Raw genomic sequence first — 114,282 nt, 5'->3', positions numbered from 1 at the left:
GAGGTTGATCGCCCAGTAGTTGAGCGAGAAGGCGCGAAGCCGGTCCTTCGCCGGCACCACGTCGATCATCATCGCCCCGAACGCGGGCCGGGCCGCCTCGGCGAACATGCCGAGCAGCAGCGCGCCCAGCGCCACCGCCCAGAGATCCCGGGCCAGCCCGAGCCCGAGCATCATGACCGCCGCGCCCACGTGGGCGGTGAGCAGTGTCGGCCGGCGGCCCCACCGGTCGGCCAGAGTGCCGCCGGCGGTCGTGCCGAACGCCCCGCCAACGCCCCAGAGGCCGATCACCAGGCCGGCCTGCGAGGCCGAGAAGCCACGTTCCTGTGTCAGGTAGATGGCGAGGAAGACGAGGACGAACGAGCCGAGTCGGTTGATCAGAGTGCCGGACCACAGGTACCAGAAGGTGGTCGGTAGGCCGCCGGTGGTGTCCCGGAACCAACTCCGCATCGTCCGCATATGGCGCCCCGCTTGCAAGTAATGACCGATGTGACTGGCGTGCCTTACAACCCTAGTGGCGGCCGGATCCGCTGGTCATCAGCTTTTTCACGTGGTGGTCGTCACGACGGCTGCCCGCGTGTCCGCTTGGCGGTTGAGGCAGGATGACCCGCATGACTGCGAGCGAAGGGCCCACCGTCGGGACGCTGGTCCTGCTGCGACACGGTGAGAGCGACTGGAATGCCAAGAACCTCTTCACCGGCTGGGTGGACGTCGACCTGACCGAGAAGGGCGAGGGCGAGGCGCGGCGCGGCGGCGAGTTGATGCGCGAGCACAGCCTGCTGCCGGACGTCGTGCACACCAGCGTGATGCGCCGTGCGATCCGCACCGCCGAGCTGGCGCTCAACGCCGCCGACCGGCACTGGATCGCCGTGCGCCGGTCGTGGCGGCTCAACGAGCGCCACTACGGCGCCCTGCAGGGCAAGGACAAGAAGCAGACCCTCGACGAGTACGGCGAGGAGCAGTTCATGCTCTGGCGCCGGTCGTACGACACGCCACCGCCGCCCATCGACGACAACGACGAGTGGTCGCAGGTGGGTGACCCGCGCTACGCGCTGCTGCCGACCGAGCTGATGCCGCGCACCGAGTGCCTCAAGGACGTCGTCGACCGGATGCTGCCCTACTGGTACGACTCGATCGTGCCGGACATCCTGGCCGGTCGGACGGTGCTGGTGGCCGCGCACGGCAACTCGCTGCGCGCCCTCGTCAAGCACCTCGACCAGATCTCCGACGAGGCGATCGCCAAGCTGAACATCCCGACGGGCATCCCGCTGCGCTACGACCTCGACCCGCAGCTGCGCCCGCTCACCCTGGGCGGCACCTACCTCGACCCGACCGCTGCGAAGGCAGCCGCCGCGGCGGTGGCCAACCAGGGGCGCTGAGCCACCAGAAGAGGGGGCCCCTCGTCATCGCGGGAAGCGATGGCGAGGGGCCCTTTCCCTGCCGGTCAGTTGCCGCTGGGCGCGCTCTCCCCGGTGATCAGGTAGATCACGTGCTCGCCGGCGTTTACCGCGTGGTCGGCGAAGCGCTCGTAGAAGCGGCCCAGCAGGGTGGCGTCGATGGCCGTCTCCACCCCGTACGGCCAGTCGTCACCGAGCAGCACGGCGAACAGGTTCTTGTGCAGCTCGTCCATGGCGTCGTCGTCGCGGTCCAGTTCGCCGGCGAGATCGGCGTCGGGCTTCGCCAGCACCGAACCGATCTTCACGGCCATCCGGTCGGCGATCTCGGACATCTCGGTGAAGACCGTCCGCAGCTCGGCCGGGACGGCGGGGGAGGGGTGCCGGCGCAGCGCTGTCTTCGCCACGTGCTCGGCGAGGTCGCCCATCCGCTCCAGATCGGCTGCCACGTGCAGCGCGGTGATCATCGCCCGGAGGTCGGAGGCGACCGGCGCCTGTCGGGCGAGCAGGTCACAGACCCGCTCCTCGACGTGCCGGTAGAGGTCGTCGATCTCGGCGTCCCGCTCGATGACCGTCTCGGCGGCCTGCCGGTCGGCGGTGAGCAGGGCCCGGGTGGCCTGGCGCATGGCGGCGCGGACGCCCTCCGCCATGTCCACCAGCAGTTGGCTGACGATCTGGAGGTCGGCCCGGAACTCGTCGCGCATCATCACGTCCTGTGGTCGGTCGCCGCCGACGGGTGCCGGCGCAGGGGGTTGAGCAGGTGCGACGCCAACGGTAGGGCGCGTGGACGGATCCCGGATGAACCACGGTGAACGACGCCAGACGTGGGGGTGAACACTTCCGTAAGTGAGGGTAGTTCGTCCCGTTCTGTGTGGTAGCCAGGTTAACAATGACCCTACGATCGCCGGGTGGAGTGGGCGGTGGCGGTCGTGGTGGCCCTGGCGTTGGTGGCCGGGATGGCCGCCGGTCTGCTGCTGCCCCGGTTCCTGCCGAGGCGGAACGGTCACTCCACGTCGACGGGGAGCGTCAGCTTCCGCTGGAGCAGGGGGAGGCCCGCGATAGCCGACGAGCAGCAGGCCGGGCTCGGCCGCCGGACGATCGACTCACTCCGGGCCGGTGTCGTGGTTCTGGACAACGACGACGTCCCCGTGCTGATCAACCCGGCCGCCCGCGCGATGGGGCTGCTGCGTACCGGCAGCACCCCTGGCTCAATCGCCGCGCACCCGCTGATCCGTACCCTTGCCGGCCAGGTACGACGCACCGGCGTGCGACGCGAGATCGAGCTGGACCTGCCCCGAGGTCGCGACAGCGCGGGGGAGAACCCGCTCGGCGTGCACCTGCGGGCGATGGGTCTCGGCAACGGCTTCATCGCGGTCGAGGCGGTCGACGTGACCGAGTCGCACCGGCTGACCCGGGTACGACGCGACTTCGTGGCCAACGTGAGTCACGAGTTGAAGACCCCGATCGGGGCCCTGCAACTGCTCGCCGAGGCCTTGCTGGACGCCACCGAGCCGGCCGACGCCGCTGCGCCCGACCTCTCCGAGGACCTGGTGGCCGCCCGCCGGTTCGCGGAACGGATCCAGCACGAATCGACCCGGCTGGGTCGGCTGGTGCAGGAGTTGCTGGAGCTGACCCGGTTGCAGGGGGCTGAGCCACAGCCGCCACCGGAGCCGGTCGCCCTGGACTGGGTGATCGCCGAGGTGGTCGACCGGACCCGCACCACTGCCTCCGCCCGCGGTGTCACAGTGACAGTGGAAGGGGCGCGTGGGCTCACCGCGTACGGCAGCGACTCCCAGCTCGCCACTGCTGTGGCGAATCTGGTGGAGAACGCGATCAACTATTCGGGCGAGGACACCACGGTGCGGGTGACCCTCAGCGGCGACGACGAGCACGTCGAGGTCGCCGTCGCCGACCAGGGCATCGGTATCGCCCCCACCGACGTGGACCGGGTCTTCGAGCGGTTCTACCGGGCCGACCAGGCCCGCTCGCGTGCCACCGGCGGCACCGGGCTCGGCCTGGCGATCGTGAAACACATTGCGAGCAACCATGGCGGACGGGTCGAGGTGTCGAGCACTCTTGGTGGTGGATCGACGTTCACCCTCCGGCTGCCCGCCAGTCCACCGGACGACCTCCTGGCGACACTGCCGCCGGTTGGGATCGAGTCCGGTCCGACTGGGCTACGGCAGGTCTGACAGCAGATGGAAAGGAAATCCCCGTTGAGCCGCGTTCTGGTGGTCGAGGACGAGGAGTCGTTCTCCGACGCCTTGTCGTACATGCTCCGTAAGGAGGGCTTTGAGGTTTCGGTCGCCGCGACCGGCACCGACGCCCTCACCGAGTTCGACCGGACCGGCGCCGACATCGTGCTGCTCGACCTGATGTTGCCGGAGATGTCAGGGACCGAGGTCTGCCGGCAGTTGCGGCAGCGCTCCGCCGTTCCGATCATCATGGTCACCGCCCGCGACAGCGAGATCGACAAGGTGGTCGGGCTGGAGATCGGCGCCGACGACTACGTCACGAAGCCGTACTCGCCGCGGGAACTGGTCGCCCGGATCCGGGCGGTGCTGCGCCGGCAGAGCCCGGAGGTGGCCGAGGCGGGTGCGCCGACGCTGGCCGCCGGGCCGGTGCGGATGGACATCGAGCGGCACGTGGTGACAGTCGACGGCGGGGCCGTGCAGCTGCCGCTGAAGGAATTCGAACTGCTGGAGCTGCTGCTGCGCAACGCGGGCCGGGTGCTGACCCGTGGCCAGCTCATCGACCGGGTCTGGGGCGCCGACTACGTCGGTGACACCAAGACGCTTGACGTGCACGTCAAGCGGCTGCGCTCCAAGATCGAGCCGGAGCCTTCCGCGCCGCGCTTCATCGTCACAGTGCGGGGTCTGGGCTACAAGTTCGAGCCGTGATCGGCGTACCCGAAGGGGGTCTGCGCTCGGCGCAGGCCCCCTTCGGGCTGTCCGCCCTTGCTCAGGCGAGCACGTTCAGAGAGCTGAACCACCTGCCCGCCGGGGGAAGCGAGTTCGTTGGTGCGGTCCTTTGGAGCTGATGCCGTAAGCGAGTCATCCAGCGACGTCGTAGCGCCGATGCCGTAAACGAGTCAGCTCCAAAGGAGTTCCAACCGAGGCCCCCGGCTCTTTGTCTGCGGCCGTTGAAGCGCTGCTTTCTCGCCGCCGATCGCTAGACCTCGTCTGCGGGGTGCGGGGCGATCATGCCCTGCTTCGTCCTGATCGCGCACAGCTCGGCCAGCCGCTCGTAGGCGGCAGCGCCGATCAGCGCGGTCAGCTCCGGCCCGTACGACAGGTACATCGGCTCGGTGCCGACGTGGGCGTCCGTCGAGGAGGTGCACCACCAGTCCAGGTCGTGCCCGCCGGCTCCCCAACCCCGCCGGTCGAACTCGGACAGGGTGGAGACCAGCACCTTGCTGTTGTCCGGCCGCTTGACCCAGTCCTGATCGCGGCGGATCGGCAGCTGCCAACAGACGTCCGGCTTGTATTCCAACGGGTGCACCCCGTCGCGCAGCGCCTGGGCGTGCAGGGCGCAGCCGCCACCGCCGGCGAAGTCGGCGTCGTTGAGGAACACGCACGGACCGTCGGGGCCCTGGGTGGCGGTGCGGCGGGCCGGGTTCTTGCCGTCGATGGTGTCCTCGTCGGTCCAGTTCTTGAACCCGCGCCGAAAGTGCTGCCAGGTCGACGGGCTGAGCCGCTTGACGGCGTTGCGGACCCGCTTCTCGTCGTCCGAGTCGGTGAAGAACGCCCCGTGCGAGCAGCAACCGTCGGCGGCCCGGCCGGCGATGATGCCGTGGCAGCCCTTGCCGAAGATGCAGGTCCAGCGGGAGAGCAGCCAGGTCAGGTCGGCCCGGATCAGGTGCGTCTCGTCGGCCGGGTCGGTGAACTCGATCCACTCCCGAGGGAAGTCCAGGGGCACCTCGCGACTGCGCGGGTCACCCGGGTCGTCCACCAGCACACGGAGCTCCATCGTCACTCGGCCCAGCGTACGCGCGGTGACCGCCGCAGGCCGGTGAGCCGCGCAAACGTGTTGCGCCTAGGGTCTTCAGCATGCGACTGGGTGTCCTCGACGTCGGATCCAACACGGTGCATCTCCTTGTGGTGGACGCGCACCACGGCGCGCACCCGTGGCCGGCGCACTCCGAGAAGGTGGTGCTCCGGCTGGCCGAGCAGATCGGCCCCGACGGCGCGCTGACCGAGGCGGGGGCGGACGGCCTGGTCAAGGCGGTGGGCATGGCCAAGGCGGCGGCCACCGGGTTGGCGGCCGACGACCTGATCGCTTTCGCCACGTCCGCGGTGCGCGATGCCACAAACGCGGCCGAGGTGCTGGCCCGGGTCCGGGACGAGACCGGCGTACGCCTTGCGGTGCTCTCCGGGGCGGACGAGGCGCGGATGACGTTCCTGGCCGTACGGCGGTGGTTCGGCTGGTCGGCGGGCCGGCTGCTGGTGCTGGACATCGGTGGCGGCTCGTTGGAGATCGCCGCCGGCATCGACGAGGACCCGGACGTGGCGGTCTCCCTGCCACTCGGAGCCGGTCGACTGACCCGCGAGCGGCTGGGGGTCGATCCGGCCAGTGCGGCCCCGCCGTCGGCGGAGGCCGTCGACAAGCTCCGGGAGTACGTGGACGGCCGGCTGGACAAGGTCGTCGACCAGATGACCGAGGTGGGCTGGGGTCGGGCGGTGGCCACCTCGAAGACGTTCCGGACCCTGGCCCGACTGGCCGGGGCGGCCCCGTCCGGTTCCGGGCTGTGGGTGCGACGCAGCCTGACCCGGGCCGGCTTGCGGCAGGTCATCAGTTTCATCCGGCACATCCCACCGGCGCAGTTGATGGAGCTGGAGGGGGTCAGCGCGGGTCGGGCCCACCAGTTGCTGGCCGGTGCGGTGGTCGCCGAGGCGGTGATGCGCCGCCTGGATCTGGACTCGCTGGACATCTGCCCTTGGGCGCTGCGGGAGGGTGTCATCCTCCGCCGACTCGATCAGCTGGAGCCGATCTGATCAGGTGGCCGTTTCCGGTCGGTTTGCCGGCGCTCGTCACGATGCCCCCGGCGCTGCCGGGCTACGCTGACTGATGTGACTTCCCGCGTGCCAGTGCTCCTGTCCAGCTCGTCGGTCTTTCCCGAGCCGACCGCGGCGGCGTTCCAACTGGCCGCGGCGCTCGGCTACGACGGCGTCGAGGTGATGGTCTGGACCGACGTGGTCAGCCAGGACGCGGGCGCGCTGCGCGGCCTCTCCACGCACTACGACGTGCCGGTGCTCTCGGTGCACGCGCCCTGCCTGCTGGTCACCCAGCGGGTGTGGAGCCCGGACCCGTGGGAGCGCCTGCGCAAGGCCGCCGAGCTGGCCGAGACGCTGGGCGCGCCGACCGTCGTGGTGCACCCACCGTTCACCTGGCAGCGCGACTACGCCCGCAACTTCGCCGAGGGTCTGGCCACCGTCGCGGACCGGTTCAGCGGGCTGCGCTTCGCTGTGGAGAACATGTACCCGGTGCGGATGGCGGGCCGGCAGTTCGTCCCGTACGTGCCCGGCTGGGACCCGACCGACGCCGGCTACCCGTCGTACACCCTTGATCTGTCGCACTGCGCGGCCTCGCACAGCGACCCCCTGGAGATGGCCGACCGGATGGGCGCCGGGCTGGCGCACGTGCACCTCGGCGACGGCACCGGCGAGGGCCGCGACGAGCACCTGGTGCCCGGGCGCGGCACCCAGCCCTGCGGGGAGCTGCTCTCCTCGCTGGCCGGCAGGGGTTTCACCGGGGCGGTGGCGGTGGAGGTCGCCACCCGGGGCGCGAAGAGCCGCGCGGTGCGCGAGGCGGACCTGCGCGCCGCGCTGGAGTTCGCCCGCCAGCACCTGCCCACGTCCTCACCTGTCGACGCCTGACCCGTCCGCCCGAGATCGGGCGGTGGCGGTGTCAGCTGACCGGTGAGAGGGAATCGGCGGCGGAGGTCGGCTGCTGGGCGACGGTCACCTGCTCGCCGACCGCCGCCCGCTTACGGGCCCGGTGCGCGGCGACGTGCGAGCGGGTGGCGCAGCGCTCCGAGCAGAACCGCCGGCAGCAGTTGGACGACGTGTCCAGGTAGACGTTGCCGCACCGCTCGTCGGCGCAGACCCCGAACCGGGCGCTGCCGTACTCGCAGAGCCAGACCGACAGCCCCCAGACCGCGCCGGCCAGGTATTCGGCACTGACCGAGGCGCCCCGACTGGTCACGTGCATGTGCCAGTCGCTGGAGTCGTGCCCGGAGATGCGCGGCTGCACCGGGAACGCCTCGAGCAGCGTGTTCAGCTCGGTGACCGCCTGGGCGTCCCGCCCCGAGGTGCCGTACTCGAAGACGTCGCGCAACCGTTTCTGCGCCCGGCGGAAAATCGCCACGTCCCGGTCCGCGACCTCGTCGCGCATCCAGGCGTTCTCGTCGGGGAAGAGGGCCCGCAGGTCGTCGAGGTCGTCCAGGCGGGCGTTGACCAGGTCAACGCCGGTCCGGGCGTACGCGTCGAAGTTCACACCCCAACGGTAGACGACTCAGCGGGTGCGCGGCGCGTCGATGTAGTGCGGCAGGAACCGCGCGTAGCCGTCGGTGATCAGACTCGCGCTCTCCCGCACACCCACGCCGGCCGATTCGCCGTCGACGATCCAGCTGCCCAGCACCATCCGGTTGCCAGCGAACTGCGGCAACGCCCGGAACTCCTGGTAGCACCAGCCCTCGTCGCCGTAGATCCCCGGGTTGGTGATCTCCTCATCGGCGGTGACGATGCGTACCGACCCACCCTCGCGGCCCAGCAGTGGCTTGGCGACGTACTCCGGCATGCCGCGCGGCGAGTCGAGGTACGCCGGGAGCAGGTACTCGTGGCCCGGGTACAGCTCCCAGAGGACCGCGAGCAGCGCCTTGTTGGAGAGCAGCAGTTTCCAGGCCGGCTCGATCCAGGTGGTCGGGGTGCCCGGGGCCAGGGCCGCCGGCCCGTACGGCTCGGCCAGCATCCACTCCCACGGGTAGAGCTTGAAGCAGGTGGTCACCGGGTTGTCGTCCGCGTCGACGAAACGCCGGCCGTCCCAGCCGATCTCCTGGATGGGCTGGAGCTCGACGCTCAGGCCGGCCTGCCGGGCGGTCTCGGCGAGGTAGCCGGCGGTCATGTGGTCCTCGCCGGACTCCTCCTCGTTCGACCAGAGCACGTGCACCCGGGGGTCGTGCAGCCCGGCCCCGATCTTGGCCCAGGCGCCGACCAGCCGCTCGTGCAGGCTGTTCCACTGGTCCAGCTCCGGCCGGGTCTGCTCCAGCCAGTACCACTGGATGATGCTCGCCTCGACCAACGCGGTGGGGGTGTCCGCGTTGTACTCCAACATCTTCGGAGGCCAGGTGCCGTCGTACGCGAGGTCGAAGCGCCCGTACAGGGTCGGCGGCGTCTCCCGCAGCGACCGGGCCACCGCCTCGGCCGCCCACTCCGGGATGCCGAACTCGGCGTACCGGCGCTGCGCCACCACGTGTTCGGCGGCGGCCACCGACATCCGGTGCAGCTCCTCGGTGGCCTCCTCCAGCCGCAGCACCTCGTCCAGGTCGAAGGCGTACGCGGCGGTCTCGTCCCAGTACGACATGATCCCGCCGTCGGGCAGCTCGGTGTCGACGTAGACCAGCCCCTGCGACCGGATGGTGGCGTCCCAGTCGGGGCGGGGCGTGACCGTCTCGCGGCGCATGTCAGCCGCCGCAGGCGGCGAGGTGGGTGCCGAATCCGCCGCGTTCGGGCAGGGCCGCAGTGGTCGGCTCCGGGGCGGTGCGACCGGCCGTCGGGTCGGTGACCCGCATCGCCAGCGCGACCGTGTCGCCGCCGCCGACCGGCCCGAGGGCGCAGTCGTCGTCATCGTCGTCGTCCGAGGTCATGTTGCAGCCGGAAAGGGCGAGCGCGAGAGCGGTGAGCGCGCCGAGCTGCACGGAGGCCGATCGGAGTCGGCGGCGGGGGCGTTGGTCCACGGCATCGTTGTAGCCGATCGACGCCACCGCCGCCGCCCCGCCCCCATGCCGAGGTGGCCCGGCCGCCCCTCGGCGAGGCCCCTGGCAGGGGCGTTACGCTCGGCTCATGCTCCGTTCCGTCATCCTCGCCGCCTCCCGGTCATCCCAGGTCGAGCGGCTCGTCGCGACTGCCCCGTACACCCGGGACGTCGTCCGCCGGTTCGTCGCCGGCGCTGCCACAGACGACGCGTTGCGCGCGACCCGCGGGCTCGTCGACGACGGCCTCGCGGTCACCCTCGACCACCTCGGTGAGGACACCGTCCGCCCCGAGCAGGCCACCGCCACCCGGGACGAATATCTGAAACTGCTGAGGATGCTCGGTGCCGCGGGGCTCACCCCGGCCGCCGAGGTGAGCGTGAAGCTCTCCGCCCTCGGCCAGATGTTCGACGAGCAGTTGGCGTACGACAACGCGCGGGCGATCTGCGCGGCGGCCGACGCGGCGGGCACAACTGTCACGCTGGACATGGAGGACCACACCACCACCGACTCGACGTTGGAGGTGCTGAGCCGGCTGCGCAAGGACTTCCCGTCGACCGGCGCGGTGCTCCAGGCGTACCTGCGGCGGACCGAGTCGGACTGCCGGGAGCTCTCCTCGGCCGGGTCGCGGGTGCGGCTGTGCAAGGGCGCCTACAAGGAGCCGGAGTCGGTGGCGTACCAGTCGGCCCGTGAGGTGGACAAGTCGTACGTGCGCTGCATGAACATCCTGATGTCCGGCGACGGTTACCCGATGCTGGCCACCCACGACCCGCGGATGATCGCCATCGGTGAGGACCGGGCCCGGTGGTTCGACAGGGGGCCGGAGCGCTTCGAGTTCCAGATGCTCTACGGCATCCGCCCCGAGGAGCAGGCCCGGTTGGCCGGCGACGGCTACACGGTGCGCACCTACGTCCCGTACGGCGACGAGTGGTACGGCTACCTGATGCGCCGGCTCGCCGAGCGCCCCGCCAACCTGGTCTTCTTCGGCCGTGCCCTGATCTCCAAGAAGTAGTTCCTCCGGTTCGGCCGACGGGCCGCCGGTGGCCCCTCGGGTCACCGTCGGCCCGTTTCCGGTATCCGGCTTGCCAACGTTGGCTAAGTGACTTAGCTTTAGAGCTATGACAACTAGCCAGGTGCGGCGGGACGGCGGACACATCGCGTACGAGGCGCAGGGCGAAGGGCCGTTGGTGGTCCTCGCGCACGGCATGGGCGAGAACAGAGCGAGCTTCCGGCACCTCGTGCCGCTGCTGGTGGCAGCCGGCCACCGGGTCGCCTCGGTCGACGTCCGGGGGCACGGCGAATCCAGCGCCGGCTGGCCCACGTACGCCCCGGCGGAGGTCGGCGCGGACCTGCTGGCCGTGGTCCGCGACCTCGACGCCGGTCCGGCGGTGCTGGTCGGCAGCTCGTCCGCCGCGGCGGCCGTGGTCTTCGCCGCCACCGACGCGCCCGAGCTGGTCACCGGCATCGTGCAGATCGGCGCGTTCGTCGGTCAGCCGAAGCTCAACCCGCTGCTGCGGATGGCGATGTGGTCAGTGCTGCACAGCCCTCGACTGTTCGGGATGTTCCACAACACCCTGTTCCCGGTGCACCGGCCCGCCGACGACGCCGCGTACCGCCGCGCGATGGTGGCCAACCTGCGCGAGCCCGGCCGGATGGCCGCGACACGCGGCGTGATCGCACCGGCCGAGCCGCACTGGACCGCCCGCGCCCCGCAGGTGCGGCAACCGGTGCTCGTGCTGATGGGATCCAAGGACCCGGACTTCCCCGACCCGGGAGCCGAGGCGCGGGCCGCCCGGCGGCTCTTCGGCACCGCCGAAGCTCGGATGATCGAGGAGTCCGGCCACTACCCGCACGCCGACCGGCCGCAACGCACCGCCGAGGAGCTGCTCGGCTTTCTGGCGGTGTGCGCCGGTGCCTAGGGTCGGCCTCAACCAGCAGACAGTCGTACGGGAGGCGGCCCGGCTGGCCGACGAGGTCGGCTTCCAACAGCTCACCCTCGCCGCGCTCGCCAGCCGGCTCGGGGTGGCGCTGCCCAGCCTCTACAAGCACGTACGGGGGGCGGACGCGTTGGCCCAGAAGCTGGCCGCCCTGGCCACCGCCGAGCTGGCCACCGAGATGACCACCGCCGCCGTCGGCCGCTCCGGTGGCGACGCGCTCCGGGCCATGGCGGAGGCCTACCGGAACTACGCCCTGCGGCACCCCGGCCGCTACCCGGCGACGCAGCGGGTGCCCGACCCGGCCGACCCGGAACACGTCGAGGCCGGCGAACGCGCGGTCGGTGCCATCTTCGCCGTGCTGCGCGGGTACGGGCTCACCGGCGACGACGCGGTGGACGCCACCCGCGCGCTGCGCAGCGCCCTGCACGGCTTCGTGACCCTGGAGGCCGCAGGCGGCTTCGGTCTGCCCCGTGACGTCGACCGCTCGTACCACCAGTTGGTAGCGAGCATGGACATCTCGTTCCGCTCCTGGCCGCGCACCGGCGGGTGAGCGAGCGGCAGTCCCGATCGGCCCGGGGCGGCCTCGCCGCATCCAGGTAGTGGTCGTACCCTTCGGCGGGTGACTGACGAGGTGCAGCAGCCAGCACCGCGGCGGCTCTGGCCGCTGTGGACGGTGCTCGTGGTGGTCGTCCTGCTGCTGGGCTGCGGCCTGCCGGCGGCGCTCGTCGTCGGAGTGATCCGGGAGACAGGCGCGCGCCCCACAGTCAGTCGGGTCGGCGCGTCGGCGGCCGACGACCCGGCCACCGCAGTGGCCCGCGGGTTGTCCGACCGGATCACCGCCCAGCTCCACAGGCAGTCCGCGGCACTCCTCGGCGGCGACCGCGCCGGGTTCCTCGCCATCGCCGATCCCGTCGCCCACAACGACCTGCGCAGACGCTTCGCCGCACTACGCGAACTCAAGGTGACCGGCTGGCGGGCCGAGCCGAGTGGCCTGCCCGTGCCGATCATCGGCAAGCCCGGCGAGTGGCGGCTGCTGGTGCGCTTCCAGTACTGCTTCGTCACGCCGAACTGCCGGCCCAGCCCGGTGCTGATCGGCACCCGCTGGCGGGAGAACGGTGACCAGCCCCGGATGGTCGCCATGGAGGAATCCAAGTCGGTGGAGACCGGCACCCGACCGTGGGAGATCAGCGACCTGGCGGTCGCCGTCGGCGCGCGGACCATGGTCGCCACCACCCCGGCGCTGCGCGGCAAGCTGCCCGGCCTGCTCGCGCAGGCGGAAGCCGCGGCCAAGGTCGCCGACGGGTACGCGGTGACCGGCTCACCGCCGGACCGGTACCGGATCTTCTACGCCGGGCGCACCGAGTGGCAGCGCTGGTACGGCGGGGAGCGCCCGGAATGGACCGGCGGTTACGCGGTCACAGTGGGCGGCGGTCACCACGAGGTGGTGCTCAACGCCGAAGGGCTCACCAACAGCGGCACCGACGACCTGCTGCGGCACGAGCTGACCCACGCGGCGTCGCTGCCGGAACGCGGCTACCCGGGCAAGCTCACCTGGTGGTTGGTCGAGGGCCTGGCCGAGTTCGCCGGTGCCGGCGACCAGGCGGTCGACAGGTACGAGGGGATCGCCGACGTCCGCAAGATGGTCCGGGGCGGCTGGGACGGCAAGTTGGAGGGCGTCAACCCCGCCGACGACGCCTCCGCCGAACGGGTCGCCGCCAGCTACGGCATCGGCTACCTGGCAGTTCGGCACCTCGTCGACAGGTACGGGCCGCTGCGGCTGCTCACCTTCTTCAAGACGGTGGTGCACGACGGCCGAACCATCGACGCGGCCTCCGAGAAGGCGTTCGGTGAGCAGTGGTCGACGCTGCACGACGAGTGCGTGGCGTACGTCCGCGCCGCCGCCGGCTGACGCAGCTCGGAGGCGGTGCGGCGGTGCGCCGTACCATCGATGGGTGCGCCGTCCTCAGTCGTCACGGCCCGCCAGCACCATGCGGCCCCGCCTGCTCACCGCCCTGACCGCCGTCGTCGTCCTCACCGCCACCACCGCCGCCTCCTGCGGCGACGAAGGCCCCGATCTCGCGCTGGCGTCGGCCGCCCGCAACCCGGTCACCGAGGTGATCGACGCGCCCGCGACGGTGACCGCCCGCGCCGCCGCCACCCTCACCGCTCCCGCCGACGGCACAGTGGCCAGCCTGCGTGTCCAGCCTGGACAGCGGGTCAAGCGCGGTCAGGTGCTGGCGGTTGTCGACTCGCCGAGCGCGCAGCAGCGTCTCCGTCAGGCCAAGGAGGCGCTGTCCGCCGCGAAGCGCGCCGGCCGGGGCGTCGGATCAGGCAGCCTGACCAGCAGCCGGCGTGGCACCGACAAGGCGGCCAGTGAGGCGTTCGACGCGGCGCGGAAAGCCGCCGAGAAGATCGCCGATCCGCAGTTGCGGAACGCGCTGCTGACCCAGGTGACGTCCGCTCAACAGCAATACAGCGCCGCCGCGCGCAGCGCCGACCAGGCGGTTCGCGCGGTGCAGCGGGGGATCAACGGGTTGAGTTCCGCCGTCGGCGCACTGTCCGCGGCGCAGCGGCTCCAGGCCCAGCAGGCGTACGACCTGGCGAAGGCGACAGTCGACGCGCTGACCCTGCGTGCCCCGATCGCCGGGGTGGTGCAGCCCGGTGGCACCCGGGCCGGCGGTGGCGCGAATGCCGGTCTCGCCGGGCTGTTGGAGCAGGCCGGCGGGGCGGGCCTCGACCCGTCGGCGCTGGCCCCCAGCCAGGGCGGTCCGCCGGCCGGGGTGGACGACGCGGTAGTGGTTGGCGGGCTGGTCACCGCCGGCGCGCCGGTGCTGACAGTGGTGGACACCGGGCAGCTCGGACTGCTCGCCGAGGTGGACGAGACCGACGTACTCCTCGTCAAGGCCGGTGTGACAGCCACTGTCGAGTTGGACGCCGTCACCGGTGCCAGCTACGACGCCACCGTCCGCTCGGTCGACGTGCTGCCCACCAACTCCGCGCAGGGCGGGGTCACCTACCGGGTCCGCCTGGCGCTGGGCGCCGGGAAGCTGGCCGAGGACGAGCCTGCTCCGACGCCCCGCCCCGGCATGAACGCGATAGTGCACCTGCGGGTACGCGAGGCCGCCGACGCGGTGACCGTCCCCGCGTCGGCGGTGTTCTCCGCCGACGGCCGGGACGCGGTCTGGGTGGTCCGGGACGGCAAGGCGGGCCGGGCCTCGGTGACAGTGGGTGTCCAGGGGTCCGACCTGGTGCAGATCCTCAACGGCGTGCAACCCGGCGACCGGATCGTGGTGCGCGGCGCCGACCAGGTCCGCGACGGCCAGGAAGTCCAGTGACCGAACCCGCCGTCGCAGACCGGTCGGCAGGGGAGCGCGTACCGGCCATCGAGGCGGTGGACGTGTCCCGGACGTACCAGCTCGACGGGGTGTCGGTGGCGGCGCTGCGCGGGGTGTCGCTCACCGTGCAGCCGGGGGACTACTTGGCCCTGGTCGGGCCGTCCGGCTCGGGCAAGTCCACCCTCATGCACCTCCTCGGTGGGCTGGACCGGCCCACCGGTGGCCGCCTGGTGATCGGCGGGCGGGACGTCAACGCCCTCGCCCCACCGGAGATGGCGACCCTGCGCAACGAGACCATCGGCTTCGTCTTCCAGGCGTTCCACCTGCTGCCGCGTACCTCGGCGGTGGAGAACGTGGCACTGCCCCTTGTCTACCGGGGAGTGTCGGCGCGGCAGCGGCGGGAGCGGGCGGCGGCGATGTTGGGCCGGGTCGGCCTCGGGCACCGGCTGGACCACCGGCCCAACCAGATGTCCGGCGGTGAGCAGCAGCGGGTGGCGATCGCCCGCGCCCTGGTCACCGAGCCGACGGTGCTGCTTGCCGACGAACCCACCGGCAACCTGGACAGCGTCACCGGCGCCGCCGTGCTGGAGCTGTTGGAACAACTGAACGCGGAGTCCGGGGTGGCGCTGGTGATGGTCACCCACGACCAGGAGGTGGCGGCCCGCGCCCACCGTCGGATCACCATGCGCGACGGGGTGGTCGTGGCCGACAGCGCCGACCCGTCCTCCGCCCATGATCGACCGCCGTCCGTTGATCACGGTCGACCTGCGACACTGGTCTCCGCTCCCAGCGCGGAGCCCCGGTCCGCGTCCGGAAGCGGTCCGGGGCACCCGTCCGGTGGCTCCGGTGGCGCCGCCGGAGCCACCGGGCGCCTTCCGCACGACGGGGGTACGGCGTGAGGGTCGCCGAGGCGTGGCGGGTGGCGCTGGACGCCCTGCGGGCCAACCGGCTGCGCAGCGCGCTGACAATGCTCGGGGTGATCATCGGGGTGGCCTCGGTGGTGCTGCTGGTGGCCATCGGCACCGGCACCAAGCAGAAGGTCGAGCAACAGGTCGAGGGCCTCGGCTCCAACCTGCTGCTTGTCGTGCCCGGCCGGATCGAGGTGGGCAACGCGCCTGTCGTCTCGCCGCTGACCCTCAAGGACGTGGACGCCGTCACCCGGGTGGTCGGCGACCCCGATCGGGTGGCGGTCACCGTCGCCTCCGGGGCGACAGCGCGGGCCGGCGCGCGTTCCGACTTCACCACCGTGCAGGGCGTCCTGGAGACGACCCCGGCGGTGTTCACCCGCTCGCTGGCGCGGGGACGCTACCTCACCGGCACCGACGTGGACACCAGCCGACGGGTGGCGGTGCTCGGTGACTCGGTCGCCCGTGCGCTCTTCCCCGACCGGGACCCGCTCGGCCAGCAGGTGGCGCTGGCCGGGGTGCGGTTCCGGGTGATCGGTGTCTTCGCGCCGCTGGGGCAGAGCCTCGGCGTCGACCGGGACGACGAGGTGCACGTGCCGGTGACCGCCGCGCAACGACTCTGGGGCACCCAGCGGGTCGACGGCATCGCGGTGAAGGCACCGGACCGGGAGCGGATCGACGAGCTGGGCGAACGGATCGTCGCCGAGCTGAACCGTCGCCACCCGGACACCGAGTTCAGCGCCGTCACCCAGCAGCAGATCCTCGGCGTGCTCGGCGACATCCTCGGTGTCCTCACCGGCGTGCTGGCGGCCATCGCCGGCATCTCGCTGCTCGTCGGTGGCGTCGGCGTCTCCAACATCATGCTGGTCAGCGTCCGGGAGCGGACCCGGGAGATCGGGCTGCGCAAGGCCGTCGGAGCACGACCCCGCGACATCGGCGTGCAGTTCCTGCTGGAGGCGGTGCTGCTCACCACGATCGGCGGGCTCACCGGGATGGCGCTGGGAGTGGGCACCGCAATGCTTGTCGACGCGCTGTCGCCAATTCCGGCGGCGATCACCTGGTGGTCGTTGGCGCTCGCCTTCGGCGTTTCGGCGGTGGTGGGCATCGTCTTCGGAGTGGTTCCCGCGCAGCGCGCCGGCCGTCTCGACCCGGTGGTCGCGCTGCGTACCGAATGAGCACGACCGGAACAACCGGACGACGGACGCGCACTGGCGGATACCGGGAGCACGGATCGGGTGAACAGGCCCCCGAAGCATGATCAGTTGCAGGAAGGGATCGCGCCGGTCACAACCGCCCCGCTACCGTACTGGTAACACGCGCGTCGCCGGCCCGGCCCGGAGCATCCGTCGGGTTGGCACGCGCCGGGCATGGGATGGGTCGGTGAGCCATGGCCGGGTCACAGTCCGACGGACGGCTGTCGGAGGTCAAGTTCCTGACCGTTGCGGAAGTGGCGACGGTCATGCGGGTGTCAAAGATGACTGTCTATCGCCTGGTGCACAGCGGTGAGCTCACCGCCGTCCGGGTCGGCCGGTCATTCCGGGTGCCCGAGCATGCGGTGCACGAATATCTCCGGGGTGCCTTTCAGGAGACCGCCTGAGCCACCGGCCCGCCCTCTGGCCGGCGGCTGACCGGCATCGGTGGGCGTAAGGAGTGAGCTCGCGGGCCCTGCGGTCGCGAACCAGAGGCAGCGGCGACGGGGGCGCGTTGGTCCGGCTGACGCCCTCCGGCTACCCTGGAGCCCGACCGAGACCCCACCGGTGCGCCCCGCCGCCCAGACTGGTCCGGTCCGTTGTCCGCAAGCGGTCGCCGTCGCCACCTGCGTGGTGTCATCCGGTCCGCCCCGCACGTTGTATCGAAAGGCTGTCGTATGGGCTCGGTGGTCAAGAAGCGCCGTAAGCGCATGGCTAAGAAGAAGCACCGCAAGCTGCTGCGCAAGACCCGCGTCCAGCGTCGCCGTCTCGGCAAGTGATCGCCGCCGGGCTCAACGCCCGGCGTTCGGCGTCACTTGCCAAACTGTCGACCTCCGGAGGCTCAGGTGATCAGGCCGTGGTCGTCCCGGCTCGGTCCATCCTGCCGGCGTAGGTGCGTCAGATGACCCCCGGTGGCACCTCAGGTGCTCCGGGGGTCGTCGTCGTCACCGGAGTGGGCCGCTACCTGGGTGCCCACGTGGCGGCCCGACTGGCCGCCGATCCGCGCATCGAACGGGTCATCGGTGTCGACGCACCGGACTCCGGCATCGAGTTCACCGACCTGCTCGACCGGGTCGAACGCATCCGCGTCGACAGCGGTTCCCTCGGTGGCCTCCTCGCCGACCTGGACGTCGACGCGGTGGTGCACCTCGCGTTGGTCACCTCACCCGACCCGCAGCACGGCGGCCGGTCCGCGATGAAGGACCAGAACGTCATCGGCAGCATGCAGATGCTCGCCGCCTGCCAGCGGGCACCCCGACTGCGCAAACTCGTGGTCCGCTCGTCGACAGCCGCCTACGGGGTGTCGTTCCGGGATCCGGCGGTCTTCACCGAGGAAACCGAACCCCGCGAGGTGCCGCGTGGCGGTTTCGGCCGCGACATCCTCGACCTTGAGGGGTACGTGCGCGGCTTCCGTCGCCGTCGGTCCGACGTCACCGCCACGGTGCTGCGCTTCGCCCCGTTCATCGGCTCGACCGCCGACACCACGTTGACCCGCTACTTCTCGCAGCCGTTCGTGCCGACCGTCTTCGGCCGTGACCCCCGCCTCCAGTTCCTGCACTTCGACGACGCGTTGGAGGTGCTGTACCGGTCGATCGTGGAGGACCATCCCGGCACCTACAACGTCGCCGGCCCCGGGGTGCTGTCGCTGTCCCAGGCGATCCGGCGCGCCGGACGGGTCGCCGTCCCGGTGCTGGAGCCGGGTCTCTCCGGGGCCGCCGCGCTGGCCCGCACCATGGGCTTCGGCCGCTACGGCCTGGACCAGGTCGACCTCTTCGTGCACGGCCGGGTGGTCGACACCAGCCGGCTTGAGCAGGAGTACGGCTTCACGCCCCGGTCGACCGCCGAGGCGTTCGAGGACTTCATCCGGGCCCATCACGGTGGGGTGGTGGTCACCCGGGATCAGTTGGCCGCTGCCGAGCAACTCGTCCTGGACGGCATCCGGCAGGTCCGCTCAGCGGTCCGGGAGCGTTCATCATGAGCGCGAGGAGTGAGCCGGTCCTGCGAGCCCCGCAGTCGCGAACCGAGGCGGCATCATGAGTGGGCCGGAGGAGCGGCGCGACCCGCAGTCGGTCGGGCGTTTCGACGTACCGCAGCAGGTGCCCGCGCCGGACGCGGAGCCGGCGCGGCGCAACGGACACCGACCGGCCGCGCAGGCCGCGCCGACCCCGACGGAACCGCCGGCCTCGTCCGCACCGCCGGCCTCGATGCCGGCCGACGAGGTCGACGCCGGGTTGCCCGGCGGCACCGAGCCGGCGGTGTCGGACCGCCCCGGCGACCACTGGGACCGCAAGGTCGCGAACGGGTTGGCGTTCCTGCGCCGGCGGCTCTCCGGTGACTACGAGGTCGACGAGTTCGGTTTCGACTCGGAGTTGACCGATGCCGTCTTCCACCCGCTGCTGCGGCTGCTCTACCGGGACTGGTTCCGCACCGAGGTCAGTGGGGTGGAGCACGTCCCCGTGGACGGGCCCGCCCTGGTGGTCGGCAACCACTCCGGGACTGTGGCGCTGGACGCCCTGATCCTCTCGGCGGCGCTGCACGACAAGCATCCCGCCCACCGCTACCTGCGGCTGCTCGGCGCCGACCTGGTCTTCCGGATGCCGGTGGTCTCCGAGTTGGCCCGCAAGACCGGCGGCACTGTGGCCTGCAACCCGGACGCCGAGCGGCTGCTCGGCGGCGGCGATCTGGTGGGTGTGTTCCCCGAGGGCTTCAAGGGCATCGGCAAGCTCTACGCAGACCGTTACAAACTGCAACGCTTCGGGCGGGGCGGTTTCGTCTCGGCGGCGCTGCGCACCGGCACCCCGATCGTGCCAGTCGCCATCGTCGGCGGCGAGGAGATCTACCCGATGCTCGCCGACATGAAGCCCCTGGCGCGGCTGCTGAAGCTGCCCTACTTCCCGGTCACGCCGACGTTCCCGCTGCTCGGCCCGCTGGGCATGGTGCCGCTACCCAGCAAGTGGCTGATCGAGTTCTGCCCGCCGATTCCCACCGCCCACCTGACCGACTCGGCGGACGACCCGCTGGTGGTCTTCAACCTCGCCGACCAGGTGCGGGAGACCATCCAGCAGACGCTGCACACGCTGCTGGAGCGACGGCCCGACCCGTTCGGCCCCTAGCCGCGGGTCGGAGCCGAGGCTTCTGAACGGGCGTCTCAGCCGGCGCGGCGGCGGCGTTGCAGGGCCAGGCCGGCGGTGACCGCGCCCGCGACCAGCCCGGCCGCCGCTGTCGACGGTACGGCGATCTTGACCGCACGGCGACCGGTGCGGAAGTCCCGCACCTCCCAGCCGTGCTGGCGGGCCTGCCGCAGCAGGGCGCCGTCCGGGTTGACGGCCACCGCCCGGCCCACAGCACAGAGCAGCGGCAGGTCGTTCGCGGAATCGCTGTAGGCCGCGCAGCGGGACAGGTCGAGCCCTTCCACGGCGGCGAGCTGGGTGACCGCCTCAGCCTTGGCCGGCCCGTGCATCAGGTCACCCACCAACCGCCCCGTGTACGCCCCGTCCAGCACCTCGGCCACGGTGCCGATGGCGCCGGTCAGGCCGAGCCGGGCGGCGATCACCCGGCCGATCTCGACCGGGGCGGCGCTGACCAGCCAGACCCGCTGACCGGCGGCCAGGTGACGCTGAGCGAGCTGGTGGGTGCCGGCCCAGATCCGGGGGGCCATCATCTCGTCGAAGATCTCCTCGGCGAGGTGTTCGACCTCGTTCACCCGCCAGCCCTGGACGAAGGCCAGCGCCGCCTCCTTGGCCAGTGACATGTCACCGGCGTGCTCCCGGGCCAGCAGCCGGAAGCGGAGCTGCTGCCAGGCGAATCGGGCCAGGTCGGCGGTGGTCACGTAGTTGCGGGAGGCGAGACCACGGGCGAACCAGTAGATCGACGCGCCCTGCATCATGGTGTTGTCCACGTCGAAGAACGCCGCGGCGGTCTGGTCGGGTGCGCTGACCGGGGCCAGGTCGGTCTCCGCCCAGGCTGCGGTGTGCCCCTCGGCGTCGGTGCTGACCGTCACCTTACGGCTACGCGCCACGCGAATCCCTTCCTCACCGGTACGACGGATGCTCCTCCGCGAGGGTATCCGCCGTAGACGGGCGACCGGCCGGGCACACAGCGAACTGTGGCGCGGCCGGTCGGACGTGCGGTATGGGGACGCGGGTCAGCGGGCCCCGGGGCAGGTGCTCGGATCTGGCCCGAGGGCGTCGCTGGCGGTCGGTGCCGGCAGGCCGCAGGAGATCGCCGCGCGCAGGTCGTCCGAGCGTTCCCGGATGCTGTCCAGCAACGCCAGGGACCGCTGGGTGCGTTCCCGGTCGACCCGGGTGCTCCCGTCGAGCAGACCGCGTACCGCCCGGCGCTGGCTCGACACGAAGGTGTTCAGAGTGTCCAGGCTGCCCGGCTCGGCCCGCTGTACGGCAGCCGAGGTCAGCAGGCGAACTCCCTGCCGGCTGTCGGCGTCCATGTCGTCGAGGACCGCGCTGTAGCCGATCCGGTCGCCGCGCAGCTTTGCGGCTTCGCCGACTCTGGTCCGGGCGAAGTCCAGGAAGAGCTGGCCCCGGCTGATGTCGGAGCTGGCCAGGGCGAGCTGTGCCCGTTCGGTGGAGCGCTTCATGCCGTACAGCGCGTCACCGGGCACCGCGTTCTCGCTGGCGGCGGAGATCCCGGAGACGGCGATGGCCCCGGCGGCGATGCCGACCAGGATCGCGCCCCGGGCTCGGGCCCGCCGTGCGGTGACCGCCGGCAGTAGCCGCCCGCGGGTGGTGGTGGCGGCCGGTTCGCTGACCGCCGCTGGCGCGCTGCCCAGCCCTTCCCGCTCGGCGGTTGCGAGCAGCATCGCCCGCAGGCCGGTACGGAAGTCCTGGTCCACCTCGACAGCCGGGGGGTCGACGCTGAGCCGCTGACCCACTGCGACGAGCGGCGCCAGTTGGCCGTCCACCCGGGATCGCACGTGGTGTCGTCGAGCGCCGTTGGCCTCGTCGAGAAGCTGCGCGAAGCGCTCCGCGCGCCGGCGGGAGAAGAGGGTGTTGTCCACCGCAGGCACCTCCTCTCGCTGGTCACGGCCGGTCGGCCGCCGTCGTTGCCAGCGACCGGGCGGCAGTGTGACACCACGGAGGTGAGGTGCCGCCGGCATGCCGGTCGGACCTCGGTGACCCGGGCCTGCCGGGACATCCACCGGTCGCACCCGGAGAAACGCGGCGGACCGGGCACGGGTTACGGGCCTGGCGGAGCGGAAATTACAGAAAGTGATGGTCATCACCGGGCGGGACCGACTCTGAGCTGCGCGGACGCTGATCGGCGCCCGTCGGTCCCGCCGTAACAAACTACGGCTGGAAGCCGTCGGGCAGCAGCCGGGCCAGGGCGCGGACGGCGCGGTACTGGAGGGCCTTGATGGCTCCCTCGTTCTTGCCCATCGCGCGGGCCGTCTCGGCGACCGAGAAGCCCTGGAGGAAGCGGAGCACTATGCACTCCTGCTGCTCCGGGTTGAGCTGCTTCACAGCGGTGAGGAGCGCGACGTTGGTGATGTGCTCCACCACCGCCGCCTCCGGGCTGCCCTCCGGGCCCCGGTCCTCCCGGTCGGCGTCGAGCACGTCGCCGGTGGTGACCTCCAGCCGGTACCGGCCCGACTTGAAGTGGTCCGCGACGAGGTTGCGGGCGATCGTCACCAGCCAGGCGCCGAGGTCGCGGCCCTGCCAGGTGAAGCTGCCGATCCGCTTGAGCGCGCGCAGGAAGGTGTCCGAGGTGAGATCCTCGGCGAGTTGCCGGTTGCCGACCCGGAAGTAGACGAACCGGAAGACGGTGTCCACGTAACGGTCGTAGATCAGACCGAACGCCTCGGACTCGCCGGCCTGAGCCCGCTCGATCAGCGTCCAGACCTCGGTTGCCGGGTCGGACGGGTCCGGGCGGCTCGGGAAACCGGTCGGGGTGGTCGCGGTGGTGGCCGGCACCGCCGGGATCACCGCTGTCTCACCAGCCGCCGGGTCGGTGGTGACCGCCGGTGTGTCGCTAACCCGACGGCCCTGCACGGGCATTGTGGGCCGCTGCGGTACGGCCACCCGGCCGCCGGCCGGCTTCGCGTTTCCACCGGGCACCGCGGGTCGCGGCGGCGGCTCGTTGTGGTGCGGCCGGCTGCGGATCCGTTGCGCCGCGCCGTCACCCCGCACGACACCGCCGTGCTGTTCGTCCGATGGGGCACGGGCCGCTGGCCGCTCGTTGACGTGGGAGCGGGCGGGTTGACCGGTCAGGCCGACCGGGCGTTCCGCGTAACCGAAGGTGGTCACCGTGTTGCCCCCGTCCCGTCGGTCGCCGGACGGGCCGGTCTAGGTCTCGTCGGTGCGGACCGACCGGATGACCGGTCGGGCAGGACGGTCACGGGAGTTGCCGACGGGCGGCAATTCCCCTGGAGGTGCTGGTCCAATGCGCTCACAGGCACGGGGGCCTCCTCGGGCTGAGGGGTGTCGACTCACGGCAAATGGGGTGAGCCGACCCGAGTGATGATAGGGCCAACGTCACCCGCGCGTGGCAAGTCCGTTACACAAGGCGGAAGTATTTCCCGCTCCGTCGCACCGGTGGCGGACCGGTTGTCCGTCGTGTGCGATTGACTTTCCGTCGGCTTGGTGTTCCAGGGTGGATCCCCAGGTCGGAGGCTTGCCGACCGTTCGGCTGACCGGCCGCGCCGGCCGGCCGGGCGTCGCGGCCGAACTGCCCGTGGTCAGCGTCGCACGTCCCATCGACAGGACCTGATCGGATCGCCGGTGGCACACCGGACAGTCCCGTACATGGGACTGTCCGGTGTCGTCCTCCGGGCGTGGCCCCAACCGTCGGGCGTGGTCCGTCGTCGTCCGCTGTGCCAGACTCGATCACCGTGCAGGACGCCTCGGAAAGCCCCGCGCCGAACCTCGCCGACCAGGTCCGCCGGGCGGCTCTCGACAGCGCCGACCGGCCCGCGCTGCACTGGCGCGAGCAGACGGTGAGCTGGTCCGAACTGGACGCCGCGGTGGACGCCGCCGCCCGGGGCCTGTCCGCCGCCGCGCCACCCGCCGACCCCGGCGGTACGCCGCCACGCGTCGCCATCGCGCTGCCCAACACACCGGACTTCGTGATCGCCTGGCTCGGCGCCCTCCGCGCCGGGCTGGTCACGGTGCCGGTCAACCCCGGCCTCACCGCCCCGGAGCTACGACACGTGCTGGCCGACTCCGGCGCGTCGGTGCTCATCGCCACCGACCACGTCCGAGGTCTGGTCGCCGACGTGGCAGCCGAGTTGCCCGCGCTCGCCTCGGTGCACGGCACGCCACCGACCGCCGAGGCGCCCGGACCGGCACCCCGCCCTCAACGCGGCGGCGCCGACCTGGCTGTACTGCTCTACACCTCCGGCACCGAGGGGCGACCCAAGGGCGCGATGCTCTCGCACCAGGCGCTGCTCGCCAACCACGAACAGGTCGCGGCGATCGAGCCGCCGGTGGTCGGGCCGAACGACACTGTTCTCCTGGCGTTGCCGCTGTTCCACGCGTACGGGCTCAACTCGGGGCTCGGCGCGGTAGTGCACCACGGCGCTACCGGTGTGCTGCTCGACGAGCCGGGCCCGACGGCAGGGCTGGACGAGGTCGCACGGCACCGGGTCAGCGTGCTGGTCGGCGTACCGTCGATGTTCCTGACCTGGGCCGGCGCGGCCACGGCCCGCGCGGCGACCGCGTCGGTGCGGGTGGCGGTCTGCGGCGCGGCACCGCTCGAACCCGCTGTCGCGGCGCGCTTCACCGAGGCCACCGGGCATCAGGTGCACATCGGGTACGGCCTCACCGAGACCGCGCCGGTGCTCACCTCCACCCTTGTCGGCGGCGTGGCCAAGCCGGGTTCGATCGGCCGGCCGCTGCCCGGGGTGCGGCTACGCCTGGTCGGCGCCGACGGGGCGGACCTGTGGCGCGACGGGCTGGCCGTCCCCGACGACGACCCGGACGAGCTGGACATCTCCGACGTGGCGCCGGGCACCGACCCGGGGCAGATCGTGGTGTCCGGCCGCAACCTCTTCACCGGCTACTGGCCCGACGGTCGGGGCGGCCCGGACGCCGAGGGTTGGTGGGCCACCGGTGACATCGCGTACGCCGACGAGGACGGCGACCTCTTCCTGGTCGACCGGCTCGGCGAGCTGATCCTGGTCAACGGGTTCAACGTCTATCCGCACGAGGTCGAGCTGGTGCTCGCCGGGCACCCCGGCGTGGTCGAGTCGGCGGTACTGGGTGTGCCGCACCCGCGGACCGGCGAGACTGTGCGGGCGTACGTGGTGCCGGTGCAGGGCCGACCGGTGACCAGCGAGGAGTTGCTCGCCCACTGCGCTCGGAACCTGGCCCGGTTCAAGTGCCCGACCGCTGTCGAGTTCGTCGACGCCCTGCCGCACTCGGCGATCGGCAAGGTACGCAAGACCCAACTCCGGTCGGCGACGCCGACCGACAGCACGGAGGTAACCGATGGCCAGTGACGCCCGACTCGCCCTGATCACCCGACCCGGCTGCCACCTGTGTGACGACGCAAAGGCGGCGCTCGACCGGGTGGTAGCGGTCACCGGCGACAAGTGGGTCGAGTGGGACGTCACCGGCGACGAGGGGCTGGAGCGGGAGTACGGGGACCGGCTGCCGGTGGTGATGCTCGACGGCAAGGAGCACGGCTACTGGCGGGTCGAGGAGGACCGGCTGCTGCGGGACCTGACCACGCCGCAGCTCTGACTGGTGCCTATGGTGCTCTGATGACCTCTGCGCACCCGCACCTCGTCTGGGACTGGAACGGCACCCTGCTCAACGACCTCAGCCTCGTGGTGTCCGCCACCAACGTCGTGTTCGCGAGCCTTGGTGGGCCGACGGTCACCTCGGACGAGCACCGGGTGCGGTTCCGCAGGCCGATCGCCGAGTACTACGCCGAGGTGCTCGGGCAGGCAGTGGACGACGACGAGTTCGGCCGACTGGACAAGATCTTCCACGACGCCTACCGCACCGGGCTGACGACCTGCGAGCTGGCCGCCGACGCGCGCGCCGCGATGGCGGCCTGGCCGGGCAGCCAGAGCCTGCTGTCCATGTGGTTCCACGAGGAGCTGGTCCCGACCGTGCACACGTACGGGTTGACCGGTCACTTCACCCGCGTCGACGGCCTCCGGGCCGCTGTCGGCGGCGGCCACAAGGCCGAGTCGCTCCAGCTGCACCTGACCGAACTGGGCGTGGACGGCGCTTCGGTGGTGCTGATCGGCGACTCCATCGACGACGCGGACGCGGCGCTCGCGGTGGGTGGCAGTGCCGTGCTCTACACCGGCGGGTTCACCGACCCGGCCCGGCTGCGCGCCTCCGGTCACCCGGTGGCCGACACCCTCACCGACGCGGTGGCCCTGGCCCGTGAGGTCAGTTCCGCAGGTAGGTGAGGACGGCCAGCACCCGCCGGTGCTGTTCGGTGTCCGGCGGCAGGGTGAGCTTGGTGAAGATGTTGCGCACGTGCTTCTCCACCGCGCCGTCGCTGACCACCAGGGCGCGCGCGATGGCGGTGTTCGAACGCCCCTCGGCCATCAGGGCGAGCACCTCGCGCTCGCGGGGGGTCAGCTCGCGCAGCGGGTCGTCGCGGCGACGCCGGGCGAAGAGCTGACCGACCACCTCCGGGTCGAGCACGGTGCCGCCGCCCGCCACCCGCCGCAGCGCGTCCAGGAACTCGTCGATCGCTGCCACCCGGTCCTTGAGCAGGTAGCCGATCCCGCCGCCGGCGCCGCCGGTGGTGGCGAGCAGATCATCGGCGTACGACACCTCGACGTACTGGGAGAGCACCAGGATCGGCGTACGCGGCACCAGCCGGCGTGCCTCCACAGCGGCCCGCAGCCCTTCGTCGGTGTGCGACGGGGGCATCCGGACGTCGACGATCGACACGTCGGGCCGGTGCTCGACCACCGCCTCGACCAGGGCGTCACCGTCCCCGACGGCGGCCACCACCTGGTGCCCACTTTCGGTCAGCAGCCGGACCAGCCCCTCCCGGAGCAGGACGGCGTCGTCGGCGATCACGATGCGCATGGCTGTGTTGTCTACCACGTCCGGCCCGTCGTACGGGCTCGGCGCGGTGCCGGACCGGTCACAGCGGCAGCTCGGCGCGGATCTCGGTGGGGCCGCCGGTCGGGCTGACCACCACCAGTTCGCCACCGGCGGCCCGGACCCGGTCGGCGATGCCGGCGAGCCCGTGCCCCTTCGCCAGGTGTGCACCGCCCTGCCCGTCGTCGCCGACCCGTACCTGCAGGTGGGTGCCCTGCCGGGCCACGGCGACGGTGGCCTCGGTGGCCCGGCTGTGCTTGGCGACGTTTGTCAGCGCCTCGGACACCACGAAGTACGCGGTGTTCTCCACCGCCGGGTCGAGCCGCCCGGCCGGGGTGCCGAGCTGCGGGTCCACCTGGAGCTCGATCGGGATCAGCCCGCGGCCGGCGATAGCGGCCAGAGCGCTGGGCAGGCCCCGGTCGACAAGGATCGGCGGCGCGATGCCCCGGGACAGCGCCCGCAACTCGGCCAGCGTGTCCCGGGTCTGGGTGACCGCCTCGTCGATGGTGCGGCCGGCAGCCTCCGGGTCCGAGGCGAGCTGCATCCGGGCGCGGCTGAGGTCCATCGCCAGTCGGACCAGGCGTTGCTGGGGGCCGTCGTGGATGTCACGTTCCAACCGGCGCAGCGCGGAGGCCTCGGCGGACACGGCGGCCCGCTTCTGCTCCTCCAGCACTGTGATCCGGTCGCGCATCTCGGCCACCCCGGTCAGCATCGCCTTGGCGAAGCTGGCCTGGAGCAGCGCGCAGCCCCGCACCACGATCGGCAGGGTGATCAGGAAGAACACCCCGAGCGCGCTGTACAGGCCGATCCGGGCGGTGGTCGAGTCGCCCAGGCCGAGCAGCTGCGCCAGGTCCTGGTCACCCTCGCCGTCGGCCCTGGGCAGGGCCCAGTCGTACGCCCAGTAGAGCGAGCCGGCGATCGCCGCTGCCCACCAGGACAGCGTCACCACGAAGGTGCTCGTCGCCGCGATCAGCCGCAGGATGCCGTGCGCCAGGTCGAGCCAGGACTGGGCGTCCCGCATCGGCACGAAGATCCGCCGCCAGGCGTTCGCGCCGGCCTCGGGAAGCCGGTAGTGCGGCCGGATCCGGGGCTGGTGGAGCACCGCTGGCAGCCGCAGCCGCTCGACGTCGGCCAGCCCACGGGCGGTGTACAGGGTGCCGCTGAGGATCGGCAGGCCGATCACCGTGACCACCAGGCCGATGCCGACCGCGAGGCCGACGATGAGGACGACGAAGCTGGCCAGCGCCAGGGGCAGGCCGAGCAGCACGTACCCGGAGTCGACGAAGAGCTGGCGGGGGATGCTCGGTGCCAGCGTCGGTCGGTCGCTGGTGGCGGCAACGGCGGTCATGCTCAAAGGCTAGGCATCTGGGCTCGGTGTCCCCATCCCGAAACCCCGCCTCTCCTCCGTAGTGCTGCCCCTACCACCGCCGGGACGACCCCTGGACAGGGCCGGCGCGGGATTGGTCAGAGAAGTCGGGATTGAGCAATAATCGCCCGGGCGGTGAGCGGACCAGGCCGTTCAATCGATCTTGCGGAATGGAGGGGCTGGTGACGTCGCGCCACGCAGCGACAAGATCGCGATTTGTGCACGTCTTCACAAGCGCCTACGCTGTGACTCCGACGCGCCCTGCTAGCACAGCCGGCAACCTCGGTCGCCAGCGGGAGTCCACAAACGGCCGACCAGCGGAGTTGGCCGAGGATCGCACCGCACGGAGTCTCATGAGTCAGCACCGTCACCCAGGCGCGCCCGGCCGCGCCGGTGCCGTACCGACGCTCCCGGATCTGCCCGAGGCGACCGTCGCTCGGCTCCCGGAGTACCTGCGCGCGCTGCACAACCTCGCCGACGCCGGGCACGAGACGGTCTCCAGCGAAGGTCTCTCCGCCGCCGCCGGGGTCAACTCCGCCAAGCTCCGCAAGGACCTCTCCCACCTCGGCTCGTACGGCACCCGGGGCGTCGGCTACGACGTCGCGCTGCTGATCGAGCAGATCGAGTATGTGCTCGGGCTCACCCAGCGCCGGGCGGTCGCCCTGGTCGGCGTGGGTAATCTCGGTCACGCTCTGGCCGGGTACGACGGCTTCGCCAGCCGTGGCTTCCGGATCGCCGCACTGCTCGACGCCGATCCCTCCCGGGTCGGTGAGGAGATCAACGGCCTGGTGGTCAGGCATGTTGACGATCTGCCGACGGTCGCCGCGGAGGAGTCCCTCGCGATCGGCGTGATCGCCACCCCGGCCGCCGCCGCCCAGCAGGTCGCCGACCAACTGGTCGCCGTCGGCGTGACGAGCATCCTCAACTTCGCGCCGTGCGTACTCTCGGTTCCGGAGGGGGTCGACGTGCGCAAGGTCGACCTCGCCATCGAGCTGCAGATTCTGTCCTTCCACGAGCACCGCAAGGCGTCGCTGACCGCGCTGCCCGCCACCGGCGGGACCGCTTTCACCGCCCTGCCGGGCGGGTTCGCGGCCACCGACACCCAGGAGGCGATAGGCACGTGAAACTGCTCGTCGTCGGCGCGTCCTACCGGACCGCCCCGGTCGCCACGCTGGAGCAGCTGGCCGTGCCCCCCGCCGACCTCACCCGCACACTGGACCGCCTGGTCGCCCAGCCGTACGTGGCCGAGGCGGTGATCGTCTCCACCTGCAACCGGGTGGAGGTCTACGCCGCCGTGTCCGGTTTCCACGGCGGGCTCGGCGACGTCTGCGCCGTGCTGGCCGAGCAGGCCGGCAGCTCGCCGACAGCGCTCGCCAGCCACCTGTACGTGCACTACGACACCGCGGCCGTGGACCACGTCTTCCGGGTCGCCACCGGTCTGGACTCGATGGTTGTGGGCGAGGCGCAGATCCTCGGCCAGCTGCGTGACGCGTACCACTGGGCCACCGGCGCCGACTCGGCCGGCCGGCTGCTGCACGAGCTGATGCAGCAGGCGCTGCGGGTCGGTAAGCGCGCCCACGCCGAGACCGGCATCGACCGGGCCGGCCAGAGCGTCGTCACCGCCGCCCTGAAACTGGCCGCCGGGCACCTCGACGGCGACCTCGTCGGCCACCCGGCCCTGGTGGTCGGCGCCGGTGCGATGGGTTCGCTCGGAGTGGCCACGCTGTCCCGGCTGGGCGCCGGGCCGCTCACCGTCAGCAACCGGGGCGCCGACCGGGCCGTCCGGCTCGCCGAGTCGTACGGGGCGACTGCCGCGCCGATGACCGAGCTGGCCGACACCCTCTCCACAGTGGACATCGTAGTGGCCGCCACCGCGTCCACCGAACCGGTCCTCACCCGGTCGGTGGTCACCGCGGCGCTGGCCGAACGTGACATGTCCCGGGGCCCACTGGTCCTGCTCGACCTGGCCGTACCGCGCGACGTCGAGGAGGGCGTCGCCGAGCTGCCCGGCGTCGAGGTGATCGACATCGACCGGATGGCGGCGCTGCTCGCCGACGGTCCGGCCGCTGCCGACGCCGCAGCCGTCGAACGCATCGTCCTCGGCGAGGTGGAGGGCTTCCTCACCTGGCTGCGTGGTGCCGACGTGGCACCGACAGTGGCCGCGCTGCGCGGCCGGGCCGACGACGTGGTCACCGCCGAGCTGCGCCGACTGGCCCAGCGCCGCCCCGACCTTGGCGACGACCTGCGGGCCGAGGTGGCCCGCACCGTGCACCGGGTCGTGCAGCGGCTGCTGCACCAGCCCACCGTCAAGGTCCGCCAGTTGGCCGCGGAGCCCGGCGGCGACCAGTACGCGGCACTGCTGCGCGAGCTGTTCGACCTCGAGGTGCCGCAGACCTCGCCGGTGGACACCGTCCCGGACGTGCTGACCCCCGACCTCGGCATGGCGTTCCCCGGCACCGACGCGGTGTCCGGAGCCGACGCCGCCGAGCCCACCCCACCCACCGGAGGTGCGCGATGACCGCCCCCCTGCGCCTCGGCACCCGGGGCAGCGCCCTGGCGATGGCCCAGTCCGGCCAGGTCGCCGAGGCGGTGACCGCCGCCACCGGTCGCCCCGTCGAGCTGGTCGAGGTGGTCACCGCAGGCGACCGCTCCAACGCTCCGGTGCACCGGCTGGGCGTCGGGGTGTTCGTCTCCGCCCTGCGCGACGCGCTGACCGCCGGGACGATTGACTTCGCTGTGCACTCGTACAAGGATCTGCCCACGGCCGCCGCCGGTGGGCTGCACATCGCGGCGGTTCCGGCCCGGCAGGACCCGCGCGACGCGTTGGTGGCCCGCGACGGCCGGACGCTCGCCGAGTTGCCGCCCGGGGCCACCGTGGGCACCGGCGCGCTGCGTCGGATCGCCCAGTTGCACGCCCTCGGCCTGCAACTGGAGGTCACCCCGATCCGCGGCAACGTCGACACCCGCCTGGGCCGGGTGCTCGGCACCGAGGCCGACCTCGACGCCGTCGTCCTGGCCCGGGCCGGTCTGGCCCGACTCGGCCGGCTCGACGTGATCACCGAATCGCTGGACCCGATGCTCATGCTGCCCGCTCCCGCTCAGGGTGCGTTGGCAGTGGAGTGCCGGGTCGACGACCAGGACCTGGTCGAGCTGCTCGCCGTGCTCGACCACGCACCGTCACGTGCCGCGGTCACCGCGGAACGTGCGTTTCTGGCAACCCTGGAGGCCGGGTGCAGCGCACCCGTCGCCGCCTATGCCGAGCTCGCCGAAGGCGAGACCGGCGATGAGATCTACCTGCGCGGGGCGGTGATCAGCCCGGACGGCACTCGTGACCTCCGGCTGTCCCGCACCGGAACGCCCGCCGACGCGGCGGAGATCGGTAAGGCACTCGCCGCCGAACTCCTCGACCTCGGCGCCGACTCGATCCTCGGCCACGAAGGACACACCGGCCCGGGGACCCAGCAATTTGGGAGCACAGAATGACCCGCACCCGTAAGCCCGTCGGCCGTATCGCGTTCGTCGGGGCTGGCCCCGGTGACCCGGGCCTGCTGACCCGTCGGGCCCACGACGCCCTGGTCGACGCCGACCAGGTGATCTACGACCGGGGAGTCCCGGAGTCGTTGCTCACCGTCGTTCGCGCCGAGGCCAGGGACGATGCCGAGTTCACCCCGGCCGAGGGCGCGCCGGGGGACGTGGCGAAGGTGCTGATCTCCGCGGCCCGCTCCGGGCTCAACGCGGTGCACCTGGTCGCCGGTGACCCGTTCGGCCACGACTCGGTGGTCAAGGAGGTGCAGGCGGTGGCCCGCACCGCCGCCCACTTCGAGGTGGTGCCCGGCGTCGGCCAGGCCGAGGGTGTGGCCACCTACGCCGGAGTCCCGCTGCCGGGTGTGCGTACGGCCGCCGACGTCGAGGACGTCAGCGCGCTGGACTTCGAGGCGTTGGCCACTGCCGTCGGCAGGGGTTCGCTGGCGCTCGCAGTGGACGCCGGTGACCTCGCCGCCGTCCGGGACGGCCTGCTCGCCGCCGGGGTCGACGGCACCACCGGCGTCGGGGTGACCGGCGACGGCACCGGCGAGACCCAGTACACGACCACGTCGACGGTGGACAGCTTCGTGGCCGCCGCGCTCGGTTTCACCGGCCGGGTGGTGCTCACCGTCGGTGTCGGCGTGGGGCAGCGCGACAAGCTGAGCTGGTGGGAGAACCGCCCGCTGTACGGCTGGAAGGTGCTCGTACCCCGGACCAAGGAGCAGGCCGGCGCGATGAGCGCCCGGCTGCGCGCGTACGGGGCGATCCCGTGCGAGGTGCCGACCATCGCGGTCGAGCCGCCGCGCACCCCGGCGCAGATGGAGCGGGCGGTCAAGGGCCTGGTCGACGGCCGGTACGCCTGGGTGATCTTCACGTCGGTCAACGCTGTCCGCGCGGTGTGGGAGAAGTTCGCCGAGCACGGCCTCGACGCCCGGCACTTCGGCGGCGTCAAGATCGCCTGCATCGGTGAGGCGACAGCGGACGCGGTCCGCGCGTTCGGCATCCAGCCGGAGCTGATCCCCGCCGGGGAGCAGTCCTCGGAGGGCCTGCTGGCCGAGTTCTCGCCGCACGACGAGATCCTCGACCCGGTGGGCCGGGTGCTGCTGCCGCGCGCCGACATCGCCACCGAGACGCTTGCCGCCGGGCTCACCGAGCGCGGCTGGGAGGTCGACGACGTGACCGCGTACCGGACGGTGCGGGCCGCTCCGCCGCCCGCCGAGATCCGCGACGCGATCAAGTCGGGCGGGTTCGACGCGGTGCTCTTCACCTCGTCGTCCACGGTGCGCAACCTGGTCGGCATCGCCGGGAAGCCGCACGCCCGGACCGTTGTTGCCGTCATTGGGCCCAAGACGGCGGAGACCGCTACGGAGTTCGGCCTGCGCGTCGACGTCCAGCCGCCGCACGCCTCGGTGCCCGACCTGGTGGAGGCGCTCGCCGCCTACGCCGTCGAGCTGCGGGAGAAGCTGGCCGCCATGCCGGCCAAGCAGCGCCGTGGCTCGAAGGTGCAGGGCCCGACCGCTCTGCGCTTCCGGTAGTCGTTCGAGGAGGGCCTGCCATGTCGTACCCCGAGATCCGGCCCCGCCGGCTGCGCCGCAACCCGGCGGTCCGCCGGCTGGTGTCCGAGACCCGGGTCGACCCGGCCGAGCTGGTCGTGCCGATGTTCGTCAAGGAGGGGCTGACCGAGCCCCGCGCCATCGGGTCGCTCCCGGGGGTGCTCCAGCACTCCCGGGACTCGCTGCGCAAGGCGGCCGTCGAGGCGGTCCAGGCCGGTGTCGGCGGGATCATGCTCTTCGGCGTGCCGGAGCAGCGGGACCCGACCGGCTCCGGCGGCATCGACCCGAACGGCATCCTCAACGTCGCCATCCGCGACGTGGTGGCCGAGGTGGGCGACGCCACGGTGGTGATGAGCGACCTGTGCCTCGACGAGTTCACCTCGCACGGGCACTGTGGGCTGCTCACCCCCGACGGCGAGGTCGACAACGACTCGACCCTGGCCGCGTACGCCGAGATGGCGGTGGCCCAGGCCGCCGCCGGGGTCGGCATGGTCGGGCCGTCCGGGATGATGGACGGCCAGGTCGGCGTGGTACGCCGGGCCCTCGACGCCGCCGGCTACCAGGACGTCTCCGTGCTGGCCTACGCGGTGAAGTACGCCTCCGCCTTCTACGGTCCGTTCCGGGAGGCGGTGGAGTCGGCGCTGGAGGGCGACCGGCGCACCTACCAGCAGGACCCGGCCAATCTGCGTGAGTCGCTGCGCGAGGTCGCGTTGGACGTAGCCGAGGGCGCCGACCTGGTGATGGTCAAGCCGGCGCTGCCCTACCTCGACGTGGTGTCGGCGGTGCGGGCCGCGGTGGACGTCCCGGTCGCCGCCTACCAGGTCTCCGGCGAGTACGCGATGGTCGAGGCGGCCGCCGCGAACGGCTGGATCGACCGGGAGCGGGTGATGCTGGAGACGCTCACCTCGATCAAGCGGGCCGGCGCGCAGGTCATCCTCACCTACTGGGCCGTCGAGGCCGCCGGCCTGCTCCGCCAGCGCTACTGACGGTCGCCGCTCTTGGCCAAACCGCAGTACCCTGCGCTTCGCCTGCCGCCCGGCAACACCGTCACCTGTCACGTCACCTTTGCTCTGCTTCCACAGAGGCAACATTCAGAGCTCCGCTGTGTTGCGTCCGATGAAGCAGAGCAAAGGTGACGTGGTTTGCACCCGGTCCCTGACTCCCTTCAGTTGTCCACAGGGTTTTCCACAGGGATTGAGTCTGACGTTCGGGGCGGTAATCGTTGTCGCATGGCTTCGGCGCTCGATCCTCCTACGCCCCCCGGTCCCACCGTCGGTCGGTTCCCCATCGCCGGCCTGGTTCGTCGCGCCCGCCGCATCAAAGGGCTGAGCCAACGCCAGATGGCCCGGTTCGCAAAGGTCTCGCCCTCCACGGTGGGGAAGGTTGAGGCTGGCAGCCTGACACCGAGCCTGGCCGTGCTCGAGCGCTTGCTCGGTGCGGCCGGGCTCTATCTGACCGTGGTGGACCAGGAGGGCAGGCTCGTTCATCCGATGGCCGACCGCGAGGACGTTCACGACGGCGCGGGCCGCCGCTATCCCTCGCACCTCGACACCATTCTCGACCCGGAGCAGGGGGAGTGGTGGGGGGACATCTACGGGCTGGCCCGGCCTCCGGAGACCTACCACCGCAGTTCCGCTGACCGCGAGGCGCGACGGCGACGCAGCCAATGGGAAGTGCGGGTGGCGCAGCACCGCGACGTGCCACCCCCACCGATGGTGCACGACTACTACTGACTCTGCGAGCACAGGGCTGGGTAGACGACGAGCGGTCCGCCGTCCGAAGAAACCTGGACGGCGGACCGCTGACGGCGCCCGGCGGTTCAGTCGTCGTTGGTGATCGTTCCGGTCGCGAGTGGGTCAGCCAGCCGCAGGCCGGGTACGCCGGCCACCAGCAGCGTCAACTTCTCGTCCGCCTCCCGCCTGCGGTCACCGCGTACGGACACCGGGAACGTCACCGACGTCTGCCCGGCGGCCAACACCTTGCAGCCGGCGTACGGGTCGAAGTCCGAGCCTGCCTGCGCCGTGAGGCCGACGGTGGCGGCGCAGAGCAGCACCGACTGGGACAGCGGCCGAGAGACGGTGGCGGTGAAGGTGAGCTGCCTGGTGCCCTGGTTGCCCTCGGCCACCGCCGTGTCGGGCAATGTCAACGACGCCCGGGACCGGAACCGGGCCACCTGCGGGTCGTGGTCACTGGAACCCCGCGACCCGTCACCGGCGAACTCCGCCGGCCAGTCGGCGTTGATGTGCGCCGCCCGCACCTGCACCAGGTCGCCGTAGAACGCGTCGTTGACGAACAGGTGGTCGAGTGTCTGCGCCTGCCCCTCGAAGCTGTACGAGTAGGCCGAGGCCGGCACGTCCGCGACGAGGTTGTCCCACAGGTTGTGCAGGCCCGCCTCGTAGAGCGGGGCGAGCTGGTCCGACGGCGTGGGCTGGTCACCGGTCGCGCTGAGTTCCTGGTGCCCAAAGGGCAACGGATCGTCCGGGCGGGGGAACACGTTCAGGTCCCCGCCGTAGACCACTCGGGCGGTCTGGTCGGCCGCCTCGATCGCGGTGACGATCGCCGCACCGTAACGCGCCTGCTCCCGCCGCTGCCCGACCCGGCTGTCCGGACCCGAGGAGTAGTGGTTGCTGAGGGCGTACAGGGTGAACCGCTCGGTCGAGCCGGGCGCCGCGGCCACGCTGAACTTGCCCAACTGCGGAGCGCGGGTGAAGACGTTGCTCCCGTCCCGACCGGTCGAGGTGTCCACATCCGCCGGCAACACCGCGTTGAGGGCCTTCGGGTTCTGCACGTCCGCGTTGGCCGGCAACCCCGCAGCCCGATACTGAACGGTCGGCGCCGACCCCAGCAGGGGGTCCGCCGCCGTCGCTGCCGCCAGCGACACCCGGTCCGTGCGGTACAGGAACGCTGCGGTGATACCGCGGGCGTCCGCGCCGGTCCGGTCATAGGCGGTGGCGTACGCGGGCCCGCCGGCCGCCGCGACCGTGAGCGCCAACTCCTGGATGCTGTCCGGAGCGCCATCGGCGTTGTTGGTGTCGCCGCAGCTCAGAGCCGCCCCGGAGACCGTGCAGATGTCCTGGTCCTCGGCCTCCTGCACCAGGATCAGGTCCGGTGCGTGCAGGTCCTTGACGATCTGGTCGGCCAGCGCGGCAAGTTGCTCGCGGTATTCCGCCTCGCTGCCCGGGACGTAGTCGAACGGCGGGGCGACGCCCACGCAGCCGGCGTTACCGGCGAAGTCGCAGCCGTCGAACGGGTCGTCGCGGTAGTCGTACAGGTTCTCCACGTTGTAGGTGGCCACTGCCACCTCCTGCGACCGGTCGGCCGGCTTGGGCGGGTTGTTCTTCGACGGGTCGGCCCCGGCGGCGAACTCCGCCCGCTCGACCTGGACGCCGTACTTCTCGAACGAGTAGTAGACCCCGCCCACCGCGTCCGCCCGCAGCGTGTCGAAGGTGTGCGCCGGCGGGAGCAGCGCGGCGCTGTCCCCGGCGGTGGCCTTCACGCCCATGCTGCCGAGCAGCGTCCGCTGGCCGTTGCCGTCGTCGAAGCGGCGGGTCGGGTCGTTGTCCAGTGGGTGCGAATCACGGAAGACCCGCCGAGAGTACGGGTCGGCGCGGTCCAGCAGCGGGTCGTCGCGGTCGACCACCCACAGCTCCGCGTCGGCAGTGGAGGAGAAGACGTCCCGGCCGCTCACCGCGCCGCTGCCCGCGCGTACCCGCATCCGGGAGCCCTCGTGCCGCTCCCAGAAGCGCTGCGCGTCGGTCAGCACGGCCGGCGGCAGCGCGTCGGTGACCGCGACCGCGGTGTCCACGACCAGCCCACCGCCGATCCGGCGGACCAGCGACGCGCCGGAGAGCTGGGTGAAGTTGTAGTACTCCGACACCCGGGCCCGCAGCACCACCTCGTCGCCGACAGTCGGCACGTAACCGCCGATCAGCGAGGTGAACGTGCCCATGAACACGAAGATGCCGTCGGAGCTGGTCGGGTCGCCGTCGGTGTCACCAACGCGGCTCTGCAGGAAGAAGCCGTGCTGCTCCGCCCCCGCCGAGGTACGTGCCACCGTCAACTGGGTGATCACGCCGCGTACGTCGTACATCGTGCTGCTCGTGCCGTTGCCGCTCGCCGGTGCGAGCGGTGACCTGTCGCCCGGACCGGACTCGGCGTCGGTGGTCGGACCCTGCACCTCACCGACGGTCAGCTCCCGGGTCACCTGCACGACCAACGCGCAGCTCGCGGTGCCACCGCCGGCGTCGGTCGCGGTGAGGGTGACGGTGTACGCCCCGGCGGCGAGGTCGGCGCTCACGCCGACCGTGGCGCGGGCGGTGCCGCCCACCGCGTCGGCGGGGCTGAACGCGGTACGGGTGATCGAGCCGGAGGTCGGGGTCGGGCTGATCGCGGTCACCGCCAGGTCGACGATCGTGTCGTCGGGGTCAGCGGCGGTCACCTCCCGGCCCGCGGCCGTGCCGGCGGAGGTGACCAGCGCCCCACCACAGGTCAGCGTGGCCGGCACGTCGACCGGGCCACCTCCGTCCACCGAGTGCGCGCCCAGCCCGTCGAACGTGTCGACGGGGAAACCGGCCCACTGGGCGGCGGGGTCGAACGCGTCGGACGGGTCGGTGTCACCGGCCGTCACGTTCGGCAGCCGGCGCATCGTGTTGTCCGCGGTGCTGGTCACGCCGGCACCCCACTCGGTGCCCGGGTCGACGCCCACCTGGCCGATCGAGTCGAGCACCGTGGTGCCCCGGCGCAGCACTATCGCGTCGTCACCGTTGAAGAGGCTCGCCCCGGTCGTCTGGTCGGCCTGGGCGAGGATGGCGGCCCCGGCCGATGCGCTGGCGAACACGAACGCGTCGCCGGCCGCCACGCTGCCGGTCAGGGCGATAGTGGTGGCAGTGGTGGCGCCGTTGAAGTAGAGCTGCAACTGGTAGCCACCGGCCGCCAGGTCGACGGCGGTGCCAGTGCCGTTGAACAGCTCGATCGCCTTGTTGTTCGACGAACCCTCGACGTACTCCGAGATGAACAGGTCGGTGGGCGCGGCGCTGGCCGCGGTGGGTGCGACGCCGAGCGCCGTGACTGTCACGGCGGCGGTGGCGGTCGCGAGCGCGGCGATTGAGCGGCGCGGGCGCATAGGGCCTCCACGATGGGTGGATGGGGGTCAACGCACGTTAAGGTGCGCGACTGTCCACCGTCCATCCCCTAATGGACAGTTTCGTGAATTCCTCAGCGCGGCGGATCGAGGCGGTGCACCAGCTCAGCGACATCGACGCTGTATTCGCACCAGTCCCGGTCGGGGCGGTAGCCCAGCTCCGCGTTGACCTTCAACATCGCCTCGTTGGCCTGCGCGTTCCAGGTCTGCACCTCGATCAGCTCCGGCTCGGCGGAACGCAACTCCAGCAGCATCCGGGCCTTGATCGCCCGATCGATGCCGTAGCCCCGGTGATCCTGCGCGACAATCGTGTCGTACTGGTCGGCGCGGGTCGGGTGCTGCGCCGGCACCACCACCTCGGTCAGACCGCCCACCTCGCCGCTCTGCTCGTGCCGGGCGAGCACGATGTACGGCTTCATGCCCCGCCGGTGCAGCGTGTCGAGGCTGTCCCGCAGCCGCTCCGGGTCGTAGGAACTGGGGCGCAGCTCACCGTCGTCGACGTCGCGCACCTCGGCCTTGGCCCGCGCGTACGCCTCGATCAGGTCGTCCGGCGGCCCGCCGGGGAAGAACTCCAGCTGGTAGCCCGAACCGATGCCGGTGGCCATCTCGGCCAGCTCGGCCCAGTCCACAGCGGTCAGGTCGAGCACGCTGCGCGTCTCCACGTACTCCCGGTTGAAACCGAGCGACTCGTAGAACCCGATGGCGGGCGTGTCGCCGACGACCTCGACCCCGATCGACCGGAAGCCCTCCTGGTAGACGCGGCGCGCGGCACGTAGCACCAGGTCACGGCCGAGCCCGGTGCGCCGCGCGGACGGGTGCACAAGCACCTCGAGCACACCGATGTCACCCAGAAGGAGTACGTGCACCTGGCCGAGCACCGCGCCCGTGGCACCCGGGGCGGTCGGCTCGGCCTGGGCGATCCAGGAGATCCGCCGCTCGCCGGGCATCACCTCGGCGAGGTATTCCCGCAGCGAAGTCTCCCGCCAGGGCGGGTCCTGCGGCAGATCGGCCGCCAGGACCGCGTTCAGCGTGGCCAACAGCGACGCGATCTCGGCGGACGACGCGGTCCTGGGGTCCCACTCGCGCACCATCACCCGTCTAGCTTGCCGCTAACAGAGGCCCGGGGGAAGTGTCCAGACCTCCAAGGTATCGAGACGATCACTTCATGGCCGACTGGCCCGTCCGTACCGGTTCGCGGTGTCGTAGACGTCCTGGGCGTACCGCCGTACGTCGTTGTAGGAGAGGATCGCGTTCCACCAGTCGCCCGCAATGCTCAGGTTTCGACCGCCCTTGCAGAGGTAATTGCCCGCTGCCAGGGCGGCGTCGTCCAGGTCGTGCGGGTCCTTGCGGCCGTCGTTGTCCGCGTCCGCGCCGATCTCCTGCCAGGTGCTCGGGATGAACTGCATCGGGCCGATGGCGCGGTCGAGGGTGGCGTTCCCGTCGAGCGCCCCACGGTCGGTGTCGATGATCCGCATCCGACCCTCCTTCCCGTCCAGCGGCAGGCCGAAGATGTTGGGCACCGCCTTGCCGTCCTGCCCCAACCGCGCCCCGTTGGTCGAGCCGTGATCCGATTCGACCTTTCCGATCGCGGCCAGCGTGGTCCAGCTCAGCGCACAGCTGCGGTTGGTCTGGGCGAGCACCAGCTCGGCGTAGCCGTACGCCTGCATGGCGACCGCCGGGATTCCGACCTTGGCACCGACCTGCTGCGCCCAGCCGGCCAGGGCGTCCGACGGTCGGCCACCGATCACCGACCCCGTCGGCAGCCCGTTGCCGGGCAACCCGCCGGTGGGCAGCGGAAGGGTCGGCAGCGGCCCGGTGGGCAGCGGGCTGGTCGGCAGGCCGGACGGCACCCCCGGCGCGGCGACCCCGCTCGGCGTGGCCGAAGCGTCGACAGCGACCGGGCGCGGCGAGCGGATCGCGGCTGGCACCAGCAGTGCTCCCGCCGCCCCGGTCGCGGCCACCAACGCCAGCAGGAAGACGCCGGGCACTGTCAGCCGACCACTCGGCCGACGTGCCCAGGCGCGGGTCGCCTGGGCCGCCGCGGCTGCTGCCCGGCGCGGCGGCAGACGTACCGCATGGGCGAACTGCACCCGGCGCCGGCGGGCCGGGTCGGACGCCGGCACGACCGGGATCTCATCCACAGTGGTCTTCGCTGGACCCGCGGCACCGGCGTTCGCTTCGTCAGTTGGCGTGTCGGCGCTCGACGCGCCGGCCGTCTTCGGCGCGGCCGGGCCACTGGCGCTGCCGTCCGCCTTCGCATCCCCGGCCTTCGCGGTCTCGGCTTTCGCGTCCCCGGCTTTCGCGTCGTCGGCTTTCGCGTCGTCGGCTTTTGCGGTCTCGGCCTTGGCTGCCTCGGCCTGGGAAGCGGCTGCGGGGCCTGCGGTCGGGACAGATTCGGCAGGGATCTTCGTGCCGGTGGCGCGCGCGTCCGGATCGGACCCGGCGGCGTCGGCTGCGGTGGGCTTCGCCGCTGGCGGAGCCGGCGTGGCGGCCGGTGGCGTGGCGGCCGGTGGCGTGGCGGCCGGCGGCGTGCTCGGCGCGCCTGCGGAACGCCCGCTCAGCCAGGGGCGGCGGGGGCGGGGCACATTGCGCGCCAGGTCGGGCGCGGCCCCGGAGCCTTCGAGCGGCCCGTCCAACGGCGCGGCCGGTCGTAACGGTTGCACACGCGTGTCGTCCTCGCCGTCCACCACCTGTCGAGTATCACCCATGCTCCGCGAACCGTCAGATCCACGTACCCTGGGTGCATGCCCCGGTACGAGTTCCGTTGCCGCGCCTGCGGCGACACCTTCGAGGTCAACCGTTCGATGGCGGCGGCCGGTGAGCCGGCCAGCTGCCCTCAGGGACACGCCGACACGGTCAAGCTTCTGTCCGCCGTCGCGGTCACCGGTCGCAGTGGCGGTGCCGGTGGCGCCCCGGCACCCGCCGCTGGTGGCTGCTGCGGCGGCGCCTGCGGCTGCTGATCGGGCCAGTTCGCCGCCGCCTGGTGGGCCGGCCTTGCCGGGAGCGGGCCCGAGTGGCACGTTGAGGCGGCACTTGCCCGGCCGTTCTCACGATGTGTGATCGTTCGGACTCAGGCAGCATGAACCCGACGTCACGGGCGGAGGTTCCTCGCATGTCGCCACGGATCCAGCTCCCGAGCGGTTGGGTGACCTTCGTATTTACCGATATTGAGGGCTCGACCCGGCTGGCTCAGCTGCTCGGCCCTGACTACCGCCCGGTGCTCGCTGAGCATCGACGCCTGCTGCGCCGCACGCTGGCCAGCACGGGCGGCGCGGAGCTGCTGACCGAGGGCGACTCGTTCTTCCTGGCCTTCGAGGAAGCGACCGCGGCGATGACCGCGTGCCTGACCGCCCAGCGGGCACTGTCCAGCCACGACTGGCCCACCCCTGAGGCCGCGCCCCGGGTGCGGATGGGCCTGCACACCGGCTATGCGGAGCCACGCGACGGCGAGTACGCCAGCCCCGAGGTGCACCGGGCTGCCCGGGTGGCGGCCGCCGCGCACGGCGGGCAGGTGCTCTGCACGGCGTCCACCGCACGTCGGGCCGAGCCGATGCCGCCGGGTGCGACCCTGCTCGACCTGGGCCTGCATCGACTACGCGGCTTCGACGACCGGGAACGACTGTTCCAACTTGTCGCCCCGGGTCTGGAGCGGCAGTTCCCCCGGCCCCGCACCGCCGACGCGGTGGCGCACAACCTGCCCACCCAGGTGACCTCGTTCGTCGGCCGGCAGGCCGAGCGCATCGAGCTGGGCCTGCTGGTGCGTCAACACCGCCTGGTCACCGTGCTGGGCGCTGGCGGCGCGGGCAAGACCCGGCTCGCTGTGGAGTTGGCCAGCGGAGTTGTCGAGGCGTACCCGGACGGGGTCTGGTTCGTCGACATCGCCTCGGTGACCGACCCGGGGCTGGTGGCGTTCGCCATCGCCGCCGTGCTCGGCCTGCGTCCCGAGCCCGGTCGGCCGATGCTGGACACCCTCGTCGAGTACGCGGCAGGCCGTCGGATGTTTGTCGTACTGGACACCTGCGACACCCAACCGGCGGCCTGCGCCGAGGTGATCGCGCGTCTGCTGTCCGGTGGGAGTGGCGTACGGGTGCTGGCCACCAGTCGTGAGTCATTCAGCCTGCCCGGCGAGGTGGTGTGGCGGATTCCGCCGCTCTCGGTCGACCGGCGCGCGGACGGCGCGGAGAGCGACGCGGTGGCGCTGCTGCTGGACCGTACAGCGGCCGCGCGTGGTGGTCGGCAGCCGGACCCGGCCGAGTCCGCCGACCTGCGCCGGGTGGTGCAGCGGTTGGACGGCCTGCCACTCGCCATCGAGTTGGCCGCCGCCCGGCTACGGGTGCTCTCCGTCGGCCAGCTCGCCGAGCGGCTGGACGATGTCCTCGGCACCCTGGACGCCGGCCGGCAGGACCCGGATCCGACACCGGTGGAGCGGGGCTGGTCCGGCAACCAGCAGGACACCGTGGACCTGGTCGCCGCGGCGGCCGGGGCGTCACCGCCCACCCCGGCGAGCCGGGCGGTGCAGCGCTCGGCCACCGAACGGCATCTGACCATGCAGGCCACCGTCACCTGGTCCTACCGGACGCTGGGGCCCCGGGCCGCCCGCCTGCTGCGGTGGCTGGCGGTCTTCGCCGGCCCGGTGGACCTGGCGACGGTGGAGTGGCTGCTGGGTGACGATCCGCTGGACCCGCTCTCGGTCCTGGTGGACAAGTCGATGGTGTTGGCCGAACCGCGTGCCGCCGGCAGCACCTACCGGATGCTCGACCCCATCCGCGCGTACGCGGCGCGGCGGTTGGCCGAGGCGGGCGAGGAGCAGGCCGCTCGGGACCGGCACGTGGCCTGGTCGGCGCACGCGTTGGACCGGGCCCACCTGGGCCAGGACGGCCGACCGGTGACGCTGTCGTTGTATGCCCTCGATCCACTGGCCGGGGAGCTGCGCGCCGCGCTGCGCTGGTGCGCCACCGGCGGCAGCGCCCGTGCCGGCCTCGGCCTGGCGGGCGGCCTGGACCAGTGGTGGCTGGAGCGGGGCCTGGCCCGCGAGGGGCGGCTGTGGCTGTTCCGGCTGTACGGACGCATCGCGGAGACGGGGGAGCGGATCCCGGAGGCGGAGATGGCGGCGGCGTACCACATGCATTCGCTGCATGCCAGCGCCGACGGCGAGTTCGCCGAGGAGCTGCGCTACTCCCAGCGGGCGGAGGCAGCGGCTCGGCAGGCCGGCGACGCCGGGTTGCTGGCCCGGGTGCTCGCCGGCAGGGCCGCGCCGCTTGTCGACATGGGGCAGTTCGTCGAGGCCGAGCGGGTGTGCCGGGAGGTCATCGACTGGGCGCACGGGCAGGACGTGGTCGGCGAGGCGCTGTTCGCGGTCTTCAGCCTGGCCGAGCTGCTCTGGCGGCGGGGGGCCCTGGAGGAGGCTGCCGAGCTGCTGGGCGCGGTGCGTCCAGTGGAGGCGGCCCGACCCGTGGAGCGGGGCCGGCGTTCGGTGGACATGCTGCTCGGCATGGTCGCGCTGGCCCGCGGCGACGTGATCGCCGCACACGAGCATCTGCTGGTGGCGCTGCGCTCCCGGATGGGCCACGGCTACCACGGCCGGGCGTGCGACACCTTGAACGCGGTAGCGGTGCGTTGCGCGATCGGCGGAGAGCGGTTGACGGCCGCCCGCCTGTTCGGGGCCGCGCAGGCCACCAGGGCGAGCATGCGTGCCACCCCGGGCATCTTCGGCGGTTACTGGGCGGAGCAGCAGGGGGAGTTGCGCGCGGTGCTGGGCGACGCGGCCTTCGACGACGCGTACGGCGAGGGTGTGGAGCTTGGGCTGGATGAGGCCGCGGCGCTGGCACTCGACGTGGAACACCCGGACCTGGCGGCGGACTCGACCCGCTTCAGCACCGGCCTGTCCCAACCAACCCCCCGCCGTCCCGCCGACCCCGACCGCCACCCCGCCACCCGAACCGAACGCGCCTAACCCCCTACCCCGCCCCAGCCCGCCCCGCCCCGGCCCCCCTGCCCCAGCGATCTTGCACTTTCTGCGGTGAGATAACGGTGCCAAAGCGGCAAACCGGCAACCGAAAGTGCAAGATCGCGTGGGGCGGGCGGGCTGGGGCGTGGCGTGGGCGTGGGCGTGGTGGTGCGGGGCCGGGGGTCGGGGTGGAGGGCCTGGGGGGGTTAGTGGGTTGCGGCGTTGGCTTCGGCTTGGGCCTTCATTCGGGCGGCGCGGTCGATGTCGGCCTGCTGGACGGCCGCCACCGAACCGAAAATGCTGACCGCCTGGTAGTAGGTCCAGGCCAGGCTGTAGCAGGCCGGTCGGACGACCGAGTTGTACGTGGTGCAGACGCGCTTCAGGTCCGCGTAGAAGGCGCTGTCGAGGCGGGACTTGTTTGCCGGGAACTGGCCGACCGCCTTGTAGTTGCGGTAGCCGAAGTCGTGGCGGTAGCAGCCCAGGTTGAAGGTGAAGCCGAGCGGGTTGTCCGGGCTGGATGAGCAGTAGTCGGTGGACCAGTTGAAGTTGTACTCGGCCCAGGGGGCCCGGTTGACCCGGGCGCTGTTCCACGAGTTGTAGCTGGAGGCGCTGGTCTGGGTCCAGCTGGACAGCACGGAGAGCCGTTGGGCGGGGGTGACGGCGGCGGCGGGGGAGGCGATGGCGAGGGTGGCGAGCAGCGCTAACGCGCCCGAGGCGATGAGGGTGGCGAGACGTCGGGGCACGGGTGACCTCCGCGGGGTGTGCGGGTGGGACGGAAGTTACCGGCGGGTTACCGGATGTCGATGAGTGTCGATCAGCTGATCAACTAGGCGGTATGCGCATCGCCAACTATTGGTGACATACGTTGAAACAGACGAATGCCCCGGACGCACGAGGCGTCCGGGGCATTCAGCGAGGCGGTCAGCGCCTGACGAATACCGGCGGGCTGGTAGGGCTCTCGTTGGCCGACCGGTCCACCGCGGTCAGCTGGTAGGTGTAGCGCCGACCGGGCTCGGCCGAGGTGTCCACCCAGGACTGGACGGTGCCGGGCGTGGCCCGGACGGTGTCGACCAGGTGCGCGGCGTCGGCGGTGGCGCACGGGCCGGGCAGCGTGGTGCCGTCGAAGCGGTAGATCGCGTACGAGGTGGCGGTGCCGAGCGGGCCGACGCCGTCGGCGGGCTGCCGCCAGGTGAGCCGGACCCCGTCGGCCTGCCTGGTCGCCTTGGTGACCACGGGGAAGAGCAGCGGCCGGGCCGGCAGGTGGGGCATCGCCGGCACCAGCGCCGGGCGGGAGTAGTGCGCGGCCGCGTAGATGTCGGTGGCGCCGAGCCGGTTGGCCCGCACCTGCACCGCGGAGAAGTGCACGTTGCCCTGCACCTCCGGGTACGACCGGTTGAGCGTCAGGTGGTCGGACAGCTCACGTGGGTTCTGCCAGTACGGCCCGTACGCCGGGTCGCCGCTCTTGTAGTCGGCCTGGCCGATGTAGAGCTGCACGCGGGTGCCGCGCACCGTCTCGGCCCACCACGGCACGAGCCGTGCGTAGTCGGCGGCCGGGTACTGGCCGATGTACCAGTAGAGCTGCGGCACCACGTAGTCGATCCACTCCTGCTTGATCCACTTGCGGGTGTCGGCGGAGATGATGTCGTACGACTGGCTGCCGGTGGTGTCCGAACCGAGCGGGTCGGCGGTCTTGTTGCGCCAGATGCCGAACGGGCTGACGCCGAACTTCACCCACGGCTTCGCCGCCTTGATCTTGCCGTTCATCTCCTGGATCAGCAGGTTGATGTTGTCCCGCCGCCAGTCGGCCCGGTCGGTGAAGCCCCGGTTGTTTGCCGCGAAGGTCGCATCGTCAGGCACCTGGTAGGTACCGCTGGGGTAGGGGTAGAAATAGTCGTCGAAGTGGACGCCGTCGATGTCGTACCGCTTGACGGCATCCATCATGGCGGTCTGGACGAACTCGCGGACCTCGGGGATTCCGGGGTTGTAGTAGAGCCGACTGCCGGCCACCCCGGCCGGTGGGTAGGCGATGGTCCAGTCGGGGTGCTGCTGAGCCGGGTGGCCGGGGGCGAGCTGGCTCGGGTCGGCGCCGGCACCGCCCGGTGCGGGCATGGAGACGCGGTACGGGTTGAACCAGGCGTGGAACTCCAGGTTCCGCTTGTGCGACTCGTCGACCAGGAAGGCCAGTGGGTCCCAGCCCGGGTCCTGGCCGCGTACCCCGGTCAGGTATTCCGACCAGGGCTCGTACGGCGAGGGCCAGAGCGCGTCAGCGGTGGGCCGGACCTGCACCACGACGGCGTTGTGGTGCAGTCGCCCGGCCAGGTCGAGCAGCTCGCGGTACTCGGCCTGCTGGGCCGCGATCCGGTCCGGGTTGGTCTGGGACGCCTTGCTGGGCCAGTCGATGTTGACCACCGAGGAGATCCACATGGCCCGGAACTGCCGTTTCGGGGTGGCCGGGTCGGTGGCGCAGGTGGTGGTGTCGGCCGCGCTGGGTGCGGCGCTCGCGGGGGTGGCGCTGACGAACGTGCCGAGCAGGGCTGCGACCAGCCCGGCGACTCCGAGTCGGGTGGCTTTCATGCGGTGTGTCCCTTCGTTGGGGCTCCCGGATGTTTCGCGCGGTGCGCGGCAAGATTCGCCGTCGATGTCCGCGTTGCTGGTAGGAAATTTTCACAGTCTGGCCATCGCCGCAAGGGTTCGTGGTTGACCAATCGTGCCGGTGGGTAGCAACGCCGGTCACCGGCCGCCACGGAGGTGGTCGCACGGTGGGAGGGGTGACCGGGTGTCCGTGCTGCGCACAAAACCAATCAAGGACGTGATAGCCCAAGGTGAGGCGGACGGCAGCGACGGCCAGTTGGGGCTGAAGCGACGGCTCGGCGCGGTCGACCTCACCGGCTTCGGCATCGGCATCGTGATCGGCACCGGCATCTTCACGCTCACCGGGATCGAGGCCCGGGACAGCGCCGGGCCGGGCGTGGTGATCTCCTTCGCCATCGCCGGCGTGGTGGCCCTGCTCGCCGCCCTCTGCTACGCCGAGTTGGCCTCCAGCGTGCCGACCGCCGGCAGCGCCTACACCTACGCGTACGCCACCATGGGCGAGATCGTCGCCTGGATCATCGGCTGGGACCTGCTGCTGGAGTTCGCGCTCGGGGCCGCGGTGGTGGCCCGAGGCTGGTCCGGCTACCTCGCCGAACTGCTCGACCTGCCAACCCGGTGGTTCGGCGAGGAGGGCGGCACCGTCAACGTGGGTGCCATCGCCATCGTGCTGATCCTCGGCATCGTGGCGATCGTCGGCATCCGGGAATCCGCCCGGATCACCAACCTGCTGGTGCTGGTCAAGGTGGCCATCTGCGTCTTCGTGGTGGTGGCCGGGCTGTTCTTCGTCAAGGCCGCCAACCTCACCCCGTTCATCCCGCCGGCCGAGGCCGCCGGGAGCGGCGACGACGGCATCAAGCAGCCGGTCACCCAGGCGCTCTTCGGGCTGGAGCCGTCGGTCTTCGGCTTCGTCGGGGTGCTCAGCGCCGCCGCCGTGGTCTTCTTCGCGTACACCGGCTTCGAGGCCGTGGCCAACCTGGGCGAGGAGACGCGGAAGCCCAAGCGGGACCTCACCCTGGGTCTGCTCGGCACGTTGCTGATCTCCACAGTGCTCTACATCGGCGTGTCGCTGGTGGTGGTCGGGATGGTGCCGTACACCGAGATCGACAGGGGCGCCCCGATCGCGTCGGCCTTCGAGTCGGTCGGCGCCGGCTGGGCGGCGGTGCTGGTCTCCATCGCCGCGGTCGCGGGCCTGACCAGCGTCATCCTGGTCGACCTGGTGGCGATGGGCCGGATCGGATTCGCCATCGCCCGGGACGGGTTGATCCCGCCCTCGATCGCGAAGGTGCACCCGCGCTGGGGCACCCCGTACCGGATCTCGGCGATCATGACGGTGGCGGTCGCGCTGCTGGCCGGCTTCCTGCCGCTGTCCGCGCTGGCCGACCTGGTCAGCATCGGCGCGCTCTGCGCGTTCGTCCTCGTGTCGGTGGCGGTGCCGATCCTGCGCGGCAAGCGGCCCGACCTGGAGCGGCCGTTCCGGGTGCCGTTCTCACCGGTGCTGCCCATCGTCTCGGCGTTGGCCTGCTTCTACCTGATGCTCAACCTGTCTGTGGAGACCTGGCTGCGGTTCCTGGCCTGGATGCTGCTCGGCGGGTTGATCTACTTCGGCTACGGCCACCGCCGCAACCGGCTGGCCCAGCACGAGCCCGCTGTCGCCCCGGCGTCTCGGGAGCCGAGCGCCGACAGCTGATCCGACGGGATGAGAAGGGGCCTCCTGCGACGGCAAGGGGCCCTTTCCTCATCGTTCGTGCACCCTCGCGGAGAAGTCGCTGACGGTATGGTGCGCCCGTCACCTCGGGGAGGTTGCGGGGTGCGACACAGACTCAAGGACGTGGCCGAACGGGCCGGCGTCTCCGTCAAGACCGTCTCCAACGTCGTGAACGGCCACGTGCACGTGCGACCGGACACCCGTGCCCGGGTCGAGGAGGCGATCGTCGAACTCAACTACCGGCCCAACCTCTCCGCCCGTCACCTCCGCAAGGGACGCACCGGCGTGATCGCGCTGGCGGTTCCGGAACTGGACATCCCGTACTTCGCCGAGCTGGCCCGTCACGTCGTCAGCGTCGCCGCCGAGCACGGTTGGACGGTGCTCATCGACCAGACCGGCGGCCGGCGTGGCCAGGAACGGGTGCTTGCCTCCGGTATCACCGACCACCTGATCGACGGGCTCATCCTCAGTCCGTTGGCGCTCACCGTGGCGGACCTGGCCGCTCTGGACGGCACCCCGATGGTGCTGCTCGGCGAACGGATCGAACACTGCCCGGCGGATCGCGTGGTGATCGACAACGTGGCAGCGGCCCGGGAGATCACCAGCCACCTGATCCAGTTGGGTCGCCGCCGGATCGCGGCCGTCGGCGCGCAGCGCACCGACGAGGGTGCCAGCGCCCGGCTGCGCCTGGCCGGCTACCGCGACGCGCTGCGCGCCGTCGGCCTCGACCACGACCAGACCCTGGTGGCGTCCGCGCCGGCCTGGCACCGCGCTGACGGCGCGGCCGCGATGCGGGGACTGCTCACCTCCGGCGTACGCCCCGACGCCGTCTTCTGCTTCAACGACACGCTGGCCCTCGGTGCCCTGCGGACCCTGCACGAGGCTGGCCTGCGGGTGCCCGAGGACGTGGCGGTGGCCGGCTTCGACGACATCGAGGACGGCAGGTTCGCCACCCCCGCCCTGAGCACCGTCGCCCCGGACAAGGAGCAGGTCGCCCGCCTGGCCGTCCAACTCCTCGCCAACCGCCTGGATGGCGACCCGACCCTCCCCGCCCAGCAACTAACGGCCCCGTACCGCCTGAAGCTCCGCGAGTCCACCACCCCTCGCGTTGATCATGAAGTTATTGCCACGAATGACGGCGTGTCGGCGCAATAACTTCATGATCGACGTGGGGTGGGTGGGTGGGTGGGTTGGTGGGTGGTTAGTCGAAGAAGCGGGCCAGGTGGGACTGGGGTGCTGGGTCGGCGTCCGGGGGGAGGGGCGTCAGGTCGGCGAAGATCGAGGCGCCGTCGCAGCCTGCGTGCAGTGGGTACCAGCGCGGCGTGCCAGGTGGCCGCAGTTGACAGATCCCCTTGAACGTCTGCACGTCCATCAGCCGGACGTGGGTCGGGTCGGCGACCGCGTTCACATGCCCCCACCAGGGGCTCATCACGTGCAGCACCCCACCGGGGCGGAGCACCCGGTGACACTCGTCGACCAGCGGCAGGAAGTCGATCAGGTGCTCCAGGATGTGCACCGCGAAGAGGACGTCCACCGAGTTGTCGGCGAGCGGCAGCGAGCCGGACAGGTCCGCCACGGCATCCACGCCGGGCGCCGGGTAAATGTCCAGCCCCAGGTTGCTCGACCACTGCTTGGTCGGCCCACAACCGAGGTCCACCACCACCGGCGGCCGCCCGCCGATGCCGACCCGGCACCAGACGCCGTAGACGCCGGCCAGCCGCCCCACCATGTCCCGCACCAGCCGTAACTGGGCGGGTTCGGCCACGTCGCCGCTCAGATGGGCCACCCCCCGGTCGAACCGCACCTCGACCGCCAGGTCCCGCAACCGATCATCGTGGCGGACCTGGTCCGCCCATGCCTGGGCGAGGAAATCGTCTATCGCCCGCAGCCGGTCGGCCGAGGGCGGAGTCTGTGCCAAAGCGACCATTCGGGCCACCTCCCGCCGCGCGATACCCGCAACCGCGCCCGTTATGCCCCGCTCGTCCACCTGGTCGGCGTGGCCCGCGCAACCGTGCGGTGGGCGTGTCGCAGGATGCGGGGCAGGACGCAGTCATCCTGATGCCACACAGGCATCAGGATGACTCTGCGGCATCAGGCTCAACGGAGACATCGGCTCCGCCCGGGCGCGGGGCGAGCCGCGAACGACCAACTCGGCTCATGCCACCGCAGTCGGCCCGGCGTGGTCGGGTCAGCCGGAGAGGGTGCGGCGGCCCCCGCGCATCCGCTGGCGAGGCGGCGGGTCGGCGGGCTTCGGCCGCTTGAGGTGGTAGCGGTGCAGTTCGTGGTTGCCGGGCAGGGACGGGTCCTCGCTCATCGCGACCAACTCCCAGCCCTGGTCGCCGGCCCGGTTCAGGTGAGCCAGCGAGGTGTCGCCGTACGGCGTCACGTCGACCATCGAGCCGTCCGGCCCGTACCAGACGAAGACGACCTCCCAGCCGAGGTCGTTGGTCGCAGCCTGACGGCGGCGGACCAGCAGGGCGTACTCCCACTTGAGCATGGCGTCATTCTCACCCCGCGCCGGCCCGCGAGCACGGATCAATCCTCGGCGATCCGTCCGGCGTCGACCCGCAGTCGCCTGTTGGTCTCGATGGCGGCCAGCATCCGCCGGTCGTGGGTGACCAGCAGCAGCGTTCCGGGGTAGCTGGCCAGCGCCGATTCGAGCTGCTCGATGGCGGGCAGGTCCAGGTGGTTCGTGGGCTCGTCCAGCACCAGCAGGTTGACCCCGCGACCCTGGAGCAGGGCCAGCGCGGCCCGGGTCCGCTCACCGGGGGAGAGGGTGGCCGCCGGTCGGGGCACGTGCGCCGCCCGTAGGCCGAACTTGGCCAGCAGGGTCCGCGCGTCCGCCGGCGACATGTCGGGTACGGCCGCCTCGAACGCGTCGATCAGCGGTACGTCGCCGAGGAACAGCCCGCGGGCCTGGTCCACCTCGCCGACCACCACGCCCGGCCCGAGCGAGGCGGTGCCGGCGTCCAGCGGCAGCCGGCCCAGCAACGCTGCCAACAGTGTGGACTTGCCCGTGCCGTTCGCCCCGGTCACCGCGACCCGGTCCGCCCAGTCGATCTGGAGGTCGATCGGGCCGAGGGTGAAGCCACCACGGCGTACCACGGCTCCGCGCAGCGTGGCCACGACGGCGCCGGCGCGGGGCGCGGCGGCGATCTCCATCCGCAGCTCCCACTCCTTGCGGGGCTCCTCGACCACGTCGAGCCGTTCGATCAGCCGATCGGTCTGCTTGGCCTTGGCGGCCTGCTTCTCGCTCGCCTCGGCGCGGAACTTGCGGCCGATCTTGTCGTTGTCGGTGGCCTTGCGGCGGGCGTTCTTCACGCCCTTCTCCATCCACCCACGCTGGGTGCGGGCCCGAGCCTCCAGCCCAGCCTTGGTGTCGGCGTACTCCTCGAAGTCCGCGCGGGCGTGCCGGCGGGCCACCTCGCGCTCCTCCAGGAAGGCCGCGTAGCCGCCGCCGTAGTGGTTGATCTGCTGCTGCGGCAGGTCCAGCTCCAGCACCCGGGTCACCGTGCGGGTGAGGAACTCCCGGTCGTGGCTGACCAGCACCGTGCCGGCCCGTAGCCCGGTGACAAACTCCTCCAGCCGTTCCAGGCCGGCCAGGTCCAGGTCGTTTGTCGGCTCGTCGAGCAGGAACACGTCGTACCGGCTGAGCAGCAGCGACGCCAGCCCTGCGCGGGCCGCCTGCCCGCCGGAGAGCCCTGTCGTCGGGTGGTCAAGGTCGACGGCGAGGCCCAGGTCGGCGCTCACCTGCTCGGCGCGTTCGTCCAGGTCCGCGCCGCCGAGGGCGAGCCAGCGCTCCAACGCGTCGCCGTACGCGTCGTCGGCACCCGCCGCCCCGGCGGTCAGCGCCTCGGTCGCCGCGTCCAACGCCGCCTGAGCGGCGGTCACCCCGGTCCTGCGGGCCAAGAAGTCCCGTACCGTCTCGCCCGGCCGCCGCTCCGGCTCCTGCGGCAGGTGGCCGACGCTCGCGGTGGGCGGGCTCAGCCGCACGCTGCCGGCCTCGACCGGCAACAACCCGGCGAGGGTACGCAGCAGCGTCGACTTGCCGGCCCCGTTCGGCCCGACCAGCCCGACCACGTCGCCGGGGGCGACCACCAGGTCCAATCCGGCGAAGAGTGGGCGGTCACCGTGCCCGGCGGCCAGGTCCTTGACGATCATCGTGGCGCTCATCAGGACGGCAGCCTATCCGGCCGCCCGCATACCAGCCGCCGGCAGCGGGCAGACTCAACGACGTGGTGACCACACTGGCGATCGATTGCGGCGGCGGAGGCATCAAGGCGTCCGTGCTCGACGAGGCGGGAACGATGCGGGCCCGGCCGTTGCGGGTGCCCACGCCGTACCCGTTGCCGCCGACGTTGTTTGTCCGCACCCTGCTGGAGCTGGGCGGGCGCCTGCCGACGGCGGACCGGCTCACGGTCGGCGTACCCGGGATGATCCGGCACGGAGTGGTGGTTTCCACCCCGCACTACGTGACCCGGAGCGGCCCGCGCAGCCGGGTCGACCCGGACCTGCTCGCCGAGTGGTCCGGCTGGGACGCGCGGGGCGCCCTCGCGGACGCGTTCGGGGTGCCGGCGCTGGTGCTCAACGACGCCGAGGTGCACGGTGCCGGGGTGGTCGCCGGCACCGGCTGCGAGCTGGTGCTGACCCTGGGCACCGGGCTGGGCAGCGCGCTCTACGACGGAGGGGTGCTCGCCCCGCACCTGGAGCTGTCGCACGCGCCGGTGCGGTGGGGCACCACCTACGACACGTACGTCGGCGAGCCGGAACGTCGGCGGCTCGGCGACGCCTTCTGGTCCCGGCGGATCCGGCAGGTGGTGGACGGGCTCCGCCCGGTGTTCCGCTGGGACCGGCTCTACCTGGGTGGGGGCAACTCCCGACTGATCCGGCCCGAGCAACTGGCCCGGATGGGCGACGACGTGGTGGTGGTGCCGAACACCGCCGGAATCGTCGGCGGTGTCCGCGCCTGGGAACTTTCCGCCGGACGCCGGGACGCCCGCACCTGACCGTTCGACGCCCCCTCAGCGGCCTTCGGTGGCTGGAACTGACCCGATCTCGACCCCGGGAACAGTCGCCAAACTTCCGGTGTTGTGCCAGCGTCGGAACAGGTGACGGTGCGACCCGAGGAGGTGGCAGATGGATCTTCTGGCGGACTACCGGCGGGCGACCATGTTCTTCGAAACCGGTGACCCCAGCGGGGCAGCCCGACTGCTGGAGCCGATCATCGACGCCGAACCCGGCAACGCAGCGGTACGGCAACTGCTGGCCCGGGCGTACTTCCAGTCTGCCCAGCTCAACCGGGCCGAGGAGCACCTGCGTGAGCTGGTCGAACGGGACCCGAGCGACCACTACGCGCACCACGTGCTCGGTCGGACCCTCGAACGGCTGAACCGACACACCGACGCGCTGCGGCACCTGCGGATCGCCGCCGCGATGTACGCGGCCAACGACGACTACCGGACCGCGCTGGAGCGGGTGGAGACCCGCCTGGGCGGCAGGCGCTGAACGTGCGGCGTGACACGGCAGGGGCGGTCCTTCGGGGCCGCCCCTTCGTCGTCGGACAACCTTTCGGAGGTGCCTAGGATGGCGGACATGGGACCTGACCTGCCGGGGGCTGCGGCATGAAGCTCAAGCTGGACCTGCACGAGATCTTCAACAAGGGCCAGGACATCGATCGCGCGTTGCGCGGGATCATGGACGAGGCGGTGGCGAAGAAGGCCACCCTCGTCGAGATCATCCCCGGCAAGGGGTCCGGCCAGCTCAAGAAGCGGGTGCTGCGGTTCCTCGACCAGAAGGACGTCAAGCAGCTCTACCACCGCGTGGAGAAGGATTCAAAGAACTTCGGCCGCCTCTTCGTCCACTTCCGCTGGAAGTGACGAGGGCACGCCGTCCGTGCCAGCGGTCGGATACTGGGCTGGTGACGGAGGAGCAGGGTACCGAGCCGACGCGGTGGACGATTCACGGTGAGCGGGTGGTGGATGGCAGCCGGCGAGCGCGGTTGAGCATCGCCGACGTGGAACTGCCGGACGGGGTCCGTTTCGAGCAGTATGTGATCAGGGGGCCCCGGTCGGCCATGGTCGCGGTGCTTGACGAGCAGGAGCGCCTGCTGCTGATGCGGCGGCACCGGTTCGTGTTCGACAGGTGGGTGTGGGAGCTGCCTGGGGGTTACGTCGACGACGGTGAGCAGCCGGCGAGCTGTGCGGTCCGTGAGGTCGAGGAGGAGACCGGGTGGCGTCCGGGTGCGGTGGAGCCGATGCTGTCGTTCCAGCCGTGGGTAGCGACCGCGGACGCGGAGAATCTGTTGTTCCTTGCGCGCGAGGCGACACATATCGGTTCGCCGGTGGACGTCAACGAGGCCGAGCGGGTGGCCTGGATGCCGTTGACGGAAGCGCGGGACCTCGTGTCCCGGGGTGAGATCGTGGGCTCCGGCACGGTGATCGCGGTGTTAGAGCTGGTCGCGCGCAAAGCCCGAGGTGAGCTGTAGTCAGCGGCGTTGACCGAGAGTCACGTCGACACGGTTGATGAAGTGTCGAACGGCTGGCCGGCGGCGGTGCGCTGTGAGTTCCGTTTGCAGGTCGCGTAGGTACCGGACGGCTCGGGCTGACCGCAGTTGAGAGGTCAACGTGAGCGCTTGTGCCCCGATGGCGCTGGCGCGATCGGGTTCGCCGTGGTGGGCGTGGATGGAGGCGAGGAGAGTGAGGTTGAAGGCCTTGCCGCGTATGTAGCGTTCGTCCATGTGCAGTGAGCGGACGGTGAAGCGTTCGGCCTGCTGGTGGTGGCCGAGAGCATGGAAACAGTGGCCGAACTTGGCTGACAGGTATGCCTCGTCGAAGTAGCCGAGCCATTGCGGGTCGCTGCTGCGGTCGGCCCGGTCGAGGGTCTGTTCTGCCTGGTGCAGTGCGCTGGTGCAGGCGCGTTCGTTGCGCGCGGCGGCGTGGGCATGAGCTTCCATGACCAGCGCCTCGGCGGTCAGCACCGCGAGGCCGGCGCGTCGTGCCGTCTGCCGGGCGGCGCGGGCGAGATCGACGCCGGTGGCATTGTGGCCGAGATAGGTGGCTTGGTGGCTCATCGCGGCGAGGATTTCGGCGCCGAGCCCAGCATCGTCGGCAGCTCGGGCGAGGTCGAGGGCGTGGGTGAGGTAGCGCTGGGCGAGGCCGTGTTCGGCCGTGTCGTATGCCTGCCAACCAGCGAGCTGCGTTAGCTCGGCGACGGCGGCGAGCAGCTTTCGGCCGGTCGCCGGATCGTAGCGACCCTCGGTCAGCAGGGGCGTGACCTCGTGGTTGAGGTAGCGGGCGAGGTTTTTGCGGGCGTGGCCGCCACCGTGCTGGTTGTCGAGTCGCCGGTAGGTGGAGGTCATCTCGCGGATGGTGTCGATGTCGGGTTGACCGACTGACCGGTGACCTTTCTGCGTGACGGGTTGTGTGGTGGGGGCGGTGAACCAGCGCAACGCGGGCAGGGTGTAGCCAGCGGAGCTGAACACTGTCTGACGGAGCATGTCTCGACGGTTCACGTCGCCTTCCCACAGTTGCGTGGCGGCGCGGACGTCCTCGCGCCAGGATCGGTCGTTTGGCACATCCCCTCGAGGGCTGCCGAGGGTCGGGCGACGTGCTTGTTGGCCCGGTGCAAGGCCGAGTGACATTCGGGTCTCGTCGGGCATGCCGCAGCCGTCGGCGATCCGCTCCAGCACGTCGATGGAGGTCACCTTCCGGCCGGCGATCACCCGACTGACGTAGCCCTGTTCCAGGCCGACCACGGCCCCGATACGCGTCTGACTCGCCCCCGTATGCCGGGCAAGCAGCCGGAAGAAAGTGCCGATGTCGCGGACACGCACGGCGGTCCTGACGTCCTCCCGGGCCCAGAAGCCGTCGGGAATCCGAAGATGGTCGAGTAGCACACCGCTCCCACCGTCGTCGAGTGACTACGCATCGTGCTCAACCTGGAGCTTAAGTCTGGTGCCCGTGCAGGTCGAGCCCGCTCATGTCACCGTGACATGGCTAGCGGACATGGTCGCGAGACCGCAGCCGGCGGGACCGTCTTGGGCATGTTGTTCGATGTCGAGAACCCGCCGGTCGAGCCGCCTGACGGCTGTCGCCATCGGCTGCTGTGGCGCCTGTGCCGAGCGTTGTGGGAAGACCACCGGCCCGACCGTGCCGGCCACTACCTCATCGTCGGCTGCGTGCACGGAGACCAACTTGTGTCGTGCCGCCTGGCACGCCTCGCCGTAGAAGGGCTGCGAACCGCCAGCGGCAAGCAGGACGTCGCATCACCGCTGTGGCTCTCACTTGCCCGGAGCCGCATCGTCATGGGCGACGTCAATTTCGCGGCGGTCATGGCGGAGGCACGCTGGCACCGTAGCCGTGCAGGCCTGACGAAGTGAAGATGGCTGCTATTCACGGCCTGGAAGCCCTCATCGACCACGCCCAGGCTCAAGTCGACGCTGCCGACGAACTCCTGAACCACCACGACGAGGTCGGACTCGACCTGTGCCGGTGCGGCCGGCCCCACCCTTGTCCAGAGCGACTGCGGTGGCTCCAGAGGCGAGCGCACTTCGTACACCTAATCGGTGGCCTGCAGTGACCACCCACGGCCCGGTGATGCCGATCTGGACCTGCGGAGGCTGCAATGCGGCCTGGCCCTGCCGGACCCGACAGCAAGAATTACGCGCTGAGTACGAGGGCGCAGCCGTTTCGCTGGCGCTCTACATGGGCGCTCAACTGGTCTGTGCCTCGCAGGACCTGACCTGGGTGCCGGCAGGGGTCCTGCACCGTCGCTTTCTCGGTTGGACCCGATGAGCATCCTTCGTGCGGGTGACGAGAAGTTCCACTACAGCGACGGCTCCCACAAGTGGATCCCGCCGGACCCCGACTACGATCAGGACGTCTGGAACGAGCAGATTTGCAGCACAAACATGGTCACCTGCGAAACGAGCGTCCGAAGGTCCGCATCCAGCGGCTGATCTGATGGGAGCAGCGGCGGTCAGAGGCTGGCGATGAGGAGTCCGCACACAGCCAGCGGAAGCACCGCGGACAGGCTGCCCAGCATGGCCGACGAGCGGATCCGGGTACGGGCGACGAGGACCGCGAGCATTGCCAGGCTGACCAGCAGCGCGAGGAACAGCGCGGGCGTAGCCACATAGAGCCCGAAGAGCAGCGCCCGCGACCGTTGCGAATCGCATACCTCGCCGCAGCCAGCCGGGACCGACCCGGAAAGCGTGCTGAGGAACAGGCCGAACGACACGACAACGGCGACGTACCAGCCGACCAGCACCAGGAAGGATGAGCGCGCATCAACGAGATGTGTGCGTGACGGTGCCAGAGTCATGACGGAAGTATCCGCCATTGCGCGAGCTGAATCAGCCCCCGAAGGTATGGGCGCGGGAGCCGTGGCCTGGCCGGGCGGCGGACCAGCACTGCGGCCGGCCAGCATCAACGCCAGTTGATCGTTACGCCTGCCCAGGAGTGACTTGGCTGTGGCACAACACGCGTCAGGCCCCGATCTCAGCGACCATCGTGTCCGCGTCCTCGAACGACTCGACAGTGCGAAACCCTTCAGCGGCGTACAGCCTTGCAGCGAAGTTCGCCCGCTCCACGCTCAGCGACACCGTGCGGATGCCACGCTTTCGTGCGGCCTGCAGAACGGCGCGCAGAAGTGCCCGACCCACACCTCGGCCCCGCCAGGTTTCCACCACGCCGACAGTCAGCTCGGGCACGTCGTCCCTCACGTATCCGTAGCCCGGATCGGCGGAGGTCAGGAATCGGAACCAGGCCGCCCCGACTGGACGATCAGTCGGGTCGACCGCAACCAGGCCGAAGTCGTCTGGCCGCATCCAGCCGGTGACATAGTGGGCCAGCGCAGGGTTCGCCAGGATCTGTTCGTGCGACCAGTTGCGCTCAGGCAGCCAGTTCACGGCCTCCACGAGCATGTCGACCAGGAATTCGGAATCAGCCGAGGTGGCCGCGCGGATGTCGAGGTCAGTCACCGCCGAAGCCTCGCACAGAGATCGAACAGAGCCAAGATCATGCCGTCTCCGGGCCGGCCGGCGGCAACGGAGATGCGTGGGAGCGGGCATGGGAAGCCCGATCGACCTACGAGCAGGAGGCGGCGATTGGTTGGTTCATGGCCGCAGGCGTATCAGACCGCTGTGCCGTCGCGGGCGTCGACGTGATCGTTGACCCGTAGGGTGTCCTGATGTCGACGGTGAACCTGCGGCGATCGGCGCGTGCGGTCGTCCTCGATGAGGACGACCGTGTTCTGCTGCTACGACTCGCCATTCCCGATCCCGCTGGCACGATCGCCGTGTGGATCACTCCCGGGGGTGGCGTCGAAGACGGCGAGACGCCACTGGCCGCCCTGCGGCGAGAGCTGCGCGAAGAGGTCGGCCTTGCTCTCGATGCCGACCCGCCTCAGGTCTGGCGCCAGGAGATAGTCGCCGCCGGGTTCGCACCCGGTCACGATGGCATCGTGAACGCATACTTCCTCGTTCGGACCGCCTCGTTCACGCCGCGCGGTGCGATGAGCGATGAGGAACTCGCCGCCGAGCACGTCATCGGCTGGCGTTGGTGGTCGCTGTCGGAGATCAGCGAACACCGCGGTCCGGAACTGTTCTCGCCCCGAGACCTCGCCACGCCGTTGGCCGCATTGATCGCTGACGGAGCACCAACCCAACCCGTCCCGCTTGGCCTGTAGGCAGAGCGAAGCGGACCGGACGTGGAGACAGACTGGGATGCGGTACGAAGCCGCACACTTCGGGTGCGTAGTGCCCTGACGGACCGATCCGGTTCCCGCCTCTTGCCCGGTCATCGCCCGCCGGCTCCTCTGACCGACCGCGAACTCACCGACGCGGAGCAGCAGTTCGGTGTCACCTTGCCCGACGGATACCGGGAATTCCTGCTGCATGTCGACTCCGGGGGGATCGGGCCGGTAAACCTCCGCCGGTTATCGCGCAGCTCCGGCTGCTGGGCATGGGAGGACGACCAGGAGACGGACCATGGGGCTCTGACGACGCCGTTTCCAGACCAGGACTCGTACGAAGGTCAGTGGGACGAGCTCGAAGCTATGAAGCCGCAGCTCTCAGACGAGGCCGGCTGGGCAGCGTGGAACCGGCGCAGCAACGACCTTGAGCGGGCACAGACCACTGGGGTGGTATATCTCAGCGACAACGGATGCGGCTTCTACACGCTGCTTGTCGTCTCCGGCACCGAACGCGGCAACATCTGGTTCGATCGGCGCGCCACGAGCGACGTGATCGTGCCTCTGCGCCACCAGGACGGCAGGCACGTCACCTTCACAGACTTCTACCTCGACTGGCTAAGCGCTGCGGACCAGACGCTGGCGGCACGTGGAGAACCTTTGCGCAGCTACGACATTGCGGCACCGATCTGGGAAGGACGCTTCGACGACTGAACCGGCCCTCATTGGTGCGGATCGGCGGGCGACGAACTCGGCGTCCAGTAGATCGACTGCTTCCTCGACATTGGTCGCGAAAGTGTCCCCCATGCCGTCATCATCAAATGGTCAGCCGAACGCGGTCAGGGGATCGTGGCGAGGAGGCCGCACGCGACCAGCGGGAGCAGCGCGGCGAGGGTGCCCACCAGGGCCGACGAGCGGAGCTGAGTGCGGGAGATGAGGACCGCGAGCGTCGCCAGGCTGACCAGCAGTGCGAGGAACAGCGCCGGCAGGGCCACGTAGAGCCCGAAGAGCAACGTCCTCGATCGTTCGGAGTCGCACACCTCGCCGCAGCCCGTCAGGACCGACCCGGAGAGCGTGCCGAGGAACATGCCGAATGCCACGACGACGGCCACGTACCAGCCGGCGAGCACCAAGAACGAGGAGCGTGCGTCGATGCGCGGCGGTGACAGGGTCATCGCCGGAGTATCCGCTGTTGCGAGAGGAACCGTCAGCCCGTGAGGGCGTCGGCGCGGGTGCCGTGGCCGGTGGGGCGTCGGGACCAGCACTGTGGGCGCTGTCGGACGGCGAGCTCCAGAGCCTGATGATCGGACTCGATCATTTCCCGAGCTATTCGACGCGCCATTTCCAGGCGGTCGACGTGCATGTCAAGATCCGTCGGGCCGGCGCCTGCCATCTCGAACTCCTTGTCAGCGTTCGAACTAGTCGCATCATGCGTCACGCCGAGAATCGTCACCATTCCCCGATCGGTGGAAAGCTTCCGCCGTACGGTTCGGTGCCGCGTACCCCGGTTGCGCCGATGGTAGCGGTGGCCGCGCCAGATCGCCCGGAACTGCGGATACCTCGTCTTGCCCGCGCTTTGTACATTGCACGGTGCGCGGGTCGGGGGGCGCGACAAGTCCGGTGAGGGATCTTCGTTACGGGAGGACCGCCGTGCAGCATTCGAGCACTACCGATCCCTTGTTCGTCGCCGTCGAATCAGAATCGATCACCCGTGCGGATGTCGCCGGGCTCATCGCGGGGCGGCTGGCCGCCGTACGGGTGCCGGGGTTGCTCTCTCCGGCCCGCTGCCAGGCGATCACCGCGGCGCTCGCGAACGCGCCGATGGACCGCTACGACGAGAGCCGGGTCTTTCCCGTCGTCGCCAAGTTCGGTCCGGCCATCAACGACCACCGGGCCGCCGGTGAACTCCGCGAGGACTACTGGGAAGCCGCCCACACGGCCGAGAAGAACTGGTCGACGCTGGGCCTGTCGGACTCCCCCCGGGACCTGTGCCTGGCCGCGTTCCGAGGTGGCCGAACGTGGCACCCGGGCGGCGGCAGGGTCGGGAGATGCACGTCGGTATCGTCCGCGAGATCAACGCGGGGCTCCAGGTGCACTTCGACGACGCGGTACGGGAGTACGCGGGCCGGCTGCTCGACAGCGAGGTGGTGGCCCAGTTGGCGTTCAACATCTACATCCGGGTGCCACCGGCCGGTGGGGAGACGGTGCTGTGGCGGCGGCGCTGGCAGCCGGACGACGAGCCGTTGCGGGTGCCCGGCGGGTACGGCTTCCAGGAGGCGGTGGCGGCCGACACGCAGTCGCTGACGTTGCGCCCCACGCTCGGGGAGGGCTTTCTGTTTGATCCGCGGCACTATCACACGGTGCGTCCCGCGTCGGATGGCCGACGGATCTCCATAGGATGTTTCGTCGGGCTCACCGACGACGGTCGACTGGCCCTCTGGTCGTAGTGAAGGGCGTTTCCCCATGGTGGACAGAAGCGACGTCGAGGCGGCCGCGGCCCTTGTCGAGGGGCGGGTCCGGGAAACCCCGGTCATCGCCGTCGACGCCGCCGATCTGGGTGTGCCCGGGCAGCTCAGCCTCAAGTTGGAGCTGCACCAGCACACCGGCTCGTTCAAGCCGCGTGGCGCGTTCAACCGGATGCTCCAGGGGTCGTTGCCCTCGGCCGGGGTGATCGCCGCATCGGGTGGCAACCATGGCCTCGCTGTCGCGTACGCGGCCCGGTCGTTGGGCGTGCCGGCGGAGGTCTTCGTGCCGGTCACCGCCTCGCCGGTGAAGGTGCAGCGGTTGGCCGGGTTGGGCGCACAGGTGCGCCAGGTGGGCCAGCACTACGCCGAGGCGTTGGCGGCGAGCACCCAGCGGGCCGGGGAGACCGGCGCGTTGGTGGTGCACGCGTACGACCAGCCGGAGGTGGTGGCCGGTCAGGGCACCGTCGGCCGCGAGCTGGAGCGGCAGGTGGGCGGGATCGACACAGTGCTGGTGGCGGTCGGTGGCGGCGGGTTGGTGTCCGGTATCGCCAGTTGGTTCGGTGGCTCGGTACGTGTCGTGGCGGTCGAGCCGGAGCAGATCCCCACCCTGCACTCGGCGCTCAAGGCGGGGCGGCCGGTCGACATCGAGGTGGGTGGCATCGCCACCGATTCGCTGGGTGCCCGGCGGATCGGCGAGATCGCCTTCGACACCGCCCGCCGGACCGAGGTGGTGTCAGTGCTGGTCCGCGACGAGGACCTGGTGCGGGCGCGCCGGTTGCTCTGGTCGGAGCTGCGGGTCGCGGCCGAGTTGGGTGGTGCCGCTGCGTTGGCCGCGCTGGTCGGCGGCGCGTACGTGCCGCAGCCGGGGGAGCGGGTGGCAGTGATCATCTGTGGTGGCAACACCGACCCGAGCGACCTGGGCCCGGCCGCGCCGCACTGACCGGTCAGTCGCCGTCGCGCAGCCGGCGCAGCGCGTGCTCGACCTGGAGGGTGTCCAGGTGGGTGTCGCCGAGGAGTCGCCGACGGTCGGCCAGCAACCGCTCGTACACCTCGATCGCGGCGTCGACCTGCTCGTCGAGCAGCAGCACCAGGGCCAGGGTGGAGCGGATGGCGAGCACCTCGCTGCGGTCGGCGTGCCGGGGTTCCACGGTGGCCAGTGTGGCCCGCAGCTCGGCCTCCGCCTCGGCGAGCCGGCCCTGCGCCTGCATGCATCGGGCCAGCGTGTGCCGGGCCTGCCAGGCTTCCGGTTGGTTGAGCGGCCACAACCGGTAGCGGACCTCCAGGATGGCGTGCAGCATCTCCTCGGCTTCGGGCGCCCGTTGCTGGGCCAGCACCGCCAGCACTGCCGACACAGTTCTGGTGGACCTGACCTTCACCGACCACGACGGTAATCGTTGCCACCGGATCGGTGCCGGCCAACCCGAACCGGTGGGCTGACCGAATCGACGCCAGATGGCTTTCCGGTCGCGAGGAAAGGTGGTGGTCCGGCGGATGAGTCGCTCCGCCGGACCACCGGGCCGTCCGTCAGATGGGATAGGTGCGGGCGACCGCCAGCATCTCCGAGCTGTGCGATCCGACAACGCCGACGGCCGGCGGTCGGGGGCGGAAGCCGGGCAGTGCGTCCAGCCCGTCACTGGCGTCCATGGCCCGCAACGCCACCTGCCCGGCGATGGGCCGCACTGTCAACGTGACCTCGATGCCCTCGGTGGGCGGGGCGTGGAACACCAGCCCGAAGCCCCACTTGCCCTCGCGGGGCTCCACCGGCACCGGCCGCCCGGCGACCTCGGCCCGCAGCACGGTGGCGGTCGACGTGTCGACGTGCAGGGTGGCGAGCCGGGCGGCCCGCTGCGGGGTGAGCCGCAGTCGCAGCGTGCGTTCTCCATCAGTCGTGGCGTCGGCCACCACGTCCAGCTTCGGGGCCGGCAGGTTCGCCGGCTGCGCCGGCCCGGTCCGCAGTTCACCGTCGCCGAGCCCGGGGAAGTCGTCGCCGACGTCGGCCGTCCCGTCCACGTAGCCGTCCGTCCACGACTGCGGGTCACTCTCGTGGCTGAGCCAGCGGGCCTGGCCGGTGCCGGCGTCCATCGCGTACATCAGGTGCGTCGGGGCGGGATGGGCGGCGTCGAAGCGGTCGACGGCCAGGCCGACCCCGGCGAGCACCACCGCCGCCACCGCGGCGGCGCCGGCCGGCAGCACCGCGAGCCGCCGGGCCCGCAGCGCGAGCAGACCACGCTGGCCGCCGGCCTGCGGGTGCAGCAGGTCGACCACCGGCAGGGCGACCAGGCCGAGCAGCACCGCGACCAGCGCGGCCACCCCACCCATGCCCATCCCGAGCGCGGGGAAGAGCAGCACCACTGTGGGCAGCAGGATGACCACACCGACGGCCGCTGCGGCGGTCACGGCCACCACCGGCCACGGCCCGGTCTGCCGGGTACGCAGCGCGACCAGCCCACCGAGCGCGCCGGCCAGCGCCGGCAGTGTGGTGAGGTACGCCCCACCCGGCACCGCAACGGCGAGCAGCACTCCGAGCAGCGCAAGCCAGGCCAGCCCACCGATCGCGAGCGCGGCCGGGCCGATCCGGCGGCGGGTCAGCGCGTACCAGGCGAACAGGATGGCGGCGGCGAGCGCCACGACGGCCAGGCGGTACCAGATCGGCCGGTACGGGTCGAGCAGTTCCGCGTACCCCGGTCGGATCGCGGTGATCGCCAGCCAGAGCAGTTGGGCGGCGACCGGCGCGACCACGATCGGCACCAGGGCCAGCCCGAAGCCGGCGGCCATCCGGCCGATGCTGGCCCGGCCCTGCCGACGGGTCAGCCAGCCCAGCGCGGCCACCGCCGCCACCGCGAGCAGGGCCAGCGGCAGTGTGAGCGTGCCCGGGTAGCGGACCAGGCCGCCGGGGACCGGGAAGTAGGTCGCGTCGTGCCCGGAGCGCAGCTCGGTCAGGTCGGTGCCACCGAACTCCCGGGCCAGCCCCAACGCGTTGTCCCCGTGCTGCTGGAGGCTGCCCCGGTCCATGGCGGCCGGGGTGTCCAACGGCGTGTGGTAGATCGCGCCCCCGTCGATGTACGCCGAGTTCAGCCCGACGAACTTGTGATCGAGGAAGGCGGTGAAATCGGTGTCGTTCGGCAGCGCGCGGTAGATCTCCACCGCGAACGAGGTGCCGACCGGGTGAGGGGCGGCCCGGCCGAAGATGTCCACCAACTTCGCGTTGTTCCGGGACGTCTCAAACATGATCACCGGCCCGGTGGAGCCCCGCGCCTCCAGGTTGAGCACCACACCGCCGTCGGCGGCCAGCGGGTGGCTGGCGGCGAACGCGGCCGCGCCGCACAGGCACGCCTCCTCGGCGTCGGTGAGCACGAAGACGATGTCGTTGCGCGGCCGAGGGCCGGTGGTCAGCGCGCGGGCCACCTCCAGGATGGTCGACGTGCCGGCGGCGTCGTCGTTGCCGCCCGGCCCGGTCTGTACCGAGTCGTAGTGGGAGACCAGGAAGACCCGACCCGTCGAGTCGGTGCCGGGCAGCCGGGCCACCACGTTGCGGACCCGGGCCACTGTCGCCCCGCCCGCGGCCCCGCTGAGCTGACCGGCCTCCGGTGCCACAGTGTCCTGCACCTCGGTCTCCAGGCCCAGCCCTCGCAACCGCTGCTCCAGGTGCGCGCGGACCTGTTCGTTGGCCGGGCTGCCGGCGACGTGCGACCGGGCGGCGATCACCTGGACGTCCTCGTACGCGCGGCCGGCGCTGAACGCGTCAGCCGGCGCGTCGGCCGACTTCGGGGCCGGGGTGCGCAGGTCGAGCAGACTGCCGGCGGCGACCGCGGCCAGCGCGGCCAACGCCGCCGCGGCGGCCACGAGCCGCCGACGCGGCCGGGTCAGCGCGCGGCTGGCAGGGGGTACGCCCGGAATCGGACGGGTCGGCGTGCCCGTCGTGGCCGGGGTGGTGGGTGCGCCCACGGGGACTCCTCGGGGGGTGGTGGGGCCTGGGGTGGGATCATCCTGCCCGTCGGTGGCTGCGGATGGGATGGCCGGTACGTCCCGTGTCCGTCAGCCGCCCGGTTTGTCCACGGCCGAGCAGTGACGCGCCCCATCCCCGCCCGCGCCGCAGGCATCGTGTTGTGTGCGACCGTTGTCTAATACAGGATCAGCAGGGCACTCGGAAGGAGCCCGACATCACCAGCGAACTCCCGCGTCTCGCGGCGGTGACCCGGCCGCACCGGGGGGCCGGCTTGGCCGGTTCCCCAGTTGTGCCGTACCCGCACGGTGGCCTGGCGCGGCACGCCAACCTGCCGCCGGGTGAGCGGTTGCGGGTGCTGCTGGTGGAAGACGACGAGGGCGACGCCTTCCTGGTGGGTGAGCTGCTCGCCGAGACGAACTCGATGATCGACCTGCTGGTCGCGACCAGCCTCCGGGAGGCGCGGCAGCGGATCAGCGGCGTCGACTGCGTCCTGCTCGACCTGGGCCTGCCCGACGCGCAGGGGCTGGACGGGCTGCGCCAGGTGTTGGACATGTCCAGCGGCGCCGCGGTCTGCGTGCTGACCGGCCGCACGGACGAGCACCTGGGCGTCGTGGCGGTCGCCGAGGGCGCCCAGGACTATCTGGTCAAGGGCCAGGTCGACGGGGTGCTGCTGACCCGGGCGCTGCGCTACGCCGTGGAGCGTAAGCGCGCCGACGAGAACGCCCGCCGGTTGCGCGAGGTCGAGCTGCGCCAGGCCGAGTCGGCCCGACTCGAACGCGGCCTGCTGCCCCAACCGCTGATGACGACCGACCTGGTCGCGGTGCACACCTTCTACCGGCCGGGCCGGCACGCCGCGTTGATCGGCGGAGACTTCTTCGACGTGGTGCAGACCCACCCGGACCGCCTCGACCTGATCGTCGGCGACGTCTGTGGGCACGGGGTGGACGAGGCCGCGCTCGGGGTCGAGCTGCGGGTGGCCTGGCGGGCCCTGGTGCTCGCCCGGGTGCCGGACGACGAGGTGCTGCCCGCCCTGGAGCAGGTGCTGATGAGTGAGCGCCGCCTCCAGGAGATCTTCGCGACGGTGGCCACCGTCAGACTGGACCTGGACGCCAACCGGGCCACCGTCCGACTGGCCGGGCACCCGCCACCGCTGCTGCTCTCCGGCGGCCGGGTCGCCCCGGTGCCCGCGCCCGGCGGCCTGCTGCTGGGCGTACGACCTCGCCGGCCGATTGCCTACGACCTGGAGTTCGACACCGATGACTGGTCCCTGTTGATGTACACCGACGGCCTGATCGAGGGGCGGGTGGGCGCCGGCAACGAACGGCTCGACGTGCCGGGCCTCAGTGGCTTGCTGGGCGAGCCGGCCAACCATTCGGTGTCCCTGCCCGAGCTGCCGGCGTGGCTCGTCGGTCGGGCCGAGCGGCTCAACGGTGGCCCGCTCGCCGACGACGTGGCCATGCTGTTGGTCAGCCGGGGCGGTGGCCGGTGAAGCCGGTGGTCGGCGGCTGGAGTCTGCGCCGCCGGGTGATCACCCTGCTCGCCGTCGTGGGTTTCCTGTTGGTCGGGCTGGCCGGCGCGGAGGCGGCGATGGCCGCCCGCAACCGCACCCAGATCGACGCGGTCCTGAACGAGACCGGCCCGTTGCGGGTGCAGTCCCAGGAACTGCTCAACGCGCTGCTTGACCAGGAGACGGCGATCCGCGGGTACGCGGTCAGCGGCGACCGGGACGACCTGAACCCCTACCGGGAAGGGCTCGCCCAGGAGCAGAGCGTCGTCGCCTCGATGCGGACGCTGCTCGACGACTATCCGGAGATCAGCCAGGAGCTGCGGACCGTCGAGGAGCGTGTCACGCAGTGGCGACAGTCGGTTGCGGAGCCGGTGATCACCACCACCGAGCAGAGCGGCACGAACGCCGGCCAGGCGTTGGTCACCGAAGCGGCCCGGCAACAGTTCGACGAGGTGCGCTTGGCGGTGAACGACCTCCAGGAGGAGGTCCTGGCCGCCCGGGAGCAGACCGCCACCAACGTCCGTACCAGCAGCAACATCCTGGTTGTTCTCCTGATCGTCGCCGCGCTGGTGGTGGTCGTCGCCGGGGCGGTGCTGCTGCTCTCGCTGGATCGGATGGTGGTCCGGCCGCTGACCGGCCTCGCCACCCAGGTCCGCGAGGTCGCCGAGGGCGACTACCAGCACCGCATTGCCCCCCTCGGTCCGCCGGAGTTCATCCGGCTCGGTGAGGACGTGGACGCGATGCGGCAGAAGATCGCCGCCGACCTGGCCGAGGTCCGGGCCGCCCGCGAGCGCATCGAGTGGGTCAACAGTCAGCTCCAGAAGCAGGCCGAGGAGCTGACCCGGTCCAACCGGGACCTGGAGCAGTTCGCGTACGTGGCCTCGCACGACCTGCAGGAGCCGCTGCGTAAGGTCGCCAGCTTCTGCCAGCTGCTCCAGCGCCGTTACGCCGGGCAGCTCGACGAGCGGGCCGACCAGTACATCGCCTTCGCTGTGGACGGCGCGCAACGGATGCAGCGCCTGATCAACGACCTGCTGGCGTTCTCCCGGATCGGGCGGCTCACCACCGGCTTCGTCGAGGTCGACCTCAACAAGGTGATGGGCGACGTGGCCGGCCAGACCGAGGCCGCCCGGCAGTACGCGGACGCCGAGTTGACCTGGACCGATCTGCCGGTGATCTCGGGTGAGGAACCGTTGCTCACCAACCTGCTGGCCAACCTGGTCAGCAACTCGATCAAGTTCCGCCGCCCGGACGTGCCGTCGAAGGTGCACGTCTCGGCCCGCTTGGTGGGTGCCGAGTGGGAGATCACCTGCCAGGACAACGGCATCGGGATCGAGCCGGAGTTCGCCGACAAGATCTTTGTGATCTTCCAGCGGCTGCACTCGAAGGACGCGTACCCGGGCACCGGCATCGGGTTGGCGATCGTCAAGAAGATCGTCGAGTACCACGGCGGCCGCGTCTGGGTGGACACCGACGTGCCGGAGGGCACCGCGATCCGGTTCACCCTGCCGGCACTTCCCGAGGACGTCGCGGCGGCGGAAGCCGCCGATTCCGCCGGGGAGCCGAACGCCCTGACAGCGGGCGACGCGACGCCCTCGACCGAGGCTCCGGCAGCGATGACGGAGCAGGCCGACGGGCCGGACCAGCCGGACCGGGCCGACGAGACGCTGGAAAGCGGTAGAACGGGTGACATGAGGGAGACGGTGGGATGACCGCGCCGGCGGATGGCAAGAGCCCGATCGAGGTCCTGCTCGTCGAGGACGACCCGGGTGACGTGCTGATGACCCAGGAAGCGTTCGAGGAACACAAGCTGCGTAACCGGCTGACCGTCGTCTCCGACGGGGCCGAGGCGCTCGCCTACCTGCGCCGGGAAGGCCAGTACGCCGACGCGGTGGCGCCCGACCTGATCCTGCTCGACCTCAACCTGCCCCGGCGCGACGGCCGGGAGGTGCTGGAAGAGATCAAGAAAGACCAGGAGCTGCGCCGGATCCCGGTGGTGGTGCTCACCACCTCGCAGGCCGACGAGGACATTCTGCGCAGCTACCAACTGCACGCCAACGCCTACGTGACCAAGCCTGTGGACTTCGAGCGCTTCATCTCGGTGGTCCGTCAGATCGACGAGTTCTTCGTCAGCGTGGTCAAGCTGCCGCCGCGTGGCTGACACCCTGTTGGACGACGTCGGCGGCCTGCTCTGGGAGGCCGCCGATCAGGTCGTGCTGCCACTGTTCCGCAAGCTCGACGACGATGACGTGTCGGAGAAGGCGCCCGGCGAGGTGGTCACGGTCGCCGACCGCCGGGCCGAGGAGTTGCTCTCGGCGGGGCTGCGTCGGCTGCGGCCGGGCTCGAAGGTGGTCGGCGAGGAGGGTGTCGCCGACGATCCGGGGTTGCTGCGGCACCTACGTGACAGCGGGGACGTCTGGCTGGTCGACCCGGTCGACGGAACCGCCAACTTCGCCGCCGGTCGCCGGCCGTTCGCCCTGATGGTGTCGCTCCTGACCGACGGGCAGCCGACCGCCGGCTGGATCCTGGACCCGCTCGCCGGCACTCTCGCCGCCGGCTCGGCGGACGAGGGCACACTGCTCAACGGTCGACCGGTGGACGGCGCCGGCTCGGTGCCGCCGCTCGGCGAGCTGCGCGGCGCGGCGATGACCCGGTTCCTGCCGCCGGAGGCCCGCGACCGGGTCCGCGCCGGCGGGCGGCGGCTCGGTGAGCTGCTGCCCGGCCTGCACTGCGCCGGTCGGGAGTACCTGGACATCCTCACCGGCGAGCAGCAGTTCGCCCTCTTCTGGCGCACCCTGCCCTGGGACCACGCCCCGGGCACCGTGCTGGTCCGTGCCGCCGGGGGTGTCGCCCGCCGATTCGACGGCGTCGACTACCACCCCGCCGACGACGGCCGGGGTCTGCTCGTCGCGGCCAACGAGCAGGTGTGGGCCGAGGTGCGCGACGCGCTTCTGAGCACCTGATCCGCGCGCTGCGCGACCGTGTTGGGACGCTCCGTCGACATCGAGGCGGCCAGCGGGTCAGCGGGCTGGTCACCGGCCCGTGATCCGGTATCGTGACCGGCGGTCTCCGCCAGCAGGCCGCCGACCGGCGCCGCCGTGCAGTGTTCATCGGGGGCCGGCGGTCGACGGAAGGACGCTTTCGTGCCCAGGACCAGGCTCAGCCCGCGGCTCGGTCGCGGCGCTCTGTTCGCAGTGCTCGCCGCCGTCGCGTTGGTGCTCGGCGGTGCCGCCGTGCCCGCGTACGCGGAGCCTGGCGAGGGCGGCAGCAAGAAGTTGCAGGACGCGCTGGAGTTGACCGCCAAGGGTCACATCGAGGCCAAGGCCAAGCTGGACAACTCCAAGCGTCGCCAGACGGCGCTGACCGGCGAGCTGGCCACGCTCGAGGGTCGGCTGGTCGGGCTCAGCAGCCAGGTGGGCGAGGTGGCCGCCCAGTCGTATCGGGTGGGTCGACTGAGCGCTGTCTCGATGCTGCTCAACACGGCCACACCGGAGGCGTTCCTGCAACGCGCGGGCGACCTCGACCTGATGGCCCAGCGGGACAGCAAGCGGCTGCGTGACCTCACCGACGCCCGGCAGCAGGCGCAGCAGGCCAAGGTCGCCATCGACGCCGAGGTCCGCGAGCAGCAGAAGCAACTCGCCGTGATGGCGAAGAAGAAGAAGGAAGCCGAGGAGGCGCTCGCCGAGGTCAGCTCCGGCGGCAGCAACGGTTTCAGCGGTGGCAGCTCCACCTCGGCGAAGCCGGCGCCGCGTAACTCCGACGGGTCCTGGCCGTCGGAGTCCTGCTCGGTGAAGGACCCGACCACCTCCGGGTGCATCACCCCGCGGACCCTCAACGCGCTCAAGCAGACCCAGGCGGCCGGCTACAAGCGGCACGTCTCCTGCAAGCGCAGTGGTGGCAGCGGCGAGCATCCGAAGGGCCGGGCCTGCGACTTCTCGGCCGCCACGAACGGCTTCGAGGACAAGAACGCGACCGGCGGCGACAAGGCGTACGGGGACAGCCTGGCCGCCTGGCACGTGCGCAACGCCGACCGGCTCGGCGTGCTCTACGTGATCTGGTACCGGCAGATCTGGCATCCCGGCACCGGTTGGCGTTCGTACAGTGGAAGCGGCTCTCCGGCGGCCTCCCACACGAACCATGTTCATCTCTCTATGTACTGACCCGAAGCACCAGCTTCGCTGCGTACCATCGCGACGATGAGCTCCCCACCGTCCGACGTAGCGGCCCTGCCGGCGCCCCCGGCTCCGCCCGTGCCGGTCACCGGCCGGGCGCTGCCCAACGGCCTGGCCGCATTCCTGGTGTTCTTCTCCAGCGGTGCCGTGCTGGTGCTGGAGACAGTCGCGCTGCGCCTGGTCGGCCCGTACGTAGGGGTGACCCTTCAGGTGACCAGCTCGGTGATCGGCATCGCGCTGGCCGCGATCGCGTACGGCGCGTGGTCCGGCGGTTGGCTGGCCGACCGGCGTAACCCGCGAGGCCTGCTGGCGCCGGCGCTGGTGCTGGCCGGCATCGCCACCGCCGTCACCCTGCCCGTCGTCCGGTACGCCGGTGAGGTGCTGCGCGGTGGTGCGGCCAGCGGCATCCTGCTGCTTGTCGCGTTGGCGGTGTTCGTGCCGGCCGCGCTGCTGGCAGCTGTCACCCCGCTGGTGGTGAAACTCCAGCTCGCCGACCTGCGCCGCACCGGCCAGGTGGTCGGTCGACTCTCCGGGATCGGCACCCTGGGCGGCATCACCGCAACCCTGCTGACCGGGTTCGTGCTGGTCGCCGCGCTGCGCAGCACCGTCATCCTGCTGGCCCTGGCGCTCGCGCTCGGGCTGGTCGGCATCGGCCTCGGCTGGTACCTGCGCCGGCAGGAGCCCACCGAGCTGCCCGGTCCGGCCCGGGCCCGAGCCGCGCTGGCCGTACTCGGCCTGGCCGGGGCGGGGCTGACCACCGTGGCGCCCAACCCGTGCGACATCGAGACGGCGTACCACTGCGCCCGGGTCACCACGGACCCCGCCCGGCCCAGCGGGCGGACGCTGCTGCTCAACTCCGCCCAGCACTCGTACGTGGACCTCAACGACCCGAAACACCTGGAGTACGCGTACACGAAGTGGATCGGCGCGGTCGGCGACGTCGCCGCGCCGGCCGGTCAGCGCCTGGACGCGTTACACCTGGGCGGCGGTGGCTTCACAGTGCCGCGCTACCTGACCGCGACCCGACCGGGCACCGACAACCTGGTGTTCGAGATCGACGGCGGGCTGGTCGAGCTGGGTGAGCAGGAACTGGGCGTACGGCCGGGGCCGGACCTGCGGGCGGTGGTGGGTGACGCCCGGATGCTCGTTGCCGGCGAGCCGACCGACAGCCGTGACCTGGTGGTCGGGGACGCGTTCGGGCACCTGGTGGTGCCCTGGCACCTGGCCACCCGGGAGATGGCCGCCGACGTCCGGCGGGTGACCCGCCCCGGCGGCGTGTACGTGCAGAACGTCATCGACTACCCGCCGCTGCGGTTCATCCGCGCCGAGTTGGCCACTGTGGCAGCCGAGTTCGGGCACGTCGCGTTGATCGCGCCGCCGGAAGCGCTCGCCCAGGAGCAGGGCTCCAACTTCCTCATCGTCGGCTCCGACGCGCCGTTGCCGCTGGAAGCTGTCCGGGCCCGGCTGGCCGAGGTGGATCCGAAGGTCAGCCTGCTGTCCGGTGCGGCGCTGACGGACTTCGTCGACGGGGCGATGGTGTTGACCGACGACTACGCCCCGGTGGATCAACTGCTGGCCACCGCCTGATCGGGTGACAATCCTGACCGAATCCGATACTCCAGGTGTAGGCGGGCCGTTCCTGGGCAACATCGCTCACCATGGGTGGTGGGGACCGGAACGGCGCGCAGTTGCTCGATGAGCGGTACCGGCTGATCGAACAACTCGGCGCGGGCGGCATGTCGGTGGTCTGGCGTGGCTACGACGAGGTGCTCGGTCGTCAGGTCGCGGTGAAGGTGTTGGCCTCCCGGCTGGCCAGCGACCGGGCCTTCCGCCACCGCATCCGGATCGAGGCGCAGGCCGCAGCGCGGCTCTGCCACCCCAACATCACCAACGTGTACGACTACGGCGAGTCCGAGCAGGTCGGTCTGACGGTGCCGTACGTGGTGATGGAGCTGGTCGACGGCGCTTCGCTGGCCAGCCGGTTGGGTCGGGAGAGCCAACTGCCGTGGCGGGAGGCGGTGACCATCGGCGCCGAGGTGAGCTCCGCGCTGGCCACCGCGCACGCCCGTGGGGTGGTGCACCGCGACGTCACCCCGGGCAACGTCATGCTCACCTCAACCGGGGTCAAGGTGGTCGACTTCGGCATCTCCGCGCTCGTCGGGGAGAGCGAGAAGGGCCCGGACGGCACGCTGTTGGGCACTCCCGCGTACCTCGCCCCGGAGCGGCTGGACAACGGCCAGGTCTCCCCGGCCACCGACGTGTACGCCGTTGGACTGCTGCTCTACCGGATGCTCACCGGTCGACTGCCGTGGCTAGCCAGCACGACCACCCAGATGCTGCGCGCCCACATGTACAACGACCCGGAGCCGATGCCCACCGTCGCGGGGCTGCCCGACGGGGTGGCCGACCTGGTCGGACGTTGCCTGGCCAAGCGGCCCGCCGACCGACCGGCCACCGCCGAGCTGACCCGGACGCTCGCCGAGGCGGCCGGCATGCTCGCGGCGGTGCCGGTGTCCCCGGCCGCCGGGCCGCTGGACGCGACCATGCTCGGCAGTGCGCGTACCACGATCCTGCCCTGGTCGGCGGCGACCGACGCGTTGCCGTTGTCGCGGACCCGCAACCGGGACCGTCGGACGCAGCAGCGGGTGACCCGGCGTCGACGGGTGGAGGCCGGAGTGGCCGCCGTCGGGCTGATCGCGGTCACCGGGGCGATGTGGGGGTTCACCTCGCGCAGCCCGGCCAGCGGAGGGGACCGGCCGACGACCGAGGCGCGGATGGGTCTGCCGGCGGCGGTGCCCTGCGAGGTGGCGTACGCGTTGCGCTCCGACTCCGGCACCGAGTTCTCCGCCGAGCTGACGTTGACCAACACCGGTGGCCGTGAGCTGCGGGACTGGGCGATGAGCTTCACCTTCCCGGGGCAGCAGAAGGTGACGAAGGCGGAGCCCGCGCCGGTGCACCAGCAGGGGAGCACGGTGCTGATCCGACCGGCGGCCCAGCGCACCACGCTGGCCGCTGGCGCGGCCGAGAAGGTGACCCTCACGGGTAGGTACAGCGGGGCGAACCCGTTGCCTGTGGAGTTCCGGCTCGGCGAGGCGACCTGCGGGGTTCGGGTTTCCGGCGTCGCCGGCAGCGCGCCGTCCACGGCCCCGCCGAGCAAGGCCGCCACGCCGAAGGCTCCGCCCAAGGCAGCGAAGGTGCGCAGCGGCTCCGGTTCGGGCGGCGGCGCGTCGAAGGCCAAGCCGCCGAAGCCGGCGAAGGCCCCGGCGAAGCCCGCGAAGGCTGCCGGTGGTGGTCCGGGAAAAGTGTGAAGGTGACCAAGGGGCCGGGTGGTCACCGGAAGTGAGCAGGCCACACCGTTTCGCCATGCTTCGGGGCCGTCGGACCAACTGGTTCGACGGCCCCGGTCGATCTCGCCCTGCGGAGCAGTTCAGCGCAACCCCGCGAATCGCTGGACCTGGTCGATCCCACCTTCGACGATGAGCACCCCGTTCTGGGGAAGCGTGGTGTCGTCGGAGGTGTACCGGAAGCGTTCGCCCGGCAGCTTGGCACCGACCACGCGTACCCCGAAGCGCTCCTCCGGTTTCAGGTCGAGCAGTGTGCGCCCGACCAGGGACTCCGGCACCCGGACGGTGGCGATGGCGAAGTCGTCGTCGAACTCGATGAAGTCGAGCAACCGGCTGACGATCAGGTGCGCGACCCGGTCCCCGGTCTCCGCCTCCGGGAAGATCACGTGGTGCGCGCCCACCGACGCCAGGATCTTGGCGTGCTTCTGCGAGGTGGCCCGCGCCCAGATCTGGGGCACACCCAGCTCGACCAGCGCCAACACGGTGAGCACACTCGCTTCCACCGAGGCCCCGATGGCCACCACCGCCCGCCCGAAACTGGTGATGCCCAGCTGCCGCAGCGCCCCCTCCTCGGTCGCGTCGGCCTGAACCACCCGGTCGAGCTGCGCCGACCAGCGCTGCACCTTCGCCGGGTTGCGGTCGATGGCCAACACCTCGCGGTTCATCCGGGTCAGCGACCCGGCCAGGTGGCAACCGAATCGACCCAGCCCGATCACCACGACGCCGCCGCTGTCCGCTCGTCTAGCCGACACCTCGGCCCTCCCTGCTCCCAAGGGCGTGGTCCCGGCGTGCGGGCCGGCCGACACTTCTGAAACACGCCCTAGCCGACAATGGGTTGCTCCTGGGGATAGCGGTAGAGGCGGCGTCGGGTGTTCAGGGCGATCGCCGACCCCAGGGTGAGCGGCCCGACGCGGCCGATGAACATCAGCACGGTCAGCACCAGTTGGCCGCCGGCCGGCAGTTCGGTGGCCAGACCGATGGTCAGACCTGTGGTGCTGAACGCCGAGGTGATCTCGAACAGGGCCGCGACGAAGCGGACGCCCTCGGTGAGCAGCAGCAACAGCATGGTCCCGGCGGTCACCAACGCGACGCTGAGCAGCGCCACGGTGACCGCCTGCCGCTGGCTCGCGGTGGCCACCCGCCGGTGCCCGATCGTCACGTCGGGCTCGCCCCGCAACTCCGCCCAGATGGTGAACGCCAGGAGGAAGAACGTGGAGACCTTGATGCCACCGGCCGTGCTGGCACTGCCGCCGCCGATGAACATCAGCACGATCAGCAGGGGATAGCTCTCCTCCTGCAGGTCGGCGATGTTCAGGACGCTGTAGCCGCCGGTGCGGCTCAGCGCGATCTGGGTGAACGACGCGAGGATCTTCCCGGGTACGTCGTACTGGCCGATGGTGCTCGCGTTGGTCCACTCGGCGGCGAGCAGGCCGGCGAAGCCGACCAGCAGCAGCGCCGCGCTGCCCCAGATGGTCAACTTCGTCGCCACCGCCCAGTGCGCCGGCTGCCGCCACTCGCGGACCGCCTCGAAGAGCGCGGGAAAACCGAGACCGCCGATGATCGCGCCGATCGCCAGGGGCAGCGACACCCACGGGTCACGGCTGAAGGCCAGCAGCCCGTCGGTGTAGAGCGCGAAGCCGCCGTTGTTGAACCCCTGCACGGCGTGGAAGGCGCCCGACCAGAGGGCCCGCCCGAACGGATAGTCGTAGGCCAGCCAGAGCCGACCGGCGATCAGCACTGTCATCACCGCCTCGCAGGCGAAGACGGTCAACGCGATCCGGCGGAGCAACCGGCCCACCTCACCGATGCCGAACTCGGCCGTCTCGGCCTGCACCAGCAACCGGTTGCGCAGTCCGAGCTGGCTGGAGACCACCAGGATGACCAACGCCGCGACAGTGAGGATGCCGAGACCGCCGAGCTGGGTGAGCAGGGTGATCACCACCAGTCCCGCGCCGGACCAGTAGTTCGGCGTGTCGGTGATGGCCATGCCGGTGACCGACACGGCCGAGGTGGCGGTGAAGAGCGCTGTGACCACGGGTGGGCGTTCGTGTTCCACTGTCGCCCAGCGCGCCATGAGCAACAGGGTGCCGAGCAGTATCGGGACCAGGAACGCGAACGGCACCAGTCGCACGGGATTGCGGAAGAACTGGCGCACCAGACAATCTTCCTGTCCGCCAGCGGCCCTGGAGTGGGAACGGACATTCCGGAGATTCATCTGCCAGCCCGAATCGCCTGTCGTGGGTGCGAGATCGCGCTCGATCCAGGATGTAGTGGCGTGGCGGTGCTCCGAGGCCACTAATTCCAGGTTCGAGCACGATCTTGAGGGGAGGAGATGTTCGCCAGCGTCTGGGGGCAGAGGCGGCAGACCCATCGCGGGTTCCGCTGACCGAAGCGGACGAATGGCGCGGGGCGACACACGGTTCGGGTGGTCCGTGGGGGTTCGGGCCATCGAGGGCGGGCGCTTCCGGCTGGTAGTGCGGCCCGCTGTAACCTCCGGCCACCTCATTCCTGTTACTTGTGTGTTTCCGCCACATAGCTCGTGGGTGACGTCACTTCTAGCGTGAGCCGTCACGAAGAAGTTCTCTCCCTCTGAGTCCTCATGTGGAGTCGCAATGACGGTCCGGACGACGCGGCGGGCGTTCCTCTCCGCCGCCACGATGATGGCCGCGGCGCTGGCCGCCACGGCCTGTGGCAGCCCGCAGGACACCGCCACCGGCGGCGGCGACAGTGCCGCCCCGGTCAAGGTCGGCCTGGTGTACTCCCAGTCGGGAGCCCTGGCCAGCTACGGAAAGCAGTACATCGAGGGGTTCAAGGCGGGGCTGGACTTCGCCACCCAGGGCACCGGCAAGGTCGGTGACCGCAAGATCGAGTTGACCGAGGTCGACGACGCTGGCGATCCGGCCAAGGCCGTCTCCGCGGCGAAGGACCTGATCGGCAAGGGTACGAAGATCATCGCCGGCTCCACAGCCTCCGGTGTGGCGCTCCAGGTCGCGCCGATCGCGGCGCAGAACAAGGTCCTGTTCATCTCCGGCCCGGCCGCCACGGACGCGGTGACCGGCGCGAACAAGTACACCTTCCGCTCCGGTCGGCAGTCCTACCAGGACGTGGTGACCGCCAAGTCGTTCATCGGTGACCCCACCGGCAAGAAGGTGGTGGTCTTCGCCCAGGACGGCGCGTTCGGTGACGCCAACGAGGCCGCCGTCAAGGCCGTCATCGGCAGTGCGGGCGCGACGGTGAGCAGCGTCCGGGCCCCGGCCAGTGCCACCGAGTTCACCCCGTTCGCCAGCCAGATCAAGACCGCGAAGCCGGACCTGCTCTTCGTGGCGTGGGCGGGCACCACCGCCCCGGCCATGTGGCAGACCCTCGACCAGCAGGGCGTCCTCTCGTCCACCACTGTCGTCACCGGCCTGGACATCCGCGCCTCGTGGCCGACCTTCGGTGCTGCCGGCGCGAAGATCTCCTTCCTCTCGCACTACTTCGACGGTGCCAGCGACACCGAGGCCAGCAAGGCGCTGAAGGCCACTGTCAACACCATCGACCTGTTCCACCCGGACGGCTTCGCCGCCGCGCAGATGGTGGTCCGGGCCGCGCAGGAGGGTGGCGACGACGTCGACAAGATGGTCACCGCCCTGGAGGGCTGGAGCTTCGACGGGGTCAAGGGCAAGATGACCATCCGGGCCGCCGACCACGCGCTGCTCCAGCCGATGTTCCAGGCCAAGCTGACCGGCAGCGGCACCGCGTTCACGGCGACCGCGCAGAAGAGCCTCACCGGTGACGAGACCGCGCCGCCGGCCGTGGCCATGAAGGGCTGACCATGCTCGCCACCCGCGGTCTGACCTGGCGGATCGGTGAGGTCGCCATCGTCGACAGCGTCTACCTCGACCTGGCGCCCGGGGAGTTCCTGGGCGTCATCGGGCCCAACGGCGCCGGTAAGACCTCACTGTTCAACCTGATCACCGGCCTGCGCCGGCCGACCGAGGGCCGGATCGTGCTGGACGGGCAGGACATCGGGGCGCTTGCGCCGCACCGGCGGGCGCGCCTCGGTCTGGGCCGTACCTTCCAGGCGTCCTCGGTCTTCGGCTCGCTGAGCGTGCGGGAGAACGTCCGGCTCGCCGTGCAGGCGCACCGCGGGGGCTCGATGGCACTGTGGCGGCGGGCGGCGGCCGACCGGGAGGTCGCCGCCGCCGCCGACGCGGCGCTCGACCGGGTCGGCCTCGCCCACCGGGGTACGGCCCTCGCCGGCACCCTGGCCCACGGCGAGAAGCGCAAGCTGGAGATCGCCCTGCTGCTCGCCGGTGAACCGCGGGTGATGCTGCTGGACGAGCCGATGGCCGGGGTCAGCGCCGAGGACGTGCCGGAACTGGTGGCCGTCATCAAGTCGCTGACCGGCGACAGTGGCCGGGCGGTGCTGATGGTCGAACACCACATGGACGTCATCCTGGAACTGGCCGACCGCATCGCCGTCATGCATCACGGCGCGCTGCTGGCCTGCGACACCCCGGAGACGGTGATGGCCAACCCCACAGTGCAAGAGGCCTACCTGGGGGAGTCGCTGTGAACGCGAGGAGCGAGCCGGGTCTGCCAGCCCCGCAGTCGCGAACTGAGGAACCGATCCTCAGTGTGGAGGAGCTTTCGGTCCGGATCTCCGGGCTGCACATCCTCCAGGGGGTGTCCTTCACTGTCGCCCCGACCGGCGTGACAGTCCTGCTCGGTCGCAACGGCGTCGGCAAGACCACCACGCTGCGCGCGATCGTCGGCCTCACCCCGCCCGCCGGGGAGGTCCGCGGCACCATCCGGATGGGCGCGCAGAGTCTGCTGGCCCGGCCGACGCACCGGCTGGTCCGCGGTGGGCTCGGCTACGTGCCCGAGGACCGCTGCGTGTTCGCCGGGCTCACCGTCGCGGAGAACCTGCGCCTCGCCGAACGGCGCGGCACCACCCCGGCGTACGACAAGGTCTTCGCGCTCTTTCCGGAGCTGGACCGACGCGGGCGGCAACGGGCCGGTTCGCTCTCCGGCGGGCAGCAGCAGATGCTCGCCATCGGTCGGGTGCTGCTCAACGACAACCGGCTGCTGCTCGTCGACGAGCCGACCAAGGGGTTGGCGCCGAAGGTGGTGACCGAGGTGGCCGAGGTGCTGGAACGGGTCGCGGAGTCGGTGCCGGTGCTGCTGGTCGAGCAGAACCTGGCAGTCGTACGCCGACTGGCCCGCGACGCTGTCGTGCTGGCCGCCGGCAAGGTGGCGTGGACCGGCGACGCCCACGAGTTGCTGTTGGAGACCGCGTTGACGAAGTCGCTGCTCGGTGTCGGCTCGGCGGAGGTGTCCACGCCGAGCGCGAGGAGTGAGCTTGCGAGCCCCGCAGTCGCGAGGAAGGACCAGCTCTGATGGGCACCGTGATCCTGTTGGCGTTGACCGGCCTCGGCCTGGCGGCGCTGTACTTCCTGGTCGCCTCCGGCCTGTCTCTGGTCTTCGGCCTGGCCGACGTGCTCAACTTCGCGCACGGGCTGTTCCTCGGCGTCGGCGCGTACGGCACCTGGTGGGCGGCGGGCAACCTGCCGGGCGCCGGCCCGGACGGGTTCGGCTTCGTGATCGCTGTCGCCTTCGGGGTGGCCGCCGGCACGCTGGTCGCGATCCTGGTCGAGCTGGTGCTGATCCGCCCGCTGTACTCCCGCACCATCGAGCAGGTGCTCGTCACCGTCGGGCTGTCGCTGGCCGGGGTGGCGTTGCTCCAGGCCACCTGGGGTGCGGACGCCCGGCCGTTCCCGCGTCCGGACTGGACCCGGCAGGTGACCGGGATCCTCGGCGCGCAGGTGCCAAACGGTGGCCTGCTGCTGATCATCGCGGCGGTGCTGGTGCTCGGCGCGATCCTGGCGTTCCTGCGCTGGACCCGGTACGGCCTGGTGATCCGCGCCGGGGTGGAGAACCGGGAGATGGTGACAGCGCTGGGCATCGACGTCCGCAAGGCGTTCACGCTGGTCTTCGCGATCGGTGGGGCGGCCGCCGCGCTCGCTGGCGCGCTCGGCGGGGTCTACTTCGGCACCGTCTCGCCCGGGCAGGGCGGCTCGCTGCTGATCTTCGCGTTCATCGTGGTGGTGATCGGCGGGATGGGCTCGGTGGTCGGCTCCGCGTACGCGGCGGTCGTGGTCGGGCTGGTGCAGCAGTTCGTCAACTACTACGGCACGTCCGGGCTGGGCGACATCTGCGTGGTCGGGCTGCTGGCCGTGGTGCTGCTGCTGCGTCCGCAGGGCATCGCCGGAAAGGTGGCAACGGCATGACGGTGATCGACGCGCCTCGCGCACAGGTGCCCGACGAACTGAGTCCGCAGCGGGGGCGGTGGCACCGGGTCCGCCCGTTCCTGCCGCTGGTCGCGCTGGTGGTGCTGGCGATCCTGCCGTACTCGACGATGTCCCTGCCGGGGGTCTTCGAGGGGCCGGTCAACTCACCAGGCACCCTGCAACTGCTCGCCATCTGCCTGATCTTCGGTGGGTTGGCGGCCGGGTACGACCTGCTCTTCGGCCGGACCGGGATGCTCTCCTTCGGGCACGCGCTGTACTTCGCCGCCGGTGTCTACGGCACCGACATCCTGATCACCCGGGCCGGTCTGCCGCTGTGGCAGGCGGGGCTGCTGACCATCACCGGCGGCACCATCCTCGCCGCGCTGCTCGGCGCGGTGGCGCTGCGGACGGTGGGCATCGCGTTCGCCATGGTCACTTTGGCCTTCGCCCAGGTGGGCGCGATCCTGGTGGCCCGGGACTTCGGCGGGCTCACCGGTGGCGAGGAGGGCCTGCCGCTGGACGTGTCGGGGCTGCCCGCCGGACTGGTGGGGGTGACAAACACGGTCAACCTGTACTGGTTGGCGCTGGCGTACCTGACCCTTGTGGTCTTCGTGGTGCACCGGGTGAGCGGGTCACCGACCGGTCGGGTGCTCGCCGGGCTGCGTGACGACGAGCGGCGGATCGGCGTGCTCGGGTTGGACCCGTACCGCTACAAGCTGGTGGCGTTCACCCTGGCCGGCGGGTTGGCGTCGGCGGGCGGGGTGGTCTACGTCCTGATCGTCGGCGGCGCGTCGCCGCACATCACGTCCTCCGAGCTGACCCTGTCGCTGCTGGTGATGGTGGTGCTCGGCGGGCCGGGCACCCGGTGGGGTCCGGTGCTCGGTGGTGTCCTCTACATGTACCTGGACCACCGGCTCACCGCCTTCGGCACGAGCGACGCGGTGGACAACCTGCCGGCCGTCCTCAGCCGTCCGTTGAGCCAGCCGCTGTTCGTCCTGGGCACTGTCTTCATCCTGGCCGTCTACTTCTTCCCAGGTGGCCTGACCAGCCTGGCCCCCCGCCTGTCCCACCTGACCCGCGCCCTCCGCCCCCGACCCCGCCGCTGACCAACGTTGACTCGGTTGATCAAGAGGTTTGCGTCAGAATCAGGCCGAATGGTGACGCAAACCTCTTGATCAACAGGGGGATGACGGACGGCGCTGGTAGAAATGCCGGGTGGAGACAGCAGAGCGGGCAGCGGTACGCGAGCGGGCCGAGGCGGTGCTGCGCCGGCTGGCCGGTGACAACGCCCGGCTGCGCGAGGATCAGTGGCGCGCCATCGAGGCGCTGGTCGTCGACCGGCGGCGGGTGCTCTGCGTCCAGCGCACCGGTTGGGGCAAGTCGGCTGTCTACTTCGTGGCCACCGCACTGCTCCGCGACCGCGAGCAGCGCCACCAGGCCGGGCCGACAGTCATCGTCTCGCCGCTGCTGGCGTTGATGCGCAACCAGGTCGAGGCCGCCGCGCGGGCCGGCATCCGGGCCCGCACGATCAACTCGGCGAACCTCGACGAGTGGGACGAGATCACCGCCGAGATCCAGACCGGCGCGGTGGACGTGCTGCTGATCAGCCCCGAACGGCTCAACAACCCGGATTTCCGCGACGGCGTCCTGCCGAAGTTGGCCGCCACCACCGGCCTGCTGGTGGTCGACGAGGCGCACTGCGTCTCCGACTGGGGGCACGACTTCCGGCCGGACTACCGGCGGCTGCGGACGTTCCTCGCCGAGCTGCCCGAGCGCACCCCCGTGCTGGCGACCACCGCCACCGCCAACGCCCGGGTCACCCAGGACGTCGCCGAGCAGCTGGGCGACGCCCTCATCCTGCGCGGCACCCTGGACCGCGAGTCGCTGCGCCTCGGGGTGCTCGACCTGCCCAGCCCGGCGCACCGGCTGGCCTGGCTCGCCGACCACCTGGACCAGCTGCCCGGCTCGGGCATCGTCTACACGCTGACCGTCGCGGCAGCGGGGGAGACCGCAGAGTTCCTGCGCTCCCGGGGCTACCCGGTCGCCTCGTACAGCGGGCAGTCCGACGACGCCGACCGGCGCGCCGCCGAACAGGACCTGCTCGACAACAAGATCAAGGCGTTGGTCGCCACCAGCGCCCTCGGCATGGGCTTCGACAAGCCCGACCTGGGCTTCGTCGTCCACCTCGGCGCGCCACCCTCGCCGATCGCGTACTACCAGCAGGTCGGCCGCGCCGGCCGCGCCGTCGAGCACGCCGAGGTGCTGCTGCTGCCCGGCGTCGAGGACGCCGCGATCTGGCGGTACTTCGCCTCGCTGGCGTTCCCACCGGAGCAGCAGGTCCGGGCCGTGCTGGCCGCCCTGCACACCGACCGCCCGCTCTCCACCCAGGCACTCGAACCCCTCGTCGACCTGCGCCGGGCCCGGTTGGAGCTGATGCTGAAGGTGCTCGACGTGGACGGCGCGGTCCGCCGGGTGCGCGGTGGTTGGCTCGCCACCGGCGAGCAGTGGGTCTACGACGAGGCCCGGTTGCGCCGCGTCGCCGAGGCGCGCACCGTCGAGCAACAGGCAATGCGGGAGTACGCGACGACGTCCGACTGCCGGATGCGATATCTACGGGAACGCCTGGACGACACCGAGGCGGCCGACTGCGGCCGCTGCGACAGGTGCGCCGACCCACTCTTCGCCGCTGACGTGTCGACCGCCGCGCTCTCCGCCGCACAGACCTTCCTGGGTCGACCCGGCGTGGAGATCGCACCGAAGAAGCTGTGGCCGACCGGGCTCGACGCGGTGGGCGTACCCCTCAAGGGCCGGATCGCCCCCGCGGAGCAGGCGCTGCCGGGCCGGGCCGTCGGGCGCCTCTCCGACCTGGGCTGGGGTGGCAGGCTGCGCGCCCTCGTCGGCCCGGAAGCGCCGGACGCGCCGGTGCCCGACGACGTCGCCGGCGCCGTCGTGGAGGTGCTGAAGGCATGGGCGCACGGTGACGACCCGTGGCCCCGCCGGCCGGTGGCGGTGGTCGCGGTCGGTTCCCGTCGGCGGCCCCGGCTGCTCGGCTCGCTGGCCGAGCGGATCGCCACAGTGGGCCGGCTGCCGCTGCTCGGCGAGGTCACCGCGTCCGGCCCCGACGGCCCGGGTGGGCCACGGGGCAACAGCGCCCAACGGGTACGCGCCCTGCACGACACCTTCACCGTGCCGACCGACCTGGCCGACGCCCTGGCCGGGCTGGACGGCCCGGTGCTGCTCGTCGACGACCTGATCGACTCGGGCTGGACGATGACGCTGGTGACCAGGGCCCTACGCCGGGCCGGCGCGACCGACGTGCTCCCGCTCGCCCTCGCCGTGGCCGGCTGACCCGCTGCCGTCCGGTCGGGTGGGAAAGTTCCCGGGCGGTGTCGAGTGCGACAGTCGCCACGCTCTCCGGGCGTCGGCCAGACCCGGCCGGGCGCGGCGGTACCGTGGGCGGCATGACCGACCACCAGCCCGTCACCCGTGCGTGCGCCGTTGCGGGCACTACCGTCGGCGGCGAGGCAGGCCAGGCGCTGGGCGTCGGTAGTGGCTGACCAGGATCCCGCCGAACTGGACCGGAGCACTCTCCGGCTGGCGCTGGTGGTCGGCGGGCTGGTGCTGGCGGTGCTGCTCGGCTTCGGCCTCGGCCGGCTGAACGCCAACGGCACCGTCACCGGCAGCCCGTCGTTGGCCGCCGAGCACACCGACCCACCGGGCGTCGCACCGCACAACCACGGCAGTGCCGCGGCCACCGATCAGGGCGCGCCCACCGAGCCAGGCGGTCTGGCGGTCAGCTCGGCCGGGTTCACACTGGTGCCGGTGGCCACCGAGTTCGCGGCGGGTCGCCCCGATCAGCTCCGCTTCCAGGTGCGCGACGCGCAGCGCCGGCCGGTGACCCGGTTCGCCATCGTGCACGACAAGCCGATGCACCTCATCGTCGTCCGGCGGGACCTGACCGGTTACCAGCACCTGCACCCGACAATGGCGGCCGACGGCACCTGGTCGGTGCCGTTGACCCTCACGCAGCCTGGCCTCTGGCGCGCGTACGCCGATTTCACAGTGGTCGCCGACAACGGCGCGCAGACCGCTGTGACCCTCGGCACGGACCTGGTGGCGCCGGGCGACTACCGGCCGCGTCCACTGCCGGGTCCGGCCACCTCGACGACGGTGGACGGCTTCACCGTCGGCTACCAGGGCACTGCGCAGGCCGGGGCGACAGTGCCGCTGACCTTCCGGGTCGACGGCGTTGGCGGCGCAGCCCCGCTGGAGCGCTACCTCGGGGCGTACGGGCACCTGGTGGCGTTGCGCGAGGGCGACCTCGGCTATCTGCACGTGCACCCGGAGACCGAGTTGGTGGACGGTCAGATCAAGTTCTGGTTGACCACCCCCGGCCCGGGCCGCTACCGCCTCTACCTCGACTTCCAGGTGAACGCCGAAGTCCGAACCGCCGAGTTCACCCTCACCGTCCCCTAACCCACCCCCACCCCCGTCCCCCCACCCCTTCCCCCGTTGATCATGAAGTTATTGCCCTTCGCTGCGGCGTGTCGTGGCAATAACTTCATGATCAACGCCCGCAGAGGGTGGGGGGTGGGGTGGGGTGGGGGTTAGCTGGCTCGGCGGATGGGGCGGCGGGCCAGGTAGCGGAGCAGGTCGCGGATGTGGTGCTTCTCCTCGGCGGGGACCGTAGGGTCGGCCAGCCGGTCCAGGATGGCCCGGACATCGGCCTCGACCGGGCCGTCGTCGTGGCGTCGGCGGGGCGCGGGGCCGGCGTCGGGCAGCCCGAGCGCGCGGAACGCGGCGGCGACCGGCAGATCCAGTGCAGCGCAGAAGCCGCGCACCTTTGCCAACTCGGGATAGTCCTGCCAGTCGCCGGCCAGCCAGCGGAACACTGTGGAGCGGCCCACGCCCGTGTGTGAGGCAAGATCAGTCACGGTCCAGCCGCGTTCGTCGCGGGCGTCATCGATGGCGCGCCGGACGAAGCGGGCGAAGGCCATCTGCGGTGATACGTCGGCTGATCCCATCCCTGTGTGTCTTCCCCCCTGCCGGAGCACCGGGACGATGCGCCTTCCGAGGGTAGTACGCCAGGAGCCGGAAACAATTGACTGACCGCACAAACTGTCCCGTGGACGAGACTTTTCTCTGGAAGCGTGTGTGCAGAACGAAAATTGCATCGAGCGATCTTCATCGTTCTTCAATTAAGCTCGGTGCCCGTCCCGACATGGCGTCTGTCGCCTGCCGCCTCCGACCGGACCATCGCCGAGGAGCACCATGGCCGAATCGAGCCGCCCCCAGCCGTACCAGCCCGGTGCGGTGAGCCTCTTCTTCGTCGCCAAGGCAGGCGTCTTCGCCGCCGCGTTCTGGATCTGGTTGCTGGTCCTGGTGCTCCGCACCGACTCCGCGACCGGCCTCCAGGTGCTGGCCGCCACCGGCACCATCACCACCACGCTGGTCGCGGTCCTGCTCGGCGCCCGGATGGCGTTGCAACACAACGCCGCCATCCGGCACGCCGAGGTGAAGAAGCTGTTGGTCGACATCTCCTGGAACGCCTTCGCGGCGGCCGGCAACGCCGAGACCGGGGGCACTGTCGTGCCATTCCCGACCGCCCCGGCCGACGGTGATTGGGCCGGCCAGCGGACGGCCGCCGACCGGGTGTCGGTCCTCGACCGCGGTGTCAGCGAGCGCAACGGCGGCCGGGATCGGCGACGCTAGCCACCCACCCCCTAGGAGACGGACGCCTCGCCGGCGGCCAGCAGGGTCTCCAGCCGGGGAGTGACCTGCCACTGGTCTACCAGCTCGCGGTACTCCGCGCGCTGTGGGTCGGTCGCCCCGGCACCGGTACGACGGGCGCGGATCAGCAGGTTACGCGGGGTGTGCTGCGAGTCCACGAACTCCACCACCTCGGTCCGGTACCCGTGCACCCGCAGCAGCCCGGCGCGCACCGCGTCGGTGAGCACGTCGGCGAAGCGCTCGCGCAGGATGCCCTGCCGGGTCAGCAGCTCGTACGGGGCCGGGGTGGGGTGGGCGCGGAGCTGCTTCGCCAGATCGTGGTGGCAGCACGGCGCGGCCAGCACCCAGCGGGCCTCCCAGCGCACCGCGCGGGCCAGCGCCTCGTCGGTGGCGGTGTCGCAGGCGTGCAGCGCCAGCACCAGGTCGGGGGCGGGGTCGACGACGGCGTCGGCGATCGTCCCGGCCACGAAGCTGACCTGGTCGGCCCAGCCGAGCCGTTGCGCCAGCTCGGTGTTTCGTCGCCGCTGGTCCTCCCGGACGTCCACGCCGACCAGCTGGACGTCGAGCCCCCGACGTGTCAGATAGCGGTACGCGGCGAACGTCAGGTAGGCGTTGCCGCAGCCCAGGTCGACCACCCGTAGCGGACCGGTCAGGTCGTCGGGCAGGGTCGCGGCCAGGGCCCGCAGGAACGCGTCCACCTGGCGGCGCTTCGCCGCCGAGCCGCCGATCTCCGCGAAGATCGGGTCACCGGGGTCGAGCAGGTATTCCTTCGTCCGGTCGTTTCCGGTGGGCGTCGCCACCGGACGGGACGTCGCGGCCCTGTGCACCTGCGCCTCGCCGGATTTGGTCACCCGCAGTTGAAGGGTCGCGTCGGCCGTCTCGACGTGCCAGTTACCGAACGGCTCGGCGAGCAGTTCGTCGATCGCCGCAGCGGCCTCCGGACCGGAGGCGAGGTTGCGGGTGTAGGGGCGAGCACCGTCGGACGTGGTGATCTGCATCCGGGGCCCGGCCTTGAGCCGCACCGGCCGCAGTTCGGCCCGTTCGACTGTGGGGCGGCGACCGCGTCGACGTCCGGCGGCGACCGCCCGGGTCAGCGCGGGGTCGAGCAGCAGCGCCCGAACCTCGGTCAGGGCGGCGTCCAGTGGTTGCGGCATCGTTCCATCTTCGGCAGGTGGGGTGGGAGAAGGGAACATCCCCCGTACCGCGCGAGGCGGTGCGGGGGATGTCAGATGTGGCTGGTGGTCAGTCCGCTGTCGCCTCGGCCGGAGTGTCCGCGCCGGAACCGCCACCACGGCGGCGGCGTCGGCGGCGCGGCTTGGACGCCTCGCCGTCAGACGCGGTGGCCGGCTCGGAGGGGCCGGCGTCGGCGGAGATCACGGCTGTCGCCTCGGCCGCGACCACCTCGCCGGCACGGCGGCGACGCCGGCGGCGGGGGGTACGGGTGCCTTCGTTGCCTTCGTCGGCGGCGTCGGCCGCAGGTGCCTCGGCGACGGCCGGCGTGCCGGCGTCGGAGCGGTCGCGGCGGCCATCGCCCCGACCACGGCGCTCGCCGCGACCCTCACCACGGCTCTCGCCGCGTCGGGGGCCCCGACCGCCGCTGTCGCCCCGACGGGAGCGGGTCGTCCCACCCAGATCCTCTTCGATCTCGGCGGACAGCCCGGCCCGGGTGCGCTCGGCGGTGGGCAGCGTGCCGCTGACCTCGGTGGAGATGTGCAGATCGGTGTAGAGGTGCGGCGACGTGTGGTACGTCTCCGGCGGCTCCGGCATCTCCAGACCGAGGGTCTTGTCGATGATCCGCCAGCGCGGCATGTCGTCCCAGTCGACGAAGGTCACCGCGACACCCGTCGCTCCGGCCCGGCCGGTACGACCGATCCGGTGGGTGTAGGTGTCCTGGTCTTCCGGGCAGTCGTAGTTGATGACGTGGGTGACGCCGGTGACGTCCAGCCCACGCGCCGCCACGTCGGTGGCGACCAAGATGTCGATCTTTCCGGCCCGGAAGGCCCGCAGAGCCCGCTCGCGGGCACCCTGGCCGAGGTCACCATGCACCGCGGCGACCGCGAACCCGCGGAAGTCGAGGTCCTCGGCGACCCGGTCGGCGGCCCGCTTGGTACGCGTGAAGATCATGGTCAGCCCACGCCCCTCCGCCTGGAGGATGCGCGCCACCACCTCGACCTTGTTCATCGAGTGGGTGCGGTAGACCAACTGCTGGGTCTGCGGCGACGGGCCGGTCTCGGCGGTGTGCCCGGCGTGGATCGTCATCGGCTGACGCAGGAAGCGGCGCGACAATGTGACGATCGGGTCCGGCATGGTGGCCGAGAAGAGCATCGTCTGCCGGTCTTCCGGAAGCATCGCCAGGATCTTCTCGACGTCGTCGAGGAAGCCCAGGTCGAGCATCCGGTCGGCCTCGTCGAGGACGAGTGCGTGCACCCGGTCGAGCCGGAGGTGCTTCTGCTTCTGCAGGTCCATCAGTCGGCCGGGCGTGCCGACCAGGATTTCGACACCCTTGCGCAGCGCGTCGATCTGCGGCTCGTACGCCACGCCGCCGTAGATCGGCAGCACGCGGACGCCGCGCGTCCGGCCGGCGGCGGCCAGGTCCTTGGCGACCTGGATGCCCAGCTCGCGGGTGGGAACGACGACCAGGGCCTGGGGGACACCGTCGCTGCCCTCGCCCGGGGCGAAGACCCGGTCGAGCAGGGGTACGCCAAAGCCGAGGGTCTTGCCGGTGCCGGTGGGCGCCTGACCGATCAGGTCGACGCCGCGCAGCGCGATCGGGATAGCGTATTCCTGGATGGCGAAGGCGCGGGTGATGCCAGCCGAGGCCAGGGCCTCGACGGTCTCGGCGCGGGCGCCGAGTGCGGCGAACGTGGGGGCCTCCGGTCGAACCGGGGCGGTGGGGGCCAGTTCCTGGCCGTCCAGCAAATCTTGAGTCAGGTCGCTCATGTGGATGTGGGGGTGCCCTCTCGTGGGTGCGCCCGTCATGTCCTCAGGGCGCGTTCGGTATGACGCGGGCCACACGGTCGGCGGCAGATTGCCGAGCCGGACCGGGCCGCACGCGCGCCGCGGGCTGAGCTTCGATCAGATCGGCGCCCACGGCAACTGCTCCATGTTACCTGAACAGGCATGCCCCCGTCCCGATTCCCAGGCGGCCACTCGCCACGCGGGGCAAGCAAATGTGACCTAAGCCACACTCCGCGCCGCGCCCGACGTCGCGCCCCTCGCTCCCGCCGACGTCGATCATGGACTTGTGCTGGGGTACAAAGTTCGCAAAGTGGGTTAAGGCAGGCGGCATCACTCCATGATCGGCCAGGACGGCGCGGGACGCGGTCGAGGGCCGCTACGCGATAGCCTGCCGCTCGTGTCCGCCTCCGGTTCCGCGTACGCCGACCTGCTGGGTCTGGTCGCCTTCGGTGAGCTGCTCGCCTTCGAGCGGATGGCGGGCGATGCCCGGCTCGCTCCCGACCTGCGCCGCCGGGCCGCGCTGAACGAGATGGCCGCAGCCGAGATCGCCAACTACCGGCGCCTCGCCGACCGGCTCAGAGTGTTGGGCGTACCGCCCGAGGACGCGATGGCGCCCTACGTCGAGCCGTTGCAGGCGTACCACGATTCGACCGAGCCACGGGACTGGGCGGAAGTGGTCACCAAGGCGTACGTGGGCGACGCGATCACCGACGACTTCGTTCGCGAGATCGCCGACGCGCTGGAGGAACCGGACCGGGCGTTGGTGCTGGACGTCCTGCACGACTCCCGGTACGCGGACTTCGCCGCGGTGGAGATCCGGGCGGCCGTCGCCGACGACCCCCGGGTGGCCGGTCGGCTCTCCATGTGGGCCCGGCGGCTGGTCGGTGAGGCGTTGTCCCAGGCCGGCCGGGTCGCCGCCGAGCGGGCCACCCTCACCGCGCTGATCGCACGCGACGGCCGGGTCGACGTGCCGGGGCTGTTCGGCAGGCTCACCACCGCGCACACCGCGCGAATGGCCGCCGCCGGGCTGAACAACTGACCACCCGGGCGGGTCGGCCGGCGCCGGCCTGCGGCAGGTGGGCCGAGTGCCGACCTGCCGCGATGGCCGGACCGGTCAGCGGACGGTGAACCCGACCGCCCGCGACGACGCCTCGGCGATCTCGACGTAGGCGACCTTCTCGACCGGAACGATGACCCGCCGGCCCTTCTCGTCGGTCAGGGAGAGCGTGCCGCCGTTGCCGGCGAAGGCGTCGGTCACGATCTGCTCGATCTCGGCCGGCGACTGCGCGCTGTCCACTACCAGCTCGCGTGGCGCGTACTGCACGCCGATCTTGACCTCCACTGTGCCTCCTCAACTGGGGCGAAAGAACCGCCCTGCGAAGGCTATCCGATCACGGGGCCAGCGGTCAGGCTGACTCACCTTGCAGCGGGAAGCTCGCGATGCCCCGCCACGACAGCGCGGCCACCAACGCCTCGGCCTCGGCCTTCGGCACCTGCCGGCCGCCCGCCAGCCAGAACTGCGCGGCCGTCTCCGCCGCGCCGACCAGCCCGGAGGCGAGCAACTCGGCGTGCGCCCGACTCACTCCGGTGTCGGAGATGATGGTGTCGGTGATCGCCGCGATGCAGCCCTGTTCGACCCGTTCCACCCGCTGGCGCACCGCCGGGTCGTTGCGCAGATCCGACTCGAAGACGAGCCGGAACGCCTCGCTCTCGTGGTCGACGAAGTCGAAGTACGCCCGTACCGACGCGCTGACCCGCTCCTTGTTGTCGCTGGTGCCGCGCATCGCATCCTGCACCTGAGCGACGATGGCGTCACAGTGCGTGTCGAGCAGCGCGAGGTAGAGATCCATCTTTCCGGGAAAGTGTTGGTAGAGCACCGGCTTCGAAACCCCGGCCCGCTCGGCGATGTCGTCCATCGCGGCGGCGTGGTAGCCCTGCGCGACGAACACCTCCTGCGCCGCAGCGAGAAGCTGCTTACGGCGCGCGGAGCGGGGCAGGCGGGTGGGCCGGCCGGCGGTCTGTGCACCGTTCCCCGCAGCGGTCATGGGATCCTCCGAGTTCTCCGTACGAGCCGGCATTTTCCCCCCAGACCGGGCGAGGCCCGTGACCTCGGTCGTGGAAATGGCCCGCCGCTGTAACTTATCGCCACTCTCGGCACACGGTAGCCTCAGCGGGGGCGACCAAGGAGCGCGCGGTGAGTGAAACAGGGCAACCCGGAGCCGCCACCCCGGGAGAGCACGGTGACGGAGCGGGTCAGCACGACGACCCGAGTCGTTCCGTCAGTGGGTGGGCGCCTCCGGCGGGTGGGTGGCCCCGAGCCGCCGACCGCGAGGACGCCCGGGATGAGGCGCCGCGCTGGCAGCCCGACCCCGCGTCGGGTTGGCGGACCTCCTCGACACGGCACGGTGACCTGCCATCGCCGCTGGTCGGGCGGTCGGGCGACCCGGAGTCGCCGGCCCGCGCCAACGGCCACCACGTCAACGGCGCGCACCACCCGGACGACGTCAACGGCGTCCCTCACCCCGGTCTCGAACCGCCCGCAGGACGCCCCACGCCGGTGAGCGCCCCGCCCGGGCTGCCCGCTGAGGGGCGTCCCGGGGCGGCCAGCGACCGGCTCGTGGTGCCCGCCCAACGTCCCGCACCGCCGACGGAGCAGAGTGCCGTCGAGCCCGACCCGGGCTCCTCCCCACAGTTCACAGTCGATCCGGCTGCCGCGCACCGTGCCCGCTGGGCCGAGCCCGGGTTGCCCACCCCGGCCCCGCCGGCCGTCCAGGTGCCGCCCGTCGGCACCGCGGCGTCGGGCTTTGAGGTGCCGCCCGGTTTCCACGCGCCGACCGGCGAGCGGCTGGCCGCCGACGAGAATCCGACCGCGCCACGCGACTGGCGGGACCCGCTCGCACCCGAGCCCGCGGCGACCGCGGGACGCACCCCGGGCCCGACCGCGTCCGCCGACGAGGGCGAGCCCGGTCGCGCTAGCGAAGGTTCCCGGCCGGCGGAGACGCATCGCGCCGGAGAGGCGCACCGCAGCGGCGACGCGCACCGCGCCGGCGAAACGCACCGGGCCGGGGAGTCGTCGGCCATCGAGCCCGACTGGTCGGGGCCGAACTGGAACCGTCCGAGCTGGGGTGGCGGGTGGGCCCCGCCCTGGTCCCGCCAGGACGACGAGCCGGCTGGCCCGGCAGCACGGGACGAGTCGGCACCGGACTGGGTCGGCGAACCCCACCAGCCGTACGAGCCGGTGCGCGCCGAGGTGCCCCGTCCGTACGAGCCGGTGCGCGCCGAACCACCCCGGGCGTACGAACCCGCCCGGGTCGAATCCGAGTCCACCCCGGAACGCCCCGCCGAACCGACCACCGTACCGCCTGTTGATCGTCCGTCGTGGGCTGGTGGTGTGACGCCGACCAGTGGTCCGCCTGTTGATCGTCCGTCGTGGGCTGGTGGTGTGACGCCGACCAGCGGTCCGCCTGCTGACCGTCCGTCCTGGGCGGGGTCCGGGGCGACCGGTGGCCCCCGGGCCGACCGCCCGTCCTGGGCTGGCGGGGCCGATCCCGACCCGTCCAGCGCGTCACCCGCGCGGCCCTCCTGGGCTGGGGGGTCCGATCCGACGCCGACAAGCGTGCCGCCGGTGCGGCCGTCCTGGGCCGGCGGGTCCGAGGCGGCGACAAGCGTGCCGCCGGTGCGGCCGTCCTGGGCTGGCGGGTCCGAACCGCCTGCGACCGGCGCGGCGTCGACGCGGCAGTCAGTGACCGGTGGTGCCGATCCGGCGCCGGCCGCTTCGCCGCCGACGCGACCCTCCTGGGCCTCCAGCCCGGCACCGGCCGACCCGCCCGCACCGCCCGAGGCGATGCCTCCGGCACCCGCCGGACCGCCTCCGGCTCCGGCCGGGCCACCTCCCACGCTGACCGACGCGCCACCGGCTCCGGCAGGCCCGTCGCTGGTCGCGGAGCGCTCGTCCTGGACCGGCGGTTCGCCGACGGCGAGCAGTTCCCGGGCCGAGCGGCCGGACTGGTCCGAGGGCCGGCTTCCGGCCACCCCGGTCGAGCGCCCGTCGTGGCCGGCCAGCCGGTCGGCCAGCGCTGGTGAGGGCGAGACGCCCGGCCGGTCCCGGCCCGACGTCCGACCGACAGCACCGTTCCGGCTCCGGCCGGCGACACCCGAGCCTGGTCCGTCACCCGTCGAGCCGTCCCCACCGGTCGCGCCGGTCAACGGCTCGCCATCGACTGACGCCACCCCGTCCTCCACCACAGCGGTCCCGCCCACCGCCACAAAGGGTTCCGGCCGCCGCGATCAGCCCGCACCGGCGTCCGCCTCCGCCTACGCGGCGCGCCGATCCGCTCCCGACCCGACGTCGCCGGCCGACGATGGCCGGGAGTCGACTGCGAGCGCTGTGGTGCTGCCGCAGCGCGTCCCCGCAGAACCGGACGTGCCCGTCGTGCCGGAGCCGCCAGCCGTGGAGCCACCCGCCGAAACCCCGGAACTTGCCCGCATCGCCACTCACCTGCGCCGGGACGACGAGCCAGCCCCACTGCGCGAGCGCCCCGAGGGGTTCGATGTCAACGCCATCCTGGACGCCGTCCGGGAGGTGGCCGGTGTCCGCGACGCGGCCCTGCGCCGCACGCCGGCGGGGGCGCACAGTCTGCGACTCGACCTCGCCGACGGTGCCGACCCGGCCGAGGTGAGTCGGCAGGTGGCCCGGCTGCTCCAGGAGCGGATGGGGTTGGCCGCAGCCCCGCAGAACGTGCCCGGCCTGCCCAGCACGCCGCCTCCACCGGTTCGCCGTCGCGCGGCTGAGCCCGCCGAGCGGCGTACCCCGGAGACTCGAAACGCGGCTTCGCGCGACCCCGGCGAGGTCCGGTCGGCCGACTCGCCGACGGTGGCCCGCCCGTCCGTCGGTCGGGTCGATTCCCCGCCGGCCGGGCCGGAGCAGCGGACCGGCACGGACCCGATGCGCCGCCGCCGGTCGAACGCTCCGCACCGGGGGCGCGCCACGGTGGAGGAACCCGGGTCGGTCTCGTCCGCGCCGACCGGCGCCGCGACCGGTAGCCCGGCGACGCTGGGTACGTCGTACTCCGGTGGCCAGGTGACCACGACGGAGTCGGCGCCGTCCCGGCCGCTGGAGACCGGCGGTGCGCCGGGGCCCCGAGTGGTGATCGACCACGTGCAGGTCAGCACCTTTGGCCTGGACGCGAACGTGGAGGTCCGGCTGCTGGCCGGGGGTGACAGCGCCTCCGGGTACGCCACCGGGCCGGCGGTGGACGGCTACGTGTTGCGGCTCTGCGCGGTGGCGGCGGCGGCCGCGGTGGACGAGTTGCTGCGCGGTGCCGAGAACGCCGAGCGGGGGCGCTGTTTCGTCGAACACGCTGCTGTGGTGCCGTTCGGCAATTGCGAGGTGGCCACAGTGGTGGCGCTGCTGGTCTGTGAGGGCTGGGTCGAGCAGCTCGCCGGGTCGGCCCTGGTCGCTGGTGATCCGCGTCAGGCGGTGGTCCGGGCGACGCTGGCGGCGGTCAACCGTCGGCTGGAGGCGCTGCTGTCCTGAGTGGTCCGAGGCAGACTGGAGCAATGAGACGCGCCACCCTCTGGCCGGACCACCTGCTCCCCGACGACTCCGTTCCGCCGCCATGGCCGGGCCGGGAAGTCCGCCTCGACGGACGGGTCACCTACGTGCGGGACACCCCGGCCACCGCCGCTGGCGCGGAGCCGGCGCTGTACGTGCACGGGTTGGGCGGGTCGTCGCAGAACTGGACCGACCTGGCCGGGCTGCTCGCCGACCGGCTGGACGGTCAGGCCATCGACCTGCCCGGCTTCGGCCGTAGCGAGCCGGGCCCGAGCTACACGATTCCGGCCTTCGCGGATCTGGTGGTCCGCTGGATCGAGTATTCCGGTCGAGGGCCGGTGCACCTGTTCGGCAATTCGCTGGGCGGCGCTGTGGCGGTCCAGGTCGCCGGGCTCCGGCCGGATCTGGTCCGCACCCTCACCCTGATCTCCCCGGCGCTGCCGTTCCTGGATTTCCGGCGGTCGTTGCAGGGGCGGATGCTGCCGGTGCTCGCCATTCCGCGAGGGGAGCGGCTGGTCGCCCGGCACCTCACCCAGCTCGCTCCCGAGGTGATGGCTCAGCAGGTGCTGGAGGCGTGCGTTGCCGACCTCAGCCGGATCTGCGATCAGCGCCGGGCCGAGGCGCTGGAGGAGATCCGGGTGCGGTACGAGGCCGAGCACTACGCTGCCGCGTACGTCCGGACGTTCCGTGGGCTGGTCTCCAGCTTCCTGCGGGCGTACCTGCCGGGGCCGGGGTCGCTGTGGCGCCTCGCCGAGGCGGTACGGGCTCCGACACTGGTGGTGGGCGGTCTGCAGGACCGTCTGGTCGACGTGCGGGTCGGGCCGCAGACCGCCCGGGTCATTCCGGACAGCCGATTGATGATGCTTGAGGGCGTCGGTCATGTGGCGCAGTTGGAGGTTCCCCGGCTGGTTGCCCGCGCGGTGGTCGGCCTGCTCGCCGAAACGGAGGACACCGCGGGGCGGTCTGATCTGGCAGGCTGACCTGGATGCCCAGCTCAGCCCGCCATCCTGCTCGCCGTCGGCGACGTTTCGCGCTGTTCGCCCAACTGGTGGCGGTGGTGGTGGCCGTCGGTGCGGTGGTGACCGTGATCGCCGAGGGGCCGGGTGGGCGTCCCGGCGCTGACCGGTTGGCCGCCGAGGAGATCGGCCCGCCGCCGCTGGTGGCTGGGCCGCTGCCGCCCGACCCGTCGCCCTCTGCCGCGGTTCCGTCCAGCCCGGCCCCGGTGTTGCGGGTGCCCGGCGCGGTCCCGAGCGCCGGTACTGGCGGGTTCGGCTACGACGCCCGCTCCGGCCCAGTGCTGGGTCGGGCGGGTGAGCTGCGGCGTTACCGGGTCGCTGTGGAGTCGGGCAGTGCCGAGGGCGTCACCGGGTTCGCCCAGGCGGTTGAGGCGGCGCTCGCCGGGCCGGGCAGTTGGGTCGACAGCGGCAGGTTGCGGTTGCAGCAGGTGCCGGGGGCTGCGCCTCGGGACTTCACCGTCTACCTGGCGACCGCCCGTACCGCGGGTCGGATGTGCGCGAAGGGTGGGGTGGACATCCGGATCGGCGGTCGCCCGTACACGTCCTGTCGGGCAGCCGGCCAGGTGATCATCAACCTGGATCGGTGGCGGTTGTCGGTGCCGCACTTCGTCTCGGCCGGTGTGCCGTTGGCTGTCTACCGGACGTACGTGGTCAACCATGAGGTGGGCCACCAGCTCGGGCATCGGCACGAGCGCTGTCCCGGCGCTGGCCGGCCCGCGCCGGTGATGATGCAGCAGACGCTCTTCCTCAACGGCTGCCGGGTCAACCCCTGGCCGTACCTGAATGGGCGTCGATACACCGGTCCGGCGCTGTGAGTGGATTGGCCCGACACGCCGACGAATGACTCCTCCATCAGGCGTCTTGCGGCAATAGCTATAAAAACGGAGAAATGCCCGAATAATCTGGCACGCTTGATCCCATGACGCCGTCGTCCCCTTACGGCCCGCCCCGGCCGCCCGAGCCCCGGTCGGCGTCGCAGGGCGTGCGTCCCGCGTTCGTCCGGATGCACAGGCGTCGTCGTCGCAGCATGCTGCTCGGCCTGCTCGTGCTCGCAACCGCCATCGGGGTGACGGTGAGCCGGGGCGGCGAGCCGTCGGTCGAGCCTCCGGCCACCACGCAGGGTGGCATGGGCCACGGAGGTGGGGTGGCCGCGCACCCCGCGCCCACCGGCTATCCGTCGGTCGGAGCGGGACGCTTCACGGCAGCCGACGGCGAGACATCAGTGCACGGCACGGACGGACCGCTGCACCGGTACCGGGTCGTCGTCGAACGAGGCGCCGGCCAGGACGCCGAGGTGTTCGCCGCCACGGTGGACGAGGTGCTGGCCGACCCGCGCAGTTGGATCGCGTCCGATGAGCTGCGGGTGCAACGGGTGGCCGACGCCCGGGCCGCCGACTTCACCATCTACCTGGCCACCCCTGTCACGTCCGAGCGGATGTGCGCCGAGGGCGGCCTGACCACCGAGCGCTACACCTCCTGTCGTCTGCCCGGTCAGGTCATCATCAACCTGGCCCGCTGGATGGAGGCGGTCCCCGACTACGGCGCCTCGCTGGACACGTACCGGACGTACGTCATCAACCACGAGGTGGGCCACGAGTTCGGCGAGGAGCACGAGGCGTGCCCCGGCCCGGGGGAGCCCGCCCCGGTGATGCAGCAGCAGACGTACGGCCTGCAAGGGTGCGTCGCCAACGCCTGGCCGTACCTCGACGGTCGTCGTTACGCGGGGGACATCGTCCCCTGATCTGGCGGGCCGTCGGTTATTCCCGCTCCCGCATAGCGGACCACGTGTCGTCCCTCATGGCCGAGGAGGGCTCCCGCGAGCAACAATGGCGCGGTTCACACCGCCGATCCCGGGGAGTCCACCGTGTCGTTGCCCCCGCTCGTCGAGCCCGCCGCCGAGCTGACCGTAGACGAGATCCGCCGCTACTCACGTCACTTGATCATTCCGGACGTCGGGGTGACCGGCCAGAAGCGGCTGAAGAACGCCCGGGTGCTCTGTGTCGGTGCCGGTGGCCTCGGGTCGCCCGCCCTCTTGTACCTCGCTGCGGCGGGCGTCGGCACGCTCGGCATCATCGACTTCGACACCGTCGACGAGTCGAACCTCCAGCGCCAGGTCATCCACGGCGTGTCCGACGTCGGCCGGTCCAAGGCCGAGTCCGCCGCCGCGTCGATCCGCGAGATCAACCCCCTGGTCAACGTGGAGATCCACAACACCGCGCTGGACCGGGAGAACGTCCGCGAGATCTTCGCCCAGTACGACCTGATCGTCGACGGCACCGACAACTTCGCCACCCGCTACATGGTGAACGACGCGGCGGTGCTGCTGGGTAAGCCGTACGTCTGGGGCTCGATCTACCGCTTCGACGGCCAGGCGTCGGTGTTCTGGGCCGAGCACGGCCCCTGCTACCGCTGCCTCTACCCGGAGCCGCCGCCGCCCGGCATGGTTCCCTCCTGCGCTGAGGGCGGCGTGCTCGGAGTGCTCTGCGCGTCGATCGGTTCGATCCAGGTGAACGAGGCGATCAAGCTGCTCGCCGGCATCGGTGAGCCGTTGGTCGGCCGCCTGATGGTCTACGACGCCCTGGAGATGGAATACCGCAAGATCAAGGTCCGCAAGGACCCGAACTGCGCGCTCTGCGGCGACAACCCGACCGTCACCGACCTGCTGGAAGACTACGAGGACTTCTGCGGCGCGGTCTCCGAGGAGGCCCAGGAGGCGACGCTCGACTCGACCATCACCGCCCTGGAGCTCAAGGAGTGGCAGGACGCCGGCAAGGACATCTTCCTCGTCGACGTACGCGAGCCGGCCGAGTACGAGATCGTCCGGATCCCCGGCGCCACCCTGATCCCCAAGGGCGACATCATCTCCGGTGAGGCCCTCGCGAAGCTGCCGCAGGACCGGCAGATCGTGCTGCACTGCAAGTCCGGCGTCCGCTCGGCGGAGGCGCTCGCCGCGCTCAAGGCGGCCGGTTTCAAGGATGCCGTGCACGTGCAGGGCGGCGTGCTCTCCTGGATCAAGCAGATCGACCCGTCGCTGCCCGCGTACTGACCGATCGAGCCGGGACGGCCCTGGCGCGGCCACGCCGCCGCGCCGGGGTGGCCCAGGCGACCGCCCCCGGCAAATCGACGCAGATGACGCCGAGCGGCCGTCCCGCCGGAGCGACGCAGCCACTCCGGGCTGGCCGATTCTCCGAGGCGGCATCGCGTCTGCGCAGGTAGCGTCTCCGCCGTGGTCGACTTGGAAGCCGCGATCGGGTTCGTCGTGGCGCATGGGGATGCGGTGGAACGCGCCCGTCTCTCCTGGCTCCGCAACGGCACCGCCGTGCCCGCCGAGTTGCTGGAGACGGCCGAGGTCGGCCAGTCGCCGGACGGCGGCTGGCCGGCCACCTGGGGCGGCGAGGTCGCCTCGATCGACGCCACCTGCTTCCGGCTCGTCGAGCTGGACGACCTGGGCGGGCTCGGCCGTCCCGCCGCCCGCCGCGCCCTGGACTGGCTGGCGTCCCGGCAGCAGGCCGACGGCGGTTGGGAAGAGGACGCGTCGCTGGCCGACTCGGCACCGGAGTGGGCCCGTCCCGGCGACCCGGAGGCCGGGTTCCTCGTGACGGCCAACGCCGGCTTCTGGCTCACTGTCGCTGGCCTGGACGCCCGGGCCTCGGGTCCGCTCGACCATCGGGTCGGTGGGGCGTACGCCGGGGTGGTGCAGGCGGCTGCCCACTCGCTCGCCGTGCGGCTGCGCCCGGACGGTAGCTGGCCGTCGTACCTCGCCGCGGGCTGGCTGAGCGCGGCCGTGCTGCACCGGCAGGAGATGTTCCAGGAGTCCGCCCGGATCCAGGTGGTGCTCGCCGAGCGGATGCCGAAGATGCCCCCCGGGGACGTGGCGTGGCTGGCTGCCACGTTGCGCCGCGCCGGCGTCGACCCACAGGACTGGATCATGGTGCGGGCGCTGCGCCGGCTGACCGAGACCCAGCGCAGCGACGGCGGGTGGGAGAGCGAGGACGGCCACCAGTTCGACGTGCACGCCACGCTGGCCGCGATCCGGGCGGCCCGCCCCGCGCCGCCGGGCTGACCCCGGGCCCCACCTCGCCGATCTTGCAGTTCCTGTCACGGATTTGCGGCCACATGCCCCTTATGTCGAGACAGCAAATGCAAGATCGCGGAAGTGGGGGTTGGCTCTAGCGCACGTGCCCGTCGCCGGTGACGACGTACTTGGTGCTGGTCAGCTCGGGCAGGCCCATCGGACCGCGAGCGTGCAGCTTCTGGGTGGAGATGCCGATCTCCGCCCCGAAGCCGAACTCGCCGCCGTCGGTGAACCGGGTCGAAGCGTTCACCATCACCGCCGCCGCGTCCACCCTCGCGACGAAGTCGCGGGCCGCGCTCGCCGAGTCGGTCACGATCGCCTCGGTGTGCCCGGTGCCGAAGCGGCGGATGTGCGCGACCGCCGCGTCCAGCGAGTCGACCACCGCCACCGAGATGTCGGCGGACAGGTACTCGGTGGCGTAGTCCTCGTCGGTCGCCGGGACCACCGCGGCGGAGTGGGCGGCCACAGCGGGAGAGCCGTGCACTGTCACCCCCGCCTCGGCGAACGCGGCCAGCACCAACGGCAGGAACGCGTCAGCGATGCCCGCGTGCACCAGCAGCGACTCGGCGGTGTTGCAGGTGGACAGGCGTTGCGTCTTGGCGTTCAGCGTCACCGCCACGGCCTTCGCCAGGTCGGCGGCGGCATCGACGTAGACGTGGCAGTTGCCCACCCCGGTCTCGATCACCGGCACTGTCGACTCCTCGACCACGGTCCGGATGAGCGACGCGCCACCGCGCGGAATGAGCACGTCGACGAGACCCCTGGCGCGCATCAGCTCCTTCACCGAGTCACGGGAGCTGGCGTCGAGCAACTGCACCGCGTCGGCGGGCAGACCGGCCCCGGCGACCGCGTCGCGCAGCACCGCGACCAGCGCGGCGTTCGAGTGCGCGGCCGACGACGACCCGCGCAGCAGCGCCGCGTTGCCGGACTTGAGGCAGATCCCGGCGGCGTCCACCGTCACGTTGGGCCGCGCCTCGTAGATGATGCCGACCACCCCGAACGGCACCCGGATCTGACGCAGCTCCAGGCCGTTGGGGAGGGTCGACCCCCGGACCACCTCGCCGACCGGGTCGGGCAACGCCGCCATCTCACGCAGCGCGTCGGCGATGCCGGCCACCCGACCCGCGTCGAGCGCGAGCCGGTCCAGCACTGCCGCGCTCAGCCCGGCCTCACGGCCAGCCGCCAGGTCCGTCTCGTTCGCGGTCAGGATCTCCGGGGTACGCGCCACCAGCGCGTCGGCCATCGCCACCAGCGCGGCGTCCTTGACCGTACGCGTGGCCACTGCCAACTCCGCGGCGGCGTCCCTCGCCCGTCGCGCCTGCTCGGTAACGCTCATGCCGGCACTCCTCAGATGGTGTGGGAAGGTCCTCGGTTCACAGCAGCACCAGGTCGTCGCGGTGGACGACCTCTCGTTCGTACGCCGGGCCGAGCGCCGCGGCGAGTTCGGACGTGGAGCGGCCGAGCAGCCCGGGTAGCTCCACCGCGTCGTAGTTGACAAGCCCTCGGGCGACCGATGCGCCGGCGGTGTCCACCAGGTCCACCGGGTCGCCGGCCGTGAAAGTGCCGTCCACGGCTGTGATGCCGGCCGGGAGCAGCGACTTGCGCCGCCCGACGACGGCGGCGACCGCGCCCGGGTCGAGGTGCAGCCGCCCCCGGGGTGAGGTGGCGTGGGCCAGCCAGAACAGCCGGGCCGTCGGGCGTCGCCGCTGCGGGTGGAAGAGCGTGCCGACCGGTTCGCCGGCCAGCGCCTCCGTGGCCAGGTCGGCGGCGGTGAGCACCACCGGGATGCCGAAGCCGGTGGCGATCCTCGCGGCCTCGACCTTGGTCACCATGCCACCGGTGCCGACGCCGGACCGGCCGGCCCCGCCGATGGTGATGCCGGCGAGGTCCGCTTCGTCGCGCACCTCGGCGATCCGGGTCGAGCGCGGGTTGGCGGGGTCACCGGTCCAGAGCGCGTCCACGTCGGAGAGGAGCACCAGCAGGTCGGCGTGCACCAGCGCGGCCACCAGGGCGGCCAGCCGATCGTTGTCGCCGAACCGGATCTCCTGGGTGGCCACCGTGTCGTTCTCGTTGACGATCGGCACCGCCCGCAGGTCGAGCAGCTTGCGTAGCGTCCGGTACGCGTTGCGGTAGTGCGCTCGCCGGGTCACGTCGTCGACTGTGAGCAGCACCTGCCCGACGGTGCGGCCGTGCCGGGCGAAGCTGGCCGCGTACCTGCCGATCAGAAGCCCCTGCCCGACGCTGGCGGCGGCCTGCTGGGTGGCCAGGTCGCGCGGGCGTCGGGACAGCCCGAGCGGGGCGAGCCCGGCGGCGATGGCGCCGGAGGAGACCAGCACCACCTCGCGCCCTTCGGCGGTGAGCCGACCGAGGGTGTCGACCAGCGTGTCGACGCGCTCGTCGGCCAACCCGCCGGTGGCGGTGGTCAACGAGGAGGATCCGATCTTGACGACGACCCGCCGGGCCGTCGTGACTGCGTCGCGCACCCGACCATTCTGCGTGGTCACGGCCGCACCGCCCGGCGGCCTTCCCATATGGTGGCGGATTGTGACTCCAGACGAGTACGTCGAGGCGGTGCTCGACTTGGTCGAGCGGATCCCGGAGGGCCGGGTCATGTCGTACGGCGGGGTGGCCGACGCGCTGTCCGAGCGTTCCGGACGTGCCTCGGCCCGGTTGGTCGGCAACATCATGGCCCGGCACGGCGGCTCGGTGCCCTGGCATCGGGTGGTGACCGCGAGTGGTCGACTGCCGCCGGGTCACGAGCGCGAGGCCCGGGCCCGGCTGCGGGCCGAGGGAGTGCCGCTGCGCGGTGAGGGCGTGGACATCGGGGCGGCGGGTTGGTCGCCTGATGAGGGGATGTGACCGCCGTTCAAACGTGAGTAACATTCGGCCCCATGAAAACGCCGCCGGGCGCCGGCTCATCAGCCACCGGCTCGCTGCCCCGCTCGGTGCACGCCGGCTACGCGCTCGGTTCACTGGCGACCGGAGCGTTCGGCACAGTGCCCGGCCTGCTGCTGCTGCCGTACCTGACCGACACCCTGGGCGTGGCCGCCGGGCTGGCCGCCCTGCTGGTGTTGCTGCCCAAGGCATGGGACGTGCTGGTCAACCCGGTCGCCGGGCGGATCTCCGACCGGACCCGGTCGCGGTGGGGTGCCCGCCGGCCGTACCTGCTCGTCGCCGGCCTCGCGCTCGCCGTCCTGTTCGCGTCGATCTTCGCCGCGCCCTTCGGTAACGGTCCGGCGGCCGTGGCGTACGTGGCCTTCGCCTTCCTCGCCACCGCCACCGCGTTCGCCTTCTTCCAGGTGCCGTACGTGGCGATGCCGGCGGAGCTGACAGGCGACTACGCCGAGCGCACCCGGTTGATGACCTGGCGGATCGCGGTACTGGCGTTGGCCATCCTGGTCTCCGGCGCTGTCGCGCCGCTGGTGGTGAGCGCCGGTGGCGACGGCGTGGCCGGACACCGCTGGATGGGCCTGTTCGTGGCGGTGCTGATCGCCCTCGGCGCCCTCGGCGCGTTCCTGGGCACCCGGTCCGCGCCGACCGGCACTGTGGGCGAGAGCGAGCCGACGCTACGCGCCCAACTCGCCGTGGCCGGTGCCAACCGTCCGTTCCGGGCACTGCTGATCTGCTTCGTGGTGCAGTCCGCCGGGGTGGCCACGATCCTGGCCGGGGTCAACTACTTCGCCGGGCAGATCCTGCGCGACGAGGAGAGCGGGCCGACACTGCTCTTCGTCTGCTTCGTCGGGCCGGCGCTGCTGGTGATGCCGATCTGGAGCCGGATCGGTGCCCGGCTGGGCAAGCGCACCGCGCTGGTCGTCGCCTCGCTGATCCTCGCCGTCGGGGCGTTCGCCCTGGTCGCCGCGCCGGTGCTGCCGGCGGTGGCTGTCTATCTCGTGGTGGCGCTGATCGGCGTGGGGTACGCCGGACAGCAGGTCTTCGCACTGGCCATGTTGCCGGACTGCATCGCGCACGAGACGGCGCGTACCGGCCGACGGCAGGCGGGCGTCTTCACCGGGCTGTGGACCGCCGGGGAGACCTTCGGTCTGGCGCTCGGCCCGGGAATCTACGGACTGGTGCTCCAGCTCTCCGGCTACGTGTCCTCCGACACCGGCTCGGCGGCGGCCCAGTCGGACACGGCGAGACTGGGTGTCCTCCTCGGTTTTACGCTGATCCCGGCCCTGCTGATCGCCCCTCCGATCCTCCTGCTCCGCAGGTACACCCTCACCGCCCAGAGCGACCGGGTCGACCATGGAGTTGTGCTGGGGGACGAAAGCCGTTGACCGTCACGAGAAGGGCACCATGACTCCATGATCGACGAGAACAGGGTTGAGGCTGGGGCGCTTTCCGCCACCGGGGTTCCGGCGGAACGGGTTCTTGACGAGGTGCGGGAGCTGCGGGCGAGTGACGCGCCCACCCACGGGGGGCGGCTGTTCGCGTACGTCTACGACCCGGCGGTGCCCGGGCTGGACGAGCTGGCCGCCGCCGCCCACCGGGAGAGCGCGCACGTCAACGGCTTGGACCCGACCGCGTTCCCGTCCCTGCTGGCCATGGAGAACGCGCTCGTCGCCGCCGCCGGCCGGGTGCTGGGCGCCGGCCCCGGGACCACCGCCCCGGACGTCGTCGGCAGCGTCACCAGCGGCGGCACCGAGTCGCTGATCCTCGCCGTCAAGACCGCCCGGGACGCCCACCCGGAGATCGCCGCACCCCGGATCGTGGTGCCGTCGAGCGCGCACGCGGCGTTCGCCAAGGCGGCGCACTACCTGCGGGTGGCGCTGGACGTCGTACCCGTCTCCCCAGAGACGCTGCGCCCCGACCCGGCCGCGATGGCCGCCGCGATCCGCCCGGAGACGGTGCTGGTCGCCTGCTCCGCGCCGTCGTACGCGCACGGGGTGGTGGACCCCGTCACGCAGATCGCCGCCGCCGCGGCCGAGGCCGGGGTGCGCTGCCACGTGGACGCCTGCTTCGGCGGCTGGACCCTGCCGTACCTGCGCCGTCTGGGGGAGCCGGTGCCGCCGTTCGACTTCGCGGTGCCCGGGGTCACCTCCATCTCGGTCGACCTGCACAAGTACGCGTACGCCCCGAAGGGGGTGTCGGTGCTCCTGCACCGCGACGCCACGCTGCGCGCCCCGCAGTACTTCGCGTACGCCGACTGGCCCGGCTACACCATGATCAACCCGGTTATCGCGTCCACCCGCTCGGGCGGTCCGATCGCCGCCGCGTACGCCACTGTGCGGCACGTCGGCGACGACGGCTACCTGCGGCTGGCCGCGATCACCAGGGACGCGGTCGTCGGTCTGGCCGACGCGGTCCGGGCCGTCGACGGCTTGCGGCTGATGGCCGAACCGGAGTCGACTGTCGTCTGCTTCACCGCCACCGAGGGCGGCCCCGACCTGTTCGTCCTGGTCGACGAGCTGACCGCGCGCGGCTGGCACACCCAACCCCAGCTGTCGTACGACGGCCTGCCCGCCAGCGTGCACCTCACCGTGACCGCCGCTGTCGCCCCCCGGGTAGCCGAGTTCGGGCCGGACCTGGCCGAGGCGGCGGCCGCGGCCATGGCCGCCGGCCCGGTGCGGCTGCCCGCCGAGCTGGCAACCCTTGTCGGCGCGCTGACCCCCGAGGCGCTGACCCCGGACCTGATCGTCGGCCTGGCCGCCGGGCTGGGCCTGAGCGGCGAGGCGGGGTCGGACGCGGCACCGCTGCCGGAGCGGATGGCGCTGGTGAACACACTGCTCGACGCCGCGCCGTCGGCGCTGCGCGAGCGGTTGCTCGTCGAATTCGTCAGTCTGCTGCAACGCCCCAGCTGGGCGCCGAGCTGACAGCGCGGCAACGGGCCCGGCGGTCGGTACCGGCCGCCGGGCCCGTTGGCCGGATCACGGAGCCACCCGCACCTCCACGAAGTTGTTGGTGCGGGTCAGGTCCTGCCAGCGCCGGTCCTGGTCGTCGAAGTGCACCACCCGAACGCTGGGTCGGTTCAGCGCTGTCGGATCGACGAGCAGGTGGAACGTGTACGCCCGGCGCTCCCCGGCCCGCAGGCCGGCTGTGCGGCAGGTGGCCCCCGACTCGTCGCCTCCCCGCCACGGCACGCAGATCGACGAGTCGGCCTTGCTCATCGCCCCGATCTGGTCAATTCCGGCGAAGCCGACGTGCGCCACGTCCACCGGCCCCGTGTTGCTCAGGCTCAGGCTCAGGATGCCCGGACGCTTCCCGTCGGTGCCGGCCGGCCCGAGTACGAGGTCGCCACCGGTCAGCACCAGGTCGGTCAGCCGCGGGTCAGTGCCGAAGGACCTCGGCCCGTCGCTCTGGGTGAACCGGCCGTCGTGCCAGCGGTACGTCCGCCACTGGTTCTGCGCCCAGTAGCTCGGCATCGAGCAGCAGGGCTGGAGGTCGGCCACCTGAGCCCGCACCTTCCCGTCCTCTGTGACGGCGGCGTCGGTGATGTCGTCGAGCCCTTCGGCCGTGCCGATGACCCGGGCCATGGTCACGATCCGGCCGTGCCCGTCGCGGTCGAACGCCACGAGCTGTTTCGCCGAGGCCTCGCCGATCGGACAGCTGAGCAGGGCGACCGTCTCGGTCGCGCCATCGCTGTCCAGGTCGGTGTAGTTCAGGTCCAGGTCCTCCAGTGCCGGCACACCCATGGTGTGCGTCGGCGGCCGCAGCCGAACGTCCGAGGTGGCGCAGTTCCGCGCGTACGAGGGCCAGGCCGGCAGGTCGACGCGGGCGGCCAGCAGCTGGGCGCGGCTGATCCGGCCGTCCGGCGCGGCCGGACTCGTGGTCGTGGTGGTGCTGGGCGTCAACGGGGTCGACGGCGTCGGTGCGGGAGCACTCGGCGGCGGTGTGGTCGGCTCGCCGGTCTGTGCCGGCGTCGGAACCGATCCGTCATTTCGCAGGGCGGCGTTGGCGACGATCGGTGCGACCGCCAGGACGATCGCCGTCACGGCCACCGTCACAGCCTTCGCCTGCCGACGCCGACGAAGGGTACGCCGTGCCTGGTCAGGTCCCGGACCTGCGATCTGGGAGATCGTCTCGGCGCGGTACGCAGCGAACCGTTCCCGTAGCCGCGGGTCGACGTCAGACATTGCCCATCCCCTCGGTGCCCTCGTCGAGCAGCCCCGCCAACGCTGCCCGGCCGCGGTGCAGCCACGACTTGACGGTGCCCTCGGCCACCCCCTCCTGACTCGCTATCTCAGTGACCGGCAGATCGGCGAGGTAGTGCAGGATGACTGCCCGCCGGTGGTGGGCGGGCAGTTGGGCCAGCGCGGCGTCGATCGCCACCCGATCGGGCGTCGGCCCGGCCATCGTGGCCTCGGCCCGCCGCTGCCGGAGCAGGTGGTCGCGCGCGGTCCGGAGCCGCCGCCACCGGCTCCGGGCGAGGCTCCAGGCGACCTGCCGGACCCAGGCGACCGGATCGTCGTACCGGGCCAGCCGGTCCCACCGGGCCAGGGCCCGGCAGAACGCCTCCTGCGCGAGGTCCTGGGCCTGTGAGAGGTCGCCCACGTAGGCGCCCAGTTGGCTGGTCACGTTGCGAAAGTGCGCGTGGTAGAAGTCGTCGAAGCTCACAGTCGTGGTGCGCTCCCCGCCCCTCGCGGCAATCGCCCCCGGTGGCTCGTTGGCACGGGCTCCCGTCATCACTGTCACTGCCCCTCCCCCGTTCGCCGTCGGGCCCGTACCCGAGGCGGTCGTACCACTCGCTCATCGGGGTCGTTCCCGTGCTCCCCGACGTCGGCGCTCCTGCTCGGCGTGCCGTACCCCCTTAGAAGCTCCGAACGGGTCTCGGGGTTGCAGCCCGACGCTGTGGTTCGACTGTCGTATGGGGGACTGAGTGGCGAGGCGGGGTCGGACGCGGACCACCGCCGGGGCGGATGACGCCGGTGGACACGCTGCTCGACGCCGCGCCACCGACGCCGGTCAGCGGTACGTGATCACGACGGTGTTGTCGGGGTCGTAGACCTCCTCGACGAAGTCGAAGCTGGCGTCCATCGGCCGGACGTCCACCTCGGCCTTCCCGGTTCCGACGGTGGCACCCGCCGCCACCCGGAAGCCCAGCGTGAGCCGGCGTTCCTTGCCCCCTTCGAGCCGATTCAGATCACAGGTGACCGGCTCACCGGTCGATTCCGGGTCGTTGCGGCAGGCCGCCCATCCGTCGCCGTCCGGGCGGATCGCCGCCGGCAGGCCGAGCCGCAACGCCACATAGGCGGCCGGACCCGTGGCTCCGTTGCGGATGCGTACTGTCACAGTGCCGGTCCGGGAGCCGTCCGATGCGTCGGTCAGCGTCAGATCAGTCGAGGTGACGACCAGGTTGACATCGTGCTTGTTGGTGCCGAAGCTCGTCGGCCCGGAGACCTGGGCGAAGGCGTCGCCCTTCCAGCGGTAGCCCCGCCACTGCCGCTGTGACCACTCGGCTGGCCAACCGCCCCCGGGAGCGATGTCACCGACCTGAACGCGGACCGTGCCGTCGCCCACCACATCCAGCGCGAACAGCCACTGCGGCTTGTCGATTGTGGTCGCTACCACCCGGCCGACAGTCGTCACCTTTCCTTCCTTGTCCCTGTCGAAGGCGACCACCTGCATCGGCCCGCGGGTGCCCAGTACGCACTGCACGAGAGCCACCGTCTCCACCGCGCCGTCCCCGTCGATGTCGCCGTGGTCGAGCGCCAGGAGCCAGTTCGCGCCTTCCCGGGCATCGGCGGTAAGCCGGGTCTGCGACGTCGGGCAGCCTCGACCGGCCCGCCACGCCGGCACTGTCACAGGCACCCCCAGCAACTGTGCCCGGCTGAACCGGCCGTCCGGCACTGTCGTGGTCGGGCTGGCACTGGTCCCGGCGGGGCTGGGGGTTGAACTCGGCGGTGGCGTCGGCGACACCGACACGCTCGGCGTCGGCTCGACCGGGCCGGGCCGGTGCTCATTGCCGCTCATCGCCGCGTACCCGACGGCCGATCCGCCGAACAGGGCGAGCGCCGTCGTGGCAGTGGCAGCCAGCCGTCGTCGGCTGCGGCCTCGTACCGTCCGCCGAACGGCGGCCGGCCCCGGTGCCTCGACCTCCGGCAGCGCGCTGCGGCGGTATCGGGCGAACTCTTCGGCGAGGTCGAGAACCTCCTGCTCAGACATCTCGCACCTCCTCGTTTGTGTCGCGCAGAAGTGTGGCGAGAGCGGCCCGGCCCCGGTGCAGCCAGGACTTGACAGTCCCCTCGGCTACCTGTTCCTGGGCGGCGATCTCGGCGACCGTCAGGTCGGCGAGGTAATGCAGCACGACGGCCCGCCGCTGCTTCGGCGGCAGTTTCGCCAGGGCGGCGTCGACAGCGACCCGGTCAGGGTTCGGCTCGGCCACGTGTGTCTCCCGTTGCCGCAGCAGCCACAGTTGCGCGGTCCGCAGCCGCCGCCAGCGGTTGTGGCCGAGGTTCCAGGCGACCCGACGGACCCAGGCCAGCGGGTCCTGGTAACCGACGAGCTGGTCCCAGCGGGCGTACGCCCGACAGAAAGCCTCCTGAACCAGTTCCTGCGCCTGCCCACGGTCACCCGTGTACGCGGTCAACTGCACCACCAGCCCCCGGAAGTGGGCGTGGTAGAAGTCGTCGAAGACCAGCTCCGCTGGTGTGGAGGTTGCGCCTCCCGGCAGGTCCGGCGGGCGTCCGCCCTCCCGCACATCTCGTGTCACAAGCACTCGTCCTCCCCGTGGCGGCTGCGGGCGGTGTGTTCGCCAGCACCGGTCACACAAGCGAGCGCGCCAGTAGGTTGCGCGTCAGTCGCTGCCGATCCTTGTCGGCTCCGGGACAGTTGGTGGACCCCTCGCGCCGATCACCGCCGGACCGCACGGACGTCGTCTGTGATTCACTGTCGGTGAGGAGAGGGGGCGGTCGTGCAGCTACCGGCAGTGCTCGGGGAGCCGATCCGGTTTGTGCTGAACTGGGGCCGTCGCTACTCGCTCTGGGTTTTCAACTTCGGTCTGGCCTGCTGTGCCATCGAGTTCATCGCCACCAGCATGGGACGGCACGACTTCATCCGACTCGGCGTGATCCCGTTCGCCCACGGCCCCCGCCAGGCCGACCTGATGGTGGTCTCCGGCACCGTGACCGACAAGATGGCCCCGGCGATCAAGCGGCTCTACGATCAGATGCCCGAGCCGAAGTACGTCATCTCGTTCGGCGCCTGCTCCAACTGTGGCGGCCCCTACTGGGATTCGTACTCGGTGACCAAGGGCGTCGACCAGCTCATCCCGGTCGACGTGTACGTGCCCGGCTGCCCGCCCCGGCCGGAGGCGCTGCTGCACGGCATCCTGCGCCTGCAGGAGAAGATCGCCGCCGAGCAGTCCGGCATCGGGGGTGTGCCGCAACGGGACGTGTTGGCCGCGCCGTTGGACGCTCCGCCCCGCGAGGCCGCCGCCCCGCGCTCGGTCGACTCGCTCACCGCTCCGCCGGTACGCCCACCCACCGCGACCTGACAGCGTGAGTCACCACCCTGTTGTGGACCCGCCGCACTAGCCTGCGCACTATGAGCAGCTCAGCGGACCAACGGTCCACCCACATCGTCGATGTGCTCACCGACGAGTTCGGCGCGTCGATGGCGATCGACCCGGCCGCCTTCCGCCGCAAGTTCCGCAAGATGGCGGCGTCGCCGTTCGCCTTCTACCGGGGCAGCGCCGCGCTGTTCTACGCCGACCAGCTCGGCGACTTCGCCGACGACCGGTTCTCCGACGAGCAGACCAGCCGGGTGTGGATCCACGGCGACCTGCACGCGGAGAACTTCGGCACCTACATGAACGCCTCCGGGCAGCTCGTGTTCAACGTCAACGACTTCGACGAGGCGTACGTCGGGCCGTTCACCTGGGACCTGCGCCGGCTCGCGGCCAGCGTGGCGCTGCTCGGTTACGGCAAGGCGCTCTCCGACACGGCGATCGGGGAGCTGGTGGCCGGGTTCGCCCGGTCGTACCTGACCGAGCTGCGGGCCATCGCCGCCGGTGGTGACGACGCGATCGGCTCGATCACCCTGGACAACGCCGACGGGGTGCTGCGCCGGGTGCTCCAACGGGCCCGGCTCAACACCCGCGTGGACCTGCTCGCCGCGCAGACCACAATTGACAACTACGAGCGACGTTTCTCCATCGGCGACGGGGTCTTCGAAATCGACGACGCCACCCGGGACCTGGTCAGCGCCGCCTTCCAGGACTACCTGGGCACCCTGCCAACCGCGTCGACGCAGCTGCGCCCGGTGGCGGCCCGGATCAAGGACGTGGTGCTGCGCAAGGGGGTCGGCATCGGCTCGGCCGGGCTGCCGTCGTACAACCTGCTGCTGGAGGGGCACACCCAGGCGTTGGAGAACGACGTCGTCATCTACATGAAGCAGGCGCAGGTGCCGGCGGTGGCGCGGTACGTCACCGACGAGACGGTCCGCGGCTACTTCCAACACCAGGGGCACCGGACCGCCGAGTCGCAGCGGGCGTTGCAGGCGCACGCCGACCCGTGGCTGGGCTTCACCGAGCTGAACGGGGCCGGTCAGCTGGTCGCCGAGGTCTCCCCGTACGCCGCCGATCTGGACTGGTCGGACGTGAACGAGCCGGAGGAGCTGACCGGGGTTCTCGTCGACCTTGGCCGGGCCGTCGCCCGGATGCACTCGGTCGCCGACGATGAGTCAAGCCACGACCTGGTGGACTACTCCACCGAGGAGGCGATCGTCGCGGCGGTGGACGCCGACGAGTCGGGATTCGTCGACCACCTTGTGGATTTCGCGCACGCGTACGGGGTGCGCGCCCGCCAGGACCATCAGCTCTTCGTCGACCTGTTCCGCAACGGTCGACTGCCGGGCATCTGATCGGGCGCGGCGTCGCTCAGGACGCGAACTCCAGCACCACCTTGATGTCGTCCGGTCCGGGGGTGTACGCGTCGGCGTACCTGTTCACCGGCACCCGTCGGGTGATCAGCGACTCCAGCCAGACCTGGTCGGCGCGGGCGAGCGCCTGCGCGGCCATGTTCCAGTGTCGTCGGTTGGCGTTCACCGAGCCGAACACCACGTTGTTCTCCAGCACCAGCGCCCGATTCAGCGCCCCGGCGTCGAAGTCGATGCTCCGGCCACCGCTGGACACCCCCGCCAGGCAGACGATCCCGGTGGGGGCCGCCTTGCACATGACGTCGAGGACCACTGTGGGAGCGCCGGTGCACTCGATCACCACGTCCGGCTCGAAGGGCAGGTCGTTGACCGGCACCGTGTGGTAGGTGGCGCCGAGCCCGGCGACCAGCTCCGGCTTCGGCCCCTCGGTGTTCCGGTCCAGCACGTGGACGGTGAGCCCACGCTGGGTGCCGAGCAACGCGGCCAGCAGACCGATCGGCCCGGCCCCGGTCACCAGGACGGTCTGCGGCTGCCACTCGGCCCGGTGCCCGATCCGCTCGATGTGGTCCCACGCCTTCGCCACCACACTTGTCGGCTCCAACAGCACGCCCACCTGGGCCAGCGTCGGGTCGAGCGCGACAGCGAACCGCGGCTCGACCCGCCAGCGGTCCCTGGCGAACCCGGCCAGTCCCTTGATGCCGTGCTCGGTGTACCGACCGTTGCGGCACATGTCCCACTCGCCGACCGCGCAGTTCGAGCAGGGCACCGGGTCGGGGTACCGGACGATCCCCGCCACCAGGTCACCGGGTTGCAGGGTGCCGCTGGAGTCCTCGATCACCCGGCCCAGTGACTCGTGCCCGATGACCAGGCGGTCGGCACCCGGCGGCGCCTCGCCGTACTCCCCGGCGATGATCTCGTGGTCGGTGCCGCAGATCCCCACCGCCAGCGCCTCGACCAGGACAGAGCCCTCCTCGGCAGCCGGCTCCGGCTGATCCTCGACGAGGCTCAGCGAGTTGGCGACCCCTGGTCTTACCGTCACAGCGCGCACGCCCTCATCTTTCCCCGCCGAGGCGTGCGCCGCGCCCAAAGCCGGCAGATCGCTGGGCATCGGTGGCGGCCAGGTGCGGGCCCGGCCGGCACTAGGATCAGCGGCATGACTCCCGAAGAGGTCGGCGCTCGACTGGTCGCGCTGCTCGCGCCGGTCGAGGCGACCCCGTCGGTCTCCGGCGGGCAACGTTTCGCTCGGGCCACAGTCGACGTGCCACCCGCGAGTTGGCTGACAGCGGTTTCCGCCGCCCGCGACGACACCGAGCTGGCCTGCGACTTCTTCGACTGGCTCTCCGCCGTCGACGAGCTGGCCGAGGGCTTCGACGTGGTGGCGCACCTCTGGTCGACGCGACTGCGTCACGGCCTGCTGCTGCGTACCCGGTTGCCGCGCGGCGCGCCCACTGTCGCCTCGGTAGTCGACGTCTACCCCGGTGCCGCCTGGCACGAGCGGGAGACGCACGAGATGTTCGGCATCGACTTCGCCGGGCACGGGGAACTGCTGCCGCTGCTGCTGCCACCGGAGTTCGAGGGTCACCCGCTGCGTAAGGAGTTCGTGCTGGCTTCCCGGGTGGCCAAGCCCTGGCCGGGCGCGAAGGAGCCGGGCGAGTCCGAGGCCGGCGGCGGACGTCGACCGATCCGCCCGCCGGGCGTTCCCGCTCCGGGCGAGTGGGGGCCCACGCCCACCCCGGCCGGCGCCGGTGGGGTGGGGGAGGGCCCGCGTGGCGGCACCCCGGCCAGGCCGGCCCGTGAGCGTCCGGCGCGGCCCGCCCCGGGGGCACGTCCGGCGCGTACTCCCCGACCGGCCGGCGCCACCGACGGCCCGACCCCTGCCGACCAGCCTGCGCCCGACGCAGGCTCGGCCGCATCTGACCAACCCGGCGCGGGCCCGGCCGCCGAGACCGTGCCCGGCGTTGGCCCGGCTGCCGAGACCGTGTCCGGCGTTGGCCCGGCTGCCGAGACCGTGTCCGGCGTTGGCCCGGCTGCCGAGACCGTGTCCGGCGTTGGCCCGGCCACCGAGACCGTGTCCGCTGTTGGTCCGGCTGCCGAGGCCGTGCCCGGTGTTGGTCCGGCTGCCGAGGCCGTGCCTGGCGTGGCGCGGTGCGCCCGGCC

Annotated in this window: 106 protein-coding genes and 1 pseudogene (1 of these 107 only partly in view); 67 read left to right on the top strand and 40 right to left on the bottom strand. The window is 71.6% G+C overall.

Annotated elements, in window-relative coordinates; all coding sequences use genetic code 11:
• Positions 1-456, bottom strand: the 5' portion of a protein-coding gene (locus MED01_RS02715; protein WP_238666951.1) for an MDR family MFS transporter. It extends 825 nt beyond the left edge of the window; the window shows 456 of its 1,281 coding nt (coding positions 1-456); the start codon lies at positions 454-456; its stop codon lies beyond the left edge, outside the window.
• A 152-nt stretch (positions 457-608) separates the two neighbouring features.
• Here MED01_RS02715 and MED01_RS02710 point away from each other — a divergent pair, with 152 nt between their 5' ends.
• Positions 609-1,376, top strand: a complete 768-nt coding sequence (locus MED01_RS02710) for a phosphoglyceromutase (RefSeq protein WP_124817985.1) — start codon at positions 609-611, stop codon at positions 1,374-1,376.
• Positions 1,377-1,441: 65 nt separating this feature from the next.
• Here the strand turns inward: MED01_RS02710 and phoU are convergent, their stop codons facing one another.
• A complete protein-coding gene (phoU, locus tag MED01_RS02705; protein ID WP_238666950.1) occupies positions 1,442-2,095 on the bottom strand; it encodes a phosphate signaling complex protein PhoU in 654 nt (217 codons plus the stop codon).
• A gap of 204 nt (positions 2,096-2,299) precedes the next feature.
• Here phoU and MED01_RS02700 point away from each other — a divergent pair, with 204 nt between their 5' ends.
• Together MED01_RS02700 and MED01_RS02695 are read left to right on the top strand one after the other, a co-directional pair.
• The gene (locus MED01_RS02700; RefSeq protein ID WP_238666949.1) at positions 2,300-3,583 is read left to right on the top strand and encodes a sensor histidine kinase; all 1,284 of its coding nucleotides are present in this window, start codon (positions 2,300-2,302) and stop codon (positions 3,581-3,583) included.
• A gap of 24 nt (positions 3,584-3,607) precedes the next feature.
• The gene (locus tag MED01_RS02695; protein WP_030329696.1) at positions 3,608-4,291 is read left to right on the top strand and encodes a response regulator; all 684 of its coding nucleotides are present in this window, start codon (positions 3,608-3,610) and stop codon (positions 4,289-4,291) included.
• Positions 4,292-4,562: 271 nt separating this feature from the next.
• Here MED01_RS02695 and MED01_RS02690 read toward each other — a convergent pair whose 3' ends face one another.
• Positions 4,563-5,360, bottom strand: coding sequence for a DUF3109 family protein (locus tag MED01_RS02690; RefSeq protein WP_238667161.1), 798 nt, complete (start codon positions 5,358-5,360; stop codon positions 4,563-4,565).
• Positions 5,361-5,440: 80 nt separating this feature from the next.
• Here MED01_RS02690 and MED01_RS02685 point away from each other — a divergent pair, with 80 nt between their 5' ends.
• A complete protein-coding gene (locus tag MED01_RS02685) occupies positions 5,441-6,385 on the top strand; it encodes a Ppx/GppA phosphatase family protein (RefSeq protein ID WP_238666948.1) in 945 nt (314 codons plus the stop codon).
• Positions 6,386-6,460: 75 nt separating this feature from the next.
• Positions 6,461-7,267: a sugar phosphate isomerase/epimerase family protein gene (locus MED01_RS02680; protein WP_238666947.1), complete on the top strand. Its 807-nt coding sequence runs from the start codon at positions 6,461-6,463 to the stop codon at positions 7,265-7,267.
• Positions 7,268-7,298: 31 nt separating this feature from the next.
• Here the strand turns inward: MED01_RS02680 and MED01_RS02675 are convergent, their stop codons facing one another.
• Genes MED01_RS02675 through MED01_RS02665 form a run of 3 tightly spaced genes read right to left on the bottom strand, consistent with a single transcriptional unit; the run spans position 7,299 to position 9,345 of the window.
• On the bottom strand, positions 7,299-7,886 hold the full coding sequence (locus MED01_RS02675) for a CGNR zinc finger domain-containing protein (RefSeq protein WP_238666946.1): 588 nt from the start codon (positions 7,884-7,886) through the stop codon (positions 7,299-7,301).
• 18 nt (positions 7,887-7,904) lie between these two features.
• Positions 7,905-9,071: a glutathionylspermidine synthase family protein gene (locus MED01_RS02670; protein WP_238666945.1), complete on the bottom strand. Its 1,167-nt coding sequence runs from the start codon at positions 9,069-9,071 to the stop codon at positions 7,905-7,907.
• Position 9,072: 1 nt separating this feature from the next.
• Positions 9,073-9,345 carry a hypothetical protein gene (locus MED01_RS02665; RefSeq protein WP_238666944.1) on the bottom strand — a complete coding sequence of 91 codons (273 nt, stop codon included), beginning with the start codon at positions 9,343-9,345 and terminating at the stop codon, positions 9,073-9,075.
• A 106-nt stretch (positions 9,346-9,451) separates the two neighbouring features.
• On the opposite strand from MED01_RS02665, the gene MED01_RS02660 reads away from it, so the two are divergent.
• From MED01_RS02660 to MED01_RS02610, 11 genes are all read left to right on the top strand, one after another.
• Complete coding sequence (locus tag MED01_RS02660; protein ID WP_238666943.1) at positions 9,452-10,372, top strand: proline dehydrogenase family protein; 921 nt, start codon at positions 9,452-9,454, stop codon at positions 10,370-10,372.
• A gap of 106 nt (positions 10,373-10,478) precedes the next feature.
• A complete protein-coding gene (locus tag MED01_RS02655) occupies positions 10,479-11,279 on the top strand; it encodes an alpha/beta fold hydrolase (RefSeq protein ID WP_238666942.1) in 801 nt (266 codons plus the stop codon).
• Positions 11,272-11,847, top strand: a complete 576-nt coding sequence (locus MED01_RS36005; RefSeq protein ID WP_238666941.1) for a TetR/AcrR family transcriptional regulator — start codon at positions 11,272-11,274, stop codon at positions 11,845-11,847. The genes MED01_RS02655 and MED01_RS36005 overlap by 8 nt, the downstream gene beginning before the upstream one ends.
• Positions 11,848-11,916: 69 nt before the next feature.
• The gene (locus MED01_RS02645) at positions 11,917-13,206 is read left to right on the top strand and encodes a hypothetical protein (protein WP_238666940.1); all 1,290 of its coding nucleotides are present in this window, start codon (positions 11,917-11,919) and stop codon (positions 13,204-13,206) included.
• Positions 13,207-13,285: 79 nt separating this feature from the next.
• Positions 13,286-14,632, top strand: a complete 1,347-nt coding sequence (locus tag MED01_RS02640; RefSeq protein WP_238667160.1) for an efflux RND transporter periplasmic adaptor subunit — start codon at positions 13,286-13,288, stop codon at positions 14,630-14,632.
• A complete protein-coding gene (locus MED01_RS02635) occupies positions 14,629-15,531 on the top strand; it encodes an ABC transporter ATP-binding protein (RefSeq protein WP_238666939.1) in 903 nt (300 codons plus the stop codon). Before MED01_RS02640 ends, MED01_RS02635 begins: the two co-directional genes overlap by 4 nt.
• On the top strand, positions 15,528-16,712 hold the full coding sequence (locus MED01_RS02630; protein ID WP_238666938.1) for an ABC transporter permease: 1,185 nt from the start codon (positions 15,528-15,530) through the stop codon (positions 16,710-16,712). Before MED01_RS02635 ends, MED01_RS02630 begins: the two co-directional genes overlap by 4 nt.
• Before the next feature lie 212 nt (positions 16,713-16,924).
• The gene (locus MED01_RS02625; RefSeq protein ID WP_007465625.1) at positions 16,925-17,134 is read left to right on the top strand and encodes a helix-turn-helix domain-containing protein; all 210 of its coding nucleotides are present in this window, start codon (positions 16,925-16,927) and stop codon (positions 17,132-17,134) included.
• A gap of 270 nt (positions 17,135-17,404) precedes the next feature.
• Positions 17,405-17,506 (top strand): 30S ribosomal protein bS22, encoded by a 102-nt coding sequence (locus MED01_RS02620; RefSeq protein WP_007465623.1) that lies wholly within the window; start codon positions 17,405-17,407, stop codon positions 17,504-17,506.
• Between the two features lie 122 nt (positions 17,507-17,628).
• Entirely contained in the window at positions 17,629-18,705 is a 1,077-nt protein-coding gene (locus MED01_RS02615) for an NAD-dependent epimerase/dehydratase family protein (RefSeq protein WP_238666937.1), read from the top strand.
• Between the two features lie 226 nt (positions 18,706-18,931).
• Entirely contained in the window at positions 18,932-19,840 is a 909-nt protein-coding gene (locus MED01_RS02610) for a lysophospholipid acyltransferase family protein (RefSeq protein ID WP_238667159.1), read from the top strand.
• Between the two features lie 35 nt (positions 19,841-19,875).
• Here MED01_RS02610 and MED01_RS02605 read toward each other — a convergent pair whose 3' ends face one another.
• The 3 genes from MED01_RS02605 to MED01_RS02595 form a co-directional block, all read right to left on the bottom strand.
• Positions 19,876-20,745, bottom strand: a complete 870-nt coding sequence (locus MED01_RS02605; protein WP_238666936.1) for an HAD family hydrolase — start codon at positions 20,743-20,745, stop codon at positions 19,876-19,878.
• A 126-nt stretch (positions 20,746-20,871) separates the two neighbouring features.
• On the bottom strand, positions 20,872-21,741 hold the full coding sequence (locus MED01_RS02600; protein WP_238666935.1) for a DUF5667 domain-containing protein: 870 nt from the start codon (positions 21,739-21,741) through the stop codon (positions 20,872-20,874).
• Between the two features lie 289 nt (positions 21,742-22,030).
• Positions 22,031-22,987, bottom strand: coding sequence for an ECF subfamily RNA polymerase sigma factor, BldN family (locus tag MED01_RS02595; RefSeq protein ID WP_238666934.1), 957 nt, complete (start codon positions 22,985-22,987; stop codon positions 22,031-22,033).
• A 584-nt stretch (positions 22,988-23,571) separates the two neighbouring features.
• Between MED01_RS02595 and MED01_RS02590 the strand changes: the two genes are divergently transcribed.
• Genes MED01_RS02590 through MED01_RS02580 form a run of 3 tightly spaced genes read left to right on the top strand, consistent with a single transcriptional unit; the run spans position 23,572 to position 26,106 of the window.
• Positions 23,572-25,179 (top strand): AMP-binding protein, encoded by a 1,608-nt coding sequence (locus MED01_RS02590; RefSeq protein ID WP_238666933.1) that lies wholly within the window; start codon positions 23,572-23,574, stop codon positions 25,177-25,179.
• Positions 25,169-25,423 carry a glutaredoxin family protein gene (locus tag MED01_RS02585; protein ID WP_030490173.1) on the top strand — a complete coding sequence of 85 codons (255 nt, stop codon included), beginning with the start codon at positions 25,169-25,171 and terminating at the stop codon, positions 25,421-25,423. Before MED01_RS02590 ends, MED01_RS02585 begins: the two co-directional genes overlap by 11 nt.
• 20 nt (positions 25,424-25,443) lie before the next feature.
• Positions 25,444-26,106, top strand: a complete 663-nt coding sequence (locus tag MED01_RS02580) for an HAD family hydrolase (protein ID WP_238666932.1) — start codon at positions 25,444-25,446, stop codon at positions 26,104-26,106.
• On the opposite strand, the gene MED01_RS02575 is transcribed toward MED01_RS02580, so the two are convergent.
• Together MED01_RS02575 and MED01_RS02570 are read right to left on the bottom strand one after the other, a co-directional pair.
• Positions 26,087-26,740 (bottom strand): response regulator transcription factor, encoded by a 654-nt coding sequence (locus tag MED01_RS02575; RefSeq protein ID WP_030329744.1) that lies wholly within the window; start codon positions 26,738-26,740, stop codon positions 26,087-26,089. The genes MED01_RS02580 and MED01_RS02575 overlap by 20 nt on opposite strands.
• A gap of 58 nt (positions 26,741-26,798) precedes the next feature.
• Entirely contained in the window at positions 26,799-28,103 is a 1,305-nt protein-coding gene (locus MED01_RS02570; RefSeq protein WP_238666931.1) for a sensor histidine kinase, read from the bottom strand.
• A 371-nt stretch (positions 28,104-28,474) separates the two neighbouring features.
• Here MED01_RS02570 and MED01_RS02565 point away from each other — a divergent pair, with 371 nt between their 5' ends.
• From MED01_RS02565 to MED01_RS02540, 6 genes are all read left to right on the top strand, one after another.
• Positions 28,475-29,245, top strand: coding sequence for a redox-sensing transcriptional repressor Rex (locus MED01_RS02565; RefSeq protein WP_238666930.1), 771 nt, complete (start codon positions 28,475-28,477; stop codon positions 29,243-29,245).
• On the top strand, positions 29,242-30,639 hold the full coding sequence (locus MED01_RS02560; RefSeq protein ID WP_238666929.1) for a glutamyl-tRNA reductase: 1,398 nt from the start codon (positions 29,242-29,244) through the stop codon (positions 30,637-30,639). Before MED01_RS02565 ends, MED01_RS02560 begins: the two co-directional genes overlap by 4 nt.
• Positions 30,636-31,604 carry a hydroxymethylbilane synthase gene (gene hemC / locus MED01_RS02555; RefSeq protein ID WP_238666928.1) on the top strand — a complete coding sequence of 323 codons (969 nt, stop codon included), beginning with the start codon at positions 30,636-30,638 and terminating at the stop codon, positions 31,602-31,604. The genes MED01_RS02560 and hemC overlap by 4 nt, the downstream gene beginning before the upstream one ends.
• Positions 31,601-33,181 (top strand): bifunctional uroporphyrinogen-III C-methyltransferase/uroporphyrinogen-III synthase, encoded by a 1,581-nt coding sequence (locus MED01_RS02550; protein WP_112584249.1) that lies wholly within the window; start codon positions 31,601-31,603, stop codon positions 33,179-33,181. Before hemC ends, MED01_RS02550 begins: the two co-directional genes overlap by 4 nt.
• Positions 33,182-33,201: 20 nt before the next feature.
• Positions 33,202-34,185 carry a porphobilinogen synthase gene (hemB, locus tag MED01_RS02545; RefSeq protein ID WP_196919917.1) on the top strand — a complete coding sequence of 328 codons (984 nt, stop codon included), beginning with the start codon at positions 33,202-33,204 and terminating at the stop codon, positions 34,183-34,185.
• A gap of 243 nt (positions 34,186-34,428) precedes the next feature.
• Positions 34,429-34,932: a helix-turn-helix domain-containing protein gene (locus MED01_RS02540; RefSeq protein WP_238666927.1), complete on the top strand. Its 504-nt coding sequence runs from the start codon at positions 34,429-34,431 to the stop codon at positions 34,930-34,932.
• Between the two features lie 86 nt (positions 34,933-35,018).
• Here MED01_RS02540 and MED01_RS02535 read toward each other — a convergent pair whose 3' ends face one another.
• From MED01_RS02535 to MED01_RS02525, 3 genes are all read right to left on the bottom strand, one after another.
• Positions 35,019-38,321 carry a lamin tail domain-containing protein gene (locus MED01_RS02535; RefSeq protein ID WP_238666926.1) on the bottom strand — a complete coding sequence of 1,101 codons (3,303 nt, stop codon included), beginning with the start codon at positions 38,319-38,321 and terminating at the stop codon, positions 35,019-35,021.
• Positions 38,322-38,413: 92 nt separating this feature from the next.
• Positions 38,414-39,430, bottom strand: a complete 1,017-nt coding sequence (locus MED01_RS02530; RefSeq protein ID WP_238667158.1) for a GNAT family N-acetyltransferase — start codon at positions 39,428-39,430, stop codon at positions 38,414-38,416.
• A 72-nt stretch (positions 39,431-39,502) separates the two neighbouring features.
• Positions 39,503-41,047 (bottom strand): lytic transglycosylase domain-containing protein, encoded by a 1,545-nt coding sequence (locus MED01_RS02525; protein ID WP_238666925.1) that lies wholly within the window; start codon positions 41,045-41,047, stop codon positions 39,503-39,505.
• 36 nt (positions 41,048-41,083) lie between these two features.
• Here MED01_RS02525 and MED01_RS02520 point away from each other — a divergent pair, with 36 nt between their 5' ends.
• Together MED01_RS02520 and MED01_RS02515 are read left to right on the top strand one after the other, a co-directional pair.
• Entirely contained in the window at positions 41,084-41,299 is a 216-nt protein-coding gene (locus tag MED01_RS02520) for an FmdB family zinc ribbon protein (RefSeq protein WP_238666924.1), read from the top strand.
• Between the two features lie 152 nt (positions 41,300-41,451).
• On the top strand, positions 41,452-44,292 hold the full coding sequence (locus tag MED01_RS02515) for an ATP-binding protein (RefSeq protein WP_238666923.1): 2,841 nt from the start codon (positions 41,452-41,454) through the stop codon (positions 44,290-44,292).
• Between the two features lie 200 nt (positions 44,293-44,492).
• Here the strand turns inward: MED01_RS02515 and MED01_RS02510 are convergent, their stop codons facing one another.
• Positions 44,493-45,029: a phospholipase gene (locus tag MED01_RS02510; protein ID WP_238666922.1), complete on the bottom strand. Its 537-nt coding sequence runs from the start codon at positions 45,027-45,029 to the stop codon at positions 44,493-44,495.
• A gap of 178 nt (positions 45,030-45,207) precedes the next feature.
• Complete coding sequence (locus tag MED01_RS02505; RefSeq protein WP_238666921.1) at positions 45,208-46,860, bottom strand: glycoside hydrolase family 10-like protein; 1,653 nt, start codon at positions 46,858-46,860, stop codon at positions 45,208-45,210.
• A gap of 235 nt (positions 46,861-47,095) precedes the next feature.
• Here MED01_RS02505 and MED01_RS02500 point away from each other — a divergent pair, with 235 nt between their 5' ends.
• Together MED01_RS02500 and MED01_RS02495 are read left to right on the top strand one after the other, a co-directional pair.
• On the top strand, positions 47,096-48,565 hold the full coding sequence (locus tag MED01_RS02500; RefSeq protein WP_238666920.1) for an amino acid permease: 1,470 nt from the start codon (positions 47,096-47,098) through the stop codon (positions 48,563-48,565).
• A gap of 120 nt (positions 48,566-48,685) precedes the next feature.
• Entirely contained in the window at positions 48,686-49,738 is a 1,053-nt protein-coding gene (locus MED01_RS02495) for a LacI family DNA-binding transcriptional regulator (RefSeq protein ID WP_238666919.1), read from the top strand.
• 46 nt (positions 49,739-49,784) lie between these two features.
• Here the strand turns inward: MED01_RS02495 and MED01_RS02490 are convergent, their stop codons facing one another.
• The 3 genes from MED01_RS02490 to MED01_RS02480 all read right to left on the bottom strand — a co-directional run bounded on the left by MED01_RS02490 (position 49,785) and on the right by MED01_RS02480 (position 52,756).
• Positions 49,785-50,510 carry a methyltransferase domain-containing protein gene (locus MED01_RS02490; RefSeq protein ID WP_238666918.1) on the bottom strand — a complete coding sequence of 242 codons (726 nt, stop codon included), beginning with the start codon at positions 50,508-50,510 and terminating at the stop codon, positions 49,785-49,787.
• Positions 50,511-50,771: 261 nt separating this feature from the next.
• Complete coding sequence (locus MED01_RS02485) at positions 50,772-51,080, bottom strand: hypothetical protein (RefSeq protein WP_124822832.1); 309 nt, start codon at positions 51,078-51,080, stop codon at positions 50,772-50,774.
• Between the two features lie 38 nt (positions 51,081-51,118).
• Positions 51,119-52,756: an ABC-F family ATP-binding cassette domain-containing protein gene (locus MED01_RS02480; RefSeq protein ID WP_238666917.1), complete on the bottom strand. Its 1,638-nt coding sequence runs from the start codon at positions 52,754-52,756 to the stop codon at positions 51,119-51,121.
• Positions 52,757-52,818: 62 nt separating this feature from the next.
• On the opposite strand from MED01_RS02480, the gene MED01_RS02475 reads away from it, so the two are divergent.
• The 4 genes from MED01_RS02475 (at position 52,819) to MED01_RS02460 (ending at position 55,067) form a co-directional block, all read left to right on the top strand.
• A complete protein-coding gene (locus tag MED01_RS02475) occupies positions 52,819-53,589 on the top strand; it encodes an ROK family protein (RefSeq protein WP_238666916.1) in 771 nt (256 codons plus the stop codon).
• Positions 53,590-53,719: 130 nt separating this feature from the next.
• On the top strand, positions 53,720-54,088 hold the full coding sequence (locus tag MED01_RS02470; protein ID WP_112584722.1) for a tetratricopeptide repeat protein: 369 nt from the start codon (positions 53,720-53,722) through the stop codon (positions 54,086-54,088).
• A gap of 116 nt (positions 54,089-54,204) precedes the next feature.
• The gene (locus MED01_RS02465) at positions 54,205-54,459 is read left to right on the top strand and encodes a Smr/MutS family protein (protein WP_007465523.1); all 255 of its coding nucleotides are present in this window, start codon (positions 54,205-54,207) and stop codon (positions 54,457-54,459) included.
• A gap of 41 nt (positions 54,460-54,500) precedes the next feature.
• Positions 54,501-55,067 (top strand): NUDIX hydrolase, encoded by a 567-nt coding sequence (locus tag MED01_RS02460; RefSeq protein WP_238666915.1) that lies wholly within the window; start codon positions 54,501-54,503, stop codon positions 55,065-55,067.
• On the opposite strand, the gene MED01_RS02455 is transcribed toward MED01_RS02460, so the two are convergent.
• Entirely contained in the window at positions 55,068-56,477 is a 1,410-nt protein-coding gene (locus tag MED01_RS02455) for a helix-turn-helix domain-containing protein (protein WP_238666914.1), read from the bottom strand.
• 147 nt (positions 56,478-56,624) lie between these two features.
• Here MED01_RS02455 and MED01_RS02450 point away from each other — a divergent pair, with 147 nt between their 5' ends.
• Together MED01_RS02450 and MED01_RS02445 are read left to right on the top strand one after the other, a co-directional pair.
• Positions 56,625-56,960, top strand: a complete 336-nt coding sequence (locus MED01_RS02450) for a hypothetical protein (protein WP_238666913.1) — start codon at positions 56,625-56,627, stop codon at positions 56,958-56,960.
• Between the two features lie 411 nt (positions 56,961-57,371).
• The gene (locus MED01_RS02445; RefSeq protein WP_238666912.1) at positions 57,372-57,539 is read left to right on the top strand and encodes a hypothetical protein; all 168 of its coding nucleotides are present in this window, start codon (positions 57,372-57,374) and stop codon (positions 57,537-57,539) included.
• A 20-nt stretch (positions 57,540-57,559) separates the two neighbouring features.
• Here the strand turns inward: MED01_RS02445 and MED01_RS02440 are convergent, their stop codons facing one another.
• Positions 57,560-57,904 carry a hypothetical protein gene (locus MED01_RS02440; protein ID WP_238666911.1) on the bottom strand — a complete coding sequence of 115 codons (345 nt, stop codon included), beginning with the start codon at positions 57,902-57,904 and terminating at the stop codon, positions 57,560-57,562.
• A gap of 163 nt (positions 57,905-58,067) precedes the next feature.
• The gene (locus MED01_RS02435) at positions 58,068-58,562 is read right to left on the bottom strand and encodes a GNAT family N-acetyltransferase (RefSeq protein WP_238666910.1); all 495 of its coding nucleotides are present in this window, start codon (positions 58,560-58,562) and stop codon (positions 58,068-58,070) included.
• Between the two features lie 209 nt (positions 58,563-58,771).
• On the opposite strand from MED01_RS02435, the gene MED01_RS02430 reads away from it, so the two are divergent.
• Positions 58,772-59,269 (top strand): NUDIX hydrolase, encoded by a 498-nt coding sequence (locus MED01_RS02430; RefSeq protein WP_238666909.1) that lies wholly within the window; start codon positions 58,772-58,774, stop codon positions 59,267-59,269.
• A gap of 21 nt (positions 59,270-59,290) precedes the next feature.
• Entirely contained in the window at positions 59,291-59,986 is a 696-nt protein-coding gene (locus MED01_RS02425; protein ID WP_238666908.1) for an SMI1/KNR4 family protein, read from the top strand.
• Positions 59,987-60,111: 125 nt separating this feature from the next.
• On the opposite strand, the gene MED01_RS02420 is transcribed toward MED01_RS02425, so the two are convergent.
• Positions 60,112-60,447 (bottom strand): hypothetical protein, encoded by a 336-nt coding sequence (locus MED01_RS02420; RefSeq protein ID WP_238666907.1) that lies wholly within the window; start codon positions 60,445-60,447, stop codon positions 60,112-60,114.
• A gap of 32 nt (positions 60,448-60,479) precedes the next feature.
• Positions 60,480-60,728 (bottom strand): hypothetical protein, encoded by a 249-nt coding sequence (locus MED01_RS02415; protein WP_238666906.1) that lies wholly within the window; start codon positions 60,726-60,728, stop codon positions 60,480-60,482.
• 592 nt (positions 60,729-61,320) lie between these two features.
• On the opposite strand from MED01_RS02415, the gene MED01_RS02410 reads away from it, so the two are divergent.
• Positions 61,321-61,719 (top strand): 2OG-Fe(II)-dependent halogenase WelO5 family protein, encoded by a 399-nt coding sequence (locus MED01_RS02410; protein WP_238666905.1) that lies wholly within the window; start codon positions 61,321-61,323, stop codon positions 61,717-61,719.
• 16 nt (positions 61,720-61,735) lie between these two features.
• Positions 61,736-62,677 (top strand): threonine/serine dehydratase, encoded by a 942-nt coding sequence (locus tag MED01_RS02405; RefSeq protein WP_238666904.1) that lies wholly within the window; start codon positions 61,736-61,738, stop codon positions 62,675-62,677.
• Between the two features lie 4 nt (positions 62,678-62,681).
• Here the strand turns inward: MED01_RS02405 and MED01_RS02400 are convergent, their stop codons facing one another.
• Entirely contained in the window at positions 62,682-63,113 is a 432-nt protein-coding gene (locus MED01_RS02400) for a tetratricopeptide repeat protein (RefSeq protein ID WP_238666903.1), read from the bottom strand.
• Between the two features lie 148 nt (positions 63,114-63,261).
• The gene (locus tag MED01_RS02395; protein ID WP_372493560.1) at positions 63,262-65,682 is read right to left on the bottom strand and encodes a M28 family peptidase; all 2,421 of its coding nucleotides are present in this window, start codon (positions 65,680-65,682) and stop codon (positions 63,262-63,264) included.
• A 290-nt stretch (positions 65,683-65,972) separates the two neighbouring features.
• Between MED01_RS02395 and MED01_RS02390 the strand changes: the two genes are divergently transcribed.
• From MED01_RS02390 to MED01_RS02360, 7 genes are all read left to right on the top strand, one after another.
• Positions 65,973-67,172 carry a PP2C family protein-serine/threonine phosphatase gene (locus tag MED01_RS02390; protein ID WP_238667156.1) on the top strand — a complete coding sequence of 400 codons (1,200 nt, stop codon included), beginning with the start codon at positions 65,973-65,975 and terminating at the stop codon, positions 67,170-67,172.
• Entirely contained in the window at positions 67,169-68,902 is a 1,734-nt protein-coding gene (locus tag MED01_RS02385) for a sensor histidine kinase (protein ID WP_238666902.1), read from the top strand. Before MED01_RS02390 ends, MED01_RS02385 begins: the two co-directional genes overlap by 4 nt.
• Positions 68,899-69,351 carry a response regulator gene (locus MED01_RS02380; RefSeq protein WP_088987503.1) on the top strand — a complete coding sequence of 151 codons (453 nt, stop codon included), beginning with the start codon at positions 68,899-68,901 and terminating at the stop codon, positions 69,349-69,351. Before MED01_RS02385 ends, MED01_RS02380 begins: the two co-directional genes overlap by 4 nt.
• Entirely contained in the window at positions 69,344-70,153 is an 810-nt protein-coding gene (locus MED01_RS02375; protein WP_238666901.1) for an inositol monophosphatase family protein, read from the top strand. The genes MED01_RS02380 and MED01_RS02375 overlap by 8 nt, the downstream gene beginning before the upstream one ends.
• 180 nt (positions 70,154-70,333) lie before the next feature.
• A complete protein-coding gene (locus MED01_RS02370; protein ID WP_238666900.1) occupies positions 70,334-71,350 on the top strand; it encodes a coiled-coil domain-containing protein in 1,017 nt (338 codons plus the stop codon).
• A 36-nt stretch (positions 71,351-71,386) separates the two neighbouring features.
• The gene (locus tag MED01_RS02365; RefSeq protein ID WP_238666899.1) at positions 71,387-72,949 is read left to right on the top strand and encodes a fused MFS/spermidine synthase; all 1,563 of its coding nucleotides are present in this window, start codon (positions 71,387-71,389) and stop codon (positions 72,947-72,949) included.
• A gap of 71 nt (positions 72,950-73,020) precedes the next feature.
• On the top strand, positions 73,021-74,670 hold the full coding sequence (locus tag MED01_RS02360; RefSeq protein ID WP_238666898.1) for a serine/threonine-protein kinase: 1,650 nt from the start codon (positions 73,021-73,023) through the stop codon (positions 74,668-74,670).
• 119 nt (positions 74,671-74,789) lie between these two features.
• Here the strand turns inward: MED01_RS02360 and MED01_RS02355 are convergent, their stop codons facing one another.
• Both MED01_RS02355 and MED01_RS02350 read right to left on the bottom strand, forming a co-directional pair.
• Positions 74,790-75,458, bottom strand: a complete 669-nt coding sequence (locus tag MED01_RS02355; RefSeq protein WP_238666897.1) for a potassium channel family protein — start codon at positions 75,456-75,458, stop codon at positions 74,790-74,792.
• 68 nt (positions 75,459-75,526) lie between these two features.
• Complete coding sequence (locus MED01_RS02350) at positions 75,527-76,861, bottom strand: TrkH family potassium uptake protein (RefSeq protein WP_238666896.1); 1,335 nt, start codon at positions 76,859-76,861, stop codon at positions 75,527-75,529.
• Between the two features lie 457 nt (positions 76,862-77,318).
• Between MED01_RS02350 and MED01_RS02345 the strand changes: the two genes are divergently transcribed.
• From MED01_RS02345 to MED01_RS02315, 7 genes are all read left to right on the top strand, one after another.
• The gene (locus MED01_RS02345) at positions 77,319-78,518 is read left to right on the top strand and encodes a substrate-binding domain-containing protein (protein ID WP_238666895.1); all 1,200 of its coding nucleotides are present in this window, start codon (positions 77,319-77,321) and stop codon (positions 78,516-78,518) included.
• A gap of 2 nt (positions 78,519-78,520) precedes the next feature.
• On the top strand, positions 78,521-79,264 hold the full coding sequence (locus MED01_RS02340) for an ABC transporter ATP-binding protein (RefSeq protein WP_238666894.1): 744 nt from the start codon (positions 78,521-78,523) through the stop codon (positions 79,262-79,264).
• Between the two features lie 62 nt (positions 79,265-79,326).
• Positions 79,327-80,088, top strand: a complete 762-nt coding sequence (locus MED01_RS02335) for an ABC transporter ATP-binding protein (protein ID WP_238666893.1) — start codon at positions 79,327-79,329, stop codon at positions 80,086-80,088.
• Entirely contained in the window at positions 80,088-80,978 is an 891-nt protein-coding gene (locus tag MED01_RS02330) for a branched-chain amino acid ABC transporter permease (RefSeq protein ID WP_238666892.1), read from the top strand. Before MED01_RS02335 ends, MED01_RS02330 begins: the two co-directional genes overlap by 1 nt.
• Positions 80,975-82,084: a branched-chain amino acid ABC transporter permease gene (locus MED01_RS02325; RefSeq protein WP_238666891.1), complete on the top strand. Its 1,110-nt coding sequence runs from the start codon at positions 80,975-80,977 to the stop codon at positions 82,082-82,084. Before MED01_RS02330 ends, MED01_RS02325 begins: the two co-directional genes overlap by 4 nt.
• Positions 82,085-82,193: 109 nt before the next feature.
• On the top strand, positions 82,194-84,326 hold the full coding sequence (locus MED01_RS02320) for a RecQ family ATP-dependent DNA helicase (protein WP_238666890.1): 2,133 nt from the start codon (positions 82,194-82,196) through the stop codon (positions 84,324-84,326).
• 201 nt (positions 84,327-84,527) lie between these two features.
• The gene (locus MED01_RS02315) at positions 84,528-85,454 is read left to right on the top strand and encodes a DUF8832 domain-containing protein (protein ID WP_238666889.1); all 927 of its coding nucleotides are present in this window, start codon (positions 84,528-84,530) and stop codon (positions 85,452-85,454) included.
• Between the two features lie 131 nt (positions 85,455-85,585).
• Here MED01_RS02315 and MED01_RS02310 read toward each other — a convergent pair whose 3' ends face one another.
• Positions 85,586-86,002: a helix-turn-helix domain-containing protein gene (locus MED01_RS02310; RefSeq protein WP_210785506.1), complete on the bottom strand. Its 417-nt coding sequence runs from the start codon at positions 86,000-86,002 to the stop codon at positions 85,586-85,588.
• A 247-nt stretch (positions 86,003-86,249) separates the two neighbouring features.
• Here MED01_RS02310 and MED01_RS02305 point away from each other — a divergent pair, with 247 nt between their 5' ends.
• Positions 86,250-86,690, top strand: coding sequence for a hypothetical protein (locus MED01_RS02305; RefSeq protein WP_238666888.1), 441 nt, complete (start codon positions 86,250-86,252; stop codon positions 86,688-86,690).
• 11 nt (positions 86,691-86,701) lie between these two features.
• On the opposite strand, the gene MED01_RS02300 is transcribed toward MED01_RS02305, so the two are convergent.
• Together MED01_RS02300 and MED01_RS02295 are read right to left on the bottom strand one after the other, a co-directional pair.
• Entirely contained in the window at positions 86,702-87,862 is a 1,161-nt protein-coding gene (locus MED01_RS02300) for a class I SAM-dependent methyltransferase (RefSeq protein ID WP_238666887.1), read from the bottom strand.
• Positions 87,863-87,950: 88 nt separating this feature from the next.
• Positions 87,951-89,648, bottom strand: coding sequence for a DEAD/DEAH box helicase (locus MED01_RS02295; RefSeq protein WP_238666886.1), 1,698 nt, complete (start codon positions 89,646-89,648; stop codon positions 87,951-87,953).
• A 415-nt stretch (positions 89,649-90,063) separates the two neighbouring features.
• On the opposite strand from MED01_RS02295, the gene MED01_RS02290 reads away from it, so the two are divergent.
• Positions 90,064-90,705, top strand: coding sequence for a ferritin-like fold-containing protein (locus MED01_RS02290; protein WP_238666885.1), 642 nt, complete (start codon positions 90,064-90,066; stop codon positions 90,703-90,705).
• Between the two features lie 75 nt (positions 90,706-90,780).
• On the opposite strand, the gene MED01_RS02285 is transcribed toward MED01_RS02290, so the two are convergent.
• Together MED01_RS02285 and MED01_RS02280 are read right to left on the bottom strand one after the other, a co-directional pair.
• Positions 90,781-91,008 (bottom strand): DUF3107 domain-containing protein, encoded by a 228-nt coding sequence (locus MED01_RS02285; protein WP_088950288.1) that lies wholly within the window; start codon positions 91,006-91,008, stop codon positions 90,781-90,783.
• A gap of 64 nt (positions 91,009-91,072) precedes the next feature.
• Positions 91,073-91,711, bottom strand: a complete 639-nt coding sequence (locus MED01_RS02280; protein WP_030489514.1) for a TetR/AcrR family transcriptional regulator — start codon at positions 91,709-91,711, stop codon at positions 91,073-91,075.
• Between the two features lie 1,397 nt (positions 91,712-93,108).
• Here MED01_RS02280 and MED01_RS36275 point away from each other — a divergent pair.
• The 6 genes from MED01_RS36275 to MED01_RS02250 all read left to right on the top strand — a co-directional run bounded on the left by MED01_RS36275 (position 93,109) and on the right by MED01_RS02250 (position 100,299).
• Positions 93,109-95,202 (top strand): hypothetical protein, encoded by a 2,094-nt coding sequence (locus MED01_RS36275; protein WP_372493566.1) that lies wholly within the window; start codon positions 93,109-93,111, stop codon positions 95,200-95,202.
• Positions 95,203-95,225: 23 nt separating this feature from the next.
• Positions 95,226-96,200 (top strand): alpha/beta fold hydrolase, encoded by a 975-nt coding sequence (locus MED01_RS02270; RefSeq protein WP_238666884.1) that lies wholly within the window; start codon positions 95,226-95,228, stop codon positions 96,198-96,200.
• Between the two features lie 5 nt (positions 96,201-96,205).
• On the top strand, positions 96,206-97,051 hold the full coding sequence (locus MED01_RS02265; RefSeq protein WP_238666883.1) for a DUF3152 domain-containing protein: 846 nt from the start codon (positions 96,206-96,208) through the stop codon (positions 97,049-97,051).
• A gap of 104 nt (positions 97,052-97,155) precedes the next feature.
• On the top strand, positions 97,156-97,977 hold the full coding sequence (locus MED01_RS02260; protein WP_238666882.1) for a DUF3152 domain-containing protein: 822 nt from the start codon (positions 97,156-97,158) through the stop codon (positions 97,975-97,977).
• 123 nt (positions 97,978-98,100) lie between these two features.
• Positions 98,101-99,282 carry an adenylyltransferase/sulfurtransferase MoeZ gene (gene moeZ, locus MED01_RS02255; RefSeq protein ID WP_238666881.1) on the top strand — a complete coding sequence of 394 codons (1,182 nt, stop codon included), beginning with the start codon at positions 98,101-98,103 and terminating at the stop codon, positions 99,280-99,282.
• A gap of 129 nt (positions 99,283-99,411) precedes the next feature.
• Positions 99,412-100,299, top strand: a complete 888-nt coding sequence (locus MED01_RS02250; RefSeq protein WP_238667155.1) for a prenyltransferase/squalene oxidase repeat-containing protein — start codon at positions 99,412-99,414, stop codon at positions 100,297-100,299.
• A gap of 106 nt (positions 100,300-100,405) precedes the next feature.
• On the opposite strand, the gene MED01_RS02245 is transcribed toward MED01_RS02250, so the two are convergent.
• A complete protein-coding gene (locus MED01_RS02245; protein ID WP_238666880.1) occupies positions 100,406-101,647 on the bottom strand; it encodes a glutamate-5-semialdehyde dehydrogenase in 1,242 nt (413 codons plus the stop codon).
• Between the two features lie 37 nt (positions 101,648-101,684).
• Positions 101,685-102,794, bottom strand: a complete 1,110-nt coding sequence (gene proB / locus MED01_RS02240; RefSeq protein ID WP_238666879.1) for a glutamate 5-kinase — start codon at positions 102,792-102,794, stop codon at positions 101,685-101,687.
• A 61-nt stretch (positions 102,795-102,855) separates the two neighbouring features.
• Between proB and MED01_RS02235 the strand changes: the two genes are divergently transcribed.
• From MED01_RS02235 to MED01_RS02225, 3 genes are read left to right on the top strand one after another with little or no spacing between them, the layout of a single operon-like run.
• Complete coding sequence (locus MED01_RS02235) at positions 102,856-103,170, top strand: MGMT family protein (RefSeq protein ID WP_238666878.1); 315 nt, start codon at positions 102,856-102,858, stop codon at positions 103,168-103,170.
• A gap of 32 nt (positions 103,171-103,202) precedes the next feature.
• Positions 103,203-104,588: an MFS transporter gene (locus MED01_RS02230; protein WP_238666877.1), complete on the top strand. Its 1,386-nt coding sequence runs from the start codon at positions 103,203-103,205 to the stop codon at positions 104,586-104,588.
• A 27-nt stretch (positions 104,589-104,615) separates the two neighbouring features.
• Positions 104,616-106,124, top strand: coding sequence for a pyridoxal phosphate-dependent decarboxylase family protein (locus MED01_RS02225; RefSeq protein ID WP_238666876.1), 1,509 nt, complete (start codon positions 104,616-104,618; stop codon positions 106,122-106,124).
• A gap of 54 nt (positions 106,125-106,178) precedes the next feature.
• Here MED01_RS02225 and MED01_RS02220 read toward each other — a convergent pair whose 3' ends face one another.
• From MED01_RS02220 to MED01_RS02205, 4 genes are all read right to left on the bottom strand, one after another.
• Positions 106,179-107,384 (bottom strand): hypothetical protein, encoded by a 1,206-nt coding sequence (locus tag MED01_RS02220; RefSeq protein WP_238666875.1) that lies wholly within the window; start codon positions 107,382-107,384, stop codon positions 106,179-106,181.
• Positions 107,377-107,943: a sigma-70 family RNA polymerase sigma factor gene (locus tag MED01_RS02215; protein WP_238666874.1), complete on the bottom strand. Its 567-nt coding sequence runs from the start codon at positions 107,941-107,943 to the stop codon at positions 107,377-107,379. The genes MED01_RS02220 and MED01_RS02215 overlap by 8 nt, the downstream gene beginning before the upstream one ends.
• 270 nt (positions 107,944-108,213) lie before the next feature.
• On the bottom strand, positions 108,214-109,413 hold the full coding sequence (locus MED01_RS02210; protein WP_238666873.1) for a hypothetical protein: 1,200 nt from the start codon (positions 109,411-109,413) through the stop codon (positions 108,214-108,216).
• A complete protein-coding gene (locus MED01_RS02205; protein WP_372493559.1) occupies positions 109,406-109,966 on the bottom strand; it encodes an RNA polymerase sigma factor in 561 nt (186 codons plus the stop codon). Before MED01_RS02205 ends, MED01_RS02210 begins: the two co-directional genes overlap by 8 nt.
• A 195-nt stretch (positions 109,967-110,161) precedes the next feature.
• On the opposite strand from MED01_RS02205, the gene MED01_RS02200 reads away from it, so the two are divergent.
• Entirely contained in the window at positions 110,162-110,743 is a 582-nt protein-coding gene (locus MED01_RS02200; RefSeq protein ID WP_112620697.1) for an NADH-quinone oxidoreductase subunit B, read from the top strand.
• A 50-nt stretch (positions 110,744-110,793) separates the two neighbouring features.
• The gene (locus MED01_RS02195) at positions 110,794-112,110 is read left to right on the top strand and encodes a DUF2252 domain-containing protein (RefSeq protein WP_238666872.1); all 1,317 of its coding nucleotides are present in this window, start codon (positions 110,794-110,796) and stop codon (positions 112,108-112,110) included.
• Positions 112,111-112,126: 16 nt separating this feature from the next.
• On the opposite strand, the gene MED01_RS02190 is transcribed toward MED01_RS02195, so the two are convergent.
• Complete coding sequence (locus MED01_RS02190; RefSeq protein WP_238666871.1) at positions 112,127-113,173, bottom strand: glucose 1-dehydrogenase; 1,047 nt, start codon at positions 113,171-113,173, stop codon at positions 112,127-112,129.
• 105 nt (positions 113,174-113,278) lie between these two features.
• On the opposite strand from MED01_RS02190, the pseudogene MED01_RS02185 reads away from it, so the two are divergent.
• A pseudogene (locus tag MED01_RS02185) lies at positions 113,279-113,875 on the top strand (NADH-quinone oxidoreductase subunit C); the annotation flags it as partial.
• Positions 113,876-114,282 lie beyond the last annotated feature (407 nt).

Origin of the sequence: Micromonospora alfalfae (genome assembly GCF_022230925.1) — a bacterium.
GTDB lineage: Bacteria > Actinomycetota > Actinomycetes > Mycobacteriales > Micromonosporaceae > Micromonospora > Micromonospora alfalfae.
This window is presented reverse-complemented; position numbering and strand designations above follow the sequence as displayed.

Excerpts from the sequence above, each read along its gene's own strand:
- MED01_RS02615 (WP_238666937.1), top strand. The coding sequence starts at position 17,629 with ATGACCCCCGGTGGCACCTCAGGTGCTCCGGGGGTCGTCGTCGTCACC.
- MED01_RS02670 (WP_238666945.1), bottom strand. The coding sequence starts at position 9,071 with ATGCGCCGCGAGACGGTCACGCCCCGCCCCGACTGGGACGCCACCATC.
- MED01_RS02265 (WP_238666883.1), top strand. The coding sequence starts at position 96,206 with ATGCCCAGCTCAGCCCGCCATCCTGCTCGCCGTCGGCGACGTTTCGCG.
- MED01_RS02280 (WP_030489514.1), bottom strand. The coding sequence starts at position 91,711 with ATGACCGCTGCGGGGAACGGTGCACAGACCGCCGGCCGGCCCACCCGC.
- MED01_RS02610 (WP_238667159.1), top strand. The coding sequence starts at position 18,932 with ATGCCGGCCGACGAGGTCGACGCCGGGTTGCCCGGCGGCACCGAGCCG.
- MED01_RS02325 (WP_238666891.1), top strand. The coding sequence starts at position 80,975 with ATGACGGTGATCGACGCGCCTCGCGCACAGGTGCCCGACGAACTGAGT.
- MED01_RS02220 (WP_238666875.1), bottom strand. The coding sequence starts at position 107,384 with ATGTCTGACGTCGACCCGCGGCTACGGGAACGGTTCGCTGCGTACCGC.
- MED01_RS02310 (WP_210785506.1), bottom strand. The coding sequence starts at position 86,002 with ATGGGATCAGCCGACGTATCACCGCAGATGGCCTTCGCCCGCTTCGTC.
- MED01_RS02305 (WP_238666888.1), top strand. The coding sequence starts at position 86,250 with ATGGCCGAATCGAGCCGCCCCCAGCCGTACCAGCCCGGTGCGGTGAGC.
- MED01_RS02520 (WP_238666924.1), top strand. The coding sequence starts at position 41,084 with ATGCCCCGGTACGAGTTCCGTTGCCGCGCCTGCGGCGACACCTTCGAG.
- MED01_RS02585 (WP_030490173.1), top strand. The coding sequence starts at position 25,169 with ATGGCCAGTGACGCCCGACTCGCCCTGATCACCCGACCCGGCTGCCAC.
- MED01_RS02245 (WP_238666880.1), bottom strand. The coding sequence starts at position 101,647 with ATGAGCGTTACCGAGCAGGCGCGACGGGCGAGGGACGCCGCCGCGGAG.
- MED01_RS02340 (WP_238666894.1), top strand. The coding sequence starts at position 78,521 with ATGCTCGCCACCCGCGGTCTGACCTGGCGGATCGGTGAGGTCGCCATC.
- MED01_RS02270 (WP_238666884.1), top strand. The coding sequence starts at position 95,226 with ATGAGACGCGCCACCCTCTGGCCGGACCACCTGCTCCCCGACGACTCC.
- phoU (WP_238666950.1), bottom strand. The coding sequence starts at position 2,095 with ATGCGCGACGAGTTCCGGGCCGACCTCCAGATCGTCAGCCAACTGCTG.
- MED01_RS02330 (WP_238666892.1), top strand. The coding sequence starts at position 80,088 with ATGGGCACCGTGATCCTGTTGGCGTTGACCGGCCTCGGCCTGGCGGCG.
- MED01_RS02565 (WP_238666930.1), top strand. The coding sequence starts at position 28,475 with ATGAGTCAGCACCGTCACCCAGGCGCGCCCGGCCGCGCCGGTGCCGTA.
- MED01_RS02710 (WP_124817985.1), top strand. The coding sequence starts at position 609 with ATGACTGCGAGCGAAGGGCCCACCGTCGGGACGCTGGTCCTGCTGCGA.
- MED01_RS02365 (WP_238666899.1), top strand. The coding sequence starts at position 71,387 with ATGAGCTCCCCACCGTCCGACGTAGCGGCCCTGCCGGCGCCCCCGGCT.
- MED01_RS02295 (WP_238666886.1), bottom strand. The coding sequence starts at position 89,648 with ATGAGCGACCTGACTCAAGATTTGCTGGACGGCCAGGAACTGGCCCCC.
- MED01_RS02580 (WP_238666932.1), top strand. The coding sequence starts at position 25,444 with ATGACCTCTGCGCACCCGCACCTCGTCTGGGACTGGAACGGCACCCTG.
- MED01_RS02230 (WP_238666877.1), top strand. The coding sequence starts at position 103,203 with ATGAAAACGCCGCCGGGCGCCGGCTCATCAGCCACCGGCTCGCTGCCC.
- MED01_RS02445 (WP_238666912.1), top strand. The coding sequence starts at position 57,372 with ATGAGCATCCTTCGTGCGGGTGACGAGAAGTTCCACTACAGCGACGGC.
- MED01_RS02300 (WP_238666887.1), bottom strand. The coding sequence starts at position 87,862 with ATGCCGCAACCACTGGACGCCGCCCTGACCGAGGTTCGGGCGCTGCTG.
- MED01_RS02480 (WP_238666917.1), bottom strand. The coding sequence starts at position 52,756 with ATGAGCGCCACGATGATCGTCAAGGACCTGGCCGCCGGGCACGGTGAC.
- MED01_RS02420 (WP_238666907.1), bottom strand. The coding sequence starts at position 60,447 with ATGACCCTGTCACCGCCGCGCATCGACGCACGCTCCTCGTTCTTGGTG.
- MED01_RS02540 (WP_238666927.1), top strand. The coding sequence starts at position 34,429 with ATGGCTTCGGCGCTCGATCCTCCTACGCCCCCCGGTCCCACCGTCGGT.
- MED01_RS02515 (WP_238666923.1), top strand. The coding sequence starts at position 41,452 with ATGTCGCCACGGATCCAGCTCCCGAGCGGTTGGGTGACCTTCGTATTT.
- MED01_RS02430 (WP_238666909.1), top strand. The coding sequence starts at position 58,772 with ATGTCGACGGTGAACCTGCGGCGATCGGCGCGTGCGGTCGTCCTCGAT.
- MED01_RS02685 (WP_238666948.1), top strand. The coding sequence starts at position 5,441 with ATGCGACTGGGTGTCCTCGACGTCGGATCCAACACGGTGCATCTCCTT.
- MED01_RS02490 (WP_238666918.1), bottom strand. The coding sequence starts at position 50,510 with ATGGTCGCTTTGGCACAGACTCCGCCCTCGGCCGACCGGCTGCGGGCG.
- MED01_RS02535 (WP_238666926.1), bottom strand. The coding sequence starts at position 38,321 with ATGCGCCCGCGCCGCTCAATCGCCGCGCTCGCGACCGCCACCGCCGCC.
- MED01_RS02345 (WP_238666895.1), top strand. The coding sequence starts at position 77,319 with ATGACGGTCCGGACGACGCGGCGGGCGTTCCTCTCCGCCGCCACGATG.
- MED01_RS02465 (WP_007465523.1), top strand. The coding sequence starts at position 54,205 with ATGAAGCTCAAGCTGGACCTGCACGAGATCTTCAACAAGGGCCAGGAC.
- MED01_RS02195 (WP_238666872.1), top strand. The coding sequence starts at position 110,794 with ATGAGCAGCTCAGCGGACCAACGGTCCACCCACATCGTCGATGTGCTC.
- MED01_RS02550 (WP_112584249.1), top strand. The coding sequence starts at position 31,601 with ATGACCCGCACCCGTAAGCCCGTCGGCCGTATCGCGTTCGTCGGGGCT.
- MED01_RS02655 (WP_238666942.1), top strand. The coding sequence starts at position 10,479 with ATGACAACTAGCCAGGTGCGGCGGGACGGCGGACACATCGCGTACGAG.
- MED01_RS02415 (WP_238666906.1), bottom strand. The coding sequence starts at position 60,728 with ATGGTGACGATTCTCGGCGTGACGCATGATGCGACTAGTTCGAACGCT.
- MED01_RS02360 (WP_238666898.1), top strand. The coding sequence starts at position 73,021 with ATGGGTGGTGGGGACCGGAACGGCGCGCAGTTGCTCGATGAGCGGTAC.
- MED01_RS02210 (WP_238666873.1), bottom strand. The coding sequence starts at position 109,413 with ATGTCTGAGCAGGAGGTTCTCGACCTCGCCGAAGAGTTCGCCCGATAC.
- MED01_RS02505 (WP_238666921.1), bottom strand. The coding sequence starts at position 46,860 with ATGAAAGCCACCCGACTCGGAGTCGCCGGGCTGGTCGCAGCCCTGCTC.
- MED01_RS02225 (WP_238666876.1), top strand. The coding sequence starts at position 104,616 with ATGATCGACGAGAACAGGGTTGAGGCTGGGGCGCTTTCCGCCACCGGG.
- MED01_RS02640 (WP_238667160.1), top strand. The coding sequence starts at position 13,286 with ATGCGGCCCCGCCTGCTCACCGCCCTGACCGCCGTCGTCGTCCTCACC.
- MED01_RS02690 (WP_238667161.1), bottom strand. The coding sequence starts at position 5,360 with ATGGAGCTCCGTGTGCTGGTGGACGACCCGGGTGACCCGCGCAGTCGC.
- MED01_RS02525 (WP_238666925.1), bottom strand. The coding sequence starts at position 41,047 with ATGGGTGATACTCGACAGGTGGTGGACGGCGAGGACGACACGCGTGTG.
- MED01_RS02470 (WP_112584722.1), top strand. The coding sequence starts at position 53,720 with ATGGATCTTCTGGCGGACTACCGGCGGGCGACCATGTTCTTCGAAACC.
- MED01_RS02405 (WP_238666904.1), top strand. The coding sequence starts at position 61,736 with ATGGTGGACAGAAGCGACGTCGAGGCGGCCGCGGCCCTTGTCGAGGGG.
- MED01_RS02440 (WP_238666911.1), bottom strand. The coding sequence starts at position 57,904 with ATGACTCTGGCACCGTCACGCACACATCTCGTTGATGCGCGCTCATCC.
- hemC (WP_238666928.1), top strand. The coding sequence starts at position 30,636 with ATGACCGCCCCCCTGCGCCTCGGCACCCGGGGCAGCGCCCTGGCGATG.
- MED01_RS02410 (WP_238666905.1), top strand. The coding sequence starts at position 61,321 with ATGCACGTCGGTATCGTCCGCGAGATCAACGCGGGGCTCCAGGTGCAC.
- MED01_RS02620 (WP_007465623.1), top strand. The coding sequence starts at position 17,405 with ATGGGCTCGGTGGTCAAGAAGCGCCGTAAGCGCATGGCTAAGAAGAAG.
- hemB (WP_196919917.1), top strand. The coding sequence starts at position 33,202 with ATGTCGTACCCCGAGATCCGGCCCCGCCGGCTGCGCCGCAACCCGGCG.
- MED01_RS02450 (WP_238666913.1), top strand. The coding sequence starts at position 56,625 with ATGTTGTTCGATGTCGAGAACCCGCCGGTCGAGCCGCCTGACGGCTGT.
- MED01_RS02485 (WP_124822832.1), bottom strand. The coding sequence starts at position 51,080 with ATGCTCAAGTGGGAGTACGCCCTGCTGGTCCGCCGCCGTCAGGCTGCG.
- MED01_RS02260 (WP_238666882.1), top strand. The coding sequence starts at position 97,156 with ATGACGCCGTCGTCCCCTTACGGCCCGCCCCGGCCGCCCGAGCCCCGG.
- MED01_RS02530 (WP_238667158.1), bottom strand. The coding sequence starts at position 39,430 with ATGGTGCGCGAGTGGGACCCCAGGACCGCGTCGTCCGCCGAGATCGCG.
- MED01_RS02625 (WP_007465625.1), top strand. The coding sequence starts at position 16,925 with ATGGCCGGGTCACAGTCCGACGGACGGCTGTCGGAGGTCAAGTTCCTG.
- MED01_RS02660 (WP_238666943.1), top strand. The coding sequence starts at position 9,452 with ATGCTCCGTTCCGTCATCCTCGCCGCCTCCCGGTCATCCCAGGTCGAG.
- MED01_RS02570 (WP_238666931.1), bottom strand. The coding sequence starts at position 28,103 with ATGACCGCCGTTGCCGCCACCAGCGACCGACCGACGCTGGCACCGAGC.
- MED01_RS02575 (WP_030329744.1), bottom strand. The coding sequence starts at position 26,740 with ATGCGCATCGTGATCGCCGACGACGCCGTCCTGCTCCGGGAGGGGCTG.
- MED01_RS02380 (WP_088987503.1), top strand. The coding sequence starts at position 68,899 with ATGACCGCGCCGGCGGATGGCAAGAGCCCGATCGAGGTCCTGCTCGTC.